The following is a 115343-nucleotide window of genomic DNA, read 5'->3' on the forward strand; positions in this document are numbered from 1 at the left end:
GAGCTCGTGAACTCGTCTCGATCTGTGCTCTCTGCCGCCGTCCTCGTCGTACTCACCCTGTCCGCTTGCGGCTCGGACGCTGCCTCGACCTCCGATACCGAGCCACCAAATGCCGCCACCTCCGCTGCAGCAGGCATCCAGCTTGTCCAACCCGACGATGCAGCCGCGACGATCGCCACCCCGCCCGACGATCTGGTGATCCTTGACGTACGAACGCCCGCAGAGTTCGCCGAAGGCCACATCGAAGGCGCGGTGATGATCGACTTCTATCGCGACGACTTCGCCTCCGAACTCGCGAAGCTCGATCCCAACGTGCCTTACGTGCTGTATTGCCGCTCAGGCAATCGGAGCGGCCAGACCGGAGCGCTCATGACTGCACTCGGCTTCAGCGCCGTCGATGACGTCGACGGCGGGATCATTGCCTGGCAGGACGCCGGGTTGCCGCTGGTCACCGAGTGACGACGGTCGCGTGACGCTCAGCTCGACGTCGACGCCATCGCTTCCTGCCAAGCCCCGTATCCACCGATGATGTCGGACACATCAGAGAAGCCCGCTTGGCGCAGCACGCTCGCTGCCACCGACGAGCGGTATCCACCGGCGCAATAGACCACGGTTGGAGCTGCTGGGTCGAGTTCGCTGATCCGCGCTGGAAGCTGACCGACAGGAACGGTTGCGGCCCCTTCGATCGTGCCATGTTCGAGCTCGCCCGGGTTGCGAATGTCGACGAGCTGCAGCCCTTCGATGCCATCGCGCTGTTCACTGAACTGGACCGCAGTCAGCCGCGAGGCCCGCTCGACCCGATCGGGATGTGCCGCCATGACAGCGAGCGGGTGTTCGAGGAAGCCGACGACGCGGTCGAAACCGATACGGCCGAGACGATTCTTGGCTTCGGTTTCGAATCCATCACCGACGACCAACAGGATGTCGACGTCGCTCGGGATGACCGAGCCGGCAAACTCGGCGTAGCGGCCGTTGAGCCCGACGTTGATCGAATCGGCGAGATGCCCATGGGCAAACTCGTCGGGATCACGCCCGTCGATGACCATTGCTCCGCCCTCGACCAGCCGGTCGAAGCCATCGAGATCAACCGCCTCCGGCGATGCATGCTCGTCAAGCAGTCCCCGGTCTTGCCGATTCAGCACGGCGTCGTAGATGAAGTAGCTCGGCGCTGGGGGCTGGCCCTCAGTCACCAGATCAAAGAAGGCTTGCTTGTCGTCAGCGAGCAGCGCGTAGTTCGTGGTGCGCTGCACACCGATCGTCGACCACGTGTCGGTCGACAGGTTCTTACCGCAGGCGCTCCCTGCGCCGTGCGCGGGATACACCTTGGTTGCGTCGGGCAACCTGAGCAGCTTGTCGTGCAGGCTGTCGTACAACTGTGCGGCGAGCTCTTCGCGGGTGAATCCAATCGAGGACAGCAGATCGGGTCGGCCGACGTCACCAATAAACAGCGTGTCGCCGGTCAGCACACCGTAGGGCTCGGCATCGTCGGCGTGCTCCCACACCACGATGCTGACCGACTCGGGCGTGTGCCCGGGCGTGTGCCGGATCTCGAGAACGATCTCTCCGAGTTCGATGCGTTCGCCGTCGGCGAGTTTCCGCGACGAGAATTCAGTCTCCGCAACCGAGGAAAACGCGATCTCCGCGCCGGTGGCTGCGGCAAGCTCGAGGTGGCCCGACAAGAAGTCGGCGTGAAAGTGCGTCTCGATGATCAATTCGATCGTGAGACCGGCCTCAGCTGCGTCGCGGACGTATTCGTCGGTGTCTCGACGCGGGTCGACCACCACTGCTCGACCTGACGATTCGTCACCAATCAGATACGACGCCTGCGAGAGGCAATCGAGGTAATACTGCGTGAACTTCATCGTTGTGCTCCTTCAGAGAACTCAAGTATGCCACCCGTGAGATTGACGACGTCAACGAACCCAGCGCCAGCGAGAAAATGGGCCGCTTGCGCACTCCGACCGCCACTCCGGCACAGGACAACCGTGCGCTGAGTCGGATCGAGTTCAGCCAGCCGGTCGGCGAGTTGGTCGAGTGGGATGTTGCTTGCCGTCGGCATGCTGCCATCCACCACTTCGGTGGGCTGACGGACATCGATGAACTGCGTGTCTGGATCCACTACCGACGCGTAGTCGTTGATTGGATGGTTCCGATACGAGGACATCATGATGTTGCCTGCATGTCTGTGAGCACGCCCTCGATGTCACACCCGGCACCACGGTTGTAGGGCAGTCGCCCAAGCGCATTGCCCATCGCGCAGGTGTTGGACACTGCCGAGAACGTCAACCCCGCCGCCACGGCTCCAGCGAGCCACTTCGCTCGCGGTACGGCGACCGACAGCAACATCCCGACGAGTGAGAGCGACCCGGCAGCCAAGCGGACCTGACGATCCAATGCCCAGGTCTTCGACGACCCACGAACGACGTCGTTTCCGCTCGCCGTCCAACTGTCGAGACCACCGTCGAGCAGATGCAGTTGTTGTTTGCCGGCATTGCTGAGCGTGGTGTGCGCCTGGTCGGCTCGAGCGCCAGACTTGCACACGAGCACGACCGGGTGGTCCACATCGGCGAGGTCACTGGCGTGTTCCGCGAGCGTGTCGAGGGGAACGTTGTAGGACCCACCAATGTGGACACTGGCGAACTCAGCGCCGCTTCTGACGTCGAGAATTCTGAGGCCCGGGTCGTCGGCAAGCAGTTGGCGAAGCGTCGCTGCGTCGATTACGTCGGTGCCGAGTGCGCCTGTTGGACGGTGAAGGGTGCTGGTCATGTGAGTCTCCTGGTTGGAATCTTCGATTGATATGGCTTGCGGGATGAGGCCGGCGTCAGACGCCGAGGACGGTGGAAGCAGCGGTGTAGATCCCGACTACCCCAAGCATCAGAGCGAAGCTTCGGGTCAGGCGATCAGCATCGACGTCGGCAGTCACTCGGGCGCCGACGACGACACCGATCGTGACGGTGACAAGGAATGGCAGGACGACTGCCCAGTCAAAGCCGAGGTCGCCACTGCGCATGGCGAGTGCCATTGCGGCGTTGATGACGATGACGACCAGTGATGTACCGATCGCTTCCTTCGCTGGGAAGCCGAGCAACAGGGTGAGCGCTGGGACGACGGCAAATCCGCCCCCGACGCCGAACAGACCGGTGAGCAACCCGACGGCGGTTGCAGCGACAGCGAGCTTCGACAGCGCTGCTATCGAGAGGTGCTGGCGGGTTCGTTTTGCTATCGGTCGGGCCGCAACGAGGGTGGCGCCTCCGACCTCAGCGTCGGGGACCGGCTCAATCTCCACCGACTTGGCAGACTTCGCACCGACACTCCGATACATCCGTACAGCAACAAACAGGATCAGCACCGCGAACGCACCGAGCAGCACCCGCTCGTCGATTTGTCGGTTGATGAGCGTTCCGACTCGGGATCCAAAGATGCCGGCAAGGCCGAACGCAATGCCTGCGCCAAGCCGGACATTGCCGTTGCGGAAGTGGCCGACCACTCCGAACGCTGAGGCAATGCCGACCACGAGGAGCGAGGCAGTGGTTGCGTCCTGGGCCTGCATTCCAGCGACGAACACGAGGATTGGAACCGCGAGGGTCGACCCCCCGCCACCGAGGGCGCCGAGTGAGCCCCCGACGAGCAGTCCAAGCACGATGGCGATGATTTCACCGCTCATGCTGCAGCCTCATTGATGTGTGGTTCGTCTCATGTACAGACAACCGTACAATATGTACGGACATATTGCAACCTCAGTGAACTGGGCAGACGCAAACCTTCTCGGAAAAGTCCACGCAGATCGTCGGCCAACCGGGCCAGGAGATGAGTAGAGTCTGTTTGTCCGTATCTTTCCAGCGCCATGCGCTGGGCGACGAAAGGAACCCGTGGCGCTCGATCGCTCCAATCCTCTGCCCCTGTGGGCGCAGCTCGAATCCGACCTCAAGCAGCGGCTCGACGCCGGCGAATTCGACGAGCGATTTCCCACCGACCACGAACTGGTCCAGCAGTACGGCGTCAGCCGACACACGGTCCGCGAGGCAATCGGACACCTCAACCGTTCGGGCATCTTGCGCCGCGAACGTGGCCGCGGCACCGTCGTCAACCGCACCGAGTTCGAGCAACCCCTCGGCGCGTTGTACAGCCTCTTCGGTTCCGTCGAATCCTCAGGAGCAGTCCAACGCAGCCAGGTGCTGGAGCTCCGCGAGGACATCAACCCCACCATTGCCACACAACTCGAGCTGGCACCCGACGCTCCCCTGCTCTATCTCGAACGCCTCCGATGCGCCGACGACCAACCGCTCGCAATCGACCGGGCATGGCTCCCGATGGAAGTCGCAAGGCCGCTGTTGACCAGCGACTTCGAGCGGACAGCGCTGTACGACGAGTTGGAACAGCGCTGCGGGGTCCGCCCCAACGCAGGATGGGAACGCATCGCGCCGCTCCTCCCCACGCCAGAGGAACGAACGTTGCTCGACATGCGACGCGGCGAGGCAGCATTCTTTCTCGAACGACTCAGCGTCGCCGATGGTCGCCCAATCGAATGGCGCACGACCACGATCCGCGGCGATCGGTACCGATTCGTCTCCAAGTTCGAGCAAGGCGTCGCGCCCGCGATGGTCGCTTCTGCAAACCCCGCGACGCACAACGCGTAAGGCAGATGCGCCGCTCGGGCGCACCGACCTCACGCGTTCACACGTTGCGATATCCAGTGGTGTTCGGAGCGTCGACTGTCAGCCGACGGCGAGAAGATCGACGACGAAGACCAGGGTCTCGCCGCCTGCGATGACACCACCAGCGCCAGCATTGCCATAACCCATATGCGGCGGAATGGTGAGACGGCGACGGCCACCGACCTTCATCCCCTGCACGCCTTCGTCCCAGCCTTGAATGACCTGGCTCTGGCCGAGGCCAAAGCGGAATGGCTCCATGCGGTTCCACGACGCGTCGAACTCGGCACCGGTCGACCATGACACGCCGACGTAGTGCACGGTGACGCCCTGGCCGGCGGCAGCTTCGTCGCCGTCGCCCACGGTGATGTCGTCGATGACGAGCTCTGCGGGCGGATCTTCGGCGGGGATGGTGATCTCAGGCTTCTGCATGGCAGTCCAGGCTAGTGGCCGGTCGCTGTGTCGACCCAAGACCGAATGGTGGTGCAGATTCATGTACACGCACCGGCATTCATCGGCCCGGACTGGCACAATGGAGCCATGCCCGGCGCCTTTCTGCACCCATTCGCCAAGCCCAGCCGTGAGCGATTCCCGTCGATCACACACGGCAAGGGATCACTTGTCTGGGATCACACCGGCCACGAGATGATCGACGCGATGGCCAGCCTCTGGTACTGCCAGATCGGTCACGGACGCGGTGATATGGCTGACGCAATCGCTGGTCAGATTCGTCAAATCGAGGCCTACTCATGCTTCGACCCCTTCACCAACGGCCCCGCCGACCAACTGGCCGAGAAAATCGCCAGTCTGACCCCGATGCCCGACGCTCGAGTCTTCTTCACCAACTCCGGTTCAGAGGCAATCGATTCGGCGATGAAGTTGGCCCGGCTGACCCAAGTCCTCGACGGCCAGCCCGAACGCCGCTTGATCATCTCTCGCGTCCGTGGCTACCACGGCACCAACTACGGCGGAACCAGCGCGCAGGGTCTCCCACTCAACAAGGAGGGCTACGGGACGCTGCTCGATGACGTGGTGCAGGTACCGGCCGACGACATCGAGGCACTGTCGATGCTGATGGCGGAAAACTCGAACCGCGTCGCGGCCGTCCTCACCGAACCTGTCCAGGGCGCGGCTGGCGTCTACCCGCCCAACGAGGGCTACCTCGACGAAGCCCGCCGACTCTGCGACCAGCATGGCGCACTGTTGATCTTCGACGAGGTGATCACCGGATTTGGCCGTCTTGGCACATGGTTCGCAGCAGATCACTTCGATGTCGTGCCAGACCTCACCGCATTCGCCAAGGGGGTCACCTCGGGCTATCTGCCACTCGGTGGCGTCATCGTTGGACCGCGAGTCAGCGAAGCACTCGAATCAGATCGCGACTTCATCCTGCGCCACGGCTACACCTACTCCGGCCACCCCACGGCCTGCGCGGCCGGGCTGAAGAACATCGAAATCCTCGAGAAGAACAACCTGCTGAAGGCCGCCAGCGGGATGGGCTACCGGCTCGAGCGCGGACTCCGAGCTATTGCCGACGACGGCGGCGTCGATCACGTCCGCGGCGTGGGGGCCGTGTTCGCAGTGGGTCTGCGCGACGACCAGAACGCCGTGCAGTTGCGCGATGCCATGATCCAAGCCGGGGTGATTACCCGGGCGATCGGCACCGACACCATCACCTACTGTCCGCCATTCGTCACGACCGACGAACAGATCGACACCATCGTCGACGTGCTGGCCGAGGCGGTCGGCTGACCCATCCCCGCTCGGCGCACGACAAGCTGCGCCCGGCCCAGATCGGCCAATCAGGCGTTGCGGAGGAGGTCGATCAAGCTGCTGGTGTCCCAGCGGTCGCCGCCGCGTGCAACGACCTGCTTGTACATCTGATCAACGACGGCGGTCACCGGCAAGCGGGCGCCGTTGCGCTCGGCCTCTTCGAGGCAGATGCCGAGGTCCTTACGCATCCACTCGACTGCGAATCCGAAGTCGAACTCGCCATCGGCCATCGTGCCCGCGCGGTTGTCCATTTGCCAGCTCTGTGCGGCCCCCTTGCCGATGACACCAACGACCTCAGCGATGTCCAGGCCGGCGCGTTCCGCGAAGTTCAACCCTTCGGCGAGGCCCTGCACCAGTCCGGCGATACAGATCTGGTTGACCATCTTCGTGAGTTGGCCAGACCCCGACGGCCCGAGGAGCGCACACTGCTTGGCGAACGCACCGATCACCGGGATCACTCGTTCGTACACCTCGACGTCGTCGCAGCCGCACATCACGGTGAGCTGTCCGTTCTCTGCGCCGGCCTGTCCACCGGAGACAGGCGCATCGACAAACCCGATCCCTTGCTCTTCGCACGCCGCAGACAATTCACGGGCGAGGCTTGCTGAGGCCGTGGTGTGATCGACGAGGATCGATCCGGGCGCCATCGACGACAGCACACCCGTCTCGCCGAACACGACCTCACGCACGTCGTCGTCGTTGCCGACACACATCATCACGATGTCGACACTTTCGGCAGCCTCGGCCGGCGTCGGTGCAGCCTGACCACCGTTCAGCGCGACCCACGCCAACGCTTTTGCTGCCGTGCGGTTGAAGACGACGAGGTCGTGACCGGACCGCTTCAGGTGGCGCGCCATCGGAGCGCCCATGACGCCTGTACCGAGAAAGGCGATCTTCTTTCGGTCGTCTACGGGGTTCTGGCCTGAGGCTGGTGCGGTGTCGTCGCTCATGATCCCTGAGTCTTTCAGGTCACAACCGCACGTACGTCACTACCACCGCGGACCATCGTTGAAGCGCTCCCGAGAGGCAGCTGTTCGGACAAGCCGGGCGCTGACACCTCACAGTGTCCGGCGTGAATCGCAGTGAAGCGAGGCGGGGCGCATTCGCCCCGCGCCATCACTTCTTTTTCTTCTTCGGTGTCTCTTCTTCGCCGTCTTTGAGCACGCCCTTGGCCAGTGCCTCGTCAAGGTAGATCTCTGCATCCTCGGCCGAAACCTTGAGAGCGGGTGAAATCTCGGACACGAGGTTGACGCGAGCCCGTTCGTACATCGTGCGTTCGGCGGCGGACAGCGAGGCGTCACGGTTGCGAGCAGCAAGGTTTCGAACGACTTCGGCCACCTGATACACGTCGCCGCTCTTCAGCTTTTCCTGGTGGTTCTTGAAGCGTCGGCTCCAGTTGCTTGGTACGCGCGGGTCAGGCTTCGCGAGCACGGACACGAGGTCCTCAAGTTCGTCAGCCGACACGGGTGGCCGAACCCCGACCTCGTCAGTCTTGTCGACAGGCACACGCAAAGTCATCTCGTTGATGACCGTGGTGAGGATCAGGTAGTCCTGCTTCTCACCGAAGAACTCCATCTTCTTGGTCCCCTCGACTTTGCACGCACCGTGCTGGGGATAGATGACGACTTCGCCCTTCTTGTATTTCACGCAGAACCTCTTTGGGGGTCGATGAGTGGCAACACGGCGAATCCGGTCCCCACAGCGAAAGACAAGGATAACGGCAGCAGACCCCGTTCCGAACTCCGGCCTGATGCTCGACTCTGTTGAACACACGTCGGAGGGTCTTCGCGCACGATTTGGCGCCCCCGGCAGGACTCGAACCTGCGACCGACGGGGTAGAAACCCGCTGCTCTCATCCACTGAGCTACGGAGGCGTAGCAAGGACAATCGTATCCGCACGGCGCTGATGCGCTTCGTTCCGTCAGAGACGGAAACCAACACCTCAGACGTTGGCCGACATCTGGAATCCTGTGCCACCCGGAGTCGAGCCATTACCGCCACGGCCTGCAGTGCCCGCGACAAACTCGGCGGCGTCGAAAACCTGATTCGCAGCACTGTCGTCGAACCATCCATACGACGAGCCCCCGGAGGCGCCGGCACCAGCGGTGGCGTTCACATCGTTGGCGGGTACGCCGCCGGCACTACCACTCCGACCATTCCCGTCGGCACCGCCGAGGCCTGGAGCGCCACCGACGCCGCCATCGGCACCGTTGCCACCGCTTCCACCCCGCACTGTGGTGGCCGAGACCTCGACGATCACGACCCGAGTGGTCAGCATCCCCAACGAGGGGCCGCCCGCGCCGCCACCACCCTGGCCACCGGTTCCGCCGCCACCACCACCGCCGCCGCCACCGCCGTTACCGCCGTCGGCCAGCAGTCCGCTGGCGCCTTCGGCGCCGCTGCCGCCGACCCCTCCAGCCTGAGCGAGGTTCGCGAGTGCACCTGAGCCGCCATTGCCGCCGCGCCCGCCGGCGACCAGCGACTCAATGACGACCAAACGTTCAACGCCCACTGTCCACAGTCCAATCGATCCACCACCACCGCCACCGGGCGCGGCTCCCTCGGTTGCAGTACCTCCGGCACCGCCGCCTCCGCCGCCACCACCGCTGACAAGAAGCGGTCCGTTTCCACCACCACCGCCCGATCCACCTGCGCCCGGCGATCCGACTTCACCACTAGCGCCCTCGCGACCAATCGGCATCGTCGCGTCCTCATCGGCCTGGGCCAAGCCCACACCGCCGTTCCCACCGGGGCCCCCATTGCCCCCTGCGCCGCCACGCCCAGCTTGACCATCCGGCGAGCCACCTGCCCCGCCCGCACCGCCGCCCGGGGCACTGGAACCGCCACCGGTGTTACCGCCGTCGCCACCGCGCCCCCCAGCGGTGGCGCCTGAACCGCCGCCAGAGCCGGCATCACGGCCACTCGCGTTCCCGCCAGCCGACGCAGTGTCTGCCAGGGCCTCAACGGCCACGCCATCGCCGCCGCCGCCGCCGCGTGCGGCATTGACGGTTGATCGTTCGATCCGCACCTCGGTCGCCCCACTGACAAAGATGCCCGAGCTCATTCCGCCTGAGCTGCCATCCACGCCAATGCCACCGTCGCCACCGACGATCCGGCTGTCGAGCACGCTGATCGTGCCCGCATCTTGCACCAGCACGCCTGCTGAGTTGCTGCCCGCCGCAGCGTTGCCAGCGGTGACCTCGATCGCAGACAACCAGCGCTCGGATGATCCTGCCAGACGAATGGCGATCGCTGCTCCGTTGATGACGACACGCTGATTGACGTTGCGCATCCAATTCTCATCGAACCCGCCGTACATGCTCATCCCGTCGCTTAACTCGAGGGAGGCCGCCGTGGTGTCATACGTCCCCACGCTCCGCACGTAGACGTCTCGTCCAGGGGCCGACTCGACGGCCGCGGCCAAGCTCCGCACGGGTGCATCAATCGACCCAGCAGCACTGTCATCGCCACGTTCGCCGTCGACGAACACCGCTTGATCTGCGTCTTCCAACACCCGGACGATGACATCGTCTGTTGCGACTCCATCGGTGCCGGCAACCTCGAGCGTGAACGCAAGCGTTGAAACGTCCAGCGGCGCAGTCACGACCGCTTCGATGCCGAGCAAACTGCCAACACCGGTCGTCACATCCGGGCCGGCTGTTTGCGTCCAGCGAACGGCGTCATCCGGCGTGCCCTCGGCGAGATTCTCGGCGGTCAACACGAACTCGGCCGCCCGATCGACAAGCAGATCTTCTCCCGCCTCCGCGTTCGCCGGCAGTAGCAGTGTGGTCGACGGCGTCGTCGTTGTGGACGCAACCGTGGTCGTCGTGGCTTGCGTCGTGGTGGTCGCTGGTTCGCTGGTCGGCACCGATGTCGGGAGCACCGTTGACGGTGCCGCGGCGTCACCACCACCCTGTGAAGCGACGAACGCGATCATCCCGGCGATCAGCACGAGTACTGCGGCAACACTCAACGCGATCAAGACATTGCGCTGACGCTCCTCGTGTGGACTGAGCGGCGGCCGACCAGCGGGGCCGTTGGCGGCCGCTGGCCATCCTGCATTCCAGTCGTTCGTCATCGTCGTCAGCCTTCCGGGACCCCTGACGGTAGCCACGGAACGCTGTCAACGGGTGGCACCAAGGCAGAGCCGGCACGCGCCATCAGATGAGGTGCTGTCGAAGAAACCCCAGCGCAGTGATGACGGAGAACTGCCGCATCAACTCGCGTAGACCCGGCATGTTGGCCTGCCGGACCTCCTCGAAGCCAGGCCCGACCATCCCGACGAAAAGTGTTCCGACCGGTTGTCCGTCCTGCTCAGCGGGACCAGCCACGCCGGTCAACGACAGCCCGATATCGGCACCCAATCGGTCGCGCACACCCACTGCCATCTGCCGTGCGGCAATTTCGCTGACCACTGGCCCCTCGCCCACACCAAGCAGGGTCTGCTTGACCTCGGTGGCGTAGCTGATGACTCCACCTCTGAACACATCGCTCGAACCCGGAATGTCAGTGAGTCGACCACCAACGAGGCCGCCGGTGACCGATTCGGCGACTGCAAGGGTCAGACCGCGCTGGCGACACAGGTCGAGCACGACCGACTCCATCGTGTCATCGTCCGTCCCGAAGATCAGGTCGTCGATCTCGTGGCGAACCACCGCCTCCCACTGGTCGAGTTGCGCACTGCAACCGTCACGCGTTGCGTCCTTCGCGGTGAGACGAACCTTGAGGCCATTCCAACCACTGGCGAGAAATGCCAACGTGGGAGTGTCCGGCGTTTCGAGCTGCTCGATCACGTGCTCAAGCTTCTCGTTGAGACCGCTCTCGCTCTCACCCCAGGTGCGTAGCACTCGCGACGCAATGACCGCTGTCTCGCCGCTGCGCTCGAGCAGGTCAGGAATGATCGCCCGTTCGAGCATGTCGCGCATCTCATGCGGCACGCCAGGAACCGCATAGACCACTTTGTCGACACCGTCGACGGTGACGGGGCAAATCAGCCCCGGAGCAGTGCCTCGGGTCTGGGAGATGATTGCCGCCCCGACCGGCACTTCGGCCTGGCGTCGGTTGTTCTCCGCCATCGTCCGGCCACGCGACTCGAACATTTGCCGAATCGTGTCGACGAGCATCGCGTCTTCGACCAGTTCGACACCCATCACGTTCGCGATGGCATGACGCGTCAGGTCGTCGTGCGTCGGTCCCAGTCCCCCACACATGATGACTGCATCAGCGTCGACGAGCATGCGACTGAGCTGCGCCTCGATGCGCCCGACGTTGTCGCCGACCTTGACCTGCACGAGTGAGTCGATGCCACTGGCAGCGAGTTCGCCACCGATCCACGCTGAGTTCGAATCGATGATCTGCCCGAGCAGGAGTTCGGTACCGACGGCGAGGACATCACAGCGCATCGACGCAGTGTGTCAGGAGTGACGAACCGGGCCCGACCCCATTGGCAACTCGTCTCAGGTACTGACCGGTGTTGCTGACGACGCGTTCTGTGGGTTGCGCGCGTAGTGGAGATACTGCGCACCACTGATCAGGGCCAGCACGACCGCCGCCCAGAGCAGGCCCTTCCAGAGCCAGGTGGCATCCAACGCCGTCCACGGCAGCAGAGCAAACCCGACGGCGAGCTGCTGGGCGAGCGTCTTGTACTTCGCCAGCTGGGACGCCGGGACGCTGATGCCCTTGCCGCTCACCACGACGCGATAGACGCTGATGATCAGTTCGCGGGCCGCAATGATGATGACCGGCACCACCCAGAACACACCGGTACTGACCAGGGTGAACATCGCGCCGAGTACGAGCACCTTGTCGGCGAGCGGGTCAAGAAATGCTCCGGCAGCGGTCGGGCCCCGGCGGCGAGCGACATACCCGTCGATGCCATCGCTGACGCACAGCACAAACCAAAAACCAAACGCGATCCAAGCCCCGCCTGGCTGATCGGGGATGATCCAGAACATCACCGGCGAGAGCAAGAGCCGTGCGGTCGTGATCGCATTGGCCCAACTGGCGATCGACAACCCTTCGCTCGGCACCGCCGCGGTGGTATTCATCAGCGCTCGCCGGCCTCGGCCTCGTCCTCATCGAGCGACGCAACGTCGACACCGGCGGCCACGAGATCGGGCCCCAGCGCGTCAACGATCTCGACGTCGACGAACTCTCCCACCGGGACATTCTGCCCGACGTGCACGATGCCATCAATCTCGGGCGCCTCGCGATGGCTCCGGCCGACACCCGAACTGTCGACGAGCACGTTCATCGTTGAGCCGATCAGGTCATCTCGACGGGCCGCGGTGATGTCGTCCTGGAGCGCCCGAAGCTCGCCAAGCCGCTCGTGCATCAGACCATCGGGGACAACACCTTCGCCCTGGGCGACCAGGTCAGCGGCATAGGTACCGGCTTCATTGCTGTAAGAGAAAAAGCCACACCAGTCAAGCTGTGCCTCTTCGACGAACCGCAGCAACTGGTCATGATCGTCTTCTGTCTCGCTCGGGTACCCGACAATGAAGTTGCTGCGGAACGCTGCGTCAGGCTCGCGTTCGCGGATGTCGGCGATGCGGTCGAGGAATCGCTGACCATCACCCCAACGACGCATCTTGCGCAACAACGGCTTGCTGACGTGCTGCAGTGACAGGTCGAAGTACGGGACCCCTGTCTGACAGATCGAGTCGATCAAGCCGTCGGTGAGATCACTCGGGTACAAGTAGAGCAGCCGGACTCGGTCGACTTCGGCGGCCACGGCATCGATCAACGGAACGATCGAGCCAGCACCCATCTCATCGGGACGGTCCTTGCCGTACGACGCAAGGTCTTGGGCCACCAACACAATTTCGCGCGCCTGCAACTGCTCGACCTCGGTGAGAATCGCAGAGACATCACGGCTGCGCTGCGGACCTCGGAAACTCGGAATCGCACAGAACCCACACGAGCGATCGCAGCCTTCAGCAATCTTGATGTAAGCCCACGGGACAGCAGACTTCGGTCGCGGCAGATTGAGCAGATCGAACGACGGCAGCGGCGCTTCCGACACGGGAATCAGCTTGCGCGAACCAGCACCTCGGCTCGGCACTTCTCGGCCATCTCGTTCAGCGATCTTGATGTTGAATGCCTGCCCGAACCCGGCGACCTGATCGACCTCTGGCAATTCGGCGGCGAGTTCGTCACCGTAGCGTTCGGCCATACAGCCGGTGACCACTAGCTTGGACCCGTCGAGGCGCTGCTCATCAAGCGCAAGGATCGTGTCGATTGATTCTCGACGCGCTTCGTCGATAAATGCGCACGTGTTGACGACGACAAGATCAGCCGCTCCAGCATCATCGGTCGGCTCCATACCGTCTGCGAGCAGCGCTCCGACGAGCTTGTCGGAATCGACATCGTTCTTTGGGCAGCCCAAGGTCTCGACATAAAACCGCTGCACCATTCCGGCGACGCTATCTGCCCAGGTGCCCGCTCGCGGAGTGGGACGCGCCGTAGAGAGCCCGCCGTCTCATCGAGGCCCTCGAGCAGATCGTCGACTACTGATGTGCAAGTCGTAGGCCCAACCGCGGCCAGTGGAATGACGCCAGCTTGCCGGTTCCTGACAACGTGACAAACGCTGTGGTCATATCGTCGCCGCCGAAGCAGATGTTGGTCGTGAACATGTCGCCGGTGGCGTGGTGCTCGGTGTGTTCACCATCGGGGGAGATTGCGGTGATCCCACCGTTCAGCAGCGTGGCGACGCACACCCAGCCGTCGTGGTCGACGGCGAGCGAATCGAGGAGTTGATGTCCTGGGAGTCCGTGCAGGACCGAGGGACGCCCACCTGGGACAAGGCGCCCCGGCTCCTCGAGCTGTCGTTCGAACACACGGCCCGTATGGGTCTCGGCCCAGTAGAGCGTGGTCCCCTCCGGCGACAGGCCGATGCCGTTCGGACCATCGACCGGGAAGATCGCTTCGGTGATCTCGGACCCGTCGCATGCTGCGTGGTAGATCGCCGTGAGGTCCGCCGTCCGGGCGCCATGGTCGCGGATGCCGTGGTCGGTGAACCAAAATCCACCGTGGCCGTCCATCACGAGGTCGTTCGGGGCCCGGAGCGGCCGGCCCTGGCACTCGGTGTACAGATCGGTGACGGACCCGTCGTGCAGGTCAACGCGTTGGATCTTGCCACCAAGGTGCCGGCTCGGGTCGAATCGTCCGGGCTGTGAGCGTCCGTTGCGTTCGATCGGCGTAAATGATCCGCCGTTGTTGCAGAGATAGATCGCGCCGTCAGGTCCAATGGCTGCGCCGTTCGGGCCACCAGGCGTGTCGGCCACGCGCTCCTTGGTGCCGTCCGGTCGGACCCGGGTCAGGCATTCGGAGAACATCTCGACCACGATCACCGAGCCGTCCGGCATCGCAATCGGGCCCTCTGGAAAGCGCAAACCGTCGGTGATCTCGGTGAGTTCTGGCTGCAGGTCGATATGTGCCATGCCCCAAGCCAATCACACCGGCGCCCGCAGACGCGCACCCGTCAGAGTTGGCCGTTTTGCTGCAGCAGTTCAAACTCTTCGACGGTCATCAAGACCGAGCGAGCCTTCGAGCCTTCGCTCGGACCGACAACACCACGTGTTTCGAGCAGGTCCATGATGCGACCTGCCCGAGCGAAACCGACCTTGAGCTTGCGTTGCAGCATTGACGTGGAACCCAGTTGGCTGCGCACGATGAGCTCCATTGCTTGGCGCATCATCACGGTGTCTTCGTCCTCTTCGCCTGCGGAGAATGCGTTGGCGTCGGAGGTGAGATCCATCGTTCCCGTCGACATCGGAGCGGCCCCGGGCGCTCCGAGCGCCGGCGGTACCAGGGCGGGCTGATCAATGCCTGCGAAACCGTTGGCGTCGGCGGTCGGTGCGTCGTCGCCGTCTTCGACTGCTGTGGAATGAATTGGCTCCGGCGCCTGAGCACGCCAGTGGGCCACGACCTTGCGGACCTCTTCTTCGGTGATGAACGCACCCTGGATGCGGTTGGCAACTGAGGAGTTACCCGGCAGGAGCAACATGTCGCCCTTGCCGACGAGCTTGTCGGCGCCGGGCTGGTCAAGAATGACTCGTGAATCGGTGAGCGACGACACGGCGAAGGCCATCCGGGCAGGGATGTTGGCTTTGATGACACCCGTGATGACGTTGACCGACGGGCGCTGGGTGGCGACGATGAGGTGGATGCCGACCGCGCGTGCCTTCTGAGCGATGCGGGTGATCGACTCTTCGACATCGCGCGCGGCGACCATCATCAGATCGTTGAGTTCGTCGACCACGATGACGATGTACGGCATGTACTCATAGACCGCAGGGCTGTCAGGGTCCCAGCCGATGGGCTGCTCGATCTCGCCCTTCTTGAACGACTTGTTGTAGCCGCCGATGTCGCGGTATCCGACCTCAGAGAGCACGTCGTAGCGGCGTTCCATCTCCTTGACGGCCCAGCCGAGCGCGTTGGCCGCCTTCTTCGGATTGGTGACCGGCTGCGTCAATAGGTGCGGGAGACGCTGGTACTGCCCCATCTCGACCTGCTTCGGGTCGATCAGGATCAGGCGCACGTCGTCGGGTGTCGTGCGCATCAGCAACGATGTGATGATGCAGTTGATGCCGGAAGACTTTCCGGCTCCGGTGGCGCCCGCGATGAGCATGTGGGGCGTGGCAGCGAGATCCAGGAACACCGCCTTGCCCGCAATGTCCTTGCCGATCGCCACGTCGAGAATGTTGTTCGATGTCAACGCCTCGGGCGACACCATGAGATCGCCGAGCGCAACGAGCTGACGTTGGTGATTCGGAACCTCGACACCGATGGCCGAGCGGCCCGGGATCGGGGCGAGGATGCGCACATCGGTCGCCGCCATCGCGTACGCGATGTCCTTCTGCAGGTTGGTGACCTTGGCGACTTTGACCCCGGGTCCAAGTTCGAGTTCGTATCGCGTGACGGTGGGGCCGACGGTCATACCGATCAGCTCGGTGTCGACGTTGTGCGATGCCAGCGATTCCTGCAGCGTCTCGCCGCGTTTCTCGATGGCCTTCAGGTCCATCTTCTGCTCGCCAGCCATATCGAGGAACGACGTCGGCGGAAGCACCCAGTCGCCGACGTGCGTGCCATCGGGTGAGACGTCGCCAGCCTTGGAACCGGTGCTCGCTTTTGGTTTCGCAGCCCGCTTCCGTTTCGGTTTCGCGGGAGCGTCTTCGACCCACTCATCTCCGTCGTCTTCGAAGTCGTACACCTCAGCGCCCGTGCTCAACGTCATCGCTTCGCCAGCGACCCCCGAACCAGGTATCTCCCCAGAAGTTCCATGCCCGGACGAGTCGTAACCGCGGAGTTCACCACTTTCGTCGCGGTCGCTGCTCAGCGTGGAGATGTTGCTGAGACCCGACCGCGCAGCGCGTCCCACAGGTCGCAGCACCGTCGACAGGAATCCGCCGGTAGATGTCGCCATCGTGCGCAGCGACGTCTGAGTGACAATGAGCGCTCCGCCAATCAGCAGCGCAACGAAGATGACAACAGCACCGGGCGCAGCCAGCGCGGCGCTCAGTGGCTCGGCCGCCAACGCACCGAGCCAACCACCTGCAGTTTCGAGTTCGTCGACGTCGGCAGAGATCTTGTCCGGCCCGCGCACAATATGCAGCAGACCGAGCAACGAAATACCGACCAGTGTCCATCCGAGCACCAGCCGGAACGGGCTGTACGAGCGACCTCTTTTGACGAAGGCGATTCCAGTGGCGATCAGCACGAGCGGCACGGCAAGACGCCCGAGACCCGCAAACCAACCAATGACCGTTTCGATGCCGCGGCCGAGCGGGCCGGCGAGATCGACATAGACGGCGAGCGCGGTGAGCACCCCGGCGCCGATCAATCCGAGGCCAAGGAACTCGTGCTCACGACCATCGACAGCGCCACGCAGTTCGGCAGCGGCGCGATCGCTGCGCGTCAACTCCGGCGGGGTCTGGTCGCGGACTGATCCGGTCTGCTGACGTCCGCCGGTCGACATCACCTCGGTGGGATCAGCGTTCTGCGATCCCTTCGAACCGGCCGACCGCGTGGTCTTGGCTGATCGAGACGAGGCGTTGACGCTCGTTGAACGCTTACCAGGCGCCTTCTTGGCGGACTTCTTCTTGGACGGACCCCAGGTGGACATGACAGAGACCACCGTACCAACCCGGTGTCATGGCGGTCAGCGACCCCGCGAAGAACGTCCGTTCGCTCTCGACCTGCGTGATTGCGCAGTCACAGCGGACGCACCTCGATCACCGCTCCGGATGGAGCCACAACGATATCGAGCACCCCACCCTGAGCCGACCGGGCAGATATCACGTAGCGGACGAATCCACCGGGCCCGCCCTCGATACTGAGGGCATCGATTGATGCCGTCGGAAGGTCGGCAGCGACGCCCGCGAGAATTGTCTCGTCATCGAAGTCAAGCGAAGCAGCAGTGAACGTTTGGCCGACGGCCCCTTCGATTGTCGGTCCCGGCGGCTGCAACTCGCCTGCGAGGAAGACGTAGGGCACAGCTGCAGTTCCGTCGTCGACGGCGACGAAGACGTTGGTGAGCTGGGGTGTTGCGGTGATCTCGAAGTACTCCTGGGTTCCGTCGAGCTCTGCTTCGATGGCAGCCACAGCCGCCCGAATCTCGAACCCAAAGGGTGACCCATTCGGTGCTGCGTCAGAATCCGCACTGCCGCTGCAGCCCAGGAGTGCAAACAGCACAGCGATGGCGCCAAGGCGTCGGGGGAACGAACCGAAGGTCATCACGCTGCGTTTATGCGCTGAGGATCGGGCCGAAGTCGAAGCCCTTCATCACCGCTCCGAGGTCGCCGGTCGGGAGCGATCCACCCGGCGACACCTTGTCGACCAGACCGGGGATCATGCTGGCCAAGCCGTTCTTGGCCTCGTCACGGGTCAAGCCTGCCGCGTCCGCTATCCGGTCGACTTCGAACGCGCCGAGCGCTTGCTCGACATCGTCGGGTGAAAGCGGCTCGTTGTCGCCGGTTCCAACCCAACTGTTGGCCTGGCCACCCAAGCCGGCGCTCGTGAACTTGCCGAGCAATCCGCCAAGGCTGCCAATGGCCCCGCCTTTGCGCATCATCGGTAGGAGTGCGTCCATCAGTGGATCGCCAGACTTGGGCGCCTTGGGTCCAGTGAGTCCGCCGAGCACGTCCATGAGTCCCATCGCCGCGCAGGTTAGGCGCCGGTTGGCCGAAACCGTCAGGCTTCCATGACGACGGGGACGATCATGGGCTTGCGCTTGGTGCGCTCGCTCACGAACTTGCCCGCAGCGCGGCGCACTTCGCGCTCGAGTTGCTCGACGTCGCGAACCCCTTCGCTCAGTGCCAGTTCGACCTTTGCAGCAACGGTGTCGCAGGCTTCGTCGAGCAGATCTTCGGCTTCAGGCGCATAGACCCAGCCACGGGTGATGATTTCGGGACCGACCAACACCTTGCCGGTCTGAACGTCGACCGTGACGACCACGACGACCACTCCCTCTTCGGCCAACTTCTGACGGTCGCGTAAGACACCCTGTCCGACGTCGCCGACGATGCCGTCGACGTACAAGTAGCCCGCAGGCACTCGGCCGACCGGCGCGAGGCCTCCGTCGGTCAACTCAATCACGTCGCCGTCTTCGCATTGGATGATCCGGTTGGCGGGCACGCCCATCAGTTCACCGAGCTTGGCATTGGCGACCATGTGGCGGTACTCGCCATGAATCGGTACGAACCATTCGGGGTTGACGATCGAGAGGTATGTCTTGATGTCGTCGGCCTTTGCATGCCCGGTGGCGTGGACATCCATGATCCCGGAGTGAACAACCTGGGCGCCGAGGCGGAGCAACCCGTCGATCACCTTGTTGACGCTGCCTTCGTTGCCGGGAATGGCATGACTCGACAGCACCACGGTGTCATGTTCGTTGAGCTTGAGCCAACGGTTTTCGCCGCGGGCCATCAGGCCGAGAGCTGACATTGGCTCACCCTGGGATCCGGTGGAGATGATGCAGATGTCGCCGGGATCGTGCTGGTTGATCTCTTCGATGTCGATCAGCGACGATTCGGGGATCTTGAACACGCCGAGGTCGAGGCCGAGGCGGATGTTCTTCTTCATGCTCAACCCGAGCGTGGCGACCTTGCGGCCCTCGCCGACTGCAGCGTCGGCGATCTGCTGGATGCGATGGATGTGGCTCGCGAAGCTCGCGGTGATGATTCGTCGGCCGCGTTGCTGGGCGAACAGCGAGCGGAGCACACCGCCGACGTTGGTTTCACTCGAGGCGTAACCCGGCTCCTCGGCGTTTGTCGAGTCGCTCATCAGCAGGCGGATGCCTTCGGTTTTCGCGAGTTGGCCGATGCGGGCCAGGTCGGCGCGCCGCGAGTCGACTGGCGTCAGATCGATCTTGAAGTCGCCCGAGTGGAGCACCACGCCCTGCGCAGTGTGCACGGCGATCGCGTGTGCGTGGGGAACGGAGTGCGTGACGGGAATGAACTCGACAAGGAGGGAGCCGACGTCGATCTGTTCGCCGTCCTGCACGGGCCGCATGTCGATCTTGGGCATCAGCCCCGCTTCTTCGATGCGGTTCCGGGCGAGACCGAGCGCGAGGGCCGAGCCGTAGACCGGGAGCGGGTTGTCCCGAAGATGACCGATGCCGTCGCCGTCGCGCATCAGGTACTGGATGGCACCGATGTGATCTTCGTGACCGTGGGTCAGGACGAGCGCCTCGATACGAGCCGCGTTCTCGCGCAGGTACGAGAAGTCGGGCAGGATCAGGTCGACGCCGTGGTGGATTGCGTCGGGGAACATCAGCCCGCAGTCGATCAACATGATCGTCCGGTCGGGGTCGTCGGCGGCGCCCTGCTCGATCGCCATGCAGTTCCGGCCGATCTCACCGAGCCCCCCGAGGAAGACGACGCGTACGGGAACGGTCGGGTCGAGCGGAGCGGTGTACATCTGGGTCATGTCAAGTCGATTCAGTTGCGATCGGTTGGGCAGTTCAGTGTGACGCAGCGCGAGCTGCGACGAGATGCGCGTAGACGGTACGGGCTGAGTCTTCTGTGCCGTCGGGTTCGGGACCCATGGGGAGTCTGCAGGCGCCGACCGCGTGGCCGAGCGTGCGCATCATCGACTTGGTCTGCACGGGATTCGGGGCATCGTCGTTGCCTTCGAACTCATAGCTCTCGATGAGCAGACGATTGAGGCGTTGGGCCTCGCCGATGTCGTTGCGATTCCACGCGTTGAACATTGCGAGATGCTCGGGCGCCGCCCAGTGGGTGCACACGCCAATCGCCCCGACAGCACCGACCGCCAACAGCGGAAGGTTCATCGGCGAGTCGCCCGAGTAGACCTCGAAGTCGTTCGGGCTCGCAGCGATGACCTTGGCGGTCTCGCTCGGGTCGCCGGCGGCGTCCTTGAGCGCGACGATGTTGGTGACGTCATTGGCAAGGCGGATCAGCGTCGAAGTCGACATCTTGCGACCGGTGCGCTTCGGGATGTCGTAGAGAACGACCGGGAGGTCTGTACTCGATGCGATCGCCCGAAAGTGCACTTCGATGCCGGTCTGGGACGGGCGGCTGTAATACGGGCTGACGCCGAGGACTCCGGCAATGCCCAGCTTGCTCGCCTCAGCCGTGAGACCGATGTCTTGGCGTGTGTTCGAACCTGTCGTGCCGGCAATGACCGGAACGGTGACAGCGGCAGCAATCGCTTCGAAGAGCGTCAGTTTCTCGTCGATCGACAATGTCGCCGACTCACCTGTCGTGCCAGCAACAACCAGCGACTCGTTCCCTTCGGCGACGAGCCATTTCGCCAAGGCGACGGCCGCGTCGATGTCAAGTTCGCCTACCTCGTCAAAGGGCGTCACCATCGCGACCGACACACGTCCGAAGCGCGGCATCAGTGCGTTCCTCTGATTGCGGGCCTGGGCGTTTCCGTGCTCATCACGCCACAGAACCTATTGCATCGAACCGGAGATGACGCGTCCGTGTTTGACTAAAACGATCCCTCTGCCGATCGATCGATGCCCTGAGTGAGGATGAGGTCTTCGTGGAGCTCCATCCAGGCATCGTGATAGCTCCCGCACATCACCCCGGTGAACATGTTGGTCTCGCCCGCGTGCAGGCGTGCCAGGCTCTGCGCGAGACGCGGTGCGTACGGCTCGAGCCGCTCAAGCACGGCACCCAGCGCGGCGACCACCGGCTGAGCCGCTGCGTCGAGGGCGCCAAGACGGTCGATCACGTCGGCGTCGTACGCCGCATCGCTGTGGTCGTTGACATCACCGTCGCGGAGCTGCCAATCACCGCACAATTCCTTGAAGGAGCTGTTGATTGCCAAAAAGGTCTCATAGGACGGCGCCAGGACAGCGGGGTCGACGCCAGCGAGGTCGGCGGCGAGCAGGCCCGGGTAGGCCGCTCGACCATCGGGCGTGAGCTGCCACAGACCGCGGGCCTCACGGAATTGGGCCTGCTCGGCTTCGAGCATGGTCGCCAGGTTCGCCTCGACATCGCCCACTTGTAGGGCAGTCATCTCAACCAGCGTGTCAACAGTGGCGAAACCCTTGATCCGAAGAGCGTGAAACGTCCGGAATGCGGGTGTTGAGCTGTGCGCCATAACGGCGAGACTAGTGAACCGCGTCGCTCCCGGATCGTACGGAACGATCGACACGGCCAGCTCCTTGGCCAGCTCCTCGGGCAGCGTCTCGGGCAGCCCCTGCGGAGCGTTGGAAGCGCCACCACACATACCACGCTGTCCCGAGGATGATCGGCATCACGTAGGTGATGAATCGGTAGACGAGAACACCGGCGAGCGCCACTTCGGTGTCGACACCGGCCGCGACGAGCGCACCGGTCACTCCGGCTTCGATCACACCGACGCCACCGGGGGTCGGGGCGAGCGAGCCGAGGATGTGGGCGACAAAGTACACACGGGCATATTCCGATAGCTCGAGTTCGTCGCCGACACCCAGCCCGCGCAATGCCACCCACAAGATGACTGCGCCGGTCCCCTGCGCCACCAGCGTGCGCAGCAGCAAGCCGGCTGGGCGACGCGCAACCAACCGCAACCCGTCGCGAATCTCGTCAACGATCCGCACAGCGAGATCCCGGTCAGACGCTGCAGGGTCGACATCGCCGAGCACCGTCGGCCAGCGCGCCACGACCCACTCGCTGCGAGCGGTGATGAAACGGTGGGCCCGCTCGGACCGCAGCATCAGCAGCCAGAACAACGCTGCCCCACCGAGCACGGCGGCGCAGACTGCGACAATTACCACGTCCGCGAGGTCAGCGTCGCGGCCCGCCATGTCAACAACAGTCGCGACCAGTGGATATCCCCAGCTCACGAAGGCCGTTGCAACGCCCGAGGCGACCAGCATCACAATGAATCGCGTCCCGGTGACCCACCGCTCACGGGCGAGTTGCCAGCGAAGCACGGTGGCGATCGGGCCACCGGCCGGAATGCCCTTGCTTGCCGCGGCGCCAACGTCGCTGATCATCTCAGATCGCGTCAACGTCAGCTCGGGCAGCAGCGAGCGGATCACTTCCGCACGCGACACTCGATCGAGCACTCCGAGCAACGCCAAGACGACCACGGTCGCTGCGGACAGCTTCCCGATCTCCCCGATCGCACCAACAATCGTTTGCCGCTGAAGAATGACGGCGGCGACCAGGACCAGCGCAACGAGCAGCACCGCACCCTGCCTGACCCGTGGCTCGTCGATCAGTCGCCGCATTCGGCCGAAGGTAGAAGCCCGGAGGCATGGGCGCTCAACGCTGCGCTGATTGTTCTCAGGACCGCAACAGTGACGGCCCGAACGCTCAGCTCAGGCGGCTGACGCCATCGGCGATGGCTGCCTTTGCAACAGCTGCGGCCACCGCCATCGAGACCGAGCGGTCGAACACCGACGGCATGATGTTGTCCTCGGTGAGTTCGTCGTCGGAAACGGAGTCGGCAATCGCCTTCGCTGCGGCGAGCTTCATGTTCTCGGTGATGTCGGTCGCCTGCGCGTCGAGCGCACCTCGGAAGATTCCGGGGAAGGCGAGCACGTTGTTGATCTGGTTCGGATAGTCGCTTCGACCGGTTCCCATGACGCGGACGAGATCGCCAACCAGCTCGGGGCGAATCTCCGGGTCCGGGTTGGCCATCGCAAAGACGATCGGATCGACGTTCATGTTGCCGATGTCGTCGACGGTCAACACGTCAGGGGCGCTGACGCCGATGAACAAATCAGCGCCGTGCATCACGTCGGACAGTTCGCCTTGCTTGCCATCCGGATTCGTGTTCTCGGCAAACCACTGCTTCCAGCTGTTCAGTCCGTCGCGCCCGTCGTAGACCGCACCCTTGCTGTCCACGCCGACGATCTTGGTGGCGCCCGCTCCGAGCAAGATCTTGCCAATCGCAACGCCGGCGGCACCGACTCCTGAGATGACAATCGAGAGGTCGGCCATGTTCTTGCCAGTGATTCGCAACGCGTTTTCGACGGCGGCGAGCGTGACAACCGCCGTGCCATGCTGGTCGTCGTGGAAGACCGGAATGTCGAGGGCTTCCTTCAGCGCCTCTTCGACCTGGAAGGCGCCCGGGGCCGCGATGTCTTCGAGGTTGACCCCGCCGAAGGTCGGGGCGAGACGGATGACGGTTTCGATGATCTCCTCTGGCGATGACACGTCGAGGCAGATCGGGAACGCATCGACTCCGCCAAACTCCTTGAAGAGCAGCGCCTTTCCTTCCATCACCGGCATCGCACCCTTCGGGCCGATGTCGCCAAGACCGAGCACGGCGGTGCCATCGGAGACAATGGCAACCGTGTTCTTGCGGATCGTGTACTCATCAGCCAGGCGTTCGTCGGCAGCGATGGCTTTGCACACTCGGGCCACGCCGGGGGTGTACGCCATCGACAAATCGTCCTGATCGCCGACCGGGAGCAGCGAAAGCACCTCGATCTTGCCGCCTTCGTGCATCCGGAATGTCCGGTCGTGCCATTCCTCCAACGTGACGCCGTCGGTCGCAACAACCGCCTCGACAATGTCCTGCTGGTGCTCGACGCTCCTGCAGTTGACAACGATGTCGCGCTCGAGTTCCTTGCCCTTGGCGACAAATCCTTCGATCGCGAAGATGTTGCCGCCGGCCTCACCAATGGCGGAGCACAAACGGCCGAGGACACCCGGCACGTTGTCGAGGGTGACGTCGAGAGTGATCGAGTACTGCGTTGCGGTAGGCGTCGACATAGGGCGCAGAATCTACCCCGTGTCCGCCTGACACCCTGCGCCGCGGACGTCCCGATCGCGAACAGACAACCCGAGCTCTGATGCCTCGGATAGCGTTGCCTCCCGCGTGAACAACCTCTGAAGGAGAACCAAGAATGCGACCCAACATTAAGAAGATCGTCCCCGTCCTCGCCGTCGGCGCACTCGTGCTCGCTGCATGCGGGAGCGATGACGATTCCAGCGACAGCGAGGCAGCGGGAAGCGACTGCTCAGCGACCATCGAAGACGGTGTGCTCACCGTGGCCACCGGCAACCCGGCCTTCTTCCCGTGGGTCATCGAAGACACGCCCGAATCTGGCGACGGTTTCGAGTCAGCTGTTGCGTTCGCCGTGGCTGCCGAGATGGGCTACGCGGCTGACGCCGTCAAGTGGGTCCGCACCGACTTCGACGCCGCCATTCAGCCTGGTGCGAAGGACTTCGACGTCAACCTTCAGCAGTTCTCGATTACCCCTGAGCGAGCCGAGACGATCGACTTCTCGCTCCCCTACTTCACCAGCAATCAGGCGATCGTCGCCCTTGTCGGCTCCGCCGCTGAAGGCGCTGCGACCATTGCTGACCTCAAGGACGTGAAGTTCGGCGCACAGGCCGGAACCACCAGCCTCGAGTTCATCACGTCGGTCATCCAGCCGACCCAGGAACCCTTCGTGTACGACGACAACGTCGGTGCCAAGGCTGCGCTCGAAGCAAATCAGATCGATGCCGCAGTATTCGACCTCCCGACCGCACTCTTCGTGTCGGCCGTCGAGATCGAAGGCAGTGCAGTGATCGGTCAGTTCCCGACCGAGTCGGGCGACAACACCGACCAGTTCGGCATGGTCCTCGAGAAGGACAGTGCACTGACCGGCTGCGTCGACGATGCCATTCAGACCATCACCGACAACGGCACCCTCGCCGCCATCCAGACACAGTGGCTCGCCGACAACACCGGCGCCCCGATCATCTCTGAATGAACCCTGAGTTACGCCGGGGTCTGACCCCGGCGTAACTTGTGTTCGACATGGATCAGCGGACTCGCCGTCAGGCGTATGAACAACGTCAGCGCAAGCGTTCGCTGATCATTGCTTTCCTCAGCACGTCGGTCGTGATCGGCGCAATCGTCGTACTCATCCCGCTGCTCCCACGTTGGGATCGCGTCCGAAAGTCATTCTTCGACGGCGAGATCTTTGCCGACTCATTTCCGCGGCTGCTCCGTGCCTTCTGGCTCGACGTGCAGATCTTTGCCTGGTCGGTGCCGTTGATCTTCGCGCTGTCGCTGGCGATCGCGGTGTCACGCAACACTCGATCACCTGCGCTTTTCCCGCTGCGTGCCGCCGCGGTGATCTACACCGACGTCTTTCGCGGCGTGCCGGTGATTCTGACGATCTTCCTCATCGGCTTCGGCGTCCCCGGCCTCTTCGATTCGCGAGCGTGGAGTAACCCGCTGATCTGGGGTACCGCCGCCCTCGTTCTGTCCTACTCGGCCTATGTCTCTGAAGAGATCCGGGCCGGCCTCGAGGGCGTACACGAAAGCCAGCGCGCCGCCGCCCGCTCGCTCGGCATGAGCACCAGTCAGACAATGTCCACCGTCGTGCTCCCGCAGGCACTACGGCGGATCGTTCCGCCGATGATGAACAGTCTCGTATCGCTCCAGAAGGACGTCGCCCTCGTGAGCCTGATCGGGCCCATCGAGATCCTCCGCCAGGCCGGTCTCGACAAGTCCAAATTCGCCAACTTCACCCCCTACGTCGCTGCGGCCGTGATCTTCCTCGCGGTCACGATTCCCTGCACCCGGATCGCCGACTACCTCCTCAACCGCGAGCGCCGTCGAACCGGCGCGACTGCAGTGTCATGACCTCCAGCATCTCCAGCATCTCCAGCACGCCAAAGCTGTCGTTGCGCAACGTACGCAAGTCCTTCGGCACCAACACGGTGCTGGACGGGATCGATCTCGACGTCGCAGAGGGCGAAGTCATCACTCTGATCGGCGCCTCGGGGTCTGGCAAGTCAACGCTGTTGCGGTGCGCGAACCTGCTCGAGCCACTCGACGACGGTGAGATCTTCTTCGATGGCGTCGACATCGCTGAGCCTGGCCTCGACCCCGACCCGATACGCCGGCGCATCGGCATGGTCTTCCAGAGCTTCAATCTCTTCCCGCACATGAGCGTGACCAAGAACGTGGCGATCGGTCCGCGCAAAGTGCTCGGCACCGACAAGGCCACGGCAACGACTGCCGCTGTCGAGATGCTCACGCGGCTCGGTCTGGCCGACCGAGCCGACGCCTACCCCGATCAGCTGTCAGGTGGCCAGCAGCAACGAGTGGCGATTGCCCGGTCGCTTGCGATGAACCCCGAGGTCATGCTGCTCGACGAGATCACATCGGCGCTCGACCCCGAGTTGGTCGGCGAGGTACTCGACGTCGTCCGCGGCTTGAAGGCCGACGGCATGACGATGCTGTTTGCGACACACGAAATGGCCTTCTGCCGTGAGATCAGCGACCGCGTGTGCTTCCTCCACCAGGGCCGCATCCTCGAACATGGTCCACCCGAACAGATTTTCGGCAACCCGCAAGAGACGCGCACGCGTGAGTTCCTGCAACGCGTCACCGACGCCGGCCGGTTCTGACCTCCACGACCAACGATGTCGGAGCGTTTACTGGTCAGCCATGAACGCGCCGCCGAACTCATCGCGCAGGGTCTTCTTGCTGAACTTGCCGACGCTCGTCTTCGGCACCTCGTCGATCCACTGCACGCCCTTGGGAAGCTGCCACTTCGCCACTTTGTCGGCAAGGTGTTCGATCACTTCTTGCTCGGTGAGTGTGTCATCGGAACGGACCACGCACGCCAGGGCCGCCTCGCCCCACTTGGGATGCACAATGCCAACCACCGCAGCTTCGGCCACCTTGGGATGCGACATGATCTCATTCTCGAGTTCGACCGAGGAGATCCACTCGCCGCCTGACTTGATGAGGTCCTTGGTGCGATCGACCAACCGAATCCGGCCGCGGGCATCGACCGTGGCGACGTCGCCAGTCTTCAGCCAACCATCGTCGGTGAAGCTCTCTCTCGAGCGCGGGTCGTCGTAATAGTCCGAGGCAATCCAGTTACCTCGGCATTGCAGTTCTCCGCTCGCTTCGCCGTCCCAAGAAACCGGGTTGGTGGAACCGGGCTCGACGACGCGGGCCTCCACTCCGAACGAAATGCGCCCAACCTGGGTGCGTAGATCGGCTTGCTCGTCGATGGAAAGTTCCTGCTGATCGACATCGAGCTGACAGACCGACGCGATCGGGCTGGTCTCCGTCATCCCCCACGCCTGAAGAATCGGCAGACCGGTCTGCTCCCGGTAGGCCTCGGACAGCGAGCGCGGCACTGCGGAACCGCCGCAGGGAATCGACCGCAACGACGAAGTGTCACGGCCCTTCAACTCAGGCAACACCGCCATCCAGATCGTTGGCACACCGGCGGCAACCGTCACGTTCTCGTCGACGATCAAATTGGCCAGCGCCGGGCCTGACAAGTCGGCACCGGGCATCACCAGCGTCGCTCCGGTCGCAACAGCGGCGTGTGCCAGCCCCCATGCGTTGGCGTGGAACATCGGCACGACGGGCAAGACCACGTCGGCTTCGCGGACACCGAGGCTGTCGACCATCATCGCCCCAGCTGTGTGCATGAACGTTGACCGATGGGTGTAAACGACGCCCTTCGGGTTGCCGGTCGTACCTGAGGTGTAACACATGCTTGCAGCACGACGTTCGTCAGTGATCTCGGGGAAGTCAATCGGTTGCTCCGCTGCGATGAGCTCTTCGTAGTCGAGCAGGGTGTGTCCGCCGAGGTCGTCGGGAATGTCCCCCTTGCCGTCGTCCATCAACACGAGATGCTTGAGGTTGGTGAACGTGTGGAGCAGCGGGGCGAGCAACGCGAGGATCGAACGATCAACGAAGATCACCTCGTCATCGGCGTGGTTCACGATGTAGGTCAATTGCTCAGGGAACAGTCGAATGTTCAACGTGTGCAGCACCCGGCCGGTACACGGAGCAGCAAAATACAGCTCGAGGTGACGCGCCGTGTTCCAGGCAAACGTGGCGACACGCCCGTCAGCAGAGACCCCGAGGGTGTCGAGCACCCCGGCCAGCTGGCGCGTCCGCCGAGCAAAATCGGCGTACGTCGTGCGCTCGAGGCCACCGGCAGCAGCGGTGATGATCTCCTTGTGCCCGTGGTATCGCTCGGCTCGATCGAAGAGATGGTTGATCGTCAACGGAACATCTTGCATCAGCCCTTGCATCCCGTCGAATGTAACCGTTCACCCTGGCCGCTCTCGCAACCCGAAGCGTCGGCGCTACGGTTCTGCGCCGTGAGCGATGCGGTGGCCGTTGAACCCGAACCTGCACCACACGTCCGCCCCAACTGGGCGCCGCTCACGCTCGCCGCCTTCGTGGCCCTGGTCATTTGTTCCAACATCGCCAGCGCTGTGTGGGCTCGGTGGGTCAACACCAATCCCGAAGGTTTGCTCCTTCTGTCGTCACGGAACCGATATCTCGCGCTGACTCTTGCCGCCGGCGTCTCGCTTCCGTTCTATGTCGCCATCGGATTTCTTCGCATCGGTTCCGCTTTTATCGTGTGCCACCTCGTCGGCCGCGCCTATCGCGACGACGTTGCCGGGTGGTTCACCAAGTACCTGGGTATGACCAAGGAATCGATCTTTGCGTTCGAACGAGGTTTCGACAAGGCCGAGTGGGCATTGATCCCGTTCTTCGCCGGGTCAAACATCGTTGCGGCGTTGAGCGGAGTGCGTCAGACGCCGCCGGTCAAGTTGGTCACGTTGTTGGCCATCGGCATTGCCGGTCGGCTGGCGTTGATGTGGTGGCTGGCACGGACCTTCGAGGACCAACTCGTCGACTTCCTCGGCTTCCTGCAGCGTTACCAATGGTGGGCAGTCGGCATCTCAGTCGGGCTGGTCCTTCTCGTCAACGGCCGCAACCTCCGCCGCTAACCGATCTGACGGTCCCGCCTCCGCACAAAATTGGCTCATGCTTGCAGTGCCACATAGGCATGTTCAGCACTGATCTGGTACACAGTTGGCCATGTCTCAAGTCACTCTCGGCGGCAACCCCGTCAACACATCCGGCGATCTCCCCGCAGTGGGGACTTCAGCACCGTCCTTCGACCTCGCAGGCGTGGACCTCGGCAACATTTCGAGCGCCGACCTCGTCGGTCAGAACGTTGTTCTCAACATCTTCCCCAGCGTCGACACACCCACGTGCGCCACGAGCGTTCGAACATTCAATGAACGCGCCGCTGGTCTCGACAACACCGTCGTCCTTTGCGTGTCCGCCGACCTGCCCTTCGCCCAGGGCCGCTTCTGCGGCGCCGAAGGCATCGCGAACGTGAAGACCGCGTCGACCTTCAAGTCGAGCTTCGGCGACGATTACGGCGTCAACCTCGTCGACGGCAAGCTCGCTGGCGTGCTCGCCCGCGCCGTGGTCGTCGTCGGCCCAGACGGCAACGTCAAGTACACCGAGCTTGTCGGCGAGATCGCCCAAGAACCGAACTACGACGCGGCGCTCGGCGCGCTCTGATCAGCACATCCTGATCAGCACATCCTGATCAATCTGGCGAAGGCATGTGGATCTTGCGCACTCTGTGCGTAGCGACCACATGCCTTCGTCGCGCTCGGCGTTAGTCGAGGTACGAGTCGAGACTCAGGACAAGACCGGGTCGCGCGTGGATCTGCTTGCAGGCGAGCACGACGCCGGGCATGAAGCTTGAACGGTCGTAGCTGTCTTGGCGGATCGTCAACGTCTGGCCCTCGGCGCCCAGGATGACTTCCTGATGCGCCACCATCCCCTCCATCCGCACCGAGTGAGCCCGGATGTTGCGTGGCCCCGCTCCCCCACGGGCCCCGGGGTAGATCTCGATCTCCGTCGGATCGTCCACGAAGTCCGTGTCGCGCGCCGCAGCCATCCGCTCGATCGTTTTCACTGCTGTGCCAGACGGTGCGTCGATCTTTCGCATGTGGTGCAGTTCGATCACTTCTGCAGTGTCGAACCAGGGCGCGGCCATCTCGGCGAAACGCATCATCAGCACCGCAGAGATCGCGAAGTTCGGCGCGATCAGGCAATTCGGCCCATCAGCAACTCCGAAGGTCGTTTCGAACAACGCCACGTCGTCATCGGTGAATCCGGTCGTCCCCACAACGGCATGGATGCCGTGCGCGCCAAGCCAGGGCAGCGTCGTCCGTGCCGACTCTGCGACGGTGAAGTCGACGACCACGTCGCACTCGGCATCGGCAAAGGCCTGCAGCTGGTCTGCGACGACCACGTCGTTTATCTCCTCACCGGCTCCGTGGCGGTCGACCGCGGCCACCAACGTGAGGTCGGCATCGGCCGTCACCGCAGCACACACCGCCCGCCCCATCTGACCAACCGCTCCATTGACACCAACACGCATCCCCCCATCATCGCAGACCTCTCGAAAAATGATGGATCAACGTCGCCCGGCGCACATTCCTCGGCATTTTTCGGCTTCGGGCTCGGTCTCTGGCTGTGACTGGGCGTCAGGTGGGGGCATGGTGTCCGAAAACGGCGAAGGACGCCGCGGCGCTGGGCCACGGCGTCCTTCAGATGTTCAGCGTCGTGCTGAGTGATCAGCGATGACGACGACGTGCGCCGCCACCACCACCGCCACGACGGTTGCCGCCGTCGCGCTCGGCCGGGCGTTCGCCCTTCGGACCGAGGTCACCAAGCTCACCAGCGAGCTCAGCATCGAAGCTGTCTTCGAAGCTGACCTCGACAATGTCGCTCGCGGTGTCAGCGGTGTCAGCTGCCGGAGCGCTGTCACGGCCACCATCGCGTGAGCCACGGTCGCTGCGCTCGCGACGCGGCGGACGATCGTCGCGGTCACGGCCACCGCCGCCACCGCCGCCACCGCCCGAGCCGCTCGTGGCGCCCTCGGGGATCTCGAGCTCTTCGGAGAGCATCAGGCTGACCTTGCCCTTGTCGTCGATCTCTTCGACCTTGACCTTGACGACCTGGCCGAGTTCGAGCACGTCGTCGACCGAGTTGATGCGCTTGCCGCCACCCATCTTCGAGATGTGCAGCAGGCCGTCACGACCCGGGAGGATGTTGACGAATGCACCGAACTTGGTGATGTTGACGACGCGTCCGTCGTACTCCTTGTCGAGTTCAGCCTTCGGCGGATCGACGATGTTGAGGATTGCCGTCTTGGCTTCCTCCATCCGCCATGCCTCGACCGCACCGATGGTGACGATGCCGCGGGCACCATCGTCGTCGACGCCGATGTCGGCTCCGGTTTCCTGCTGGATCGTGTTGATGACCTTGCCCTTCGGGCCGATGACTTCGCCGACCTTGTCGAGCGGGATGTAGATCGTGCTGATCTTCGGTGCCGTCTCGGCAATCTCGTCACGGGTCGCCGGGAGGCACTCGTTCATCACTTCGAGGATCTCGAGGCGAGCAACGCGAGCCTGCGCCAGTGCTGCGGACAGCACGTCGGCGGGGATGCCGTCGATCTTCGTGTCGAGCTGCAGGGCCGTGATGGCGTCTTCGGTACCAGCGACCTTGAAGTCCATGTCGCCCATGGCGTCTTCAGCACCGAGGATGTCGGTGAGCGTGACGTACTTGCCGTCCTCGTAGATGAGGCCCATGGCGATTCCGGAGACGTGGCTCCGGACCGGCACGCCGGCGTCCATCAGCGAGAGGCTGGAGGCGCACACCGAACCCATCGAGGTCGAGCCATTGGAGGCCATGACTTCAGAGACGAGGCGCAGCGTGTACGCGAAGTCTTCCTGGTTCGGGATGGTCGGCAGGACGGCGCGAGCAGCGAGGGCTCCGTGGCCGATTTCGCGACGCTTCGGCGAACCGACACGGCCGGTCTCACCATTGGCCCATGGCGGCATGTTGTAGTGGTGCAGGTAACGCTTCGTGTCGTTCGGCGACAGCGAGTCGATCATCTGGTTCATCCGCGGCATCGCCATCGTGAGAACGTTCATGACCTGGGTCTCGCCACGCTGGAACAGGCCGGAGCCATGTGCGCTTGCGAGCACGCCGACTTCGGCGCTGACCTCGCGGAGGTCAGCCGGGCCACGACCGTCGATGCGAACACCTTCGTCGAGCACGCGGCGGCGCACCATCTTCTTCATCAGGGAGCGAACGGCTTCCTTGACCATCTTGGCCTGGCCGGGGAATTCCCCGTCATCACCACAGAGCTGTGCGACACAGTCAGCAGCGACGGCGTCAACAGCGGCGTTGCGCTCGCCCTTGCCGGCGATCTTGACGGCCGGGGCCATGCCCTCGGCACCGATCTTTTCGACCGCGTCGAAGATCTCGGGGGTGTAATCGAGGACCGGGGTCCACGACATCGGCTCGATCGGGCCGTGTGTCGCGATGACCGAGGCGACGAGCTGACGCTGGAGTGCGATCGACTCCTTGATCCACACCTTGCAGGCCTGGAGGGCGTCGCCGAGCACTTCTTCGGTGACCTTCTTGGCACCGTCGTCGTAGTAGTAGAACGCGTTCTCGGATCCACCGGCTTCAACCATCATCACGGCGACGTCGCCGTCTTCCAGCTCGCGGCCGGCGATGACGATCTCGAAGGTGCCGTTCTCGGACTCTTCGTAGGTCGGATGCGGGATCCACTCGCCTTCCTGGCTGTAGGCCATGCGGACGGTGCCGAGCGGGCCGTCGAACGGGATGCCGGAGATCATCAGGGCAGCGGAAGCGGCATTGATCGACAGCACGTCGTGCGGGTTTTCCTGGTCGGCGCCGATGACGGTCGTGACGACCTGCGTCTCGTGGCGGAACCCGTCGGGGAACGACGGGCGCAGCGGCCGGTCGGTGAGCCGGCAGGTGAGGATGGCGTCCTCGGTCGGGCGTCCTTCACGGCGGAAGAACGAGCCGGGGATCTTGCCGGCGGCGTAGGCGCGCTCTTCGACATCGACGGTCAACGGGAAGAAGTCCATGCCTTCGCGCACGTTCTTCGCGGCGTTGGCCGTGGTCAGAACTTGTGTTGCACCGATCGATGCCACAACGGCACCCATCGAGTTGGGGGCAAACCTGCCCGTTTCCAAGGTGAGTGTCTTGTCGGTTCCGGAAATCGGACCGGACACGGTAATTGCTTCAGCCACAAGGGCTCCTTTCGATCACGCGACACCCTGCCGCGTGGCTTCTGATCGGAGGAGGAACCGGTTCCCAGGTCTGACCCGAGATCGACGGTTTGAAATCAAAGACTCCACACGACACCTCGGAGTCATCGACCGGCAACAAGCGCCAGAACTCCGTCGACCGGACGATCCGGTCAAGCACAGTGTACCCAATGTCGAGAGTTTCAAACGGATACCGAGAAAACGCAAAACGGCCGCCCACCGAAGCGGGCAGCCGTTTCAACGCAGAATTGGGACCGACTACCTTCTCAAGCCGAGGTCGGCGACGATCTTGCGGTAGCGCTCGACGTCGATGCCCTTGACGTAGTCCAGCATGCGACGACGCTTGCCGACGATCATGAGCAGACCACGACGGCTGTGGTGATCCTTCTTGTGCATCTTCAGGTGCTCAGTGAGGTGGGTGATGCGCTCGGTCATGAGCGCGATCTGCACCTCGGGCGACCCGGTGTCGGAGTCGTGAATCTTGTTCTTGCCAATGGTCTCAGCCTTGTTGGGCATGGAGATCTGCCTTCCGTGTTCGTTGGAGGTCGCAACCGTCCCGGGGATCGGGACACCTGCATCGCGCCCACGCCGGAGCCTGAACGGACCACGCAATACTACGGCGGTCGATCCGTCCTGCAACCCAGGCGGCCTGGATCAACTCCAACGATGAGGTAGCGATAGGCAGTTACCGGAGTAACTGGCTGGCGTGGGCAGTGTCGAGGTCGAGCTGTTCTTTGAGTGCTTCGATGCCATCGAACTTGCGCTCACTGCGCAAGAAGTGGGTGAACTTGACTCGCGCCTGCTCGCCGTACAGGTCGTCCTCAAAGTCGAGCAGATGGGCCTCGAGGAGTGAGCTGTCGGCGTGCTCGTAGAACGTCGGGCGGCGCCCCAAGTTGATCGCGCACGGATACGATTCGCCGGACGGGCGCTCATACCAGCCGGCATACACGCCGTCGGCCGGAAGCGAGATCGTGTTCGGTACTTCGACGTTGGCCGTCGGAAAGCCGAGCAATCGGCCACGCTGATCTCCAGTGACGACCGAGCCGCGTGCTTCGAAGACATGGCCGAGCATCTCGTTGGCCCGTGTCACATCGCCGCCAGCGAGCGCACGGCGAATGGCGGTGCTACTCACCGGTTCGCCCACTCCGTCGACTCGCGGGAGCAGTTCGAGCGGCTCCACGTCGAAGTCTTTTTCAGCACCGAGCTTTCGCAGCAAGTCGACATTGCCATCGCGATGACGGCCGAAGTGGAAGTCTTCGCCCACAACGATGAGTTGGGTGTCGAGGCACCGTACGAAAACTCGGTCGACGAATGACTCAGGGCTTTCGGCGGCCTGTTCGTCGTTGAACGGCACGACAATGACGGCGTCGACACCAGTCGCTTCCAACAGCTCCATCTTTTGATCGGGCGCGGTGAGTAGGAGCGGCGCTGACTCAGGTCGTACGACAGACGCGGGGTGACGGTCGAACGTGACGACCGCCGATCGAGCGCCGAGCTCCGCCGCTTGCTGGCGAACGTGCGAGATGACGGCCTGGTGGCCGAGATGTACCCCGTCGTAGGCGCCGATCGTGATGACCGTGCGTTCGCCGGGGAACGCAGGCAACGACTGGTCGGTGATGATCTGCACGGTGCAGACGCTACCTGTGGCAACCCACGCGGAGCCATTCGAGGACAGGGGAAGACCGCGTTGGATCAGTTCTGTGGCACAACGACAGCTGGCTTCGCTTCGCCACCGAAGGCCTCGTACACCGCCACCAACAACCCGTCCGGGTCGAACAGCGCCCACGGGCCATCTCCCTCGAATGCTGGAAGCACGCGGCCATTGGCCACCAGATCAGCAAGGTCGCGGGTGATGTCGATGCGATCGAGTGTCCGCACTGCCTCCTCGACAGGGAGCAGCTCACAGTGATCGGGTGCCTGCGCCTCGCCGATCGTGAAGCGCCCCACGGCCGTGCGCCGAAGGTTTCGCAGGTGGGCTCCGCCGCCGAGCAGCGTTCCCAGATCGGCAGCAAGTGTCCGAATGTAGGTTCCCGATGAACACTCCACCGCTGCCAGGAACACGTGTGGCTCGTCGGTGGGCATCAGTTGGAACGAGTAGATGGTGACCGGCCGCGGCGGACGATCAACCTCGATGCCCTCACGTGCGAGTTCATGGAGGCGCTTGCCGTCGATTTTGATTGCGGACACCATCGGCGGAATCTGCTCGATGGCCCCCACGAAGTGCTCAGCCACGATCAGCTGCGCATCTTCCAACGTCACGCCAGTCATGTCGTGGGTCGCGGTGATCTCACCGTCGGCATCAAGCGTGTTCGTCTCGGTTCCCAGCACGATTTCACCGAGATACGCCTTCTTCGTCTTCTCGACAAAGCGCAACAGTTTGGTTGCCTTGCCGACAGCAACGACGAGCACACCGGTGGCACTCGGGTCGAGTGTGCCGCCATGGCCAACCTGGCGTTCGTTGAAACGTCGGCGGAGCATCCCGACGACGTCGTGACTCGTGACCCCGGTCGGTTTGTCAACCACGGCAATCCCGTGAGTGGTCGCTGGCTTCTTGCGTGCCATGTTGAAGTACCCGGTGGCGTCAGTCGGTGGCTTCGGGTGATCGGTAGCTGTCGCGCTCGCGATCAGCCCTGAGAATGGTGTCGATACGTTCCGCAGAGCGAATCACGATGTCGGGCTGAAAGCTGAGAATCGGGGTCTTCTTCGCTTTGATCTGGCGGGCGATTGATGCCTGCAGTCGGACTCGATGTTCGTCGAGAGCGATCACGATCTCGTCATCTCCATCTTCGCCGGTCAACGAGTCGAAGAAGACAATGGCGCGATTGAGTTCCGGATCGACGTCGATCGAGGTGATGGTCACGAAGGCAAGTCGTTCGTCATCGAGACGGACGAGGTCTTCGGCGATGATCTCGCGCAGCGTCTCGCCCACGCGTGCACTGCGCGGATACTTCGGACCGCCGCTGTTGCGGCCACGTCGTTGTGCCATGTCGTTCCTTCAATCTCTGGAGTTACTTTGGGGTCCGGACCGGACGTAACTGATCAGGTGTAGTCGGGGGCTGCTCGGTTTGAGCGCTTCAGTTCGGCGACGCCGGACGTCGCCAGTTTCTCGATGGCGTCCCACAGTTCGGATGCTTCGTCGCCCTTCGGTGCCTTCGAGATGACCGGACCGAAGAAACTGCCTTCGCGATCAGAACCCGGTCGGAACGTGAGGATTGGGGTCCCGACGTCATTTCCCGCGCGGCTTAAGGCCAACTCGGTTTCGGCACGCAAGTAAGCATCGTGGCTGTCGTCGTCAGCGTCACTCAGATATGCCGCTGAGAAGCCAGCCTCGTCGAGCACTGCTTCGAGAAAGGCCTCGTTGTCGGCCCGGGCTTCGTCACGACGGTTGTTCACATGCAGCGCCTCGCCGAGCGCCGTGTACCAGGCACCGACCGCCTCGCCGTCTTCCTGCAGCCGGATTGCGTTCGCGATGCGGAGGCCTTTGTGGCCGAGATAGTGACCCGCCCGATACTGCGGCGTGTACCAGTCAGCCTTGAGGTCCTCGTTGAGGATCCACAACGAGATGAATCGCCAGTCCACCTCGTACGAGCGTTGTTGTTGCACATCCACCACCCAACGGGAGGTGATCCAGGCCCATGGTCAAACGGGATCCCAGAAAAAGTCGAGATCCGGCTGCTTTGTCGCGTCGGGATGAGCCATGCAACGAACCTATCGAGGAAGTGGAAAACCGAGCTGTCTCCGAACTGAGAAAACTCAGCCCGGCGATCGCTTGCTCACGGCTTGAGCCGTCAGCTCCTCGGAATCTCTTGGTCTTCGAAGGTCTCGATGATGTCGCCCGGCTTCAAGTCCTGGAAGTCGTCGAGCCCGATACCGCACTCGAATCCGTCGCGGACTTCGCGGACATCGTCCTTGAAGCGACGCAGGGTGGCAATGGCACCCTTCCAGATGATCGTGCCGTTGCGGAGGAAACGAACCTTCGACCCGCGGGTGATGACGCCGGACTGCACCATGCAACCAGCGATGGCACCCTGCTTGGGAACCCGGAAGATCTCGCGGACTTCGGCTTCGCCGGTGACCACTTCTTCGAACTCGGGATCAAGCATGCCGATCATCGCCTGCTCGATATCTTCGAGCAGCTTGTAGATGATCTCGTACGTGCGGATCTCGACTTCTTCCTGCTCGGCCAGCTTGCGGGCCTTGCCGTCCGGACGGACGTTGAAGCCGAGGATCGTCGAGTTGGTCGTGTTGGCCAATGAGATGTCGTTCTCGGTGATGCCGCCAACAGCTCGGTGTACGAACTGCAGGTCGACTTCCTCACGCTCGAGGCGACGCATCGCCTCAGTGACCGCTTCGAGCGATCCCTGCACGTCGGCCTTCAGGATGATGTTGAGCGATGCCTTCTCGCCCGACTGAATCTGAGCAAACAGGTCCTCGAGCTTCGTGCCGGTCTTGACCCGGCTGTCTTCCCGCAAATGGCGGGCCTTGAGACGAATGGCGCGAGCCTCGCCCACGGCCTGGGCGACCTTCGGGTTGGGTGCCGAACGGAACTCTTCGCCGGCTTCAGGGACGTCGGACAGACCGAGCACCTGGACAGGCGTGGACGGACCAGCGGTCTTGACCTGCTCGCCCTTGTCATTGATCATTGCTCGGACCTTGCCCCAAGCACCGCCGGCCACAATTGGGTCGCCGACCTTGAGGGTGCCCTTGTCGATGAGGATCGTGGCGACTGGGCCACGGCCCTTATCAAGCTGCGCTTCGATGACGATGCCCTTGGCCCGACCATTCGGGTTGGCCTGCAAGTCTTCGAGTTCGGCAACGACTTGAAGCTGCTCGATCATCTCGTCGACGCCAATGCCCTTGAGTGCCGACATCTCGACGACGATCGTGTCACCGCCCCACGACTCGGGAACGAGTTCGTACTCGGCGAGCTGAGTCAGCACGCGTTGTGGGTCAGCGTTGTCCTTGTCGATCTTGTTGACTGCCACCACGATCGGCACGTCGGCCGCCCGCGCGTGGTTGATCGCCTCGATCGTCTGCGGCATCAAGCCGTCGTCGGCCGCGACCATCAGCACCACGATGTCGGTCGCATCGGCACCTCGGGCACGCATCTGCGTGAACGCAGCGTGGCCTGGGGTGTCGAGGAACGTGACTGAACCGTTCTCATTGGTGACGGTGTAGGCACCGATGTGCTGGGTGATGCCACCGGCTTCACCGTCGACAACGTTGGCACCACGAATGTGGTCGAGCAGGGTGGTTTTACCGTGGTCGACGTGACCCATGACGGTGATGACCGGCGGGCGAGGCTCGAGGTCCTCTTCATCGTCGGAGTCGTCGAACAACTTCTGCAGCTCGACTTCTTCCTGCTGGCCAGGTTCGACAAGCAGAATCTCGGCGCCGACTTCGAGTGCGAAGAGCTCCATCTGCTCGTCCGCAAGCGTCATCGTCGCCGTGACCATCTCACCGTTGTTCAGCAAGAAACGCAGGACGTCAGCGGAGGTGCGGTTCAGCTTGGGACCGAACTCCTGCGCCGAGACGCCGCGCTCGATGACAATTTCGCCCTCGGGAACGGGGACGTCAGACGACGTGTATCCCATGTCCTGCGGCTGCAGGTCGTCCTGGTCGCGACGACGGCGACGACGGCCGGTACGACGCGGAGGCCTGCGCTGACCGCTGGGCCGGTTGCCCGGACCACGACCAGGACCGCCACCGGGACCACCGGGGCCGCCACCGGGACGAGCGGCACCAGGGGCGCCACCGGGACGCGGCGTGTAGCCACCTGGGCGACCGCCGGGACGAGTATTTGAACCAGGCTGCGGACGCGCAGACCCTGGCGGCGGAGGAATGACCTTGCCGCTGGGCGACAACGGACGGCCGGGCGGGGGCGGAACAGCCTTACCGCTTGGGGAGACAGGCCGAACCGGAGCGGTCGGCGCTCCAGCGGCGGCAGCTTCGGGTGCGACCGATCCGGGGGCGGGCTCGGGCGGACGGCCGTCCGCGTCGGGGCGTGCACTCGAGATCACGCGTGCGGCTGGTTCGGCGGCAACAGGAGCCGAACGTGGTTCAGGCTCCGGCGCAGGCGGCGCCGGAGCAGCAGCCGGAGCCGCAGCGACTGTCGGCGACTCGCCGACGGGAAGCAGACCTTCCGCAGCTGCAACGACAGCGTCGGCAGCGCTCATCGGCTTCGGCGCAACCGGCTTCGCCACAGGAGGTGCCGCGACAGGAGGCGCCGGGGCGACGGGCTTCGGCACAGGAGGTGCCGGAGGAGCTGTCGGCGCAGGCTCAGGAGCTACTGCGACCGGTTCGGCCGATGGTGCTGGCGTCGGCTCCGGGGTGGGCTCGGCAGCAACGACGGGGACCTCAGGATCGGCCGGCGCTTCGACAGCCGCTGGAGCGTCGGTCTCGGCAGGCTGGTCGGGAGTGGCGTCCTCGTCGGACGTCGCCTCGGAAGACTCGTCCTCGGCAGGCTTCGGCTTGGCCGGTGCCTTCTTCGCCGCAGCCTTCTTCTTGGCCGGTGCCTTCTTCGCCGCGGTCTTCTTGACCGCTTTGGGCTCTTCGGGCTGTTCGTCGCGCGTCAACCCGTCGCGCTGAGCGCGTCGGGTCACCATGTCGGAGTATGCCTCAGCGAGTGAGGACGAAGGCCCCTTCGCGGCAACACCGAGTACGCCACAGAGGTCAAGGACCTCCTGGTTTGTCATCCCGAGCTCTTTAGCAAGCTCGTGGATTCTGATCTTCTTTGCTGCCACGCTTCGATTCAACCTTTCCCAGTCGGGATTCCCTCGCCGATGTGCCAATCAATGCACATCGCACCGGCGTCACAAGTGGCCGGTGTGTCTTCTGATGTTCGTAATGTCGTCAGCACCGATGTCGGTGCGCCATGCCCGAGCGAATGCTCGCTTGGTAATTGCGGTCTCGAGACACTCCCCCGCAACCTGACGTTCTGTTGTCTTGTCTGCGCAGATCCACGCACCTCGTCCGCGGCTGGGGCCATCGACCTCAATGTCACCTGCGGCGTTCGTAATCCGCACGAGAGCGGACTGCGGGCGCTGCGTGCGACAGCCGATGCAGCTGCGAACAGGTTCGTGGTGCTCAGTCGTTTGCCTCACTGCTCGTCTCGGTGTCGGCTGCCTCGTCGGCCTCCGCTTCCTCGGTGACTGCTGCTTCGGTGACTGCTGCAGGTACTTCGACGGCTGCGTCATCTGCGGACGCCGCGTCAGCAACGTCGTCATCAGACGTATCATCAGAGCCACCCGCCGGCGAGAAACCGGCGCCTTCGGCGGCATCGATCGAACGGAACCACAACTCGGCCTTGGTCTGGTCGTAGTAGCGCGAGCCGGGCACGTGATACAGATCCGAGTCCTCGTTGGCCTTGATTTCGAAGCCGGGCGGCACTTGATCAGGATCGGACATCGGCTGCACCGAACCGGCCCACGGACCAGCCACGAGCTCTTCGGTGACCTCAGGAACCTCAGCTTCGGCTTGTGCCGCTTTGGCTTCTGCCTCTGCCGCTTGCTTGTTCCACTCGGATTCTGAGATGACGCTGCCATCGGCTGCGTGCCACTCGTTCTCACCGGACTCCGGGTTCGGGCGCCATTCACCCACGGCGTACTCGACGTCGGAATCACGCCCATGGCTGGCCGGGATGCCCTCAGCGAGCTGTGTCTCGGAACGGATGTCGACGCGCACCCCGGTGAGGCGGGCAGACAGTCGAGCGTTCTGACCTTCGCGGCCGATGGCCAGGCTGAGCTGGTGATCGGGAACGATGACGTCAGCGGCAGTGCCGTCGTCGGAGATATTGACCTGGGTGACCTTGGCTGGCGACAGTGCCTTCGCAACAAAGTCGGCGAGGTCCTCGCTGAACGGGACGATATCGATCTTCTCGCCGCGCATCTCGTTGACGACCATCCGGACGCGGCCGCCACGGGCACCCACGCACGCGCCGACCGGATCGACGTTGTGGTCGTTCGACCAGACGGCGATCTTGGTGCGGTGGCCGGGTTCACGGGCGCAGGCCTTGATCTCGACGATGCCCTCGGCGATCTCGGGCACTTCGAGTTCGAACAAACGCTTGATGAGACCCGGGTGCGTTCGAGACACAACGATTTGCGGGCCCTTCGGCGTCCGGCGGACTTCGACGATGTACGCCTTCTGACGGTCACCTTGCGCTGGACGCTCGAACGGAACCTGCTCGGCCTGTGGGAGGAGCGCCTCGGCACGACCCAGGTCGAGCAGCGTGTACCGCGCGTCGGTGCGCTGAATGATGCCGGTGACGATGTCGCCCTCGCGGTTCGCGTACTCCTCGAACTTGCGGTCGGACTCGACTTCGCGGATGCGCTGGCTCATCACCTGACGGAAGGTCATGGCCGCAATGCGACCCATCTCTTCTTTGCGCGGCGTGTCGTCTCGCTCGTTGACCCAGTTGCCGTCTTCGTCAACGTCATAGGCGATGAAGGAGAACTCCATCGTCTCGGGGTTGACCTCGACGACCACTTCGTCGGCGGCATCGTCGCGACGCTTGTACGCCGACGCGAGCGCGTCGACCAGCACGTGCAGCAATGCTTCTTCGGAGAGGCCCTTTTCTTGGGCCAACATTCCGATGGCTTCACTCATGTCCATGTTGGTCATGACGACTGCTTCTCCTTGTTCGATTGTGGGAGGTGTGATTCTGGCGGGGTCGAGTCGGCCTTGTTCGAACTCGCCTGCTTCGATGCCGCAGGCTGCTTCGCATTGGGACTCTTCGACTGCTGCGACTTCTTGGCCGCACTCTTCTTCGGTGCGTTGGGCTTGGGAGCCGGACCCCACTCGAAGACGGTGCGCGCTTTGTCGACACCATCGAGATCGAAGGTGGTCTCGGTGCCATCATCGAGCAACAGCGTCGCGCTGGTATCGGTGGCCGATATGAGCTGCCCGTCGACGCGCCGCGGATCGGCGTTGGGATCGCGGAAGCGCACGGTGATGTCTTTGCCAACCTCACGCTGAAAGTGAGCTGGTGTGCGGAGTTGACGTTCGAGTCCGGGGCTGGTGATTTCGAGCGTGAACCTGGTGCTGATCGGATCCTCGTGATCGATCTCGCGTGAGATCAGGCGAGTGGCGAGCGACAGATTGTCAAGCGTGATGCCACCGTCGGAGCCAGCGTAGGTATCAAGCGTGACGCGGACAGTGACGCCGCGCCGTTCGATGTCGTAGACATCAAGATCGAGGTCAGAGGCGATGGGCTCGACAATCTCTCGCACTCGTGCGAGTTCACTGCTCTCGGTCATATCGATCTGCCTCCTCTCCGCTTCGATCTTCTGCTTTGGTCTGCCGCGTTCTGTGTCCGTTCAAGAAACAAGGCGTGAGGCTAAGCCCCACGCCTTGGTCACGAACCAAATTGCGAACCTCGATCGTAGCAGGGTCTGCACAGTTTCGTGAGAGGGCTCGACGTGCGGTCGCGTCGCAGCCGCTGCCGCCGTGGAGACTGGCCAATTCCGACTGCAACACCAACTCGACGCCGTACGACGTGAACCGGGTCGGCCGGTCACAAGCCGGTAGCTTCATCCCGTGCATCGGATGTCGAACTTGTTCCTACGAACCCTGCGTGACGACCCGTCGGACGCCGAGGTTCCAAGCCACCGCCTCCTTGTCCGCGCGGGCTACATCAGGCGATCTGCTCCGGGTGGATTCAGCTGGCTGCCTCTCGGATACGAAGTGTTCCGCAACGTCGAGCGCATCGTGCGCGAGGAGATGAACGCCGCGGGCTTTCAAGAAGTCCACTTTCCGGCCTTGCTGCCCATCGAGCCGTACCAGGCGACGAATCGCTACGAGGAGTACGGCCCGAACCTGTTCCGACTCCAGGACCGACACGGTGCGGATTTTCTCTTGGCTCCCACACACGAGGAGATGTTCACCCTCACCGTCAAGGACCTCTACAGCTCGTATCGAGATCTCCCGCTGGTGATCTATCAGATCCAGACCAAGTTCCGCGACGAGGTGCGTCCGCGCGCCGGCCTGCTGCGCACCCGAGAGTTCTCGATGAAGGACTCGTACAGCTTCGATCTCAACGATGCAGGCTTGCAGGCGTCGTACGACGCACACCGTGCGGCCTATATCAAATTGTTCGAACGGCTCGAGCTGCCGTACGTCATCGTTTCGGCACTGTCCGGCGCGATGGGCGGCTCAGCGTCGGAAGAATTCCTCGCTCCACTCCCGGTCGGCGAGGACACCTTTATTCGTTGCACATCGTGCGATTTCGCCGCCAACGTCGAGGCCGTCCACACGCCTGTCCCGGAGGCCCGGGCGCTCGACGGCCTGCCCGTAGCCGCCGTGCACGACACTCCGAAGACGCCCACCATTGCCACCCTCGTCGACTATGTGAACGGCGATTCGGCGTTGCGTCATCCTGACCGCGACTGGACTGCCGCCGACACATTGAAGAATGTCGTCGTCAATATCAAGCACCCCGATGGCACGGTTGAACCCCTTGCGGTCGGCATTGAGGGGCACCGCGAGGTCGACATGAAACGCCTCGGAGCGCAAGTCGAGCCGGCAGAGGTCGAGCCGTTCAGCGAGGATGACTTCAAGAAGTACCCGTCGCTGAAGAAGGGCTACATCGGCCCCGGCGTCCTCGGGGCCAACAACGAGTCGGGCATTCGATATCTCCTCGATCCGCGCATCGTCGATGGGACCCAGTGGATCACTGGCGCCGATCAGTACAACCAGCATGTTCTGCACTTGACCGCCGGTCGCGACTTCGTGGGTGACGGAACAATCGAGGCTGCCGAAGTGCTCGATGGCGACACCTGCCCGTCGTGCGGGTCAGACGTGGAAATCGCGCGGGGCATCGAAATCGCGCACATCTTCCAACTCGGTACCAAATATGCCGAGGCCCTCGAACTCACCGTCCGCGACGAGAACGACCAGCCTGTCACCCCCACCATGGGGAGCTACGGCGTCGGCGTCTCGCGCTGTCTCGCAGCGATCGCCGAGGCCACCCTCGACGACAGCGGGCTCTGCTGGCCACGCGAGATCGCCCCAGCCGATGTGCACGTCATCATTGCGGGCAAAGACGGCAGCCCTCAGGTCCCAGCTGCCGAGGAACTCACCACGTCACTCGAAGCAGCAGGCCTGCGCGTGCTGCTCGACGATCGCAGCAAAGCGTCGCTCGGCGTGAAGTTCAAGGACGCTGAACTGATCGGCGTCCCGACGATCGTGGTCGTCGGTCGCGGCATTGCCGACGAAGAGAACCCGACCATCGAGGTCAAGGACCGCAAGTCCGGCGAGCGCGAAGACATCGCCCTCGGCTCGATTGTCGAGCACCTCGTCGCCCTCTGCCGCTGAGACGACTTGGTGCCTGGCACCAAGTCGTCGTTAGGCGTGGCGCAGGAGGCCTTGGTCGATGACAATGCGTTCTTCGCCGCCTGCCGCAGGCGTCGCGCTCGTGGTGAACAGGGATTCTCCATCGCCGATCGACCACGTCCGGATCGTCAGTGAGTCTCCAGGAATGACGGGAGAGGCAAAGCGCCCCTCGATGTGGCGGAAGTTCGCCGGGTCGCTTCCGCAGACCGCGTGCAGCAGTGCCCGACCAGTAAACCCATAGGAGCAGAGCCCATGGAGGATCGGCGTGTCAAAGCCGCCCATTGCGGCGAAGGCCGGATCGGTGTGCAGCGGGTTCCGGTCGCCGGACAGCCGGTAGACGAACGCTTGGTCGCGGTCGGTCACGTAGGTGACCTCATGGTCCGCCGACCGCTCCGGTGGCACGTTCTTCGGCCCAGACGGCCCGCGGTCGCCACCCCAGCCACCCTCTCCGCGCATGAACGACGACCCGGTATTCGTGTAGAGCGGCTCGCCGTCCATCAGTGCTCTGGTCTCAGACACCACGACCGCCGCCTTGCCCTTGTCGTACATGCCAGTGATCTCACTCGTCAGCGTCACGGTCCCGGCGACAGGAATCGGGCGGTGCAGGGTGACCGACTGCTGCCCGTGAACGAGTAGCGCTGGATTGAACGTACCGATTGACCCCATCGCCGAGCCGCGTCCCCACCCGACGACGACGGGAAAGGTCGGAAACACCAGTTGTGGGATCTCGTTGCTGTTCTCGGTGGTAAACGCGAGTTCCTCGTGGCCCGCACCGATGCCGACCGCGTAGAGCAGCGCATCCTTCGACGTCCAACTCACTTCGACCGGCTCACTTTTTGAGCCAACTGCATCAGGATTCAACGGCATGGTGGTGCTCCTTCATCTGGATCGGGTGTCACTCAGTTGCTTCGGGGTCGGGACCAGGCGTCACTGGCGAGTCAGTGCTCGACGGGTTTGCCATTCATGCCAGTGCGGCCACGGGCATCAGCGAGCAAGGACTGGACGATCTCGCCAAGTGCCTCTGGATCGTCGACCGGAGCCGTGCTCGGACCGCGTACCCAACCTTCGGCGACCGCGAGAAACTCGCCGGACGCCTCGAACACTCGACCGGTGACGCCAGCGGCTTCGTCGGAAACGAGCCACGTGACGATCGGTGCAATCCACTTCGGCGACCGTGCCTCGGCCTCATCCGGCGTCTCCGGGGCTGGGCCGAGATCTTCGGTCATCCGCGTCAGCGCGACGGGCGCCACCGCGTTGACCGTGACGCCATAGCGAGCGAGTTCCATGGCCGTGATCTGTGTGAACGAGGCGATACCAGCCTTTGCCGCGCCGTAGTTCGACTGGCCGACATTGCCGTAGATGCCCGACACCGAAGTGGTGTTGATGATGCGACCGGCCACCTCGTCGCCTGCCTTCGACCGTTCGCGCCAGTACGCAGCTGCGTGACGAGCGGGAGCAAAGGTTCCCTTGAGGTGCACGTTGATGACGGCGTCCCACTCATCCTCGGTCATGTTGGCAAGCATGCGGTCGCGCAGAATCCCGGCGTTGTTGACCACTGCGTCGAGACCTCCAAAGGTCTCGATTGCGGTCTCAACCATCCGCTGTGCACCGTCCCAGTCGGCGACGTTGTCGGCATTGACGACCGCCTCGCCACCGCCGGCCACGATCTCGTCGACGACTTGCTGGGCAGGAGAAACATCGTCGCCGGTCCCGTCCCGTGCGCCACCCAGGTCGTTGACGACAACCTTCGCACCGTGCCGCGCAAGGCTCAGCGCATGCTCTCGCCCAATACCCCGGCCTGCACCGGTGACGATTGCGATCTTGCCTTCACAGAGTCGTGCCATTCCCCCAACGTACGAACATGAACGCGAGCGGCCCGAACCGGACTGTCTCTTTCCCGGTCAGCGACGGTTCAGAGCGTGGCGCCGGGCCGTTTGAGAAAGTCTCGGTGCCAGCGGCTGGGCGTCAGCACGACCGCCCGCGGTTCATCTTCGAACATCCACCGTGCGAAGTTGCGTTGGCCCCAGGCCCCACTCGCTGCAACCACTCGGATTGCTCCGCGGGCGCCCCATGGCTTCGCCAGCACCTTGCCGAGGGCGAGTGACATCTTGTGGTCGGCGCGTAGATGGTGCTGAACTTCGCGTTCGTAGATGCCCGCGGCTACCTCTGGCTGCATCGCACCCCCTGCGATGATCGCCTCGGCCGCCAGTCGACCGGTGAGCAGCGCCTGTCCGATGCCTTCGCCGGTCATCACATCGGTCGCCATGGCAGCGTCTCCGGTGAGAATGACGCGACCGCAAGCGAGCACCGCCTCATCGATCCGCGCAGGAATCGGCCACGCCGTGTGCCGGTCCTCCAGCTCGAAGCCGACACCGAGCGCCTCGACCACGTGGGGCCGCTTGAGTAGATCGAGCCACAGTGCCTTCATGTCCTTGGTTTTGCGAACGCCGTCGCGCAGCACTCCGAAACCGATGTTCACCCGGCCGTTCGGAAGGGGAAACGACCACGCATAGCCGGGCAACAGATCTTCCTCGAACCAGACGTGCAGCTGAGTCGACGCTGTCCCGGTCACGCCGCTGGCGTACTGCCGAAATCCATGCCACTCGCCCAGATATCCGGATTCGTTCAGCCCAAGCGACTTGCGAACTGGACTCCACATTCCATCGGCGGCGATGACGTACCGGGCTCGGATGCTCAGGCCATCGGCGGCGACAACCACATGGTCGTCGTGCTGTTCGATCGATCTGAAGGCGACGCCATCGCGCACCTCAACACCCGCATTGCGGGCAAGCTCAACGAGCGCGTTGTCCAGCTGTCGCCGCGGCGCCACCGCGGCGTATCGCCCGGGACCAGTGAGGGGGACCTCGACCGAGCGGCCAGACGGGGACCGCAACGATGCGCCTGCGACGTCGAACCAGTCGACGACAGAAGCGGGATCGAAGTCGAGATGTTCGAGTTCGCGCAACGCCAGTGTGGTCAGACCATCACCGCAGCACTTGTCTCGCGGGAACGTCGCCCGATCGATCAACACGACCGACCGACCCGACCGAGCGAGCTCGATAGCGGCAGCCGAACCCGCGGGCCCACCACCGACGATCAGGACATCTGTCGCAAGATTCGCGGTGTCGGCCGTGCTGGTCACAGCGGGCAGGATACGAGCGGTCGAGCGAGTCGTGCGTGACCGTGCATCGCCAGCAACGCACTCTTCCACCTCGACAGCCACTCGCCCGGCCGCCGCGGACGACACACCGACTCAGGTCCCCGGCGAGTCATCGGTGCCGCCGGGTGGCGGTGCCCACACGTCGACACCTCCCACAGTCACTTCGATGCCGTCAGTGTCGATGTCGCCGGGCTCATCCGGACTTTCTGCCACTTCGACGATGTCCGCGTCGAGGGGTGGCCCCTCGTAGATCTCCTGGACAGCGAACATTGCACCGGCCATCGCCGCTCCTGCGATGCCACCCTTGCGGCGCCCTGCTTCGATCGCTGACAGCTTCAACGTTGCGGCGCGCTCCGCTCGCTCGGCACGTTCTTCGCGTTCAAACGCGACCGCATCGAAATGATCATCGACGGACACCACACCATCCATGTTGCTCTCCGTCATGTGTTCAACGTAGCCGCGGAGAAAGCCGACGGGCAGGCGACCGAACTGACGCCTCGGTGCCGGGTAGTTTGCTCTTCGAATGAGCGACTCCGAAATGGCGGACCAATTGAGTTCGGGACCTCCCGCCGCCGAACAGACGAACCCGACCGGCGCCAACGGTATGCCGATGAACGATCTGGCCACGGCTGAGACGTTCGAGAAGATCTTCTTCGAACTGCGCAAGGTGATCGTCGGCCAATCGCGACTCCTCGAGCGACTCCTCGTCGGCGTCCTGTGCCGCGGCCACTGTCTCCTGGAATCAGTTCCAGGTCTGGCGAAGACGTTGGCCGCAGAAACGTTGGCCAACGTCGTCGGCGGATCGTTCGCCCGCATCCAGTTCACCCCCGATCTCCTGCCGTCCGACATTGTCGGCACACGGATCTACCGAGCAGGTTCGGAGACCTTCGACGTCGAGCTCGGCCCGGTCTTCGTCAACTTCTTGCTGACTGACGAGATCAACCGAGCACCAGCCAAGGTCCAATCAGCGTTGCTCGAGGTGATGGCCGAACAGCAGGTCACCATTGGCGGCATCACGCACCCGGTCGAGCCACCGTTCTTCGTCGTCGCCACGCAGAACCCAATCGAGTCCGAGGGCGTGTACCAACTCCCCGACGCGCAGCGCGATCGCTTCATGATGAAGATCGTCCTTGACCACCCGACCGCTGACGAAGAGATGACCATCCTCGACCGAATGGCCGTTGCTTCAGCCGCTCCGAGACCCAACCAGGTCATTACCCTCCACGAACTCATCGCGTTGCAGGCACGCGCCGACGAAGTGTTCGTCGATCGGTCCGTGATGCAGTACGCCGTCGATGTCGTGCAGTGCACTCGATACCCGGACCGCTACAACCTCGCCGACCTTGGATCAGTGATCGGTCTCGGCGCAAGCCCACGCGCCTCGCTCAATCTCGTCAAAGGTGCTCGGGCGATGGCGATGCTTCGTGGACGCACCTACGCCACACCCCAAGACGTCTTTGACTTGGCACCGGAGATCCTCCGCCACCGCTTACTCCTGACCTACGACGCACTTGCTCGCGACATCACCCCCGATCACATCATCCAGCGCATTCTCGCCACGGTGCCGGCCAACTGGGTCTCGCCCAAGCCGAACGACGTCTTCGGCCGGAGCTGACGTTGGCTGATCGTCCCGTCGACCGCCACGACTCGCCCGCGCGGCCGACGCATTGGGCGCAAGGGCCGCCGACCGACACGGTCACCGAGCTCCTCCGTACGCTTGAGCTCACGATCAGCCGCCGACTCGACGGCGTGCTGCACGGCAACTATCAAGGACTCACCCCGGGTCACGGATCCGAACCCGGAGAGTCACGTCCCTACGCTCCAGGAGATGACGTCCGCCGGATCGACTGGAACGTCACGGCGCGAACGCAAGAGACCTACATCCGCGAGCAAATCGCTGACCACGACCTCACGGCGTGGCTCGTCGTCGACGCGTCCGCAACGATGCAGTTCGGCACCGTCACCAACACCAAGGCCCAGACCGCGTTGGCAGCGACCGCAGCCGTGGGATTTCTCACTGCCCGGAATCAGAACCGAGTCGGCGCGGTGATGGTGGCGGGCCCAGACATCCACGTGGTTCCGCCCCGTTCCGGCAAGAACCAGATCCGCGCCATCCTCTCGACGCTCGCCGCGCCCCCGGTTTCTGACGGCCACGGAAAGGCCGACCTGGCGGGTGCGCTTGACCGCGTCGGGGCGCTGGCGAAACGCCAAGGGTTTGTCGCAGTCATCTCCGACTTCGCCGGATCAGATTGGACAAAAGCGCTCGGCCGATTGAGTCTGCGTCACGATCTGCTCGTGATCACGGTCCATGACCCGCGTGAATACGACGTCCCACCCATCGGTCTGGTCCAGATGACCGACCCGGCGTCGGGGCGCACTCGCGAAGTACGAGTGACGGAGTCGGTACAGCGCAAGTTCATCACCATTGCCGCCGAACAACGAACCACACGCCTCGATGAATTGGGTCGGACCGGTGCGGACACAATCGAGCTGACCACTGACGGAGACTGGCTCGGCAGCGTCGTCGCTCACGTTCAACGTCGTCGCACCCAGGCAGTCCGCGGCGGAGTGCTCACGCGATGAGTCGTGACTTTCTCGAACCTGGCCGACTGTGGCTGCTGCTCATTGTCGCCGCGCTGGCGGTCCTCTACGTGGTGGTGCTGCGCTGGCGCAGCACGGCTTCCATCCGCTTTACGCAAATGGATCTCCTCGACGAGATCGCGCCCGAGCGCCCGAACTGGCGACGCCATCTCGTCGCTGTGCTCCAGCTCGTCGGGCTGGCAGCAGCGGTCATCGCCATCGCCCGCCCCGTCGATCGCGCCACCGAGCGAACCAAGAGCGAAGGAAGAATTCTTGTCGCCTTCGACGTGTCGCTCTCCATGGAGGCCGACGACGTCGATCCGAGTCGCTTCGAGTCCGCACGGGTTGCCGCAAGAGAGTTCATCGACGAGGTGGACAACAATGTCGAGGTCGGCCTGATCTCATTCTCAGGCGTCGTCGATGTGGCCGTCGATCCCACGCTCGATCGCTCGGCACTTGACCGCGGCCTCGACCGCCTGGAACTCGATGAGTCAACGGCAATTGGAGACGCGCTGTCGGTATCGACTCGCCTCCTGGTCAACGCCACCGACGACGCCTCTGGCGATGAAGCTGCTGATCAGGACGACGACGTCGCTCCCGGTGTCATCGTGTTGCTCAGCGACGGCGAAACCACGGTCGGGCGCCTCACTTCCGAGGGAGCACAGGAGGCAGCGGACGCAGGAGTGCCCGTGTTCACCATCGCGTTCGGAACCGATGCAGGTGTCATCACTGACCCAGTCAGCGGCGACCGAGTTCCGGTGCCTGTCCGTCCCGCCGACCTCGAACTGGTGGCAGAGACCACGGGTGGCGCAGCGTTCGTGGCAGAAACCGGCGGTGAACTCGCCGCGGTGTACGACCAGATCCAGATGTCGCTCGGCGACACGCTGGGCGAAGAGATCGAGATCGTGAAGGAACTCACCTGGCGCTGGGCGCTGGGCGCGTTTCTCGTGCTTGCGCTCGCCTGGGCACTCAGCCTCTGGTGGCTACGCGGAATGGTCTGACTCGCACCCCACCGGGGACGTTCACATCACCTTGCCGTAGTCGACCGTGAGCCACTGTTCCGGGCGGAGTCGGACGACGACTGACTCCGCATTCGGCGGATTTTTCCCTGCGTACCAGGCACCCATTTCCGGTCCGAGATAGTGGATCGCCAGTTCGGCGACATCGAGATCTTCGTGGTTCACGGTGACCGGCCCTTCGACCATCACGTACTGGTAGGGCAGCGACTCCTGCTGAGCGGTGAGCGTCGCCCTCCCGCGCTTGCGGAGCAGGTCCGCTTTCAGCGATGTCCCATTCATCGAGAGGATCACGTCGCCATCTCGGTACAGGTACCAGATCGGCAGCGCGAGTGGGCCTTTGCCCTCGCGGGCAATCGACAACACCCCCACGTGTGTGTCAGCGAGGAATGCCTCGCGTTCCTCAACGGTCATGTCGGTGTCGGCCATGTATCGCTCCGCGTCGTCGTGATGATGTTGTTGCGCCGGTCAGTCGAGCAGTTCTTTGAGCTGCTCGATCGTGGCCGTGGCGTCGGCCCCGACCGGGTTCACCGACAGATGAGTCACGCCAGCTTCCTTGTACGCAGCGATGCGTTCTTTCACGTAACTGGCAGGGCCGACGAGGTTGGTGTTGGCGAGCATCTCGGCGGGCACCAACGATGCTGCCTTGTCCTTCTCACCGGACAGGTAGTTGTCCTGAATGCCGATCGCTTCGTCCACATAGCCGTACTTCTGCATGATCGTGTTGTAGAAGTTCTTGTCGCGTGCGCCCATGCCGCCGACGTAGAGCGCCACGCTCGGGCGCGCCATGTCGAGAACGGCGTTGGCCTTGTCTCCGACGAGGTCCTCACCGATTGCCACCATGCCACCAGCGGAGATCTGGACCGGACCCAGCGACGGGTCACGCTTGGCGGTTCCCTTCTTCAGCTCCTCGCCCCAGACGTTATGGAACTTCTCGGGGTCGAAGAAGATCGGCAGCCACCCGTCGGCGTGCTCGGCGGTGGCCGTGACCGACAGGCCCATCAGGCTGGCCCAGAAGATCGGGACATGCTCGCGCACGGGATGGTTGATGAGCTTGAGCGGCTTGCCGAGGCCCGTGCCTTGACCGGCGGGCAGCGGCACCTGCACCGTCGGTCCGTCGTAGACGACCTTCTCACGCTTGGTGACCATCCGGCACACGTTGATGTAGTCGCGGATGCGCGGCATTGGCTTTTCGTACGGAACGCCGTGGAAGCCCTCGACCACCTGCGGGCCCGAGGCACCGAGGCCGAGCACGAACCGACCGCTCGACACGAAGTCAAGTCCCGCAGCCGTCTGGCCCATGCACGTCGCCGTTCGCGAGTAGACGTTGAGAATGCCGGCACCGATTTCGATCGTGTCGGTCTTGGCTGCCAGATAACCCATCTGCGAGACCGAGTCGAAGCTGTACGCCTCAGGCACCCACACGATGTCGAGGCCGGCCTTCTCGAGTTCCTGAACCTTGGCGACGTCGGCGTGGAAGTCACCCGAGTAGCTGATCTGCATGGAGAGCTTCATGGCGTCCGACGATAGGTGAACAGCCGCGCACCCGAACAATCAGCGCGTCACAAATGGGGTCAACCCCTTTTCGTGGCGTTCTCAGCCGTTGAGGTTGCCGCTCCGAAAGCCTTCGAGGTCGAGCGTGACGTAGCGATAACCGGCAGCTTGGACGGCTGCGATCACCTCATTCCGACGAGCAACCACGCCGGCGAGGTCATCGAGTTCGACTTCGATCCGTGCCGTGTCGTCGTAGTGGCGCACTCGCACCTGTGCGAACCCAAGCCGGTGCAGCGCCGCTTCGGCTCGGTCGACACCGCTCAGAATGCCCACGGACACCTCGGTGCCGTACGGGATGCGCGATGCGAGGCACGCGGCTGCCGGCTTGTCCCAGGTCCGTAGACCGAAGTGCTGCGATGCGGCTCGAACGTCCGCTTTGGTGAAGCCCGCGTCGACGAGCGGAAACTGGGCACCGGCCTGTTCTGCTGCCTGTTGGCCAGGGCGGTGATCACCCAGATCGTCGACATTCACACCCAGCACGACCGTGGCCTCGGCGATGTTGGCGATCGGCGTCACGACATCCATCAACTCGGCCTTGCAGTGGAAGCACCGGTCGGTGTCGTTGAGCCGGTATGCGGCGCGTTCCATCTCGTGGGTGACGACCGGCGTCCAACGCAGACCCCACTCTTCAGCAAGAAGTCGGCAGTCTTCGGCTTCATCGCCAGCAAGCGACGGCGACACGGCGGTGACGCAGTGCGTACCCTTCGTGCCGAGTGCACGCTGGGCAGCTGCTGCGAGAAACGCCGAGTCGGCTCCCCCGCTGAATGCCACGACGACGCTGCCGAGCTCACTCAACCGTGCGTCGAGCACAGCGATCTTGCTCGCGAGCTCTGGGTGCACCCCCACGAATTCCTCGAGCACCTCGGTCACGCCAGCAGTATGCCCCGTCACCTGTCCAACAACCCGGTTCGATGGGAGGCGAGCGCCCGAGTTCAGCCTTTGGCCTCGGCTTCAGCTTTGAGCTCGTTGTTGACCCTCTTGGCTGCACGGGCGCGGATCGTGGGATCGAGCTCCACCTTCCGAATACGAATGTTGTGCGGCGTCACTTCGACGCACTCGTCAACGCTGATGAATTCGAGGGCACCTTCGAGCGAGAGCAGTTTCGGCGGGGTGACCTTGACGGTTTCGTCGGAGGACGATGCCCGAACGTTGGTCTGCTTCTTCTCACGGCAGATGTTGACGTCCATGTCACCGGCGCGGGAGTTCTCTCCGATGATCATGCCCTCGTACACATCGTCGCCGGCCTTGACCATCATGGCCGAGCGGTCCTGAAGGTTGATCATGGCGTAGTTGGTCACGGGGCCCATACGGTCACTGACGAGCACACCCTGAGCACGGGCGCGAATCTCGCCGGCCCATTCCTCGTAGCCCTCGAAGATGTGGCTGATGATGCCAGTACCTCGGGTCTCGGTCATGAACTGGGTACGGAAGCCAATGAGGCCACGGGCCGGCACGAGGTAGTCGAGGCGAACCCAACCAGAGCCGCCCATGTTCTGCATCCGACCCTTGCGGGTGGCAAGCAGCTGTGTGACCGCACCGAGGTACTCGTCGGGGACATCGATGGTGACACGCTCAACAGGCTCGTGCACCTTGCCGTCGATCTCTTTGGTCAGCACGATCGGCTTGCCGACAGTCAGCTCGAAGCCTTCGCGACGCATCTGCTCGACGAGGATCGCCAACTGCAGTTCACCACGAGCTTGGACTTCCCAAGCGTCGGGACGCTCGGTCGGCAGCACCCGGATCGACACGTTGCCGATGAGTTCCTGGTCGAGGCGAGCCTTGACCAGGCGGGCGGTGAGCTTCTTGCCTTCGCGGCCTGCGAGCGGCGAGGTGTTGATGCCGATGGTCATCGACAGCGCAGGCTCATCGACGGTGATGAGCGGGAGCGCAACTGGGTGCTCGAGGTCGGCCAGCGTCTCACCGATGAAGATGTCCTCGATGCCGGCGATCGCGGCAAGGTCGCCCTGGCGAGCGGAATTGACAGGAACGCGTTCGAGGTGTTCGGTGAGGAAGAGCTCGGCGATCTTGGCGCGACCGATCGTGCCGTCGACCTTGCACCAGGCAACTGACTGGCCTTTCTTGATCTCGCCTTCCATGATGCGCAGCAGCGCAAGGCGACCGAGGTACGGCGAGGAGTCAAGGTTGGTGACCCACGCCTGCAGCGGTGCGCCCTCGGTATAGGTCGGCGCCGGGATGCTCTCGAGGAGGACGTTGACGAACGGCGTCAGATCCTTGCCGGTGATCTCGCCCTTGACGATCGCGTGTGCTTCGTCGAGGTCGAGCGTCGCCCAGCCGTCGCGGCCCGAGCAGTAGACGATGGGGAACTCGACCTGGTCTTCGCGGGCATCGAGATCGAAGAAGAGTTCGTAGACCTCGTCGACGACCTCGGCGGTGCGGGCGTCGGGGCGATCGATCTTGTTGATCGCCAGGATGACCGGCAGGTCGCGAGCGAGTGCCTTGCGGAGGACGAAGCGAGTCTGCGGCAGCGGGCCCTCAGCCGAGTCGACGAGCAGCACGATGCCGTCGACCATTGTCAGGGCACGCTCGACTTCGCCACCGAAGTCGGCGTGGCCCGGGGTGTCGACGATGTTGAGGGTGATCTTCTCGCCGCTGGCCTTGTCGTCCCACACGAGTGAGGTGTTCTTGGCGAGGATCGTGATGCCCTTCTCTTTTTCGAGGTCGCCGGAGTCCATGACCCGCTCGACGACTTCTTCATGTGCGCCGAAGGCACCGGACTGCTGCAGCATGGCGTCGACAAGGGTGGTCTTGCCGTGGTCGACGTGCGCGACGATCGCGAGGTTTCTGATGTCGGTACGCGACGAGACGGCGCCCGAATCTGTGAGGGGGGTTTCGGTGGAAGACACGGCTGACCACGCTATCGACGTTTCACAACCGAACGATCGATGCGCCCGTGGTCACATGCGACCCTGAGACGTTTCTTGCTGTCCGCAAGGTTGGCGCCCACGACCCAGGCTCCGAGTTCAACCCCGAGCGGGGACATCCCTCAGGCTCATGCGACCGGCACATACGATGACGCTATGACAGACCGGCTCGAGAACATCGATGCCACTGCAGCGTCTCCAGCGCCGGGCACCGACGGGGCGATCTCTACGCCGCTTCCCCCGAAATCGCTTGAGAACGGACCCGACCTCAAACGTCAGCGGATCCTCGCGGTCAACGGTGCGATCGCGCTTCTTGCCGCCGTCGTGCTGGCCCTGCTCTGGGTCTCAGCGCTGAGCAGCCGTGACACCGCAACGACGGAACGCGACGCCGCTCAGGCCGCTGCGACCGAAGAAGCCGAGCGCACGGCTGATGCGCTGGACTCGCTCGCAGCGACCGAAGTCAACCTCGAAACCGCCCTTGCGGACAACGAACAACTCACCGCAGAGTTGGCTGCCGCCGAGGCGGACGCCGCCGAAGCAACCGCAGCGACAGCTCGAGCGGACGAGGCCAAAGCGACGCTTGCCGTCGTGCGAGTTGAAAACGAAACGTTGGCGGCCGAGATCACGACACTTGAGACATCGCTGTCTGCCTCGCAAGGGGCCACACCAGCCGTGGTTTTCGACATCAGCACCGCACCGAATCTGGCGCGCTACATCGGCGAACAGCTCTCGTCATCATCCCGGCCCACCGTGTTGGGCGATGGCCAGACCACGTGTCTCGGCACAGCCGTGGTGAACGACATCGGCCTCGCAACACTTGGTTCGGGCCTTGCGTCCGGGGCATCGACGAGCGAGAGCACCGCAGTGGTCGAAGCGATTGAACGAGCCGCTGTCAGTTGCAGCATCGATCCCAGCGCGATCTTCTGATCGCAGGGCCGAACCCAATCAGCGAACGTCGCAGCCGAGCCGGAACGACTGGACAGCGCGAGCGAAGATGTTCGATTCGACGTCCGGCTCGGTGACCGCGGTCAAGTTCGTCACCCGCGCGCTGAGTTGACCGAACACCGCTGCCAACGTCGCACGGGCAACGTGTGTGCCGATGCAGAGGTGCGTGCCGAAACCGAACGCAACGTGATTATTCGGACTCCGTTCGATGTCGAAACTGAACGCATCGTCGAACACGTCCTCGTCCCGATTCGCTGACGGGTACAACAGCACCAGTCGATCGCCGCGCTCGATCGACTGGCCACCGACCACGGCGTCTTCGCCGGCTCGTCGGAACATGTTGTTGAGCGGCGTCACCCACCGCAGCACTTCCTCGACCCCGCCGGCAACCAACGAGCTATCCGCTCCCATTGCATCCCATTGGTCGGGGTGATCGACAAACACCCGGAGGCCATGGCTGATCGCAGTCCGTGTGGTCTCCGCTCCACCGGAGATGAAGAGGCCGACCTCGTGCACGATCGCCTCAGGCGACAGCGGCTCTCCATCGATCGTCGAGTGCACCCACGTCGAGATCAGGTCGTCAGCGGGGTTCGCATACCGGTCCATCGCGACCCTCTGCAGCTCGTCGACGAACTCCATGTTCGCCGCAAAGAACTCGCGGAAGATCTTGCCGTCGCGTTCCCGCATGTCGGTTCGCATCAACCGTTCCGACCAGGACTTCACTTCGGGCCAGAGATCTTCGGAGAAGCCAAGGAGGCGAGCTGTGAGTCGCGCCGGCAATTGTCCGGATAACGCATCGACGACTTCCATCTCGTCGCCTGCGGCGAGCGCGGTATCGATCAGCCCGCGCGTGAGCTCGTCGATCTCGGCGACGCGGTCGTCGACAGACTTCTTCGTGAAGCTGGGCTGCACCAGCATTCGCTGCTGCCGGTGACGCGGGTCGTCCTGGGCGATCATGTTGATCTCGCTCGGTGACCACAGCGCCCGGTATCCCTGACCAGAGAGGAACACTGTCGACCGGCGTTCGACGTCGAGGAGATCCGCGTGTCGCGTCACGCCCCACAGTCCATTGCGGTCGTCGCGGTACACCGGCTCGTTCGTACGCATCCACGCCCAGGCATCGTGTGGGTCGCTGCTGTAGAAGTCGGGGTCGAGCAGGTCGTAGACCCGCCGGCCGGTTGCGGTTTCCACGGTGGCCATCTCAGGAACCTGTGTAGTGAGGCGCACGCTTCTCGACAAACGCAGCCACCGCTTCAGCATGGTCGTTCGTGTGGAAGCAGGTCATCTCCAATGCCGTCGACACGTCGAAGCTCGTGAGCAACGCCTGTTTGATCTGTTGGTTGACGCTGATCTTCGTTCCTTGCACAGCAAGCGGGGGTTGCGCTGCCAAGTCGTCAGCCCACCGTCGGGCGCTCGTCGCAACATCAGCACGGTCGCACACCTCGGCAGCGATCCCGAGGCGGAGGGCTTCATCGGCCCCCAGCGGGAGCCCGAGCATCAGATGGCGCTTCGCTGCAAGCGGGCCGACGAGCAGCGGCCAGATTGCCGCCCCACCATCGCCTGCGACCAGTCCGACCTTCACGTGCGGATCGATCAGCGCTGCGGTATCGGCCATGACGATCACATCGCACATCAGTGCGATGGATGCACCCAGTCCGACCGCTGGGCCGTTCAGCGCACAAATGACCGGTGGCTCGATATCGAGCTGATCCCAGATGATCTGCTTGCCTTCACGCCGCAGCCGATTGAGGCGATCGGGTGAACTGAGCTGTGGAAACCATGACATGTCACCCCCAGCCGAGAACGCCGGGCCGTGGCCTGTGAGCACGATGGCGCGCGCACCTGCGATGAGCTCGTCTTCACCGACGGCCAGGTAGCGGAACAGCTCTGCCAGCTCCCGGTGCAGCAGTTCGTCAACCGCGTTCATCGCCGAGTTCGGATGGTCGATCGTGACGAGCACGACGTGTCCGTCGCGTTCGACGGTGATCGTTTCGAGGTCGACTCCCATGCCAGCGAACGTACCGTTGGGCACCCGGACCACCCGCACCGGAGCGTGCAGTCCCCACCTGCCCCCACCTGTCTCCCACCTGTCTCCGTCAGAATTCTTACTTCGCTCGTTCACCATCGAGGCATGAATCAACAACGAGCTGTCGGATGGCTCCATCGACGGGCCGGTCTCGGCCTCCATCCCGACGACCTCGCCGCGGCCGTCGCCCGCGGCGCCGCGGCGGAACTCGCTGCGATCTCGGCTCCTCCCACCGAGCTCGCAGACCCGTGGGCCGGCTTGGAACTCGACCCGCAGGACGGTGGGCGTGCCGAAGCGGTACTCGCTTGGATCGGCGCGCTCCACGGATCGACACAGCCATTCCAAGATCGCCGCACACTGCTACTCCACGGCTGGCTGGTGAGCGCAATCGACAAAGTCACGATCCCGGAGCTGATGGTCGAGCAGATCCGGTTGTTCATGAACCACGGCGGCGACTCATTTCCCGACTTGCTCCGCAGCATCACGACCAACCCGGCGATGCTCGTCTACCTCGACGGCCGCACATCCACCGCCGAGGCTCCGAATGAGAACTACGGGCGTGAACTCCTCGAACTGTTCGCACTCGGCGTGGGGCACTACAACGAGGACGACGTGCAATCCGCTGCACGAGCGCTGACCGGCTGGATTGTGCGCCGCGAAGACAATCTTGCCCAGTTCGTTCTACGACGCCACGACGCCACACCGCAGACCCTGCTCGGTGTCGCCGGCGTCGACGATGTCGACTCGGTCATCGGCGCGGTCGTCGACCATGAGCGCCACGCAACGTTCGTTGCGACTCGGATCATGCGCGAGTACCTCGGAGAGCTGACCGGTTCGGCCGCATCCGACGTCATCGAGGCCCTCCGTTCGGCGTACCTCGATGGCGACCAACGACTGGACCCGGTGATCGTGCGAGCGCTCGAACTCGGTCTCGAAGACCTCGGCGGGCCGCACGAAATGGGCTCAATGGTGTTGGCTCCGATTCCTTGGTTGATGATCTGCGCGCGGGCGACGGGTGTCGGTCTGCGCGCTCTTCAGCGCGGCAGCAGCGGGGCATTCCGCGACATGGGCCAGGTTCCGCTGCTGCCTCCTGGCGTTGCGGGGTGGCCCGCGGGCATCGAGTGGCTCACATCGAGCGCCGTCGTCGCTCGGACTCGACTCGCCGCGACGATCGCCGAAACGACCGATCAGAGCGAACCCCTTGCCATCGCCATGAGTGACGAGGACTTCGACCTCGCTGCACAGCACCTCGGTCTCGGCGACTCGTTCACCACATCGACGATGTCGGCCATCCGATCGACAACCGACCCAGCGGCGCGACTCGCCATCGCGCTCGTCAGCCCGGAGAACTTGCTCGCATGATCACCATTTCCCGACGCCGATTCCTTGCCCTCACCGGTGGCGTCCTCGCGACCGGATGCACCGCTGCTCGCGAGGCCGACATCGTCGTTCCCTCCCCGACCACCGCCGGCACATCGCCAACGACGACATCGACCGTGCCAGGAGTCGTCACCTCCGTGTCGTCGACCGAGCCAGCCCCGTTCGGCAACAACGTGCTGGTGCTCGTCGAACTGCGGGGCGGCAACGACGCGGTCAACACACTGCCCCCACTGACCGGCGCCTACCGTGACCTCCGCCCGACCATCGCTCTGCCCGAAACCGACCTGGTGATGAGCGAGCACTTCGGCCCGCACGGTCTTCATCCGTCGCTGGCCCCGCTGCTCGATCTCGCCGATGCCGGTCGGCTGGCCACGCTTGCGGGGATCGGCTTCGAGGACCCGGACCGCTCTCACTTCGTGTCGCTCGACCGATGGGCCCGAGCCGATCGGATGGACGACGGACTCGGCTGGCTCGGTCGATGGATCGACACGCTGCCAGACGAACTCCCCTCCCTCGGAGCGACCGCGCTCGGCGGCAGCGGCGACGTCTTGCTCGGAGCGAAGGCGCCGGGCACGGTGATCGATGGCGTCGATGCCTTCGCCTTCCCGACGCTGCTCAGCAACGGGTCGATGAGGGCGCTGGGTGACAGTCCCGCTGACAGCTCGCACGGTTCCAACGACCCGATGCTTGCGGCGGCGCGACGGGCGTTCGTCGACTCCGTCGGAGCGACCGAGGAGTTCGATGCCATCGCCGACGCGGTTCGGTCCCGCGTCCCCGAACGCGAGCCAGGCGATCTGGGTCCAGCCCTGGGAGCGTTCACCACCGGTCTGGCCGTGGCGGCCGAGATGATTCTCGGCGACATTGGGACTCGTGTCGTCTCGATCTCGGTGAACGGATTCGACACGCACAGCGATCAGCTGGCCCAACATGCAGATCTCCTCAGTGACCTTGCGCAGGGGTTAACGCAGTTCTGGGCGACACTCGACGAGGTCGGAGCCGCCGACTGCGTGCTGGTCGCGACCACCAGCGAATTCGGTCGACGCGTCGCCGAGAACGCGAGCAACGGTTGCGACCATGGTGCGGCCGGCGTGTCATTCGTGATGGGCAACTCGATTGTGCCCGGCCTCTCCGGTGCCCTCGATACCGCCGACCTCCTCGATGGCGACCTCCGCCCACAAATCGATCCACGAGTACTGATGACCGCCTGCCTCGACTGGCTTGGCGCCGATGTGGAGCAGATCATCGGCCAACGACACGACGATGTGCCGATCATCGCGTGATGCGTGAAACCAGTTCGGACGGCCAGACCCCAGCGCCGAGCCAGCCATCCGAGCGAAGCGAGTTCGGACGGCAGCCCGAAGACGTCTGACCAGCAACGCAGCTGCCGGAACCGACGAAGTCGGCATCCCTGCGCAGCAGGGACAGTCAGAACATGGAGATGTCGGTGTCCTGACCGAGCAACAGCTGCCCGATTTTCTCGTTCAGCTTCGGCGCGGTCTGAATGTGTTGGGTCACCACGTGGGCATCGCGCAGACAACGCCCGAGCACGCTCGTGTCGTACACGGCGGTACCACCGGCCAGCGTGAACGCCGCATCGGCGACCGTTGCACCGACTGTGGCTGCGTGCGTCGCCGCAAGCCGGATCGAGGTCCGCTGTTCGATCGTCACTGCCGCACCCTCAGCGATCGTTGCCCACGCACCGTCCAGTTCGTCGAGCAGGAAGGCCCTGGCCGAGCGCAGCTTGGCCTCGGCACGGGCCAGCTCGATCTGAGTGAACGAGTTCTGCGCCAGCGTACGCGACGAGTACTGCGGCCTCTTTCCCTGGGCAAGGTCGTTCAGCTCATCAAGTGCGTGTCGACCCACTCCGAGTCCAACGGCGCTGACCCCGGCTGCAAGCAATGTGAAGTTCGGGAAACGAGACAGCGGTGTGTCGACGACTGGAGGAGTGACGCCAGGTTGCATCGTGTAACTCGCCGGAGCGAACGCGTCGCTCACGGAATAGTCGAGCGACCCTGACCCACGCATGCCACCGGTGTGCCAGGTGTCGTGGAAGTCGACGTCATCTTGCGGGAACCAGCACAGCCGGAACGTACCGTCGTCGCAACGCGCTCCTCCCAACACCCATTGGCAGTGCTGCGTCCCGCTTCCCCACGCCCACTGACCGGTCACGGCGAAGCCAGTGACACCGTTTCGCTCGATTGCTGCACCGACGCCATTCGGAGCGAACACGCCGCCGGTGACGATCTGCGGGTCGCCGTAGATCGTCTGGGCAGTCTCCGCCGGCAGGAACGCAGCCATCGAAGACGTCGTCGATGCAATCATCGAACACCACCCCGCAGCTCCATCACCGATCGCCACGGCCTCGATTGCCTCGATCAACGTCACCGGGTCGGTCTCGGCACCTCCGTACGCGGCCGGCGTGCACATGCTCATCAGCCCGGCGTCGGTCAGGGCGCCAACAACTGGAACGGCAAGCCGGCGCTCCTGCTCAGCGGCCGCTGCCTGCTCCTCGATCAATGGGCGAAGTTCGTGTGCTCGCTCGACGAGGGTGGCCATGACTGAACTGTACGCAAAACACCCTGGCGCGTCTGATCCTGAACGCGACGTCGCTCCGAGTCAGGGGCGGACGTCGCGAGGATGGCCTCCAGCAGTTCCATCTTTTCCGGCACACCGCCTTCAAACGACGTAACGTCGACACAAGGAGGTTCGATCATGAAGTTCGGATTCGTGGTGCCATGGGGCGACGCAACCGACGTCGGAGATCTCGCGGCCGCGGCCGAGGAGGCCGGTTGGGATGGCCTCTTTGTCTGGGAGCCGGTCTGGGGCGTCGACGCCTGGGTCTCGCTCGGACTGGCCGCGGTTCGCACTTCCAAGATCCGACTGGGCACCATGCTCACGCCGCCATCTCGCCGACGTCCCTGGGAGCTGGCCAGCCAAGTCGCCACCGTCGATCGAGTGTCGGCCGGACGCGTGACGTTGTCAGTCGGGCTCGGCGCGACAAACTCGGGCTTCGAGACCTTCGGTGAAGAATGCGACCGGAAGGTCCGCGCCGAGTTGATGGACGAGTGTCTCGACATCATGTGCGGCCTGTGGGCGGGCCAACCATTCGAATACAGCGGCACGCACTACACCGTCCAGTCCACAGAGTTCCCGACTCTCGGCAACACCGTGCAGCAACCCAGGGTGCCGATCTGGTGTGTCGGCGCACTCGGCCGCAACAAGTCGATGCGTCGGGCACTTCGCTGGGACGGCATCATTCCGCAGGTCATGGATCCCGACGCCGAGGGTGGAGTCCGCCAGCCGCACCTCGACGAGGTGGCCGCGCTTCGAGCTGAGATCGCCGAGCACCCAGACACCTCTGACAGCTTCGACATCGTGGTGGAAGGCCAGTGGACCGACCACTCCCCGAGCGCCTACCGGGATGCCGGTGCCACCTGGTGGATCGAGTCGATGTGGGGCGCGATGTCTGAACACTCGCCGGTGGCTGCCGCCTACGACCGTCTGATGCAGGGACCCCCGTCATAGGTGGTTACCGTCGCTCGACGTGAGCGAACCCATAGACGCGACCGCACCCGACAGCGCGAGAGGCTGGAACTTCGCCGACCTCTGGGAGGTCATTGCCGGTCAACTCGGCGACGCACTCGCCCAACAGCAGAGCGATCGACAGATTTCATGGGCGGAAATGAACCGCCGCGCCAACGGCGTCGCCCAGGCGCTGCTCGACACTCCCAACGTCGCCGAGCAGGACAAGATCGCGCAGTACCTCTACAACTGTCCGGAGTACCTGGAGTCGACGTTCGCTGCGTTCAAGGCCGGCTTCGCCACAGTCAACACCAACTACCGATATGCAGCGGACGAACTCGTCTACCTCTGGGACAACGGAGACGTCACTGCGGTCGTGTTCCACGGCGCCTTCGTCGACCAGATCGAGGCGATTCGCCACCGAGTACCTCGAATCTCCACCTGGCTGTGGGTTGACGACGCCTCCGGGCACTGCCCTGAGTGGGCAACGCCGTACGAGACTGCGGCAGCATCGGGTACTGAGGTCAACGTCGCCGGGCCGTGGGGCCGTTCGGGCGACCACCTCATGCTCTTGTACACCGGCGGGACCACGGGGATGCCAAAGGGCGTGATGTGGCGCCAGGACGACCTCTTCGGTGTACTGGATGCCAACAACCGCAAGCGCATGCCGCCGGAACAGGACCTCAATGCCATCGAGGAGCGGGTGAGTCGGCCAGGCCCTCGCAATATGCCGGGAGCGCCGCTCATGCACGGCACCGGGCTCTTCAACGCGATCAGCAATCTGATGGTCGGCGGCAGCATCACGACGATGACCGGCCGCCACTTCGACCCTGCTGAGTTCCTCGACACCGTGCAGCAATACGGCGTCAACTCGACGTCAATCGTCGGCGATGCCTTCGCGAAACCGATCCTGCGCGCACTTGACGCCGAACCCGACCGATGGGACATCTCGTCGCTCAGAGTCATCGTGTCGTCCGGCGTGATGTGGTCCAAGGAAAGCAAGGACGGTCTGCTCCGCCACAACGACCGGCTGATCATGGTCGATGCGCTGGGCTCGAGCGAGGCGATCGGCATGGCGACGAACACGACCACCTCCGAATCGGGCGGGAAGACGGCGAAGTTTGAACTCGGTCCAAACACGCGCGTGATCACCGACGAGGGAACGGACGTCGTGCCCGGCTCCGGCGAACTTGGCCGCGTCGCGCAGCGCGGGCGCACGCCGGTCGGCTACTACAAGGACGATGCCAAATCGGCGCAGACCTTCGTGACGATCGATGGCGACCGATACTCGATTCCAGGCGACTATGCGACCGTTGAAGCCGACGGCACCGTCACGTTGCTCGGCCGCGGCAGTCAATGCATCAACACCGGCGGCGAGAAGGTGTACCCCGAAGAAGTCGAGGAGTGCTTGAAGCTGCACCCGTCAGTGGCCGACGCAGCCGTGGTTGGGCTTCCCGACGACAAGTGGGGCGAGGCAATCAACGCCCTCGTCGAGCCGCACGCTCACGCAACGATTGATGCAACTGAACTCCGCAACCATGTCAAGGCCCATCTCGCCGCCTATAAGGCACCAAAAGCGGTCTTCACGATCGACTCAGTCAGCCGCGCAGCCAACGGCAAACTCGACTACAAGGACCTCAAGCGCATCGCCACCGATCGCGCAGCTGAGCAGACACCATGACGCAGGCGGCCGGTCGCGCATAGCCTCACCGAATGGATCGAGTGACGGCGTCCAACTTCACGTGGACCGACTACGCAGGTGTGCTGTTTGACCTCGACGGAGTGATCACGCCGACCGCTGAGATTCATGAGCACGCATGGGGCGAACTCTTCGCCGCCTACGACTTCACGCAGGCCGACTACCTGCACCACGTTGACGGCAAGCCCCGCTATGACGGAGTCCGTGACTTCCTCGCGTCACGTGGCGTCACTCTTGCCGAAGGCACAGCCGACGATGCGCCCGGCGACGACAGTGTCTGCGCGATGGGCAACAGGAAAAACGAACTGTTCAACGTGATCCTCGAGCGCGACGGCATCGCCGCTTACCCCGGCTCTCAGGCCACGCTCGACCTGCTCGCCGAAGCGGACGTTCCGAGTGCCATTGTGTCGTCATCGAAGAACGCCGTGCCCGTGCTCGCTGCCGCTGGCCTGAGTGACCGATTCGATGTGGTTGTCGATGGCATCGTCGCTGCCGCCGAGGGTCTGGCTGGCAAGCCGGCGCCTGACGGATATCGGCTGGGTGCCGAACGCCTTGGCGTTCAACCGGCACGCACTGTCGTGATCGAAGACGCCACGTCGGGAGTCGCTGCCGGAAAGGCAGGCCACTTCGCGGTAGTCATCGGTGTCGATCGCGGTGCAGGAGTCGACGCGCTCCTCAACAGCGGCGCGACGTTCGTCGTCGACGACCTCGACGAACTCCTTCCCCCCGCCGATCACGATGCCGCCGTAAGTCATGGAGCCGCACGATGAAGCACCGTCCTACGCCAACCGGGCTCCCCCAGCATCGCTTCCCCGTCGATCGGTGGCGGCTTGTCGAGACCGAATACGACGACAACGACCTCGGGGTCACCGAGTCATTGTTCGCACTCGGCAACGGCTACCTCGGGATGCGCGCCAACCCCGAAGAAGGTCGCAACGCGCACAGCCACGGCACGTTCCTCAACGGATTCCACGAAACCTGGGAGATCAAACACGCCGAGGAGGCCTACGGGTTTGCCACGACAGGCCAAACCATCGTCAACGTCCCCGACGGCAAGTTGATGAAGCTGTACGTCGATGACGAGCCGCTGCTACTCGGGACCGCAGATCTCACGGAGTACGAGCGGTCGATCGACTTTCGCGCGGGCGTCTTGCGACGCGATCTGCTGTGGCGTACGCCGTCCGGCAATCGGGTGAAGGTGTCGTCGACTCGCCTCGTCAGCCTCGTCCATCGCCATCTCGCAATGATGACGATCGAAATCACGCCACTCGACGCGCCCGCCCCCATCGTCGTATCGTCGCAGCTCCTCAATCGCCAGGATGGTGAGGACGAATACCACGTTCGCTCCGCAGCACTGGGTGAGGGCAAGGATCCTCGCAAGGCGAGCAAGTTCACCGAGCGTGTGCTCGAGCCGCGGCTGCAGCAACGCGAAGAGGGCAGCGTCGTGCTCGGCTACCGCTGCCGCAACAGTGGCATGACCCTGGCATGCGGCTATTGGAACCACGTAGACGCGGCGTGCGAAACGCGGATCGAAACGACACTCGAGGACGACATCGCGAAATCGGTGATCACTGCGCATCCTGATGCAGGAGAAACGGTGACGATCACCAAGTTCGTCTCGTACCACACCTCTCGCGGGGTCCCACCAGAGGAACTCGCCGATCGGTGTGCGCGCACATTGCGCCGAGCCGCCGACGAGGGCGGCGCGCGTCTCGTCGCCGAACAAGGCCAGTGGCTCGGTGACTATTGGGCAGCGTCCGACATCGAGTTGCGGGGTAACGACGGCGATCAGCAGGCACTCCGCTGGAACCTCTTCCAGCTCGCCCAGGCATCGGCGCGCACACACGAACAGGGAATCGCCGCGAAGGCCGTCACTGCGGGAGGCTATGACGGCCATTACTTCTGGGATACCGAGGTGTACGTCGCCCCGTTCCTTGCGTACAACAATCCCGAGGCTGCGCGCAAGGTGATGCGTTTCCGTTGGAAGATGCTCGATGCTGCCCGCCAACGCGCTTCGATGCTCAGCGAACGCGGCGCCCTGTACCCCTGGCGGACGATCAACGGTGAAGAAGCGTCGGCCTACTATGCAGCCGGCACGGCGCAGTATCACATCAACGCCGCCGTCGTCTTCGCGCTCCGCCGGTACCTCGACGCGACCGGCGACGTCGAGTTCCTCGCGCACGAGGGAGCCGAGATGTTGATCGAGACCGCGCGACTCTGGGCCGACCTCGGCTTCTACGCGACCAACGGCTCAGACAGCTTCCACATTCACCGCGTGACCGGGCCCGACGAGTACACGACAGTCGTCAACGACAACACGTACACGAACGTGATGGCGCGTTTCAACCTGCGCTACGCCGCCCGAACTGTGCGATTCCTTGCCGAGTGGAACCCCGAACAATTCGCGCATGTCCAACGCTCGACGGGGCTCGACATCGGTGAGCTCGACGAGTGGGACGCTGCGGCCGACGCGATGTACATCCCATTCGACAATGACCTCGAGATCCACCCTCAGGACTCTGAGTTCCTCGACCTCGAACCGTGGGATTGGGACGGAGTCGCCGCCGACAAGTACCCGCTGTTACTCAACTACCACCCGCTGGTGATCTACCGGCATCAAGTCTTGAAGCAGGCCGACGTCGTGCTGGCGATGTTCCTCCGTGGCGAACACTTCTCCGAAGAACAGAAGCGACGCAACTTCGACTACTACGACCCAATCACCACCGGCGACTCCTCATTGTCAGCATGCGTGCAGTCGATTGTCGCCGCCGGCGTCGGGTACGAAGATCTCGCTGTCGACTACTTCCGCCAGGCCCTCTATCTCGATCTGTGCGATCTGCACGGAAACACCTCTGACGGTGTCCACATCGCCTCTGCAGGCGGAGTGTGGGCAGGAATTGTGTACGGCTTCGCCGGAATGGTCGAACGCGGCGACCGTATGGAGTTCGCGCCGCGGCTGCCCGCCGTCTGGGATTCGGTGACGTTCCATCTGACTCGGCACGGATCGCGCGTCCGCGTCGAGCTCGATCACGACGGGTGCACGCTGACGTTGGCTGACGGCCTTGGGGTGCCAGTCGGAATCGAAGACCGGATTCATGTCGTCACTGCCGACGAACCGCTGCGCATTGAACGCTGAGCTGCTCGCGCCGGCTCAGTTCAGTTGGTCCCCGACCTCGTACGAGCGCTGGGTGAACCCTTCACGCAATTCAAAACCGACCGCAGTGAGGAACATCTCGTAGCGATCACCTGACGCCGCGTCGGAGATCTCACAGCGCAGACGATCGTCGACCAGCACGGTGCTCTCGTCAGGGCAATCGACATCGGAGGGGTCGATGACCACGCCAATGTTTTCGCCCAGCACTCCAGCCGCCTCGGTTTCGACGACGGACATCTCATTTGCAACGATGACGTTCGAGGCCGCGACAAAGATCGAGTCGTCAGGGTCGACAACCCCCTCAAACGTGACCGTCTCGCCAGCTTCCGTCATTGCGGTGCACGAAAAGGGCGTTCCGACCTCACGATCGGCGGGGGCAGCGCAGTCGGCGTCGACGAAGACCAAACCGACCTGCTCGCCAAGTGCGCCCTCAATCAGCACCTCTCCAGCCCGCTCAGGAGTCGTGCCCGTCGAGAAGGAGCAGCTTGCCAGGACAGCAGTGAGTCCGGTGATCAGAGCGAGGTTCTGTGACTTCATGGCCATCATTCGACCACATCTCCATCACCTGCCGTCACGCCGCTGGTTATTGACACGCCGATTCGGGTGTCAGGTCCGGTGAATTTCGGTGCCTCGATACCCGCCGGTAACATCAGCGCCCATGACAGATCTTGGTTTCGACGGCAAAGTAGCGATCATCACCGGAGCCGGAGGCGGTCTCGGCAAACAGCACGCGCTGATGATGGCGGCGCGCGGCGCACTCATCGTGGTCAACGACCTCGGCGGCTCGGTCGACGGGTCGGGCAGCGACAAGGGTGCCGCACAGCTCGTCGTCGACGAAATCACCGCAGCGGGCGGCGACGCCGTCGCAAACACCGACTCGGTTGCCACGCCAGAGGGCGGCGAGAGCATCGTCAAGACTGCCGTCGACGCGTACGGCAAGGTCGACATTGTCATCAACAACGCCGGCATCTTGCGCGACAAGTCGTTCCACAACATGGGACCGGACCTCGTCGACCCCGTCCTCGACGTGCACCTGCGCGGTGCGTTCAACGTCACCGGCCCCGCTTGGAAGCTGATGCGCGAGCAGGGCTACGGCCGCATCGTGTCCACCTCGTCGGCCGCCGGCATCTTCGGCAACTTCGGGCAGGCCAACTACGGCGCTGCCAAGATGGGCCTCGTCGGCTTCACCAACGTGCTCGCCGTCGAGGGCGCCAAGTACAACGTCAAGGCCAACGCCATTGCACCGCTCGCCTTCACTCGCATGACCGAAGACCTGCTCGGTCCGCTCGGCGAGAAGCTGCAGCCGGAATTGGTCTCGCCACTCGTCACCTACCTGAGCCACGAGTCGTGTGATTCCACCGGACGCGTGTACTCCGTCGGTGGCGGGCGTGTCGCTGAAGTGTTCATTGCCGAGTGCCAGGGGTACACGAGCAACGAGCTCACACCCGAGAGCCTGCGCGACAACTGGGACACCGTGACGGATCAGACCGGCTACGAAGTCCCCGCCGCCATTGCCGAGGAGACCGCGATGTTCCTCAAGGCCCTCAAGGACTGACATGCTGGTGACGTGAGCGATTCTGACTTCGACGACCAACCATCTCGCGGTGGCCGCAACGGGCCCGGACTGTTTCTCGTCCTCACCATCGTCGTTGCCATCATTACTGCGGTGTTCGTCGCACAGAACCGCGACCAGATCGAGATCAAGTTCCTCTTCTTCGATTTCTCGAGCCGCATCTGGACCGCCATCGCCATCGCCATCGGGCTGGGCATCCTGCTCGACCGGTTGGTCCTCGGCTGGTGGCGCCGCGCCCGCAAGCGCAAGAACGACGAGTAGCGACTGAGCAGACCCGGCCCATTGCGCCGCCGTGTCGCCGGGAAACGGACAGGATTAGCGAAGGAGGGGCTCATCCAGCGATGATGTCGCCGTGCGGGTCGAATCCTCTGATGGTGTCAACGTTGCAATCCACGACTTCGGAGGCAGTGGTCCCAGGCTGCTGTTCAGCCATGCGACCGGATTCCACGCTCACTGCTACCAACCCATCGCAACGCGGCTGAGCAACGAGTTCACCTCGTTCGGACTCGACCATCGAGGGCACGGCGAGACGCCGCGCCCAACCGACTGGCAGGTCGACTGGGATTGTTACGGCGACGACGCCACCGTCGCTGCCGAGGCGCTTGCCCCGGAAGGTGGCCTGGTGGCCTTCGGTCACTCGATGGGTGGTGCCAGCCTCGTGATGGCGGCACTTCGCAATCCGGAGTTGTTCGACGTGATCGTGGCCTTCGAGCCGATCATCTTTCCGCAGATGATGGGGCGCCCCGGCGACGACCCATCGCCAATGGTCACTGCCGCACGGAACCGGCGCGACACATTCGACTCGTTCGAGGCCGCAATCGACAACTACGCCTCGAAACCTCCCATGCAGTTCTTCGACCCGGAGATCCTGCGCGCCTACGTCGAGTACGGATTCGAGCCGACGGACTCAAGCGTCACGCTGCGCTGCGCACCGGAACACGAAGCCCGCACCTTCGAGATGGGCGCGACGCATGACCTTTTCGAGCGGCTTCCCGAGATCGAGACCCGCATCGTCGTGGTCTCCGGCAAGGTCGAAACCGAACGCAGCCCGGCGGGCATCGCTCAACGCGTCGCCGATCGGCTGCCCAACGGCTCGTACATCGAGCTCCCGGCCGGCAATCACCTCAGCCCGTTCATCGATCCGGGCGAAACAGCCCAGCTGATCCGCGACGCCGTCTGACGTTGCACTGTTCGCGCCGAGCTCGGGGAATTCTGACCAGCAATCCACGGCAATCCGTCCCGAGATCGCTGGCGCCCCGACTCTGTGAGCGCTCATCGGTATGGTTGCCAACATGACCGAGATTGCCGCTGACGCCGACCCACCGGCCTACACCGTGCCGATGTCGCTGTCGCCATCACGCGTCGGTTCGTTCACGTCATGTCCGATGCAGTTCCGTTTCTCGTCCATTCAGAAGCTGCCCGAACCGCCCGGTATTGCCACCACCAAAGGCACCATCGTGCACCGCGCGCTCGAACTGCTCTTCGTTCGCCCGACGACCGACCGCACCCCAGCGTCGCTTGCCATTGACCTTGCCACAGCGCTGGACGAGTACTCGACGCACCCCGATTACGTCGGCCTCCGCCTCGATGCTGCGGCCGCAGCCTCGTTCCGCTCCGAGTGCGAGACCCTGATCGAAAAGTACTTTGCGATGGAAGACCCGACCACGGTTCGCGAGATCGGACTTGAGCTCTGGATGACCGCCGATGTCGGCAGCCTGCAGTTGCGCGGCATCATCGACCGGCTCGAACTCGACGAGCATGGCGGCTTGGTGGTCACCGACTACAAGACCGGACGCGCTCCGTCTGGCCGGTTCGAGCAAAAGAGCCTGGCTGGCGTCCATTTCTATGCATTCCTCTGCGAGCAGGTTTTCGGTGTCATCCCGTCGAAGATTCGACTGATGTACCTCAAGTCGGGCGAGACAATCGAGACGGTTCCCTCCCCGCAGTCGGTCAAGTTCATCACTACTCGAACGAAGGCCGTCTGGTCAGCAGTTGAGCGAGCGTGCACCACAGGCGATTTCCGACCCAATCAGAGCAACCTCTGCAATTGGTGCTCCTTTCAGCAGTGGTGCCCAGCGTTCGGCGGCAACCCTGACCTGGCCGAAGTCGAGGCGCGGGCCGCTTACGACGCACTCCTCGCACCGCAACCGGTCAGCGTGACTTCGCCATGACCGACCCTCTCTCACCGATCAGCGACGACCTGGAGGTTCCCGGCCAAGGCGCCTTCGGTCCCGCCGTCGATGCCTTCGATCGCCGAATCGACGAGCTCCTCGAGCATCTCCGTGGCAATCCCGTCGCCGACAAGCTGTTCACCACCGCGAGCCATGTCGGCGAATTCAGCATGATCTGGCATGCCATCAGTCTGGGCCGGGGTCTCGCCAAGGGTCGGCGTGACCAGGTGCTCCTCCTCGCGATCTTGATCGGCGCAGAGAGTCTCATTGTCAACCAAGGCGTCAAGCGACTGTTCAAGCGCACACGGCCGACCGCCGACGGCGAAGACGGCCTCAAGGTACGTCGGCCAATGACGTCGTCGTTCCCCAGCGGCCACTCCAGTGCCGCCGCCTTTGCCGCCACGATGCTCACCGCGTGGGACGGCAAACGGCTCGGCAGCGTCTGGTACACCGTTGCCAGCATCGTCGGCGTCAGCCGCGCCTACGTCCGCATCCACCATGGCTCCGACGTGGTCGGTGGGTTCGTCGTTGGCACACTGCTCGGCGTCGCTGGGCGTCGAATCGCCCGGCAGCTGCTTCCCGCCTGACCCGCCACGCCGCCGGCGATCCTGCTCCGCCGTCGCCGTCGGCCCTCTACCCTGGTCGCTGATGAGCGACATCGTCTACGACTCCAAGATGAGCGACGCAGAGGGTCTGATGTGGCGCCTCGAGAAGGACCCGCAACTCTCTTCGACGTTCGGCACGGTCACGCTGCTCGACCGGGCACCGGACTTTGCACTGTTGACCGCCCGCCTGCTGCGCGCCACGTTGGCGATGCCCCGACTGCGACAACGGGTCCAGACCGCCCCGGGCAATATCGGCGCTCCGACCTGGGTCAACGACTCGGACTTCGACATCAACATGCACGTCCGGCGTATTGCACTCCCCAAGCCGGGCACCGAGCGACAGCTGTTCGACCTCGCCAGCCTCATTTGCGCCGACCCGTTCGATCGTTCTCGACCGCTCTGGCAGTTCACCGTCATCGAGGGCCTCAAGGGCAACCGGGCCGCCATCGTGCAGAAGCTCCACCACACGATCGCCGACGGCGAGAGCGGCGTGCAACTGTCGCTCGAGTACCTCGACTTCGAGCGCGACGCCGTGCAACCGATCACTCCCAATCCGGATGAGATCGATAGCGCACGCGAAGACCTTCGAGATGCCGACACACGGGCCGCCGACGCGGTGCGCGACGTGCTCGCCAGCGGTCTGCGGTTCCCGCTCGAAGTCGCGAAGCAGGTCAAGGAACTCCTTGCTGATCCGGGACAACTTCCTGATGCAAGCAACGCTGCGGCCGACACCTTTCGCGGGATCGTCTCGCAACTCAGCGATACCGAGGCCGCGCATTCGCCACTCTGGACCGATCGGTCCGCCCGACGCCGAATCGAACGCGCCACGGCACCGTTCGACGACACAAAGGCAGCCGCCACGGCCCTCGGCGGCACGCTCAATACCGCGTTCATGACCATTGCAACCGAGGCAGCCAGCCGGTACCACGTAGCACTCGATGCGCCGGTCGATTTCCTTCGGTCCTCGATGGCGATCAGTACTCGCACCGAAGAGTCGGGTGCCAACGCATTCTCACTGGTCCGGCTGCTCGTCCCGACCGGCGAAATGCCGATCGAGGAACGGTTCCACGCCATCCAGGACGCCACAGCACACGCGATGGAGGACAGCTCGAACACCTCCCTGGACGCACTCGCCGCACTGGCATCAGCGATGCCGACCTCGCTCATCACTCGGCTGGCGCGGCAACAGTCCCAGACCGTTGACTTCGCCACCTCAAACGTGCGCGGCGCGCCTGTTCCGTTGTACGTCGCCGGCGCACGACTGTTACACAACATCCCGATCGGCCCGCTCAGCGGCGTTGCGTTCAACCTCACGCTGCTCAGCTACGACGGACACCTCGACATGGGCCTGAACACCGACGCGGCGGCAGTGACCGAACCTGAACTCTTGCGAGCGTGCCTGACCGACTCGATTGCGGCCTTCACCGCCCTCGGCGGCTGAACCGGCGAGGTGGACCCCTTTCGGGTCAGACCGCTTCGGTGGTGATCGGTTCGATGGTCTCGATCACCGGCATGACGGCGGCTTCGGCCTCGGTGGTGAGGAGGCTCCGTACGTCAAGCAAGAGATCGGCGACTTCGCCGGTCGACACGAGTTCACGCGACATCATCTTGGCGAGTGCGCCGTCGATGACTCCGAGTGCTTCGTTGATCACTGCTTCGTTGGCGTTGCGCTGATCAGTCATTAACCAACACGGTACCCGCCGATCAGTGCGGGTGCGTGCACCACCTCTGAGTTCAGAAAGCTGTCACACGATCGTCTCGAATCCGCGATGGTCCGCGATGATCCGCGATGATCCGCGATGATCCGCGGGCGACGGTGACACACACCTCAAGACAGGGCCGTCAGCGGTCATCCGCCTACGATGCATTGCCATGGAACTGCAGGGGAAGAACGTTGTCGTCACCGGTGCGGGACGAGGTATCGGCGAAGCACTCGCCCGCGAGTTCCACGCACGTGGAGCCAATGTCGTGTTGGCCGATCTCCGAGGTGCTCGCGACGTCGCTGCCACTCTTGATGGTGCCGTGGGCCTCGACGCAGACGTCAGCACCGAGGCTGGCAACAGAGCGCTCGTCGAGCAGTCGATTGTGGAACTCGGGCAGATCGACCTGTTCTTCGCCAACGCTGGGGTGGGCACGGGAGCAGGGGTCGTCGAAACACCAGAAGACGATTGGGAACTGGCGATGAATGTGAACGTCCACGCCCACCGCTGGGCAGCCAAGTACCTCCTTCCCGACTGGCTCGAACGCGGCGACGGGTATTTCTGCTCCACCGCGTCGGCGGCGGGACTGCTCGCCCAGATCGGCTCGGGGCCGTACACCGTCACGAAGCGGGCCGCCGTTGCGTTTGCCGAATACATGGCCATCACGTATGGCGACCGCGGTGTCAAGGTCACCTGCCTCTGCCCACAGGGAGTCAACACCGCCATGTTGCATGCGGGCGATGATGCGCTGCCTGGCGGCAACGTGGTGAAGGCGGCGGGCGACGTCCTTGAGCCTGCCGACGTCGCTGTCGAGGTGGCCGACACCATCGAGCGCGAAGGGTTCTTCGTTCTTCCGCACCCCGAGGTTGCCGGCTACATGCAGTTGAAAGCTGAGAATCCCGAGCGTTGGCTGGGCGGTATGCGCAAGTTGCAGCGTTCGGTCATGGGCGGCTGACGCACACCCATCTCAACTATGCAACGCTCACCTGCCGCCCTCGCCCGCCTCGGGTTGCGTCACGACGAGCCGATCCGCTTCCGACGCAACAACACGGGCCGGTGGGTGGTCGGCAAAGTCGTTGGCATCGAACCAGACGGCAGCATCTTGCTCCGTGACCCAGACGGCTCCGCTCGGTCGCTGCGCGCCGAAGTTGTCGAGATCCGACGCCCAGGGTCGCAAGGCCGCTTGCGGTGGCGGGTCGTCAGCGATGTCGCCGTCACGTGGGAACAACTCGAAATGTTCGGCACCGACCCCGTGGCTCCGACGCTGTTCGACGAGTAGGACGATCCAGCTGAGCAGGGAATTTCTCCCGGTGACCAGCTGGGCTTCAGCGACCGCCGCTGACGTTCAGTGTCGTTGCCGTGATGTAAGAACTCGCATCGGATGCAAGCCACAGGATGGCATCGGCAACTTCTTCAGCCTGTCCACCCCGTTGCATCGGGACTCCACCCGCCACCCGATCGACCCGACCGGGCTCACCGCCGCTTGCGTGAATGTCGGTGTAGATCACACCGGGACGCACCGCGTTGACACGGATTCCTTCGGTCGCGACTTCCTTGCCGAGGCCGAGGGTCATCGTGTCAATCGCTGCCTTCGTCGCGGCGTAGTCGATGTACTCGCCAGGGCTGCCGAGGTAGGACGCCGCCGACGACACGTTGACGATCGCTCCGCCGGCTCCGCCATGACGGGTGGACATTCGCCGCACCGCCTCGCGGGCGCAGATAAACGAACCGACCACGTTCACGTCGAAGACTTCACGCCATCGGTCAACGCTCATCTCGTCGAACCGCACTTGCTCGTGCAGAATGCCGGCATTATTGACCAAGACCGTGGCGGGTCCGAACGCTTCCTCAGCCGCATCGAAGAGGTTCGCCGCATCGGCTTCGTGGCGCACGTCGGCCTGCACTGCGATCGCAGCGCCATCACAGTCGGCAACAACCGCCGCGGCGGCGTCAGCATTCGAGTTGTAACTGAAGACGACCTGATAGCCGGCCGCATGAGCCAGCCGGCACGTTGCCGCACCGATGCCGCGACTTCCACCGGTGACGACGATCACGCCAGGCGACTTCAGATCAGTCACCGCGTTCAAACCTCGTTGATCCACTGTTCGATGATCCGACCGGCGATCGACATTGTCGGTGGAATCATCGGCAGGTCATCCTTGCGGTACCAATTGGCGTCCATGATCTCGGACTCCTCACACACAATGTCGCCGCCGGTGTAGTTGACGCGGAAGCCGACCATCAGGCTGTGCGGAAAGGGCCACGGCTGGCTGCCGACGTATCGAACATCGTCGACGTCCACCCCGACTTCTTCTTTGACCTCACGGATGACGGCCCCTTCGAGGTCTTCGCCGGGCTCGACGAAACCGGCAAGGCATGAATACATCGGTACCGGAAAGCGCACGCCACGAGCCAGCAAGGCCTCTTGATCGGGGCCCGGTTCACCCCGGGTGATCAAGGTGATCATCGCTGGCGCGACGCGCGGATAGACAACGAGTTCGCACGCCGGGCAGATGAGCCCACGCTCGCCGGCAGAAGGTCCCGTCGGCGTCGCGCACCGGCCACAGAACCGATGGGTGCGGACCCATTCGGCCACCTGTACCGCTCGTCCCGCTGCAAGCCACTCCGCTTCCGAAGCTGCACCGAAGTATCGGTAGAGATCCATTGCCGCTCCATACGACGGATCGCCCGCAGCATCGGGGACATCGATCGCCCACCAGCCGATGCCATCGACGATGCCGATGAAGTGCTGTGGCCAGGCCTCATCCTCAGCTCGGTCATCAACGAAGACAGTGGTGCCGATGACATGCACGAACCGCCGTTCGCCGACGAAACCACCGGGCACGTCGTTGAGCGGCTGGTACAGCGCTGCGGTGTTCATCGACACGAGATTCAGTTCCATGCGCGAGCTCATCGTCGGCATTCGTACCACGAACACGCAGCGCGGCGTAGCGTCGCAACCATGACTGCCGCATCGGGACCAGTTCTCCACACCGATCTCGCCGACGTGTCAATGCTCCTCGGAACCTGGGAAGGAGCCGGCCGTGGCGAGTATCCGACCATCGAGGCGTTCGAGTACACGGAGTCCATCACCTTCGATCATGTGGGCAAGCCATTCCTCGCCTACCAACAGCGCACGCGTGCGACCGATGACGGTCGGCCGCTCCATGCCGAATCCGGCTACTGGCGGTTTCCCGAGCGAGGCCTCGCTGAGCTCGTGCTCGCCCATCCCACCGGAGTCACAGAGATACTCGAAGGCTTTGCGGCCCCCAACATGCCCGGGAGCGACACGTTCATGATCGACCTTCGCTCGACCACGGTCACCGGCTCGTCGTCCGCCAAGGAGGTCACCCAGACTGAGCGCACCTTCGAGGTCACCGGCGACACGATGCGGTACACGATGCGGATGGCCGCAGTCGGACTGCCGATTCAGCATCACCTGTCGGCAGTTCTGCGCCGCGTCGGCTGACGTCGGTCACACTCGACTCTCGAACTGCAGCCCGGAGCAGACGATTTCCTACCATCGGGCCATGACCAATGTCGTGATCGTCGATGCCGTCCGTACTCCCATCGGGAAGCGCAATGGTGGCCTGTCAACTCTGCATCCGGGCGAGACGCTCGGTCTCGTTCAGAAGGCACTGATCGAGCGCACAGGCATTGACCCAGCCGAAGTCGAGCAGGTCGTTGGCGGCGTGGTCAGCCAGGCAGGCGAGCAGGCATTCAACCTCACCCGCACGGCCTGGCTTGGCGCTGGCCTCCCGCTGACCACCGCGGCGACCACCGTTGACACCCAGTGCGGTTCGAGCCAACAGGCCACAGGTCTCGCGGCATCGCTCGTCGGTTCCGGAGTTGTCGATGTCGCGATGGCCTGTGGTGTCGAGGCCATGAGTCGCGTGCCGATCGGCGCAAGCGGCTCGAAGAAGCTCGGCCTCGGCGTCCCGATCCCGCCGCCGTACTTCGATCAGTACGAGATGACCTCACAGTTCGAAGGTGCCGAACGCATCGCGGACAAGTGGGAGATCACCCGCCAAGACACCGATGCGTTCGGCCTTGCATCTCAACAGCGGGCCATTCAGGCGTGGGAAGAAGATCGCTTCGCCGGGCAGTACATCGAAGTCGTTGCCCCCGATGTCGATGAAGAGGGCAACCCGACTGGCGACACCCACACCGTTGGCCGCGACGAAGGGCTCCGCGAGACCTCGATCGAGAAGCTCGCAACGCTCAAACCGGTCGGTCGACCTGATGGCGTGCACACGGCAGGAAATGCGTCCCAGATCTCCGACGGCGCCGCGGCCATCTTGATGATGACCGAAGAGAAGGCCGCCGCGCTCGGACTCACGCCGAAGGCCCGCATCGTCGACACCTGTCTCGTCGGTACCGACCCTGAGTTGATGCTCACCGGCCCGATCGACGCGACGCAACGTCTCCTCGAGCGCACCGGACTCTCGATCGACGACATCGATGTGTTCGAGATCAACGAAGCATTCGCGTCCGTCGTTCTCGCCTGGGCGAAAGAGACTGGCGCTGATTTGGCCAAGACAAATCCGAACGGTGGAGCCATCGCGCTGGGCCATCCGCTCGGTGGGACCGGGGCGTTCTTGCTGACCAAGGCGATCTACGAGCTGGAACGGACAGGCGGGAGGTACGGCCTCATCTCCATGTGCTGCGGTGGCGGCCTCGGCACCGGCACCATCATCGAACGAGTCTGATCGTCAACCGTCGTTTGCGTCGGGATTTCTGCGACCCGGTTCGCAAAAATCCCGACGCAAACGGATGGGCGAGCGGTTCGGGGTAGACAATGCCGGGTGAAGGTGTGGGTCGTCGTCGTTGCACTCAGTGCATTGGCCGCGTGTGACGGCCTCGACGCGACCGGGACCACGACGACCGCGCCAGCCCCCGGAGAACTCGAGGCGAACGCCGTCATCGACGATGTCATCGATGGCGACACCGTCGACGTCATTATCACCGGCCGCGAAGAGCGGGTTCGGCTGATCGGCATCGACACGCCAGAAACCAAGAAGCCCAACAGCCCAATCGAGTGCTTCGGGCCCGAGGCCACGGCCTTCACCCAAGAACTTCTCCCGATTGGCACACCGGTCTACATCGAACGAGACGTCGTGAACCGGGACGACTTCGGGCGTCTCCTCGGTTACGTCTACCGAGCCGATGACGGCATTTTCGTCAACTACGAGATCATGCGCCAAGGCTTCGCCCAGCCGCTCTCGATCCCGCCCAACGACACCTTCGCCGAACTCTTCGCCGACGCAGCCCGCGCTGCGGAAGCTGACGACGCCGGTCTCTGGGCCGCCTGCAGCGGTTAACGTCCACTCCGTGACCACTCTCGCCGAACGGCTCGGACACGCCCCCGACGTGAAGCTCGTCATCCTCTCCTGCGACGACCTCGGCGCAAGCCACGCGTCGAATGTCGGTGTGTTCCAGGCAATGCGGGAAGGCGCGGCCACCTGCGCCTCGATCATGGTGCCCGCACCGTGGGCCTGCCACGCAGCGAACAACGTCGCACCGGGCGATGACATCGGCGTGCACCTCACCCTCAATGCCGAACACAGCTGCTATCGCTGGGGACCGATCACAAGCTCCCCCTCGCTGCTCTCCGGCGAAGGTGGATTCCCGCGTTCGCTCGAAGATCTCTGGGAACATGCTGACCACACCGAGGTGCTCCGCGAACTCCGAGCGCAGATCGAACGTGCTCTCGCCTGGGGCATCGACGTCACGCACCTCGCGCCGCATTTGTCGGCTATCACTCTGCGCCCCGAGTTCTTCGACGTCTACCTTGAGTTGGCCTTCGAATACCGGTTGCCAATCCGCCTCCCCTCCACCGTCACCGCCGAACACGCGGGATTCCCATTCCGCCAACTCGCTGCCGATGAAGGTGTGGTGTTTCCCGACCACTTCGACCACGACTGGCGCGCCGGCAGCTCAGATCGAGTCTTCGATGCCATCGCTGCGCTGCAGCCAGGAGTCACCGAGATCCACATCCAACCGGCCATCGACACGCCCGAAGTTCGAGCGTTCGCCGGGGATGCAGCCGATGGCTGGGTCGCCGACCTCAAGCTCGCCACCAGTGATGCATTACGCGCGGCCCTCGACGCGTCCGGCGCCGTGACGATCGGTTTCAAAGAACTCCGCGCTGCCCAGCGGGCGTAACTTCCCCGAGGGATCCGAGTCGGCCGAGGTGCCGACGCTACGCGGTAGCGACGAGTGTGGCGAGAGCCGTGGCTGCGTCGCCCGACTTCAGCAGATCAAGGATCTGGCCGGTGTGGCCCACTGCCTTCAGCTTGCCCCGCATGAACGCGACCGTGGGGTCGAAATCGTCAGCGGCTGCGTCGACGAGCGACACGGTGATGACAATCTCGGCGTCATCCGGTCCGTCGACGCGCTCGTCCTTCTTGGCAACCACAACGATGTACCGCACGCTCATGAAGTCACACTCTCGCGCACTCCGGCGAACAGGTCGCGCTCGCTGTCGTCAGCCGGGATGGGGCCGACCACCGAACGAGCCAGGATCCAGTCTTCCCAGGGGTAGGCAATCGACAACTGCTCGTCGGTGAGTCCGAACCACCAACCGGCATTCGGGTCGACCTGCGTCGCATGCGCCCGTAAAGCACCCGTGCGGGCCCACTGGAAATCGGTGCAATCGATTTTGCTGGTCACCCGATGATCCTGACCGTCGCGAGCGAGCCATTCTTCAGAGAACGGGGATGCACCCGTGTGCTCGATCATGGCTTCATGCACTGCAACGATGCGCGCTTTGGTCCACACCGAGTAGTAGAGCTTCGAAGGCTGGAAGGGCTCACCAAGCTCGGGATACCAGTCCGGATCGCCGGCACGATCGAACGCCAACACCGAAATGTCGTGCACGCGCAGATGGTCGGGATGCGGGTAACCGGCCTGGTCATCGCCATAGGTGATAATGACTTGCGACTTCGTCCGGCGGACGATGGCAACCAGACGACCAACTGCTTCGTCAAGGTCAGCCTGGTGGAAGCAGCCAGGATGCTCATTCGGCGGTGTCTCGGCCATGCCCGAGTCGCGATAGCCAAGCATCTCGACCTCGTCGAAGCCGATGACGGCTGCTGCGGCAGCCAGCTCCGGCGCCCGCATCGAGGCCACAAGCGCGCGCTCCTCATCGGGCTCAAGACCGTGGAACGGTTGCCCTTCCTCGCGCAAGGAGGGGTTCTGGAGATCGCCCTCTTCGCCACCGGTACAACAGACGAGAACCGTGTGGACACCGTCGGCGCCGTACTTGGCGAGCGTCGGCGCGCCTTTTGACGCCTCGTCGTCCGGATGTGCATGGACGGTCAACAGCGTCAGACGATCAGCCACAAGCGGAGGATACCGGCGCTGCCGCAGGCGAGGGCTGGTGGCCTACGATGCAGCGTTGGTGAGCAGGCAAGAAAAGATCAGGCACCAGGCGCTGCCGGCGGCAAGGCGAGAGACACGGCCCAGGAGCCGGGCACTCGCGTACGCGGCCGGATTGGGCGTGATGCTCAGCGTGTTGGGGGCATGCGACACCGGTGACGGCAAGACCCTGCCGGAACCGACCGGCACCATTGCCCCGGCGACCGTGCCACCAGTGACGGAGTTGCCGCTCGACGGAGTCGGCACGCTCGCATCGCTTCCTCTCGAGTCACCGATTCTCGACAGCAGCAGGCCGCTCCCCACGCCGTCAGGACCGTTCAGCATCGTTGCCCCCTGGACCGACGGCAGCCCCATCGATTCGATCAACACTTGCGACGGCGCCAACGCGTCACCGGCGGTCAGTTGGACCGCCGTCCCTGAGGGCACCGTCGAGCTCGCCATCGCCTTCGTGGACGAATCGATCGATGACGGACCCCCGTTCATCCACTGGGTGCTCGCCGGACTCAGCCCAACCGACATCTCCCTCTCCGAGGGATCGACGCCACTCGGTGCCATCGAAGGGCTCAATTTCTTCGGCAATGTCGGCTACGACGGACCCTGCCCACCGCCTGGCGACCCCGCACATACATATCGCCTCACGATCTTTGCGCTCAACCAGCAGACCGAACTTGCCGATGGCACTCCAGCAGCCGATCTTCTGGATTTTGTTCAGATCGTTGCGATCGCGTCGACTGACGTGACCGGAACATTCGAACAATGACTACGGTCGATACAACGTGATCAGCAAGTGACAGGGGCACTCTGTGCCGGACGACAACGACAACCGAACCGCTGAATCGTCAGGATTCGAACCGGCGCGTCGTGTCCCGCCTCTCACGTCAGTCGAGTCCCCCGGCACCGCTGCCCGAGACGACGATCTGCACATCGATTTCGGTGAGTTGGGCGATGTACTGCCAAGCGCAATCGACCAATTGCTCGATGCCGACGGATCGGTCGTCATTGTGCTTGATCGCGACGGCACCGTTCGGACCGTGAATCCTGTTGCACTGCGGGTGCTCGGGGCCACGTCGTCAGATCAAATGACCGAAGGCTCGCCAGCACACGCGATGCTGCAGTCGTTGCTCGACCATGTCCCACAACACCTGCTCACATCGACCGAGTACGGCACCTGGCAGGGCGACTTCGACCACACCGACGAGGTGGGCCGCGCTTTGGTCTTCCGCGCAACGGTTGCGGTGCGACCGGGCAGCGTCGACAGCGGCGACGATGGCTACATCGCGGTGATCGCGCACGAGGTGACCGCAGCCCGCCACGAGACCGAGCAGCTCCGCCACCGCGCAAGTCACGATCCCCTGACCGGTTTATCAAATCGCCGGCAAGTGCTGTCGGTTCTCGAAAACGCCGTCGCTCGACAACGCGGCGACCACGGTCATGTGGCTGCGCTCTTCATCGATCTCGATCGTCTGAAATATGTCAACGACGCGCTCGGCCACGCCGTGGGCGATCGACTCCTCGTCTCAACCGCAGCTCGACTCGCTGAGGCGGTTCGGCCGAGCGACCACGTTGCCCGGATCGGTGGCGATGAGTTCCTCGTCGTCTGCAGCGACATGCCCGACACTGTCACGGCTCTTGAACTGTCTGATCGGATCCGGCAGGCGCTCAGCGGCCGACTGCGAGTCCGCGAGCTCGACCTCGAATTCTCCGTCAGTGTCGGCATCGCGCTGTCCGACTCCGACACGCTCAGCTTGGCTGACCAATCGGCGGCCTCGACGCTGATCAGTAATGCCGACACGGCAATGTACGAAGCGAAGCGAACGGGACGAGGACGCTCCGTGCTGTTCACATCGCAGATGCGTTCCGCGGCGCGTGAACGCACCGAACTGGCAGCGGCACTCGCACAGGCCGTTGCTCGCAACGAACTCACCATCGAATACCAGCCGGTTTTCTCTGCTGTGACGCGCCGCGCCTCGGCCACTGAGGCGCTGGTGCGTTGGACGCACCCCACACGCGGCCGAATCGACCCGACCACGTTTGTTTCCGTCGCTGAAGAGTCAGGATCAATTGGCCGGCTGGGTGAGTTCGTGCTGCGAACGAGCCTCACGGACCTGCGGCACTGGATCGACCAGGGTCTCGTCGGCGACGACTTCACCGTGCACGCGAATGTGTCGCAGGTGCAGCTGTCGAGTTCTTCTTTCGTCCATCAGGTGCAGACCATCCTGCGCGATCGCGGTGTCGCCGCGTCGCGTCTGGTCCTTGAGGCGCGCGAAAGTGCGTTGGTCAGCAGCAACGTCGACGTACAGCGGACAGTTCGGGCACTACGACGCATCGGTGTTCGCATCGCTGTCGACAACTTCGGGACGGGCGCGAGCGCGCTGTCGGTGTTGACCGACGTTGGCGCCGACTATCTCAAGCTCGACGGTTCGCTCGCGCTGCCATCCGGTTCGTCCGACGCCGACATTCGACTGGTGCGGGCACTTGTCCTGCTTGCCCATGCGCTCGACATGCAGGTCGTCGCCGAGCGAGTGAGCGGCGCAGAACAGTTGAAACATCTCCGTGCTGCCGGCTGCGACTTCGTGCAAGGCCACCTTCTCGGCATCCCGCGCCCCAACGAGGGACAGCACCCGGCGCCACGTTGGCCCGAAGATTCTCAGAGTTGATCGTTCGTTTCTCAGCCGCTGCCCAACCGCCAACAGCGGCTCGGTAGCCTGGAAGCGTGCCGCTCCCACCTCCCCCACCCGGCTCCGGATTCTCCGGCACGCCGCAACCCGGAGGTTCACCGGCCTCGACGCCGACGGGAGCGCCCGCGACGTCGACAACGTGCTATCGGCACCCCAACACCGCAACCGGTCGGCGCTGCACTCGGTGCGGCAAGCCGGCGTGCAACCGGTGCCTCACCACCGCCGCGGTTGGCAGCCACTGCCCTGACTGCGCCAAGGCCGCGCAGCCCGACTTGAAATCGCGTGCAAAGTTCTGGTCAGCCGGCCAACCCAACCTCATCACGATGGTGCTCATCGGGATGAACGTCGCTGTGTTCGTCGGCGTACTGCTCTGGACGCGCGACAGCGGAGCACTCACAGGGTCGATTACCGAAGCCCACGTCAACCTCGGCCTCAGCAAGGACGTTCTGGCTCAACCGCTCGTGTGGGACCCTGGGAGCGGCGACCCAATCGTGACCGAGCCAGGAGGCTGGTATCGCCTCGTCACATCAGGCTTCATGCACTTCGGGGTCATTCACATCGCCTTGAATATGTATTTCCTGTATGTGCTGGGCCCGTTGCTGGAGCCATCGCTCGGACGCGCCCGCTTCCTGCTGCTCTACACGGCATCACTCCTCGGCGGTTCCCTTGGCGTGCTGGTGCTCGATCAAGGGGCGCTGACGGCTGGCGCATCGGGGGCCGTCTTCGGCCTCATGTCTGCTGCGGCGGTGGGGCTCTGGCGACGCGGGATCAACCCGTTCTCCACAAGCATCGGGACCACCTTGATCCTCAACTTGTTCCTCACCTTCTTCGTCGGCGGCATCTCGATCGGCGGCCACGTCGGTGGTGCCATCGCCGGTGCGGTATGCGCGACCGTCATGCTGGCACCAGGCCACAAGCCAATGAAGGCCTGGGCCACCTATGCAGCACCAGCGGCGGTCGGGATCATCAGCATCGTGCTGTCCGTCATTATCGTCAATGCGGTCTGATCCCCGCATCGCCCACGGTGGCAGCCGAACGTTTGCGAACACGCGACGACGGCCGCCCGATCCGGTCGTACGATGATGAGATGTCACTGCGCTCGACTCACATCGACCGGATGCGAAACGGCAGCTTCGACACCCTGATCATCGGTGGCGGCATCAACGGTGCGGTCACTGCCGCGTCGCTCGCCGGTCGCGGGGCGAACGTTGCCCTCGTCGATCGCGGCGACTTCGCCAGCTTCACCAGCCAGGCTTCGTCCAACCTCGTCTGGGGTGGGTTCAAATACTTGGAGAACTACGAGCTGTGGCTCGTGTTCAAGCTGTGCCGCTCACGCAACCGGCTGATGAAGGCGTACCGCGACAACATCAAACAGATCGGGTTCTACGCAGCACTCGACGAAAAGGGTCCGTACAAGCCCTGGTTTGCGGCGTTCGGAGCACTCGGCTACTGGATCATTGGACTGTTCGGCACCAGTCGCCCACGTTTGCTGAGCCGAGACGACATCGAAACCGAAGAACCGGCGATCAACACCGAACATGTTGCCGGCGGCATCGATTACCACGACGGAATCCTGGTCGACAACGACGCTCGGTTCGTCTTCAACTTCGTCCGCTCTGCGATCGAGGCGGGCGCAACGGCGGCCAACTACGTCGAGATGGTGTCAGCCACCCGATCAGACGACAAGTGGACGGCAACACTGCGGTGCGTCGACACGGGCGAAGAGTTCACGACGACGACAAGCACGATCGTGAACGCTGCCGGGCCGTTTGTCGACGAAACAAATCAGCAGTGGGGGCTCACGACCGAGCACCGCATCGTCTACTCGAAGGGCATCCATCTCGTGGTTCCCCGGCTGACGACGAACAACCACCACAAGGTGCTGGCGTTCTACGACGACACCGAGCGACTCTTCTATGTGATTCCGATGGGTCGCCGGTCGGTGATCGGCACGACCGACACACGCGTCGACACGCCATACACCGCAGTTGACGATGCCGACATCGATTTCCTGCTCGACCAGATCAATGCCCGCATGGATCTCCCTGCACCGCTCACCCGGCAGGACATCATCGCCGAGCGCTCTGGCGTACGACCACTTGTCGTCAATGCCGGCAAAGGCGACCAGAAGGACGTCGACTGGACCAAGCTCAGTCGCAAACATGCCGTCGAGGTGGACCGCACCGAGCGAGTTGTCACGATTTTCGGCGGCAAGCTCACCGACTGCCTCAACGTGGGTGAAGAAGTCGCCGCCGAGATCGAGTCGCTCGGTGTCCCGCTCGAACGCGACCTCCACAACTGGTACGGCGAGCCTGCCAAGGCAACCCGCAAGGAATTCTTCCGCCAGGCCCGGCTGATGCGTCTCGACGACCTGCGCGAGAAGCCCGATACCGAACCGCTGAGCGAACGGCTGTGGCGCCGATACGGCCGCCGGGCATTTGCCATGCTCGAAGAGATCCGTCAAGACCCGCGCATGGCCGAGGACATCATGGGTTCGGCTGACTATCTGCGGGCCGAGCTGTACTCTGCCGCCGAGTCCGAGATGATTACCCGCCTCGAAGACTTCATGCGTCGCCGCTCCAAGATCGAGCTGGTGGTCCATGACGACGACATCAATACCTCTGCGGGCCTCCGCGAAGTCGCCGAAATTCTGTTTGGCGACGACGCCGATCATCGCTTGGCCGAGTACTTCGGCGGAGCTGACAAGGTGCCGACTGCTGTCCGCAACGGCCCGACCCCTGCCGACGTCCTTGCCTGAGATCGCACGATGCTGAGGTGGCTGCGGCAGCTGTTCAACACGTCACCTCTCGAGTTTGATGAATCGTGGCGTCCTGAACTCGTCTCGGGTTTTCAACACTGGTCACTTCTGAGCCAGGCCGAACTCGATCGCATGGAGATGCTCGTCACGCGCTTCATGGCCACGATCGACTGGGAGGCGGCCAACGGATTCGAGCTGACCGAACAGATCAAGGTCCTGATTGCCGCCCAGGCTTCGATGCTGTTGCTCGGCCTCGACCTCGACGGCTACGACGATGTCACCTCGGTCATCGTCCATCCGGCAAACGTGAGGCTGCGTGGCAATCGGCCGAGCGGGGGCGGCACGTTCTCATCGGCGCCGATCGTCATCTCTGGCCAAGCTCACTACCAAGGCCCGGTGCTGCTGTCATGGGCCGCTGCTCGGCGCGGTGCACGGTTCCCAGAGCACGGCCACAACGTCGTTTATCACGAGTTCGCACATCGTCTCGACATGCTGGACGGCGTCACCGACGGCACCCCGCCGCTCGAGGATGCGGCCGCCATGGCTCGCTGGACCGCAGTATGCACGGCGGCGTACGACGAAGTCCGGGCCCAGGGCTCACCCGTATTGCGGCCATACGCGGGAACCAACCCCGCAGAATTCTTTGCGGTCGCGACTGAGGTGTTCTTCAACCAACCGCACGAACTGTGCGAGCACGAACCTGCCTTGTACGGCGAGTTGCGATCGTTCTACGGGCAGGACCCCGCAGCCCGTATCTCTCGGCCGCGCCGCCATCACCAGCACGGTTGAGCCACGCGCTCGACCCACCGGCCACCTGTTCCGCTTTTGACCGAGGATGAGCGGGACAGGTGTAGCGTCCGGCGGCGATGAACGAGTACGCCAATGCCTCCACCACGCTCCCGACGCAGCAGCTGTACATCGGCGGCAGGTACGTAGACGCGACGTCAGGTGAGACCTTTGAGACGATCAACCCCGCCACGAACCAGGTGATCTGCGAGGTGCAGCAGGCAAGCCAAGGTGACGTCGACGACGCCGTGGCTGCCGCGCAGGCAGGTTTCGCTGTCTGGTCGGCGATGCCGGCAATGGAGCGCACGCGCATCATGCTCAAGGCGGTGGAGATCCTCCGAGAACGCAACGACGAGATCGCACATCTCGAAACACTCGATTCGGGCAAGCCGTTGTCGGAGACGACCACGGTCGACATCGTCAGCGGCGCCGACCAGATCGAGTACTACGCCGGCCTCATCTCGATGCTGCACGGCCAACACTTCGACTTCCCTCCCAACGGCTTCGCATCGGTCAAGCGCGAACCGCTCGGCGTCTGTGCAGGGATCGGCGCATGGAACTACCCCGTACAGATTGCGATGTGGAAGTCGGCGCCCGCTCTTGCATGCGGTAACTCCTTCATCTTCAAGCCGGCCGAGCTGACGCCGTTGACGGCGCTCAAGCTCGCCGAGGTCTACACCGCGGCCGGGCTGCCCGACGGCGTGTTCAACGTGGTGCAAGGCGATTACCGCGTCGGTCAGATGCTGTCGCGCCATGAGTCCATCGCGAAAATTTCGCTGACCGGTGAGGTCGGCACCGGCAAGAAAGTGATGGCAGATGCCGCCACCACGCTGAAGGGCGTCACGCTCGAACTCGGCGGCAAGAGCCCGATCATCGTGTTCGACGACGCTGACCTTGACAACGCGGTCAACGCAACGCTTGTGGCCAACTTCTACTCGGCCGGCGAGGTCTGCTCAAACGGCACGCGGGTGTTCGTGCAGCGGGGCCTCTACGAAGCCTTCGTGGCCAAGCTCGGCCCTCGTACCGAAGCGTTGAAGATCGGCGACCCGTTCGATCCCGACGTGATGGTGGGCCCACTGATCAGCCGCGAGCACCACAGCAAGGTGATGGGCTACATGGACGCCGCACTGGCGAGCACAGCGCGCCACGTCTGTGGCGGTTCGGTGCCCGACGATGTCGCACTTGCTCACGGCAACTATGTGACACCGGCGATCTTTGCTGACTGCGACGACGAGATGTCGTTCGTCAGGGAAGAGGTCTTCGGGCCGCTGATGTCGGTGCTCCCATTCGACGACGAGGACGAAGTACTCCACCGCGCAAACGACACCAACTACGGCCTCTCAGGTGCGGTGTTCACGCGTGACTTCGCTCGGGCTCACCGCGTCGCCAACGCCATCGAGGCAGGCAACGTCTGGATCAACAGCTATAACGATCTGCCGCCGTCGATTCCCTTCGGTGGCTACAAGCAGTCTGGCTACGGCCGCGAGAACGGGCTGGTGACGTTGGACCACTTCACCCAGTGGAAGACGATCTACGCCAACCTCGGCGATTTCGAGGCGTACTACTGAAGCCCGCGGCACAACACCATGGCTGAGCTGGCGTTTTGTGCGTTCAGTAACTCTGTGACAGTGCTCGTGCAGAGTGGGAACCATGAAGAACGCCCGCACGAACACCAGCACCGCACACCAACTCACCCTGCTGCCCGATCTCGCTCCTGCCCCGAACGTCAGTGCCCGCTTCCTCTTGAGCCACGACACCCGTGAGCTTGGCATGCGTCAGGTCGCCGAGATTCGCCACATGCTGGCCGAGCGCAAGGCTGCTCGCGAGTCCGCCAACGTCCTCACGCTGCCCGCCCGCACAGACCGCGCTGCCTAAGCCGGTTGACATGGCGACCGAGCGCTGACGAACTGCAAGCATGCCGAGTATCTTGATTCGAGATTTGGCAACCGGAGCCCATGCTGTGCTGAGTCACCGGGGTGCATCAGCCAGCGTTGGGTGCCAGGTCTCTCACCGCTTGCCAGTGATCGAGATCCGGGTCAAGGGGCAGAATAGAGAGCGAGCTTGTGGTCACGCCGTTGTCGAAGTACGACTGGATCTGAGCCCGACACGCCTCAGGCGAACCGTGCACGATCAGCTCATCCACCACTGAGTCAGGAATCTCGGCCAGGGCAGCTTTGCGGTCTCCCGCCTTCCATGCGTCCCACATACCCTGCAACTCTTCGCCGCGGCCGAGCCAATCGTGGAACGCTGCATAGACCGGCACGTTCAAGTACGCAGCAATTGCGAACTTCGCCGCGGCGCGCACCACCTCGGTGTTCTCGCTCGGGCAGCAGAAGATGCGGGCCACAATCTCGCGATCATCGCCGCCCGCGGCATCGGTAACGATCGGTACGACCTTGGCGACATCGTCGGCAGACAGCCAGTTGATGATCGCCCCATCGCCCTCGCGACCGGCAAGCCGCAACATGCCTTCGCGCAGCGCGGCGACGAGCACGGGCGGCTTGTGCTCGGGTTGGATGGCCAGCCGGAATCCGTTGATCTCGAACGTGTCGTAGCTCTTCTTGATCTTCTCGCCCTCGAGAGCGTCTTTGATGAAGCGGACAACGTCGCGGACTTTCTTGTACGGCTCCTCGAAGGGCACACCGTTCCAGCGCTCGACGATCACATTGCTCGACGAACCGATCCCGATCGCAAATCGCCCCGGCGCGGCATCGGCCAGCGAAGCAACGCTCTGCACGAAACAAGCAGGTGAGCGGGTGTAGGCCGGAACGATTGCCGTACCGAGCCGCAACCGGGGCTCCCACGCTGCGGCGAGTGCCAGAGGCGTGAACGCATCAGCCCCGTCTGCCTCAGCAGACCAAATGTCGGTATAGCCCATGTCGGCGAGCTCACTGAGCTTCTCGGCGTGCGAGTGCAGTGGGCCGGGAAGCGGAACGGACATGCCTGGTCGTTGTGGAAGCGCCATCGGGCGACCTTACGCAGCGCGCCACGCTCAGAGCGAAGGCTCAACCATCATCGCCTCGACGACCTCAGGCCTTCGAGAGGCGAACAATCACACTCTGACTGGCCGTGGCGAGCAACGTGCCGTCCTCGGCGAACATGTGCACCAACCCGTGGCCAAAGCCGCGTTCCACTGCATGGACGCGAATATCCATCAGCACCCACTCCGTCGGCACCATCCGACAGACTCGCAGTGTGTTGTCCAGGCTGTTGCCACCGCCGCGAACACCCAGCGCCTGGCCGACGCCGCTCGGAACGAAGTCGCCGAGCACAGCGAGTGTCGTGGCATCCATCCCGGTGATGACGTCAGGGATCCGCGCCCACAACAGATACTGCCCGTCGCTCGGCTCGCCGAGTTCCTGCAAAGCGAGGTCGTCGTACGCCCGACCCTTCACCATGCGCTGATCGAGTCGCTCGTTGATCGTGCCCGACCAGTCAGAGTGATGGGTGCGCTGCGGGTAGCTCAGCGGGTCGCCAACGCCTTCTGGCATCTGTTCCCACTGCCCGGCATGCTCCATTGGACGATCACCGAGCGCAGCATTGACGGTCAAGATCTCACGATCGGCAACGTGACAGACCGCTCGAGCCTGGGTGATCTGATGACCTTCGACCGCAATGGTCACGTCGACATCAACGACCTCTCCCGGCTTGGCGTATGACAGGTACTGGGCTGTTGCCCAGACGCACTCGCGGCCCGACGTCCCTTCGAGCGCCGAGATCGCCGCACCCAGACCAGACCCGCCGAACATGAAACCTCCGGTCGTCGAAATCCCTGACGTGACCGGCAGCTTCCATCGAAATCGATTGTGCGTCGCTTCGAGCCCGATGAAGTTGCGTGAGTCCATGCGGTGGCCAGCGTAGATGCTCGAATCTGCGCGGAATTCCTGGCCCAGGCAAGCGCCTGATGCCTGCGTCATCCGCAGGGTGGCGAGGCGGAGCGAACAATGAGCAAGGCACACGTGAATTGCGAGTTCATCGGCGGGTCGCCAACGACATACAGTCAGCCCATGAAGGTTGCACTGACGGTCAATGATTTCTTAAGTCGCGCCGAGCGGGTCTACCCCGATCGCATTGCGGTGGTCGATGAACCCGATCAACCCGCCGAGTCATGGGGCGCGATCAGCTATCGCGAGATGGCCGAGCGCGCCCGTGCGATGGCTGCAGGTTTGGATGCCCTCGGCATTCAGCAGGGCGAACGCATTGCGATGGTCAGCCACAACTCGGCGCGCCTGTTAACCGCGCTGTTCGGCGTGTCCGGTTCGGGCCGTGTGCTCGTTCCTGTCAACTTCCGCCTCGTCGCGGCAGAGATCAGTTACATCGTTGAGCACTCCGGCGCACGCGTTCTTCTCATCGACCCCGAGCTCGAAGAGGCCCTCGCTGACGTTGAGTGCGAGCACAAGATGATCATTGGCGCCGAGAGCGACGCCATCCTGATGAAGTTCGGCGTTGAGCCCGAGCCGTGGGAACCCGACGAGGGCGCCACTGCGACCATCAACTACACCTCAGGTACCACCGCTCGCCCGAAGGGCGTGCAGCTCACCCATCGCAACGTGTGGATCAACGCATCAACGTTTGGCTGGCACATGCAGGTCTCGGACCGTGACGTGTATCTCCACACGCTCCCCCAATTCCACTGCAACGGTTGGGGCATGCTCTACGCCGTCAGCGGGATGGGAGGCAAGCACGTCATCATCCGCAAGATCGACGGCCACGAGATCCTGCGCCGCGTCGAAGAACATGGCGTCACGTTGATCTGCTGTGCACCGGCCGTCCTCAGCGCAATCATCGACGCAGCTGCCGAACTCGCAGCCGAGGGCAAGCCGATTCCCGGTCGAGACCAGGTCCGTATCGTCGTTGCCGGCGCTCCCCCGCCGACGACCACAATCGAGCGGACCGAGACGGACCTCGGCTGGGAGTTTGTTCAGATCTACGGCCTCACCGAGACCGCACCGTTGATCACGATCAACCGCAACCGCGCGGAGTTTGACAACCTGTCGCCAACCGAACGCGCCGTCAAGCTCAGCCGGGCTGGTGCGCCGTCGATCGGCACGACGATGGACGTCGACGAGCACGGTGAAATCATGGCGCGCAGCAACACGATTATGGAGGGGTATTGGCAGCAGCCGGATCAAACCGCGATGGCAATCCGCGATGGCTTCTTCCACACCGGTGACGGCGGCATCGTCGATGACGACAACTACATCGTCATCTCCGACCGCAAGAAGGACGTCATCATTTCGGGCGGCGAAAACGTTTCGTCGATTGAGGTCGAGGACGCGCTGTTCCAGCATCCCGAGATCACCGAGGTTGCTGTCATCGGCATCCCGGATGAGAAGTGGGGCGAGCTCGTCACGGCTCTGGTTGTGACGACCCCGGAGAGCAACGTGACTGAAGCCGAGGTCATCGCGTTCTGCAAGGAGCGACTCGCCGGCTACAAGTGTCCGAAGAAGATCGAGTTCCGCGATGAACTGGCCCGCACGGCCACCGGCAAGCTCCAAAAGTTCAAGCTGCGCGAACCCTTCTGGGAAGGCACCACGAGACAGATCAACTGACGCGGACGACTTGGTGCCTGGCACCAAGTCGTCTCACTCGAGGGTGGCGTAGGTGGTGCTGCGGTCGTCGGTCGTGCCGGCGGTGGCGACACACTCAGATAGATCGACCAGGTACTGATCGATCACTCCGGTGTTGGTGTTACTCACGGTTGAGTGAAGGTTGTCGGGCGGGGTCTGACGGTCGTGGTACCAACCACGCTCGAGTAGCGCATCGCCGAGTGCGAACATGTCGATGCCGCTGTCGGGTTCAGCAGCCATTGCAACGAGGTGGAACTGCCCTTCGCCGAGCACTCGCACTCCGTCGACCGCCATGATCCCGGCCCGCATCAAGTCCGCGTTGACCAACGTCTGTTGCGTGAGGTCGATGTAGCCGTCGACGCCGAGGTGCTGCATGACAGCCCACGCACACGCCATCGGCAGACCCGAACGGGTGCCCTGCATGTTCGGCGACGCATAGAATCCACCCAGCCAGTCGTCGAACACGAACGTCTGGTACTTGCGGGACTCCTTCGTGTTGTGGAGGATGACCGACACACCCTTCGGCGCGTAGCCCAGCTTGTGAATGTCCGCAGAAATCGTGGTCACCCCGTCAACCCGAAAGTCCCACGGCAGAACGTCGCGCCCGATTCGCTCGGCGAACGGCAGCACGAAGCCGCCCATGCAGGCGTCGACATGGCAGTTTGCACCAACTGATTTCGCCAGGGCTGCAATCGATGGAATGTCATCCTGCACGCCTTGTGGGTACTGAGGCGCTGACCCGACGACGAGCACCGTGTTGTCGTTGACCATCGACGCCATCGCTTCGACGTTCGCCGTGTAGTCCTCACGCACGGGCGCTTTGTGCACCGTGAGGCCGAAGTTGTCAGCCGCCTTGTGAAATGCAGCATGCGCACTCTCCGAAAGCACCATCTCCGGTTCGGTGATGTTGCGCTCGGCGAGCCCGCGCTTGCGGGCAGCGAGCACACCGCAAAGGATCGACTCAGTGCCACCGCTCGTCAGGAACCCTGCTGTGTTTTCGTCGCCATTGAGAAGGTCGGCCGTCCAGCCGACCACGTCGGACTGGATCTGTCGCAACGATGGAAATGCTTGCGTGTTCAACGCGTTCTCGTGGAGATACAGCCGTGCGGCCTGCTCGGCGACTTCGTGTACCGATGGACCGCCGTCATAGACCATGCCGAAGGTCTTGCCGTCGGACCACTTCACGTCGCCCGATCGCTTGTCGGTGAGCTCGGCGATCACTTCGTCGACCGGTCGTCCTTGCTGTCCCAGCGCTGCCATGCCATCAGTGTCGCGCACTCATCAGAGCGCACCGTTGACGAGCGACTCAGTGACGGCGGGGTCGGGACCAGGTGTCACTCGACTTGAAATGAGTGATTCAGGTGACGGTGACTGTGGGTCGTTCAGCGACGCGCTGCTCGAGGCGGCGGTCGGTGTCAACAGCAACACGATGCATGACGCGCCGATACGTCGGGTAGTCAGCGACCGCGTAGTGCTGCGAACCCCGGTTGTCCCAGATTGCAATCGTGTCCGGCCTCCACCGCAGCCTGACCTGATGGTCGGGCCGGTTGATCGCATCGAGCAGATAGTTGACGATGCGTTGGGATTCACCAGCGCCCGTCCCCATGATCCATCGCGAGTTCGACTCGCTGACGTTGATGTAGGGCCGCCCGGTGACCGGGTGATGCGAGACGATCGGCCACACTGCCGAGCCTGCCGACACCATCATGTCGGTGATCCCTTGGTTGCCAGCGGACTCATACGCCCCGTTTCGAAACTGCCCAGGGTCGTGGCAGATCTGCATGCCTTCGAGATCACTTCGAAAGCCCGGATCGAGTGAGTCGTAGACCGAGTACATGCTTGCCCAGAGCGTGTCGCCGCCGACTGGCGGAACGATCACTGCCTTGAGAATCGAGGCGAACGGCGGCTTCTCTCGAAAGGTCATGTCGCTGTGCCACTCCGAGGCGTCAGGCCGATCGCCTGGCTGCCAGTCGAGCACTGCCACATCGCCATGTTCGGGCAGTGTGTTGTAGCTGTGGTGCCGGGGAGCCAAATCACCGAGCAGTTGCCCGAGCCGCACATGCATCTCTGGCGTCAGTGGCTGGTTGCGAAAGAAGAGCACCTGGTGATCGATCAAGGCGTCGTAGATCGACTCGACGGTGGCCGCGGCCAACTCCTCATCACCGCCAAGCTCCAACCCCAGATCGAGGTCACGCACTTCGGCGCCCAGCGCTGGCGACCAACGTTCCACGCTCAGTTTCCTCATTTGTTGACCGTACCTCTGGCGCTGACGCGAGGGTGACGCGATCACCCTCGCGCTTTGTTAGGCGACCTTGACACTTTCGGACAAGGGCTGTCTACACTCCAGGCGATGAGAACTCGTGGCGCCCTCGCCCTGCGTGCCATTGCGATCGTTGCGGCCTGCGCAGTGAGCGCTTCAGCCTGCGGCGGCGACGACGCCGATGTCACCATCTATTCAGGTCGCACCGACCGGTTGATTCAGCCGATTCTGGACGATTTCGAAGAGGCCAGTGGCCTCAGCGTCGAGGTGAAGTACGGCAACTCGGCCGACCTTGCCCTGCTGATTGAAGAGGAAGCAGCGTCGGGTGGATCGAAGGCCGACGTCTTCCTGTCCCAAAGCCCTGGCTCGATCGGGTTCCTCGAGCAGAACGATCGACTCGCCGAACTCCCCGCTGCAACATTGGCACTGGTCCCGCCGTCGGTCAGCGACGATGGCGGCAAGTGGGTCGGATTCTCAGGCCGACAACGCGTCCTGGTCTACAACACCGACCAGGTCGACCCTGCCGACCTACCGGACAGCGTCTTTGCACTGACCGACCCGGAGTGGTCGGGGCGTGTCGGCGTCGCCCCGAGCAACGGGTCGTTCCAAGATTTCGTCACCGCGATGCGCGTGACCGAAGGTGACGACGTCACCGCTGAATGGCTTGCCGACCTCAAGACCAACGACCCGAAGATCTACGCGAACAACAACGCCATTGTTCAGGCCGTTGGCCGCGGCGAGGTCGAGGTCGGCCTGGTCAATCACTATTACAACTACCGCGCCGTGGCTGAAGACCCGAATCAACCATCAGCCAACCACAACTTCGCCCCCGATGACCCCGGTTCGCTCCTCATCGTCACGGGCGCCGCGATCCTTGCTACCGACGACGCCGAAGAGTTCGCTGCGGGCACGCAACTGATCGATTTCCTGTTGAGTAGTGCTGGTCAGCAGTACTTCGCCACGGAGACATTCGAGTACCCACTCGCCGCTGGCGAAGAACCGGCGGGGGGCGTGCCACCGATCGACTTCGCTGACGTGGGCGGCATTGCTTACGAATTGCTCGGCGGCGGCCTCGGACAAACTCGAGTGCTCATCACCGACGCCGGCTTCGACGGCTGACCACTCCGCTGCCCTGATGACCGACGCTGCCCTGGCACCGTCCCGGCCTCGACCGGGCGCCAGACAGCGCACGACAACGGGCTGGGTCACTCCGAGTCGGTTGATCGGCCTCGCAATCGGCGCACTCTTTGCTGGTCCGGCGGCCTTCGTCGTTTGGCGCACGATTCGGCTCGGCGGTGACCTCGGTGACGTCCTGTCCGAGGTGCCCGCACCGCTGTGGCGCACGATCCAACTGTCGGTTCTCGTGTCCACATCGACCGCCGTCCTCGGCACGGGACTCGCCTGGCTGACCACGCGCACCGACCTTCCCGGTCGCCGACTCTGGCGCATCGCTCTTGTCCTGCCGCTCGTGCTGCCGTCGTTCGTCGGCGCAGCGGCTTTCATTGCCGGGCTAGCTCCGGGCGGGGTGCTCTACGATGCGCTGACCGCCGTCGGCATCACTCCCCCCAGCAGATTTCGCGGCCTCGGAGCATCGTGGCTCGTTCTCACCGCCTTCACCTATCCCTATGTGTACCTGCCCGTTGCGGCACGACTGCTCAGGCTGCGTTCGAGTCTCGAAGAGAGCGGCCGCATGCTTGGCCTGTCGTCGACCGCCACGTTCTTCAAGGTCACGCTGCCACAGCTCCGCACCGCGGTCTTCGGCGGGGCACTGCTCGTCTTTCTGTACACCCTCAGCGAATTCGGCGCCGTCCAGCTTCTTGGCTACGACACCCTGACGCGCGTCATCTTCGCCAGCCGCCAGACCAACCGGGCATTGTCGTTCGCCGCCGCTTCCGTCGTGCTCGTGCTCGCACTTGGCGTCGTTGCACTCGAACGATCCCAGCGTGGGGTTTCACGGCCCGACGACCGAGCGTCGATGCTGACTCGCCACCCGACCCACCTGCGGTGGGGCACCGTCCCTGCGCTGGCGGCGTGCACGCTGGTTCTCTCGGTCGGGCTCCTCGTGCCAGTCGCCAGCCTGGCCACGTGGGCACAACGCGGCCTCGCCGACGGCCGCGTCGGATTCGGCGAGTTGGTACAGCCTGCAATGAGCACCGCCATTGTGGCCATCGCTGCCGCGATCGCGGCAACGGTCATCGTCCTCCCGATCGCGTTGGCCACCACTCGTCGTCCTCACCGATCGTCGGATATCGCCGCGGTCTCGGTCGTTGTTGGCTTCGCCATCCCCGGCCTCGTGCTCGCCCTCGCCCTCGCCGTCCTCACCCTCAACACGCCGGCCCTTGACCGGCTGTACCAGACCACAGCCCTGCTGATCCTTGCGTACGTGATTCACTTCGGAAGCCAAGCCCTCGCCAGTTCGGAATCCGCCGCGCGCTCCGTTCCGAACTCGTTGCGCGAATCCAGTCGGCTCCTCGAGCCCAATCCCGTGCGCCGCTTCTTGACTGTCGACTTTCCACTGATGCGGCCGGGCCTCGTCGCTGGCGCCGGACTGGTCCTGCTGTCGACCGTCAAAGAGTTGCCAGCCACGCTGTTGTTGTCGCCCCCGGACTTCTCAACGCTGTCGACCGAAATCTGGTCGGCGTACGAAGAAGGCTTCTACGCAGCGGCCGGTCTGGCCTCGTTGGTGTTGATCGGGGTGTCGGCGGTGTTGACCTGGGTACTCGTACTACGAGGGAGTGACGTTGTCAGAAAGTGAAGCCCCTGCCGCGCCCGACACGGCAGCGACACCATCTGCCGCCCAGTTAGCCTCAACACGAATGACGAGCGGATTCGACGCCTTCACTGGCGCAGCGGTCACGATGCGCGAGGTCTCGGTGACCTACAGGGCCGGCGGTGGCGACAACGTCGTCGCGGTCGAACGAGCAGATCTCAATGTGGAGCCGGGCTCAATCGTTGCGCTCCTTGGACCATCCGGTTGCGGCAAGACGTCCCTCCTCCGCGCGATCGCCGGCCTCGAAGAGCCATCGTCCGGCGAGGTTGTCATTGGCGGGCGCACCGCCAGCGCCTGTCCAGATCCTGCGTCGTCGACCAAGCGCACGTGGGTCCAACCCGAACAGCGCGATGTCGGCATGGTTTTCCAGGACGGAGCGCTCTTCCCGCACCTCAGTGTCCGCCAGAACATCGTGTTCGGACTCCGAGCAACTCGCAAGAAGTTCAGCAAACCGGAGATCGCTGCTCGCGTTGCCGAGTTGCTCGAACTCGTCGATCTCGCCGACTACGGCAACCGGATGCCCGGCACATTGTCCGGCGGCCAGCAGCAGCGCGTGGCGCTCGCTCGCTCGCTCGCACCGCAGCCAAAGGTCCTGCTCCTCGACGAACCGTTCTCCGCGCTCGACACCGCCCTGCGCGTTCAGGTGCGTGCCGAGGTCGCCCGTATCCTCCGCGACATTGGTGTCACCACCATTTTTGTCACTCACGACCAGGACGAAGCCTTCGTACTTGGCGACAAGGTCGCGGTCATGCAGAACGGACGCATCGAGCAGTTCGGCACGCCTGATGAGCTGTACCGGTCGCCGCGCACACCGTGGGTCGCCGGGTTCGTCGGCGAGGCCAACTTCGTCGTCGGAACCGTGACCGATGAAGCGGCCGCGGAGGTCGCCGCCACGCCCATCGGCGTGATCTCGATCGATGATCACCGCACTGACCCGACCGAGAGCCAGGTGCAGGTCCTCGTCCGTCCGGAACAGATTGCCCTTGCTGCATGGAGCGACGCCGACGACCGCCCGGTCGGCGAGGCAGCGACGGTCGCCGCCGTCGAGTACTACGGCCACGATGTCCGGTACGAACTCGAACTTGATGACGGCACCACGTTGGCAGCACGCACGCACTCGACGGAGCTGTTCGCCCGCGGCGACCGAGTCGTCGCCACGTTCCAACGTCGGCAGCGCAACTCACAATCTGCGGCATTCTCGATTGGACGCCCGCGTCCCGCCGACGACCGTTGACCAACGGCTCTGAGCCTGGGGGTCAGCCACCCGCATAAACTCCGACTGTGACCGCCGCACTGCAGCTCGCCGACCTCCGCATCTTCACCGAACCGCAGCAGGGAGCGTCCTATGACGACCTGCTCGCCGTCGCCCTGCGCGCCGAAGAACTCGGCTTCGGCGCATTCTTCCGGAGCGATCACTACCTCACCATGGGCGTGGGTGATGGCCTCCCGGGACCGACCGATGCCTGGGTGGCGCTCGCTGGTCTCGCCCGAGACACCTCAACGATACGACTCGGCACGCTCGTCTCATCTGCCACGTTTCGCCTCCCAGGACCACTCGCCGTCAGCGTCGCCCAGGTCGATCAGATGTCGGGCGGACGGGTCGATTTTGGACTCGGCGCCGGGTGGTTCGCTGCCGAGCACGAAGCGTATGGCATCCCCTTTCCCAAGCTTGGCGAACGGTTCGATCGCCTCGAAGAACAGCTCGACATCATCACGGGAATGTGGGCCACGCCTGTTGGTGAGACCTACGACAATCCCGGTGGGCACTACCCCGTCGTCAATTCGCCTGCGTTGCCGAAGCCGCATGCCGGGCCGCCCCCGATCATCATCGGCGGCGGCGGTCCGAAGCGCACGCCCGCACTCGCGGCCAAGTTCGCAGCAGAGTTCAACACGCCGTTCGTCAGCCGCGAGTTCTTCACTCAGCAGCGCGGACGGGTCCGCGCTGCCTGCGAGACAATCGATCGCGACCCCAACGATCTCGTGTACTCCGCCGCCCTCATCGTGTGCTGCGGTGCCAACGAGGCCGAAGTTGCTCGACGAGCAGCCAGTATCGGACGAGAGCCGAGCGAGCTGCGCGAAAATGGGCTCGCCGGCACGCCGGGCGAGGTAGCTGAACGCATCCGTTCGTGGCGCGATGCCGGCGCTGAGCGGATCTACCTGCAGATGATGGACCTTGACGACCTCGACCATCTCAACCTGATCGCCCACGATGTCGCCACCCAGCTGAACTGAACCGGACCGAGTCGAGAACACCATGAACGAAACCACCATTTTCCCCGCCCGCACCATCGTGACGATGGACCCAAGCCAGCCCACTGTCGAGGCAGTTGCCGTACGCGACGGCAAGGTCCTCGCTGCCGGCTCGCTCGACGAGTGCGCCAGCTGGGGTCCACACACTGTCGATGACCGTTTCGCGGATCACGTCCTGACTCCCGGAATGATCGAGGCTCACGCGCACACCTTTGAAGGGGCGTTCGGCTTGCTGCCCTACGCCGGATGGTTCCCCCGACACCGTCCGGACGGCAGCACCGCTCCCGGCGTGAAGACCTATGACGACCTGCTCAATCTGCTTCGACGACTCGATCAGGAAACCCAAGGGTCGCAGGAACCCATCGTGGTCTGGGGTTTCGATCCGATCTACTTCGTCGACGAGGAACGCTTGACTCGCGACCATCTGGACCGAGCGTCGACGGAGCGGCCCATCTTCGTCTTCCACGCCAGTGCGCATCTCGCCACGGTCAACTCCGCGATGCTCACTCGTCACGAGGTCACTCGCGAGACCCAGACGGTGGGGGTCGCTCGCGATGGGAACGGTGAGCCCAACGGTGAACTGCAGGAAATGCCCGCCATCGCTCTTGCCACATCAGCGATCCACATGATCATGCGGATGATGGGCGATCCGGAGGCCATCCGCACGCTGGGCCAGATGTGCGCGAACACCGGTATCACCTCACTCGTCGACCTCGGCGCCAGTGGCGTCACGCGCCCCGAGGGCCAGGACGTTTGGCACCAAGTCGTCACCGACGAGTTTCCTGCCCGCATCCACCAACGACACCTCATCGGCATGATGCCAGGGTTGAACGACTGGGGAGCGGCTGCGGATCAAGTCAAGGCCTTCGAGCTTGACGACACCGCTCGACTCCGGACCGCCGGATTGAAGATCGTGCTCGATGGATCGATCCAGGGCTTTACCGCCAAGATGAAGTGGCCGGGCTACTACTCCCCCGACGGGATTTCACCGACCGACCACGGTGTCTGGATGGTGCCGCCGGAGCAACTGCTGGAGATGGTCCGCCCCTTCCACGAACGCCGTATCAACACCCACGTGCACTGCAACGGAGACCTCACGATCGATCTCTGGATCGACGTTGTTGAGCAGTTGCTCCTCGAATCGGCCTGGCTCGATCACCGCTACACCGTGCAACACAGCCAGCTCACGAGTGCTGCTCAGTACCGCCGGATGGCGAAGCTGGGCATGTGCGCCAACATTTTCTCCAATCACATCTGGTACTGGGGTGATCAGCACCACGACATCACGGTTGGTCCGGAACGGGCGCGGCGAATGGAAGCATGCCGAACGGCCGAAGAAGCCGGCGTGTCGTTCTCGCTCCACACCGACGCAAGCGTCACGCCGCTTGGCCATCTCCACACGATGTGGTGTGCCGTCAACCGCGTCACCCCGTCCGGTCGGGTGCTCAGCGAGCATGAGCGCATCTCAGCGCAGTCCGCACTCCACGCCGTCACCACGGGTGCTGCATACCAGCTCCACGCCGACGACGAGTTCGGCAGCATCGAGTGCGGCAAGGCCGCCGACTTCACGGTGCTCGAAGACAACCCACTCACCGTCGACCCGATGAGCATCAAGGACATCGGAGTCTGGGGCACCATCGTCGGCGGCACTGCCAACGAAGCCGCCCACCCCGGCGCCTAATCACCACCACCCGCGTTCAGCCGACAGCGGCGTCGAATCGTGCGGTGAGCGCATGGGGGTCGAACTCGCCGCTGACGGCAATTGCCTCGAGCCGGCTCCCCTCGACACCGCTGGCGCTCGGAGCGGCCGACGTGGTGGGACCCACCACCTGTACGAGCAGCTGCTGCTCGCCGGTATCGATCCACCCCTTGAGCCGCAGGAGTCCAAGCGGCAGGTCAGCCAGCAAGCTGTCGACGCTCGCTGCGGGGATCACGCCGCCGATCCACGACCATCGGACATATCGATCGTCGTGTTCAGCAGACGCCATGTCGAGTCGCTCCGATGGTCGCAGGCCGAGCACGACATCAACCGGCAGATCGCTGCCATCAACTGGCGCTGACTGGGCAATCGACTCGATGACGGTGCACGCTGCCCGGCGCTCCGAACCAGAGCACAGATCCGCCTTCGTCAGCACGATCAGATCCGCTCCGGCGAGCTGACGCTCAACCTCCCCGCCGACGTACTTGTCGACGAGCTGGCGACGAATCGAGTCCGCAGCTGCGAGCACGATCACACCGCCCGAATCGAAGCCCGCCGACGTCCCCCACGCCGCAGCCACGGCCGGATCAGCCACCCCACTCGCCTCGATCACGATGTGGTCCGGCGGTTCGTCCGCGTCGCGCAACGAGATGAGCGTCTCAAACAGATCACCGCCGAGTGTGCAACAGACGCATCCGTTTGGAAGGTTGATGACCCCGGTGTCGCTGGCCGCCGCAAGAAGTTCCGCGTCGATGCCGATGGCACCGAAGTCGTTGACGATCACGCCGAGTCGGCGCCCGTCCGGATTCTGCAGCAGCCGATTGAGGAGCGTCGTCTTTCCCGCACCGAGGTACCCGCCGATGACCGTGATCGGAATCGCAGGTCGATGCTGAAAATGAGCCGCCGATGCCACGACACCATGTTGGCACCCACCGACATGAAACGATCACCTGATGGGGAACGACCACGTCAACACTGGACCACTGGCTGGCATCAAGGTGGTCGACATGTCCGTCATGATCGCCGGCCCGTTGGCAGCCATGATGCTCGCTGACCAGGGTGCTGACGTTGTCAAGGTTGAGTCCCCCGGCATGGGCGACATGATGCGTCACCTCGGCTCGTCGAAGAACGGAATGACGGGCATCTACGTCAACAACAACCGCGGGAAGCGGTCACTTGTCATCGACGTGAAACAGGAGGCCGGCCTTGACGCCATGCGTCGACTGATCGCTGACGCCGACATCTTGATCCAGAACTTCCGACCCGGTGCGATGGACCGCATGGGTCTGGGTTGGGAGGCGATGCACGAACTCAACCCTCAGCTGATCTACACCTCAATCTCGGGATATGGGTCAGACGGCCCGAGCAGTGGCCGTCGCGCCTACGACAACGTGATCCAGGCGGCGTCTGGCCTGGCGAGCGTGCAGGCCCATCCGGCAACGGGTACGCCAGAATTGTTCCGCACGTTGGTCTGCGACAAGGCCACTGCGTACACCGCAACGCAGGCCATCACTGCAGCGTTGTTCGCCCGTGCAACCGGCACCGCCATCGGCCAGCACATCGAACTCGCCATGCTCGACACCGCCATCGCATTCATGTGGCCCGACTCGGCCATGGATGCTGTGCTCCTCGACGACGACGCAACGCGGGCACCGACGATTGCGTCGGTCTACAACACGGTGGCATTGGCCGACGGGTACGCCGCAACCAGCGTCGTGACCGAGTCCGAGTTCCGCGGCCAGTGCAACACATTTGGACTCCCGGATCTCGCTGATGATCCTCGGTTCGCCGACGCGAATCTGCGAAGGACGAACCGCCGGGAATTGAACGCCGAACTCAAGGAAGCCGCGGCGGGCACCACGGTTGCACAGTTCGCCGAGCGATCGGCTCAATTCGACCTGCCGGGCGCAACGGTGAGCACCCTCGACGAGTTGCCGACCGATCCACAGGTCACCCACAACGGCATCTTCATCGAGCGTGAACATCCCGTTGCTGGCCAGGTCCGTGAGCCGCGCGCTGCTGCGCGATTCTCCGAGACTCCTCAGCGGGTGAGCGATCATGCGCCCACATTCGGTCAGCACTCTGACGAAATCGCCTCAGAGTTGGGCCTCGACGCTGCGGAACTCCGCGCCGCCGGGGTCATCTTCTGATTGCGAACCGCCTGCTTTCCTGAGCGTGGCGCCGTCAACCTGAAATGAAGCCCGCGGCCTCGAACGCTCGGTTGATGATCGACTCCAAGCGCGGCGTGTCATCCGGGTACGGCCCGGCGACAGTGATGGCCCAGGTGACTCCGTCGCCACGATCGAGGACCATCGCGTGGGTGTTCTCGATCGTGCCCGTGTGGCCGTAGCGGCCATCACCATAGGAAATGACGCCAAGGCCATATCCCCGTTGCCCATACTGGGCTCCGGTCGGTGTCTCCATCAACAGCACCATCTCTGGTTCGAGCGGCTTGAAGCCGGGCGTCGAGTGGTCGAGCGAGTCGAGGATGGTCACGAGGTCAGACGGCGTTGCGATCCAACTCCCCGCAGCTCCCAAAGTCTCCATGTAGTTCCGGCCTTCGGTGGTGGCGTGGAGTACCTCCTGCGGGCCAGGGTCGAACGTGTTCGCCAAGCGCAAACCCGACAGTCCGAGCGGCGTCAGCACCTGTTCGTACGCGGCGCTCACATAACTGCCGCCAGTGAGCGCTTCGATGAGGACCCCTGCGACGCAGTAGTTCATGTTGCTGTAGTTGTACCCACCACCGCCTGCGCCTCGCTGCACACCGGTGCGCGCCGCATCATCGCAACTGTCCGCCCCGGTGCGAAAGAACTGGTTGTCGTACTTCGAGAAGCCCGACGTGTGGCTCAGGAGCTGTCTGACCGTGAGTCCACGGACACCGTTCGACGGCGTGACACCAAGGTGGTCGGCGATCCGCTGACCGACCTCCTCGTCAAGCCCGACGACACCTTCTTCAACCAACTGCAACAGGGTGATCGCTGTAATCGTCTTCGAGATACTGGCGATCCGAAAGCGATCCTGGGTGTCGGTGATATCAGTGTTGAACTGGGGTGATCGTTGGCCGAGACCCCGAGCATGTACCACATCACCTCCGATCAGCACAGCGACAGATGCAGCCGAATTCCCATTTCGAAGGAGCGCCGCGTCAAGGTTCGCATCAAAAGCGGCCCAGCCCGTGGGCTGCCCACTGCCGGCATCATCGAGACCGGGCCCTGACGGCGGAGCATCCTCGGCGACCCGCACCTCAAAGGGTCGCAGTGGCTCCACTTCAAACGTCGGATCATCCGTTGCAAACCCTTCGAGCAACGTTGCATCAACCACTGACGTCACTGACGTCGCTCGCGTCTCAGGATCGTCAGTGGTGACGACCGGTGCTGCGAGTGCACCGTCAGTGGTCGGCGCAGCGTCGCTGTCAACAACCACGGTCGTCTCGCTCGCCCGATCGGTCGGCGGCACTGACACCACGATGGCGTTCGCGTCAGATTCTCCAGCGGACGGCGGCGTCCGGCTCGTCGGGTCGGTGTCGGCGCACGCTGCGACCGTCAATGCAGCAGCACCCAGTGCCGCAACACATCGCCTCGATCCGGTCCACCGCACCCGCCCATGATGACCGCCCGGCGCGCCGGAGTGGTGGCAACACCCCAGGTGTGCTCAGGCGTCGTCGAGTGGCGGCGGCGGCGTTCTGTACGTGCCGTCGGCGAATCCGCCGAGGAGCAACGCGTTGTCCATGATCGTGGCAATTTCTGGGGTCGACGCCGGGTATTCGCCGCTGATGGTGACAGCCCAGGTGATGCCGGCGGGGCGGCGTACGAACATGGCGTGCGTGCTCTCCAAGGTTCCGGTGTGACCGAACGTCGCATCCGCAGTGCCTCCGGTCGGTGGTGCGTCAAAGATCCGTAGACCCATGCCGTAGCCCTGCGTTGGCGGCGCCGGCTCGCTCGTGGTGGTCGGCGCCGGCTGACCGGCAGCCTCGTCGTCGTCAGATGGTGGTGTGACCGTGATCGTTGCCATCATCTCGAGCGTGGCGGGCTCGAGCACCTTGGTCCCCGGCGTCGACGCGTCCAGCGAGTTGAGGATCGTGACGAGGTCGGTCGGGGCGGCGAGCCAAGCACCGGCACCGGCGAGCACTTCCATGTAGTTCCGACCCTCAGCCGATTCGTGTTCGACATCACCGGGCTCGAGGTCGAACGTGCCAGCAGTGCGCATCGACGTGATCGCCAACGGAGTCAGGACCTCTTCTTGCACGACCTGCGCATACGGTGCGCCGGTCACCTGTTCGATCAGGATGCCGAGCACACAAAAGTTCATGTTGCTGTACTGAAACGACGTGCCGGCAACCGACTGGAGCGAACGCGTGAAGCCGGCTCGCGCTGCGTCCGGACACGATGCGACCTCGTTCCGGAAGAAGAGATTCTCGTACTGCGGGAAGCCTGAGCGATGCGTCAACAGGTGACGAAGAGTGATTGCCTCGATGCCACGGGTCGGATTCGACACGTCGAGCCGCGTTGCGAGTAACGACCCAATCGGCGCGTCGAGTTCAAGCACTCCGTCCTCGACAAGTTCGAGGGCCGTGACAGCGAGGATGGTCTTGCTGATACTTGCAACGCGGAATTGGTCAGAAGGTTCCGCCGCCTCGCCAGCGATGCGACGGCCGTACGCCGCCTGGTGCTGGAGTTCGCCGTTGCGGAGCACAGCGACGGACGCTGCCGCCGAGCCTCCACGAATGAGCGTGACCTCGAGGTACTGGTCGACTGCTGCCCAGCCGCTCAGCGGCACAACGCTGCCCACCGGCGTTGGCACCTCGGTCGCTGCCGCAGCGTTCGGGACCGACGTTGTGGACGTGGTCGCCGGCGCGCTCGATGTCGGAGCCTTGGTCGTGCTGGGCGCCGAAGTCGGACTCGACGTCACCTCGACGAAAGCTGGACCGGCACCCGACTGGACTTCCGCGGTTGTACATGCGGACGCAGCGACCGCAAGGCCGACCACCACGGCGCCAGCGAGCTTCATGGGTCGTCGACTCCGCCACTGCTGCACCTTCCAATGATGGCCGACATCACGGCGCACCAGGCGGCAACGCCGTACATCCCCGTCAGCGCTCCATGACGCAGCGCTCAGCGCGCTGGCTGGGGCAGTTCTTGTTCGAGCGTGAGCACCGGCGCAAAGAGATCGCCGCCGTCGCCAACTCGGCGCAGGACATCGCCCGCTTCGAAGCGCAACTCGACGTCGCCGTCTGCGCCATTGCTCACCTCATCCCACGTCAGCGGCGTCGACACGGTCGGTGCCGGTCGCGCTCTCAGCGAGTACGGCGCAATGGTGGTCTTGTGGTGAGCGTTCTGGCTCCAGTCGACGAAGACCTTGCCCGGCCGAGCGTCTTTGGCCATCACGGTGGTGACGCCGAGCGGCGTTGACGTGTCGTGAGCGAACTGCCGTTCCATGACCTGCCCAACGGCCAGTGCGAAGTTTGCCGCGCCTTCGTGGGTGGCGCCTGGAGTGTTCAGCGGCACATACATTTGCATCCCCTTCGAGCCAGATGTCTTGCACCAGGCCCGCAGGCCCACGCTGTCGAGGACCGCAGCGACGCCAAGCGCCACCTGGCAGCACTCGCTGACTCCGGTGTCAGGTCCCGGATCGAAGTCGAAGACCAGCGCGCGCGGCGTGTCGAGATCATTGGCCAACGCCATCGGTGCGTGCAATTCGATTGCCGCAAGGTTCGCCGCCCACACCATCGCAGCGGTCTCCTCGATACGGCAATAGTGGATGCCCCCGCGACGATCTCCTGGCCCCAAGGCCGTCTGCATCCAATCGGGGCGGTGCTGTGCACATTGCTTCTCGAAGAAGCCGTCCGCATCCGTTCCATCTGGGAACCGACGGAACGTGATGCATCGACCGGCCACATGAGGCACCGCGATCGGTGCGATCCGGGCGTAGTAGTCGACGACCTCGGCCTTGGTAAATCCTGACGGGTACAGCACCTTGTCGAGATTGGTCAACCGCACCCTGCGGCCCTCGATGTCGACCTCGATCGGCGCCGTCATCGGTCAGGCTGATTTCTTCGCCCCGGCCTTGGCCCTACTCTTCTTGGCGACCTGCTTGACGGTGGTCTTCTGCGCAACCTGTTTGGCCGCCTGCTTCTTCGCACCCGCACGCTTGGGCGCCGACTTCTTGGCGGCTGGCTGCTTCGCGCGCGGCTTGACGACACGCTTCTTCGCAGCGGATTTCTTGGCGGCGGCGGCGATGTCTGCCTTCGTTGAAACGCTCATCGGCAGGTCTCCGGTGGGATGCCGAGCCCGGGATTCCTTCGCAGCGGCGACGCTTGCCTCCAGGGCAGCCATGATGTCGACGACGTTGGGTTTCTCAGCAGCTGTCTCGGGCACCTCCCACTCCTCGCCATCGGCCTTCATTTGGATGAGGGCCATCACCTGCTCGCGATATTCATCGTGATACTTGTGCGGTTCGAAGTCGGAGCTGAGTGACGCGACCAGCGATTCAGCCATCATCACTTCGCGGCCGTTCACTTCGACGTCATCCAGGCCCTGGAGCTCTTCGATGTCGGCCGGGTCAACCACTTCGTCTGCGTATGCGAGCGACGACATCACGAGGCGGCCCTCCTCGGCGCGAATCGCGGCGGTGTACTGCTTGTTGCGCATGACGAAGCGCCCAATGGCGACCTTGCCACTCTGCTCCATTGCGCGGGCAAGCAAGACGTAGGGCTTCGGCACCCCGTCTGGCGCCAGGTGATAGGCGGTGTCGAAGTACACGGGGTCGATCTCTGCAAGGTCGACGAACTCTTCGAGGTCGATCGACTTGGTCGCCACCGGCATGAAGGGTTCGAGCTCATCCGGGTCGACCACCACGTAGCGGCCCTTGGCCACTTCGTACCCTTTGACGATGTGTTCCTCAGTGACTTCGTCGCCGGTTTCCGCGTTGACCTTGCGATAGCGAATCCGGGCCATGTTGCGTTCGTCGAGCTGATTGAACGAGACATTCTGTTTGCGCACTGCGTGGAAGAGTTTGACGGGGATCGCGATCAATCCGAACGAAATCGTTCCGCTCCACACCGGCCTGGCCATGGCGCCAGTGTTGCACAGCAGTGGCCCACCTCGTCGTGAACAGGAACCGAGCGTCAGGTTTGGTCGAGCACAGCGCGGGCCACGATGTCTGTGCCGAATGCCGTCAAAATCGCGAGGTACAACAAGCCGGTGGCAGCCATCACCGCGGAGTAGTACCGCTCCTTCAACGCTGCCTTGGTCACCATCACCAGAATGATCGTGGTGAGCGCGCACATCGCCCACATCCACCCCAGTAGGCCACCCCAGCCATCGTCGACGGCGCCGGTCCACACGCTGACCATCCCGGTCGGCAGCAAGAGAGCGGCAACTTCGAGTGGCCACAACCAGGCCAACGCAGTGACCATCTCGTTGAGCAACCGACGGGGCAAGCCGGGCTGCGTGAGATACCAGTGACCGAGCAGCATCCCGTCGCTGATCGCACCGATGAAGGCCGCACCGATCAACGTACGCAGCAATGCGACGATCAGGGTCCACGTCGACGAGTCCGCTGCGGCGTCGATCGATGCTGCGATGAGACCAACACAGCCGATGACGGCCGGTACGAGGTCAAGGATCGGGTTGAACTCGGGACCCGTGCGTGATGCTGCTTTGTCGGCCGTTCGTTCGATGCCTGTCATCTCGGCAACTCGCTCGGACCGGCGGTCGAATTCGGCGTCATGACCACTGACGCCTGCGTCCTTCCGAATGATGGAGACGATCAGGGCAAACAAGCATGCCGCAGCGACCAGCGCCGACGACACTTCACGAATCGGGTTGCTGCCGAACGCCAACCCCGCAGCGAGCGCCCCCAGTGCAAAGCAGAGGTAGACGGTCCGCAACAACCAGCCGTACCCGACGGAAATGATGCGTCGGCGGGTGGTGAACCAGCAGAACAGCATGCCGCCCGAAGCCCACTGCAGCAGCACGGTTGCAGCGTCGAGACGGATCACGATTCGGGAGGGTAACGGCGTACGCTGACCGCGCCATGGCCACTCCCCAACCCACGGGCACACGTCACGTTCGTCACCACGTTCGTCACCTCGTTCGTCACCTCGTTCGCTCCACGCTCGTGGTCCTGGCGCTCGCGGCAACAGCCACCGGCTGCTTCACCGGCGAGCGGCCCACCTTCGGCTGTGCCCCCGGCGAATCGACGGGTCGAACCGAGATCGATGAGGTGCTGAACCGCTTCGAGTGTGTCGCAACTTCGACGTTCACCGCGGATTACGCCGTTCTGACCCGACTGGGAGACATCGACTCCGCTGCCAAGGTCGTCCAGGCATCATCGGGCCGACGGTCGATCACGATTAACGATGTCCGCTATGTCTACGACAACGGCCGAACGCTCACGTGCGACCTCGTCAGCGACACGTGTGAAGCGATCATCAACGAGGCGCGTACAAGCGACGTCCTGCTGACCAGCGAGTTTTATGCGCAGTCCATGGCCAGCCGCCTGCGGGTCGACGCTGAGCGGCGCATCGGTGACCCGGTTGCATCCGAGGTCGAATTGGGTGGCCAGCCGGCTCTGTGCGTCGCCGTGCCGGTCACGGGAGGCACCAAGACCTACTGCGCACTCGAGTCAGGGGCGCTCGCGCTTTTCGATGGGAGCGACCTGTTGATCGAGCTCACCGCATACTCATCTACTCCCAACGAAGCCGCCTTCGACACCTGACCAGCCCGTCTGGTCGCATCGCCGCCCGCATGACGGCGATCAGGTGGACTCAGGCGTCGACGGAGATGAGGTGGTGGTCAGAGTTGTTGAAGCGCTCGGGGCCGTCGTCGGTCGCGGCAGCAATGTCTTCGAGCCGCATGCCCCACTTGCCTGGGATGTAGATGCCCGGCTCGACGCTGAACGCGTGTCCAGCTTCAAGGGGACGCTTGTTGCCTTCAACGATGTAGGGGTCTTCGTGCGCCTCAAGGCCGATGCCGTGACCGGTGCGGTGGATGAAGTAGTCGCCGTAGCCGGCATCGTCGATCACCTTGCGGCACGCTCGGTCGACGTCTTCGCATGCCGTCCCGACAGTGGCCGCGGTGACGCCCGCTGCCTGCGCTTCGAACAGCACGTCGTACGCCTCCGCGACGTCGGCGGGAATGTCACCGGTGAAAACGCACCGGGTTGTGTCCGAGCAGTAACCGTTCATCGTGCCGCCGAAGTCGGTGAGCACAATCTCGCCTGGCTGGATGACGCGATCGCCCGGATGATGGTGCGGGCTCGACGCATTCTCGCCAGCGGCAACGATGGCAAAATTGACGACCTGGTGACCTTCTTCGATGATGCGCCGGCCGAGATGTGCCGACACCTCGGCTTCGGTACGGCCAACCAGCGGAATCTCGCCGCGCTGGAGTTCGCCGGCGATCTTGTCGACGGCGGCGCCGGCGGCGGCCAGCGCGTCGAGTTCTGCCCGGTCCTTGCTCATCCTCAGAGGACCGACCACATCGACAGCGCGCGTGAACTGAGCATTCGGCAGGTGTGGCAACAGTTCGACAAGGAACCTCGACCACATCTGATCGCCGACCGCAATGCGCTTGGCGCCCGATGCCAGGCGGCCGACGATGGCCGTCGGATCTTCGGTCTCGGACCACGGCAGCAGGTCGAACACGCCGGGTTGCGGTTCCACACGGGCAGCCTCAAGGCCAGGAATCAGCAACGTGGGGTCACCCTCACGCTGCACGACGAGCATCGTCAATCGTTCGAGCGGCATTGCGGTGTACCCCGTCATGTACGGCAGGTCATGACCAACCGAGAGCATGACCGCATCGACCTGCTGGTCAGCCATCGCCGTCCGTACCCGGGCAAGTCGATCGAGGTAGACGGATGTATCAAGTGCTGTGCTGCTCACCCGCACAGTCTGCCAGCCGTCCGGTGCAGCTGAACAGCCGGGAAACTCATGATGACACCTGACCGACGCGACGGGTCCGTCGTTAGCTTGGTGGCATGAACGCGGCGAACGACACCACTGCGGCACCCTCTTCGGGAGCTCAGCACATCGACCTGTATTGGCGTCCCGGCTGCGGATTCTGCTCGAGCCTGCGCCGTGGCCTGGACAAACTCGGCATCGAACGAGTCGAGCACAACATCTGGGACAACCCAAACGATGCTGCGACGGTTCGCCAGCATGCAAACGGAAACGAAACCGTCCCGACGGTCGTCGTCGGCAGTCAGAGCCTGGTCAATCCGTCCGCAAAACAGCTGCTGGCGTTTCTCTCGTCGCAAGCCCCGCATCTCCTCCCCGCTGGTCAGGACGAAATTGAAGAATCCGGCGGCAAGGTCGGTCGTTTCGTCGATCGCGTGCTCGGCAACTGACCGACTCTCGGCACAGCACATCCCGTGCAGCGACAACTAACCTGACACGATGACCACTCCCGATTCTGCCTGGGACCCCGGCGACATGGACATTGCGCCATCGATTCTCGACCTGATCGGCAAGACGCCGATGGTCCGCATGAAGCGGGTGAGCGAAGAGCACGACATCAAGTGCACCCTCGCGATGAAGCACGAAGTGACCAATCCCGGCGGCTCCTCGAAGGACCGTCCGGCGCTCGAGATGATCCTGGCGGCTGAAGCAAGCGGTGAACTCCTGCCCGGGGGCACCATCGTCGAACCGACATCCGGAAACACCGGTGTCGGCCTGGCCATCGTCGCAGCCCAGCGGGGCTACAAGTGCGTGTTCGTCATGACCAACAAGGCGGGCAAGGAAAAGGTCGACCTGCTCCGGGCGTATGGCGCCGAAGTTGTGGTGTGCGACGTCGCTGTTGCCCCCGAGGACCCCGACAGCTACTACTCGGTGGCCGAGCGGCTCACCCAGGAGCGCGGCGCCTACCGACCCAACCAGTACGCGAACCCGAACAACGCGATCGCCCATACCAAGACCACGGGACCCGAGATCTGGGAGCAGACCGCCGGCCGCATCACGCACTTCGTTGCAGGAGCGGGCACCTGCGGTTCCATCACCGGCACTGGTCGATTTCTCAAGAAGATGAACCCAGACATCAAGCTGATCGTCGCTGACCCGGACACCTCAGTGTTCTCCGGTGGATCGGGCCGGCCGTATCTCGTCGAAGGTGTTGGCGAAGACTTCTATCCAGCCGCCTACGACGGCGACCTCTGGGACGAGGTCATTCCGATCAGCGACGAAGAGAGCTTCCTCACCGCTCGCTACGTCAGCGAAACTGAGGGCATCCTGATCGGGGGTTCCGGCGGGACGGCGGTCGCTGCTGCGCTCAAGGTCGCCAAAGAAGCCGACGACGACGCTGTGGTCGTCGTGTTCAACCCTGATTCCGGGCGCGGCTACCTCTCAACGGTCTTCAACGAGAGCTGGATGATGAACTTCGGGTTCATCAAAGAGTGCGATCAGTGTGTCGGAGCCGTGCTCGATACGCGCAACGCCTCGATCGAGAACCTCCTGTACGTCAACCCGACGGCACCGGTCAGCGAGGCGATCGAGATCATGCGCGCCAACGGCGTCAGCCAGCTCCCCGTGTGCAAGAACACGCCACCGTTCGCAAACGCCGAGGTGTCGGGCTCGGTCGATGAACTCGAATTGATGGATGTCATCCACCGCGACCCTGGAGCGATGACCGTCGAGGTCGAAAAGATCATGGGCGCCAAGCTCCCAACGATCGGTGTCGGCCAAAAGGTCGAACTCGCTGTGGAAATGCTCGAAACTGCACCAGCCCTGCTGGTGCTCTCAGGCGGTCGGCCGCTGAGTGTGCTCACCCGCACCGACCTGCTTTCCTATTTCACCGCCATTGCAGAGGACGCCGCCGGACGTGACTGATCAAACCCCCAACGACACCGAGAAGCTGACCGACATGTCGACGGGCTTCTCGACCCGAGCGATCCACGCCGGCCAGGAGCCGGACCCGACCACGGGCGCCGTCGTCGTCCCGATCTCGCTGTCGACCACCTTTGCCCAGGACGGCGTCGGCAACCACAAGGGCTACGAGTACTCGCGGTCGGGCAACCCGACACGGACCGCCGTCGAAACACAGATTGCGTCGCTCGAGCAGGCCCGCCACGGCCTCTCGTTCGCCAGCGGTCTCGCTGCCGAGGACAACATCTTGCGT

At 63.7% G+C, this 115343-nt stretch carries 110 protein-coding genes and 1 tRNA gene (1 of these 111 running past the window's edge); 50 read left to right on the plus strand and 61 right to left on the minus strand.

All coding sequences use genetic code 11. The features are described 5' to 3' along the window. Window positions 1-459: rhodanese-like domain-containing protein (locus tag ACH2DW_RS01495; protein ID WP_394927938.1), on the plus strand; the 459-nt coding region annotated here is incomplete at its 5' end. A 17-nt stretch (window positions 460-476) separates the two neighbouring features. Here ACH2DW_RS01495 and ACH2DW_RS01500 read toward each other — a convergent pair. The 4 genes from ACH2DW_RS01500 to ACH2DW_RS01515 are packed head-to-tail and all read right to left on the minus strand — an operon-like array spanning window position 477 to window position 3664. After that, the gene (locus ACH2DW_RS01500; protein ID WP_394927939.1) at window positions 477-1862 is read right to left on the minus strand and encodes a rhodanese-like domain-containing protein; all 1386 of its coding nucleotides are present in this window, start codon (window positions 1860-1862) and stop codon (window positions 477-479) included. After that, the gene (locus tag ACH2DW_RS01505) at window positions 1859-2119 is read right to left on the minus strand and encodes a rhodanese-like domain-containing protein (protein ID WP_394927940.1); all 261 of its coding nucleotides are present in this window, start codon (window positions 2117-2119) and stop codon (window positions 1859-1861) included. Before ACH2DW_RS01505 ends, ACH2DW_RS01500 begins: the two co-directional genes overlap by 4 nt. A gap of 44 nt (window positions 2120-2163) precedes the next feature. Beyond that, window positions 2164-2766, minus strand: a complete 603-nt coding sequence (locus ACH2DW_RS01510; protein WP_394927941.1) for a rhodanese-like domain-containing protein — start codon at window positions 2764-2766, stop codon at window positions 2164-2166. A gap of 55 nt (window positions 2767-2821) precedes the next feature. After that, a complete protein-coding gene (locus tag ACH2DW_RS01515) occupies window positions 2822-3664 on the minus strand; it encodes a sulfite exporter TauE/SafE family protein (RefSeq protein ID WP_394927942.1) in 843 nt (280 codons plus the stop codon). A 205-nt stretch (window positions 3665-3869) separates the two neighbouring features. Between ACH2DW_RS01515 and ACH2DW_RS01520 the strand changes: the two genes are divergently transcribed. Next, a complete protein-coding gene (locus ACH2DW_RS01520; protein ID WP_394927943.1) occupies window positions 3870-4637 on the plus strand; it encodes a GntR family transcriptional regulator in 768 nt (255 codons plus the stop codon). Window positions 4638-4715: 78 nt separating this feature from the next. On the opposite strand, the gene ACH2DW_RS01525 is transcribed toward ACH2DW_RS01520, so the two are convergent. Continuing rightward, entirely contained in the window at window positions 4716-5084 is a 369-nt protein-coding gene (locus ACH2DW_RS01525; RefSeq protein ID WP_394927944.1) for an FKBP-type peptidyl-prolyl cis-trans isomerase, read from the minus strand. Window positions 5085-5192: 108 nt separating this feature from the next. On the opposite strand from ACH2DW_RS01525, the gene ACH2DW_RS01530 reads away from it, so the two are divergent. Then, on the plus strand, window positions 5193-6404 hold the full coding sequence (locus ACH2DW_RS01530) for an aspartate aminotransferase family protein (RefSeq protein ID WP_394927945.1): 1212 nt from the start codon (window positions 5193-5195) through the stop codon (window positions 6402-6404). A 50-nt stretch (window positions 6405-6454) separates the two neighbouring features. Here ACH2DW_RS01530 and ACH2DW_RS01535 read toward each other — a convergent pair whose 3' ends face one another. The 16 genes from ACH2DW_RS01535 to ACH2DW_RS01610 all read right to left on the minus strand — a co-directional run bounded on the left by ACH2DW_RS01535 (window position 6455) and on the right by ACH2DW_RS01610 (window position 24610). After that, complete coding sequence (locus ACH2DW_RS01535; RefSeq protein ID WP_394927946.1) at window positions 6455-7375, minus strand: NAD(P)-dependent oxidoreductase; 921 nt, start codon at window positions 7373-7375, stop codon at window positions 6455-6457. A gap of 166 nt (window positions 7376-7541) precedes the next feature. Next, window positions 7542-8072, minus strand: coding sequence for a CarD family transcriptional regulator (locus tag ACH2DW_RS01540; RefSeq protein WP_394927947.1), 531 nt, complete (start codon window positions 8070-8072; stop codon window positions 7542-7544). A 150-nt stretch (window positions 8073-8222) separates the two neighbouring features. Then, a tRNA-Arg gene (locus ACH2DW_RS01545) sits at window positions 8223-8299 on the minus strand. Between the two features lie 68 nt (window positions 8300-8367). Continuing rightward, entirely contained in the window at window positions 8368-10503 is a 2136-nt protein-coding gene (locus ACH2DW_RS01550; RefSeq protein WP_394927948.1) for a hypothetical protein, read from the minus strand. 82 nt (window positions 10504-10585) lie between these two features. Further along, window positions 10586-11827 (minus strand): competence/damage-inducible protein A, encoded by a 1242-nt coding sequence (locus tag ACH2DW_RS01555; protein WP_394927949.1) that lies wholly within the window; start codon window positions 11825-11827, stop codon window positions 10586-10588. A gap of 54 nt (window positions 11828-11881) precedes the next feature. Next, window positions 11882-12472 carry a CDP-diacylglycerol--glycerol-3-phosphate 3-phosphatidyltransferase gene (gene pgsA, locus ACH2DW_RS01560; RefSeq protein WP_394927950.1) on the minus strand — a complete coding sequence of 197 codons (591 nt, stop codon included), beginning with the start codon at window positions 12470-12472 and terminating at the stop codon, window positions 11882-11884. Next, complete coding sequence (rimO, locus tag ACH2DW_RS01565) at window positions 12472-13839, minus strand: 30S ribosomal protein S12 methylthiotransferase RimO (RefSeq protein ID WP_394927951.1); 1368 nt, start codon at window positions 13837-13839, stop codon at window positions 12472-12474. The genes pgsA and rimO overlap by 1 nt, the downstream gene beginning before the upstream one ends. A 94-nt stretch (window positions 13840-13933) precedes the next feature. Continuing rightward, the gene (locus tag ACH2DW_RS01570; RefSeq protein WP_394927952.1) at window positions 13934-14866 is read right to left on the minus strand and encodes an SMP-30/gluconolactonase/LRE family protein; all 933 of its coding nucleotides are present in this window, start codon (window positions 14864-14866) and stop codon (window positions 13934-13936) included. A 41-nt stretch (window positions 14867-14907) separates the two neighbouring features. Further along, the gene (locus ACH2DW_RS01575; RefSeq protein WP_394927953.1) at window positions 14908-17550 is read right to left on the minus strand and encodes a DNA translocase FtsK; all 2643 of its coding nucleotides are present in this window, start codon (window positions 17548-17550) and stop codon (window positions 14908-14910) included. 89 nt (window positions 17551-17639) lie between these two features. Then, window positions 17640-18161, minus strand: a complete 522-nt coding sequence (locus ACH2DW_RS01580) for a hypothetical protein (RefSeq protein ID WP_394927954.1) — start codon at window positions 18159-18161, stop codon at window positions 17640-17642. A gap of 10 nt (window positions 18162-18171) precedes the next feature. After that, window positions 18172-18582, minus strand: coding sequence for a YidB family protein (locus tag ACH2DW_RS01585; RefSeq protein ID WP_394927955.1), 411 nt, complete (start codon window positions 18580-18582; stop codon window positions 18172-18174). Between the two features lie 35 nt (window positions 18583-18617). After that, a complete protein-coding gene (locus ACH2DW_RS01590; RefSeq protein WP_394927956.1) occupies window positions 18618-20354 on the minus strand; it encodes a ribonuclease J in 1737 nt (578 codons plus the stop codon). Between the two features lie 34 nt (window positions 20355-20388). Beyond that, complete coding sequence (gene dapA, locus ACH2DW_RS01595; RefSeq protein WP_394927957.1) at window positions 20389-21288, minus strand: 4-hydroxy-tetrahydrodipicolinate synthase; 900 nt, start codon at window positions 21286-21288, stop codon at window positions 20389-20391. Between the two features lie 95 nt (window positions 21289-21383). Next, window positions 21384-21917: a MarR family transcriptional regulator gene (locus tag ACH2DW_RS01600; RefSeq protein WP_394927958.1), complete on the minus strand. Its 534-nt coding sequence runs from the start codon at window positions 21915-21917 to the stop codon at window positions 21384-21386. Between the two features lie 94 nt (window positions 21918-22011). After that, window positions 22012-23118, minus strand: a complete 1107-nt coding sequence (locus ACH2DW_RS01605) for a YbhN family protein (protein ID WP_394927959.1) — start codon at window positions 23116-23118, stop codon at window positions 22012-22014. 85 nt (window positions 23119-23203) lie between these two features. After that, complete coding sequence (locus ACH2DW_RS01610) at window positions 23204-24610, minus strand: NAD-dependent malic enzyme (RefSeq protein ID WP_394927960.1); 1407 nt, start codon at window positions 24608-24610, stop codon at window positions 23204-23206. A 134-nt stretch (window positions 24611-24744) separates the two neighbouring features. Here ACH2DW_RS01610 and ACH2DW_RS01615 point away from each other — a divergent pair, with 134 nt between their 5' ends. Genes ACH2DW_RS01615 through ACH2DW_RS01625 form a run of 3 tightly spaced genes read left to right on the plus strand, consistent with a single transcriptional unit; the run spans window position 24745 to window position 27250 of the window. After that, window positions 24745-25599 carry an ABC transporter substrate-binding protein gene (locus ACH2DW_RS01615; protein ID WP_394927961.1) on the plus strand — a complete coding sequence of 285 codons (855 nt, stop codon included), beginning with the start codon at window positions 24745-24747 and terminating at the stop codon, window positions 25597-25599. Window positions 25600-25646: 47 nt separating this feature from the next. Further along, complete coding sequence (locus tag ACH2DW_RS01620; protein ID WP_394927962.1) at window positions 25647-26480, plus strand: amino acid ABC transporter permease; 834 nt, start codon at window positions 25647-25649, stop codon at window positions 26478-26480. Further along, complete coding sequence (locus ACH2DW_RS01625; RefSeq protein WP_394927963.1) at window positions 26477-27250, plus strand: amino acid ABC transporter ATP-binding protein; 774 nt, start codon at window positions 26477-26479, stop codon at window positions 27248-27250. Before ACH2DW_RS01620 ends, ACH2DW_RS01625 begins: the two co-directional genes overlap by 4 nt. A gap of 27 nt (window positions 27251-27277) precedes the next feature. On the opposite strand, the gene ACH2DW_RS01630 is transcribed toward ACH2DW_RS01625, so the two are convergent. Next, window positions 27278-28906 carry a long-chain fatty acid--CoA ligase gene (locus ACH2DW_RS01630; RefSeq protein WP_394927964.1) on the minus strand — a complete coding sequence of 543 codons (1629 nt, stop codon included), beginning with the start codon at window positions 28904-28906 and terminating at the stop codon, window positions 27278-27280. Between the two features lie 69 nt (window positions 28907-28975). Between ACH2DW_RS01630 and ACH2DW_RS01635 the strand changes: the two genes are divergently transcribed. Next, window positions 28976-29614: a hypothetical protein gene (locus ACH2DW_RS01635; protein ID WP_394927965.1), complete on the plus strand. Its 639-nt coding sequence runs from the start codon at window positions 28976-28978 to the stop codon at window positions 29612-29614. A gap of 91 nt (window positions 29615-29705) precedes the next feature. Then, window positions 29706-30200, plus strand: a complete 495-nt coding sequence (gene tpx / locus ACH2DW_RS01640) for a thiol peroxidase (RefSeq protein WP_394927966.1) — start codon at window positions 29706-29708, stop codon at window positions 30198-30200. Between the two features lie 100 nt (window positions 30201-30300). Here the strand turns inward: tpx and dapB are convergent, their stop codons facing one another. From dapB to ACH2DW_RS01695, 11 genes are all read right to left on the minus strand, one after another. Beyond that, a complete protein-coding gene (gene dapB / locus ACH2DW_RS01645) occupies window positions 30301-31071 on the minus strand; it encodes a 4-hydroxy-tetrahydrodipicolinate reductase (protein ID WP_394927967.1) in 771 nt (256 codons plus the stop codon). Between the two features lie 196 nt (window positions 31072-31267). Further along, window positions 31268-33763: a polyribonucleotide nucleotidyltransferase gene (locus ACH2DW_RS01650; protein WP_394927968.1), complete on the minus strand. Its 2496-nt coding sequence runs from the start codon at window positions 33761-33763 to the stop codon at window positions 31268-31270. Between the two features lie 276 nt (window positions 33764-34039). Next, on the minus strand, window positions 34040-34297 hold the full coding sequence (gene rpsO / locus ACH2DW_RS01655) for a 30S ribosomal protein S15 (RefSeq protein ID WP_394927969.1): 258 nt from the start codon (window positions 34295-34297) through the stop codon (window positions 34040-34042). A 169-nt stretch (window positions 34298-34466) separates the two neighbouring features. Continuing rightward, window positions 34467-35408 (minus strand): bifunctional riboflavin kinase/FAD synthetase, encoded by a 942-nt coding sequence (locus ACH2DW_RS01660; protein WP_394927970.1) that lies wholly within the window; start codon window positions 35406-35408, stop codon window positions 34467-34469. A 65-nt stretch (window positions 35409-35473) separates the two neighbouring features. Then, window positions 35474-36343, minus strand: a complete 870-nt coding sequence (gene truB, locus ACH2DW_RS01665; RefSeq protein ID WP_394927971.1) for a tRNA pseudouridine(55) synthase TruB — start codon at window positions 36341-36343, stop codon at window positions 35474-35476. Between the two features lie 19 nt (window positions 36344-36362). Next, window positions 36363-36767: a ribosome-binding factor A gene (locus tag ACH2DW_RS01670; RefSeq protein ID WP_394927972.1), complete on the minus strand. Its 405-nt coding sequence runs from the start codon at window positions 36765-36767 to the stop codon at window positions 36363-36365. A gap of 53 nt (window positions 36768-36820) precedes the next feature. Beyond that, complete coding sequence (locus ACH2DW_RS01675) at window positions 36821-37408, minus strand: hypothetical protein (protein WP_394928053.1); 588 nt, start codon at window positions 37406-37408, stop codon at window positions 36821-36823. Between the two features lie 161 nt (window positions 37409-37569). After that, window positions 37570-40524, minus strand: coding sequence for a translation initiation factor IF-2 (gene infB / locus ACH2DW_RS01680; protein ID WP_394927973.1), 2955 nt, complete (start codon window positions 40522-40524; stop codon window positions 37570-37572). Between the two features lie 69 nt (window positions 40525-40593). Then, a complete protein-coding gene (locus ACH2DW_RS01685; protein ID WP_394927974.1) occupies window positions 40594-40977 on the minus strand; it encodes a YlxR family protein in 384 nt (127 codons plus the stop codon). Then, window positions 40868-42403, minus strand: a complete 1536-nt coding sequence (gene nusA / locus ACH2DW_RS01690; RefSeq protein ID WP_394927975.1) for a transcription termination factor NusA — start codon at window positions 42401-42403, stop codon at window positions 40868-40870. Before nusA ends, ACH2DW_RS01685 begins: the two co-directional genes overlap by 110 nt. After that, window positions 42400-43038 carry a hypothetical protein gene (locus ACH2DW_RS01695; protein ID WP_394927976.1) on the minus strand — a complete coding sequence of 213 codons (639 nt, stop codon included), beginning with the start codon at window positions 43036-43038 and terminating at the stop codon, window positions 42400-42402. The genes nusA and ACH2DW_RS01695 overlap by 4 nt, the downstream gene beginning before the upstream one ends. Window positions 43039-43327: 289 nt before the next feature. Between ACH2DW_RS01695 and ACH2DW_RS01700 the strand changes: the two genes are divergently transcribed. Next, on the plus strand, window positions 43328-45094 hold the full coding sequence (locus ACH2DW_RS01700; RefSeq protein WP_394927977.1) for a proline--tRNA ligase: 1767 nt from the start codon (window positions 43328-43330) through the stop codon (window positions 45092-45094). A 30-nt stretch (window positions 45095-45124) separates the two neighbouring features. Here the strand turns inward: ACH2DW_RS01700 and ACH2DW_RS01705 are convergent, their stop codons facing one another. The 4 genes from ACH2DW_RS01705 to ACH2DW_RS01720 all read right to left on the minus strand — a co-directional run bounded on the left by ACH2DW_RS01705 (window position 45125) and on the right by ACH2DW_RS01720 (window position 48716). Continuing rightward, window positions 45125-45979: a MaoC/PaaZ C-terminal domain-containing protein gene (locus tag ACH2DW_RS01705; RefSeq protein WP_394927978.1), complete on the minus strand. Its 855-nt coding sequence runs from the start codon at window positions 45977-45979 to the stop codon at window positions 45125-45127. Window positions 45980-46050: 71 nt separating this feature from the next. Further along, window positions 46051-46956: an SDR family oxidoreductase gene (locus ACH2DW_RS01710; protein WP_394927979.1), complete on the minus strand. Its 906-nt coding sequence runs from the start codon at window positions 46954-46956 to the stop codon at window positions 46051-46053. Between the two features lie 68 nt (window positions 46957-47024). After that, window positions 47025-48254: an NAD(P)/FAD-dependent oxidoreductase gene (locus ACH2DW_RS01715; protein WP_394927980.1), complete on the minus strand. Its 1230-nt coding sequence runs from the start codon at window positions 48252-48254 to the stop codon at window positions 47025-47027. 111 nt (window positions 48255-48365) lie between these two features. Continuing rightward, a complete protein-coding gene (locus ACH2DW_RS01720; RefSeq protein WP_394927981.1) occupies window positions 48366-48716 on the minus strand; it encodes a hypothetical protein in 351 nt (116 codons plus the stop codon). A gap of 79 nt (window positions 48717-48795) precedes the next feature. On the opposite strand from ACH2DW_RS01720, the gene ACH2DW_RS01725 reads away from it, so the two are divergent. Genes ACH2DW_RS01725 through ACH2DW_RS01735 form a run of 3 tightly spaced genes read left to right on the plus strand, consistent with a single transcriptional unit; the run spans window position 48796 to window position 51853 of the window. After that, the gene (locus ACH2DW_RS01725) at window positions 48796-49887 is read left to right on the plus strand and encodes an AAA family ATPase (protein ID WP_394927982.1); all 1092 of its coding nucleotides are present in this window, start codon (window positions 48796-48798) and stop codon (window positions 49885-49887) included. 2 nt (window positions 49888-49889) lie between these two features. Beyond that, window positions 49890-50855, plus strand: coding sequence for a DUF58 domain-containing protein (locus ACH2DW_RS01730; protein WP_394927983.1), 966 nt, complete (start codon window positions 49890-49892; stop codon window positions 50853-50855). Continuing rightward, entirely contained in the window at window positions 50852-51853 is a 1002-nt protein-coding gene (locus ACH2DW_RS01735; protein ID WP_394927984.1) for a VWA domain-containing protein, read from the plus strand. Before ACH2DW_RS01730 ends, ACH2DW_RS01735 begins: the two co-directional genes overlap by 4 nt. 21 nt (window positions 51854-51874) lie before the next feature. On the opposite strand, the gene ACH2DW_RS01740 is transcribed toward ACH2DW_RS01735, so the two are convergent. The 4 genes from ACH2DW_RS01740 to typA all read right to left on the minus strand — a co-directional run bounded on the left by ACH2DW_RS01740 (window position 51875) and on the right by typA (window position 56286). Next, window positions 51875-52297, minus strand: coding sequence for a pyridoxamine 5'-phosphate oxidase family protein (locus tag ACH2DW_RS01740; protein WP_394927985.1), 423 nt, complete (start codon window positions 52295-52297; stop codon window positions 51875-51877). A 39-nt stretch (window positions 52298-52336) separates the two neighbouring features. Then, window positions 52337-53383, minus strand: a complete 1047-nt coding sequence (locus ACH2DW_RS01745; protein WP_394927986.1) for an LLM class F420-dependent oxidoreductase — start codon at window positions 53381-53383, stop codon at window positions 52337-52339. A gap of 81 nt (window positions 53384-53464) precedes the next feature. Then, the gene (gene larE / locus ACH2DW_RS01750; protein WP_394927987.1) at window positions 53465-54292 is read right to left on the minus strand and encodes an ATP-dependent sacrificial sulfur transferase LarE; all 828 of its coding nucleotides are present in this window, start codon (window positions 54290-54292) and stop codon (window positions 53465-53467) included. A gap of 62 nt (window positions 54293-54354) precedes the next feature. Further along, entirely contained in the window at window positions 54355-56286 is a 1932-nt protein-coding gene (gene typA, locus ACH2DW_RS01755; protein WP_394927988.1) for a translational GTPase TypA, read from the minus strand. Between the two features lie 174 nt (window positions 56287-56460). Here typA and ACH2DW_RS01760 point away from each other — a divergent pair, with 174 nt between their 5' ends. Further along, window positions 56461-57231 carry a hypothetical protein gene (locus ACH2DW_RS01760; RefSeq protein ID WP_394927989.1) on the plus strand — a complete coding sequence of 257 codons (771 nt, stop codon included), beginning with the start codon at window positions 56461-56463 and terminating at the stop codon, window positions 57229-57231. Between the two features lie 18 nt (window positions 57232-57249). On the opposite strand, the gene ACH2DW_RS01765 is transcribed toward ACH2DW_RS01760, so the two are convergent. Both ACH2DW_RS01765 and ACH2DW_RS01770 read right to left on the minus strand, forming a co-directional pair. Continuing rightward, on the minus strand, window positions 57250-58449 hold the full coding sequence (locus ACH2DW_RS01765) for a cytochrome P450 (RefSeq protein ID WP_394927990.1): 1200 nt from the start codon (window positions 58447-58449) through the stop codon (window positions 57250-57252). A gap of 1 nt (window position 58450) precedes the next feature. After that, complete coding sequence (locus tag ACH2DW_RS01770) at window positions 58451-59257, minus strand: enoyl-CoA hydratase/isomerase family protein (RefSeq protein WP_394927991.1); 807 nt, start codon at window positions 59255-59257, stop codon at window positions 58451-58453. Window positions 59258-59380: 123 nt separating this feature from the next. On the opposite strand from ACH2DW_RS01770, the gene ACH2DW_RS01775 reads away from it, so the two are divergent. Both ACH2DW_RS01775 and ACH2DW_RS01780 read left to right on the plus strand, forming a co-directional pair. Then, entirely contained in the window at window positions 59381-60637 is a 1257-nt protein-coding gene (locus ACH2DW_RS01775; RefSeq protein WP_394927992.1) for a DUF1800 family protein, read from the plus strand. Further along, entirely contained in the window at window positions 60634-61935 is a 1302-nt protein-coding gene (locus tag ACH2DW_RS01780; protein WP_394927993.1) for a DUF1501 domain-containing protein, read from the plus strand. Before ACH2DW_RS01775 ends, ACH2DW_RS01780 begins: the two co-directional genes overlap by 4 nt. A gap of 145 nt (window positions 61936-62080) precedes the next feature. On the opposite strand, the gene ACH2DW_RS01785 is transcribed toward ACH2DW_RS01780, so the two are convergent. After that, a complete protein-coding gene (locus ACH2DW_RS01785) occupies window positions 62081-63211 on the minus strand; it encodes an acyl-CoA dehydrogenase family protein (protein ID WP_394927994.1) in 1131 nt (376 codons plus the stop codon). A gap of 156 nt (window positions 63212-63367) precedes the next feature. Between ACH2DW_RS01785 and ACH2DW_RS01790 the strand changes: the two genes are divergently transcribed. From ACH2DW_RS01790 to ACH2DW_RS01805, 4 genes are read left to right on the plus strand one after another with little or no spacing between them, the layout of a single operon-like run. Continuing rightward, window positions 63368-64180 (plus strand): LLM class flavin-dependent oxidoreductase, encoded by an 813-nt coding sequence (locus ACH2DW_RS01790; protein ID WP_394927995.1) that lies wholly within the window; start codon window positions 63368-63370, stop codon window positions 64178-64180. A 19-nt stretch (window positions 64181-64199) separates the two neighbouring features. Further along, entirely contained in the window at window positions 64200-65858 is a 1659-nt protein-coding gene (locus ACH2DW_RS01795) for an AMP-binding protein (RefSeq protein ID WP_394927996.1), read from the plus strand. A gap of 32 nt (window positions 65859-65890) precedes the next feature. Further along, window positions 65891-66646, plus strand: a complete 756-nt coding sequence (locus ACH2DW_RS01800) for an HAD family hydrolase (RefSeq protein ID WP_394927997.1) — start codon at window positions 65891-65893, stop codon at window positions 66644-66646. Further along, window positions 66643-69012, plus strand: coding sequence for a glycoside hydrolase family 65 protein (locus tag ACH2DW_RS01805; protein ID WP_394927998.1), 2370 nt, complete (start codon window positions 66643-66645; stop codon window positions 69010-69012). Before ACH2DW_RS01800 ends, ACH2DW_RS01805 begins: the two co-directional genes overlap by 4 nt. Before the next feature lie 15 nt (window positions 69013-69027). Here the strand turns inward: ACH2DW_RS01805 and ACH2DW_RS01810 are convergent, their stop codons facing one another. Continuing rightward, the gene (locus ACH2DW_RS01810) at window positions 69028-69567 is read right to left on the minus strand and encodes a hypothetical protein (RefSeq protein WP_394927999.1); all 540 of its coding nucleotides are present in this window, start codon (window positions 69565-69567) and stop codon (window positions 69028-69030) included. A gap of 121 nt (window positions 69568-69688) precedes the next feature. Between ACH2DW_RS01810 and ACH2DW_RS01815 the strand changes: the two genes are divergently transcribed. From ACH2DW_RS01815 to ACH2DW_RS01840, 6 genes are all read left to right on the plus strand, one after another. Further along, entirely contained in the window at window positions 69689-70585 is an 897-nt protein-coding gene (locus ACH2DW_RS01815) for an SDR family oxidoreductase (protein ID WP_394928000.1), read from the plus strand. A 12-nt stretch (window positions 70586-70597) separates the two neighbouring features. Then, the gene (locus ACH2DW_RS01820) at window positions 70598-70864 is read left to right on the plus strand and encodes a hypothetical protein (RefSeq protein WP_394928001.1); all 267 of its coding nucleotides are present in this window, start codon (window positions 70598-70600) and stop codon (window positions 70862-70864) included. Window positions 70865-70955: 91 nt separating this feature from the next. Beyond that, window positions 70956-71783: an alpha/beta fold hydrolase gene (locus tag ACH2DW_RS01825; RefSeq protein WP_394928002.1), complete on the plus strand. Its 828-nt coding sequence runs from the start codon at window positions 70956-70958 to the stop codon at window positions 71781-71783. A gap of 112 nt (window positions 71784-71895) precedes the next feature. Continuing rightward, window positions 71896-72774 (plus strand): RecB family exonuclease, encoded by an 879-nt coding sequence (locus ACH2DW_RS01830; RefSeq protein ID WP_394928003.1) that lies wholly within the window; start codon window positions 71896-71898, stop codon window positions 72772-72774. Continuing rightward, entirely contained in the window at window positions 72771-73361 is a 591-nt protein-coding gene (locus ACH2DW_RS01835; RefSeq protein WP_394928004.1) for a phosphatase PAP2 family protein, read from the plus strand. The genes ACH2DW_RS01830 and ACH2DW_RS01835 overlap by 4 nt, the downstream gene beginning before the upstream one ends. Window positions 73362-73422: 61 nt before the next feature. Beyond that, the gene (locus tag ACH2DW_RS01840) at window positions 73423-74820 is read left to right on the plus strand and encodes a wax ester/triacylglycerol synthase domain-containing protein (RefSeq protein WP_394928005.1); all 1398 of its coding nucleotides are present in this window, start codon (window positions 73423-73425) and stop codon (window positions 74818-74820) included. 25 nt (window positions 74821-74845) lie between these two features. On the opposite strand, the gene ACH2DW_RS01845 is transcribed toward ACH2DW_RS01840, so the two are convergent. Beyond that, window positions 74846-75061 (minus strand): hypothetical protein, encoded by a 216-nt coding sequence (locus tag ACH2DW_RS01845; protein ID WP_394928006.1) that lies wholly within the window; start codon window positions 75059-75061, stop codon window positions 74846-74848. Window positions 75062-75251: 190 nt separating this feature from the next. On the opposite strand from ACH2DW_RS01845, the gene ACH2DW_RS01850 reads away from it, so the two are divergent. Together ACH2DW_RS01850 and ACH2DW_RS01855 are read left to right on the plus strand one after the other, a co-directional pair. Next, window positions 75252-76034 carry an SDR family oxidoreductase gene (locus tag ACH2DW_RS01850; protein WP_394928007.1) on the plus strand — a complete coding sequence of 261 codons (783 nt, stop codon included), beginning with the start codon at window positions 75252-75254 and terminating at the stop codon, window positions 76032-76034. An 18-nt stretch (window positions 76035-76052) separates the two neighbouring features. Then, complete coding sequence (locus tag ACH2DW_RS01855) at window positions 76053-76358, plus strand: hypothetical protein (RefSeq protein ID WP_394928008.1); 306 nt, start codon at window positions 76053-76055, stop codon at window positions 76356-76358. A 46-nt stretch (window positions 76359-76404) separates the two neighbouring features. On the opposite strand, the gene ACH2DW_RS01860 is transcribed toward ACH2DW_RS01855, so the two are convergent. Both ACH2DW_RS01860 and nudC read right to left on the minus strand, forming a co-directional pair. Beyond that, on the minus strand, window positions 76405-77157 hold the full coding sequence (locus tag ACH2DW_RS01860) for an SDR family oxidoreductase (protein WP_394928009.1): 753 nt from the start codon (window positions 77155-77157) through the stop codon (window positions 76405-76407). Between the two features lie 5 nt (window positions 77158-77162). Further along, entirely contained in the window at window positions 77163-77981 is an 819-nt protein-coding gene (gene nudC / locus ACH2DW_RS01865) for an NAD(+) diphosphatase (protein WP_394928010.1), read from the minus strand. Between the two features lie 60 nt (window positions 77982-78041). On the opposite strand from nudC, the gene ACH2DW_RS01870 reads away from it, so the two are divergent. The 4 genes from ACH2DW_RS01870 to ACH2DW_RS01885 all read left to right on the plus strand — a co-directional run bounded on the left by ACH2DW_RS01870 (window position 78042) and on the right by ACH2DW_RS01885 (window position 81244). Continuing rightward, window positions 78042-78548, plus strand: coding sequence for an FABP family protein (locus tag ACH2DW_RS01870; RefSeq protein WP_394928011.1), 507 nt, complete (start codon window positions 78042-78044; stop codon window positions 78546-78548). A gap of 61 nt (window positions 78549-78609) precedes the next feature. Beyond that, window positions 78610-79788, plus strand: a complete 1179-nt coding sequence (locus ACH2DW_RS01875) for a steroid 3-ketoacyl-CoA thiolase (protein WP_394928012.1) — start codon at window positions 78610-78612, stop codon at window positions 79786-79788. Between the two features lie 96 nt (window positions 79789-79884). Further along, window positions 79885-80400: a thermonuclease family protein gene (locus ACH2DW_RS01880; protein WP_394928013.1), complete on the plus strand. Its 516-nt coding sequence runs from the start codon at window positions 79885-79887 to the stop codon at window positions 80398-80400. Window positions 80401-80410: 10 nt separating this feature from the next. Beyond that, window positions 80411-81244 (plus strand): ChbG/HpnK family deacetylase, encoded by an 834-nt coding sequence (locus ACH2DW_RS01885; protein WP_394928014.1) that lies wholly within the window; start codon window positions 80411-80413, stop codon window positions 81242-81244. A gap of 37 nt (window positions 81245-81281) precedes the next feature. On the opposite strand, the gene ACH2DW_RS01890 is transcribed toward ACH2DW_RS01885, so the two are convergent. After that, the gene (locus ACH2DW_RS01890; protein ID WP_394928015.1) at window positions 81282-81518 is read right to left on the minus strand and encodes a hypothetical protein; all 237 of its coding nucleotides are present in this window, start codon (window positions 81516-81518) and stop codon (window positions 81282-81284) included. Then, window positions 81515-82423, minus strand: coding sequence for a PIG-L family deacetylase (locus tag ACH2DW_RS01895; RefSeq protein ID WP_394928016.1), 909 nt, complete (start codon window positions 82421-82423; stop codon window positions 81515-81517). Before ACH2DW_RS01895 ends, ACH2DW_RS01890 begins: the two co-directional genes overlap by 4 nt. Window positions 82424-82481: 58 nt before the next feature. Between ACH2DW_RS01895 and ACH2DW_RS01900 the strand changes: the two genes are divergently transcribed. From ACH2DW_RS01900 to ACH2DW_RS01930, 7 genes are all read left to right on the plus strand, one after another. Then, window positions 82482-83219 carry a YbhB/YbcL family Raf kinase inhibitor-like protein gene (locus tag ACH2DW_RS01900; RefSeq protein ID WP_394928017.1) on the plus strand — a complete coding sequence of 246 codons (738 nt, stop codon included), beginning with the start codon at window positions 82482-82484 and terminating at the stop codon, window positions 83217-83219. 43 nt (window positions 83220-83262) lie between these two features. Then, on the plus strand, window positions 83263-85116 hold the full coding sequence (locus tag ACH2DW_RS01905) for a putative bifunctional diguanylate cyclase/phosphodiesterase (RefSeq protein WP_394928018.1): 1854 nt from the start codon (window positions 83263-83265) through the stop codon (window positions 85114-85116). 56 nt (window positions 85117-85172) lie between these two features. Continuing rightward, complete coding sequence (locus ACH2DW_RS01910) at window positions 85173-86144, plus strand: rhomboid family intramembrane serine protease (protein WP_394928019.1); 972 nt, start codon at window positions 85173-85175, stop codon at window positions 86142-86144. Window positions 86145-86224: 80 nt separating this feature from the next. Further along, entirely contained in the window at window positions 86225-87895 is a 1671-nt protein-coding gene (locus ACH2DW_RS01915) for an FAD-dependent oxidoreductase (protein ID WP_394928020.1), read from the plus strand. Window positions 87896-87904: 9 nt separating this feature from the next. Further along, window positions 87905-88684 (plus strand): zinc-dependent peptidase, encoded by a 780-nt coding sequence (locus ACH2DW_RS01920; protein ID WP_394928021.1) that lies wholly within the window; start codon window positions 87905-87907, stop codon window positions 88682-88684. Between the two features lie 77 nt (window positions 88685-88761). Continuing rightward, window positions 88762-90249: a betaine-aldehyde dehydrogenase gene (betB, locus tag ACH2DW_RS01925; protein ID WP_394928022.1), complete on the plus strand. Its 1488-nt coding sequence runs from the start codon at window positions 88762-88764 to the stop codon at window positions 90247-90249. An 82-nt stretch (window positions 90250-90331) separates the two neighbouring features. Next, window positions 90332-90556, plus strand: coding sequence for a hypothetical protein (locus ACH2DW_RS01930; RefSeq protein ID WP_394928023.1), 225 nt, complete (start codon window positions 90332-90334; stop codon window positions 90554-90556). A gap of 106 nt (window positions 90557-90662) precedes the next feature. Here ACH2DW_RS01930 and ACH2DW_RS01935 read toward each other — a convergent pair whose 3' ends face one another. Both ACH2DW_RS01935 and ACH2DW_RS01940 read right to left on the minus strand, forming a co-directional pair. Then, a complete protein-coding gene (locus ACH2DW_RS01935) occupies window positions 90663-91646 on the minus strand; it encodes an LLM class F420-dependent oxidoreductase (protein WP_394928024.1) in 984 nt (327 codons plus the stop codon). A 64-nt stretch (window positions 91647-91710) separates the two neighbouring features. Then, the gene (locus ACH2DW_RS01940; protein WP_394928025.1) at window positions 91711-92526 is read right to left on the minus strand and encodes an acyl-CoA thioesterase; all 816 of its coding nucleotides are present in this window, start codon (window positions 92524-92526) and stop codon (window positions 91711-91713) included. Between the two features lie 162 nt (window positions 92527-92688). On the opposite strand from ACH2DW_RS01940, the gene ACH2DW_RS01945 reads away from it, so the two are divergent. Beyond that, window positions 92689-94233, plus strand: coding sequence for an AMP-binding protein (locus ACH2DW_RS01945; RefSeq protein ID WP_394928026.1), 1545 nt, complete (start codon window positions 92689-92691; stop codon window positions 94231-94233). Between the two features lie 33 nt (window positions 94234-94266). On the opposite strand, the gene ACH2DW_RS01950 is transcribed toward ACH2DW_RS01945, so the two are convergent. Together ACH2DW_RS01950 and ACH2DW_RS01955 are read right to left on the minus strand one after the other, a co-directional pair. Beyond that, on the minus strand, window positions 94267-95511 hold the full coding sequence (locus ACH2DW_RS01950; RefSeq protein ID WP_394928027.1) for a pyridoxal phosphate-dependent decarboxylase family protein: 1245 nt from the start codon (window positions 95509-95511) through the stop codon (window positions 94267-94269). Between the two features lie 97 nt (window positions 95512-95608). Continuing rightward, window positions 95609-96496 carry a TauD/TfdA dioxygenase family protein gene (locus ACH2DW_RS01955; RefSeq protein WP_394928028.1) on the minus strand — a complete coding sequence of 296 codons (888 nt, stop codon included), beginning with the start codon at window positions 96494-96496 and terminating at the stop codon, window positions 95609-95611. A gap of 105 nt (window positions 96497-96601) precedes the next feature. Here ACH2DW_RS01955 and ACH2DW_RS01960 point away from each other — a divergent pair, with 105 nt between their 5' ends. From ACH2DW_RS01960 to ACH2DW_RS01980, 5 genes are all read left to right on the plus strand, one after another. Next, the gene (locus ACH2DW_RS01960) at window positions 96602-97630 is read left to right on the plus strand and encodes an extracellular solute-binding protein (RefSeq protein WP_394928029.1); all 1029 of its coding nucleotides are present in this window, start codon (window positions 96602-96604) and stop codon (window positions 97628-97630) included. A 16-nt stretch (window positions 97631-97646) separates the two neighbouring features. Continuing rightward, the gene (locus ACH2DW_RS01965; protein WP_394928030.1) at window positions 97647-99266 is read left to right on the plus strand and encodes an ABC transporter permease; all 1620 of its coding nucleotides are present in this window, start codon (window positions 97647-97649) and stop codon (window positions 99264-99266) included. Between the two features lie 61 nt (window positions 99267-99327). Further along, window positions 99328-100515, plus strand: a complete 1188-nt coding sequence (locus tag ACH2DW_RS01970; RefSeq protein WP_394928031.1) for an ABC transporter ATP-binding protein — start codon at window positions 99328-99330, stop codon at window positions 100513-100515. Between the two features lie 47 nt (window positions 100516-100562). Beyond that, on the plus strand, window positions 100563-101513 hold the full coding sequence (locus ACH2DW_RS01975; RefSeq protein WP_394928032.1) for an LLM class F420-dependent oxidoreductase: 951 nt from the start codon (window positions 100563-100565) through the stop codon (window positions 101511-101513). Between the two features lie 22 nt (window positions 101514-101535). Next, on the plus strand, window positions 101536-103212 hold the full coding sequence (locus tag ACH2DW_RS01980) for an amidohydrolase (protein WP_394928033.1): 1677 nt from the start codon (window positions 101536-101538) through the stop codon (window positions 103210-103212). A 16-nt stretch (window positions 103213-103228) separates the two neighbouring features. Here ACH2DW_RS01980 and ACH2DW_RS01985 read toward each other — a convergent pair whose 3' ends face one another. After that, on the minus strand, window positions 103229-104143 hold the full coding sequence (locus tag ACH2DW_RS01985) for a CobW family GTP-binding protein (RefSeq protein ID WP_394928034.1): 915 nt from the start codon (window positions 104141-104143) through the stop codon (window positions 103229-103231). Between the two features lie 40 nt (window positions 104144-104183). Between ACH2DW_RS01985 and ACH2DW_RS01990 the strand changes: the two genes are divergently transcribed. After that, complete coding sequence (locus ACH2DW_RS01990; RefSeq protein ID WP_394928035.1) at window positions 104184-105380, plus strand: CaiB/BaiF CoA transferase family protein; 1197 nt, start codon at window positions 104184-104186, stop codon at window positions 105378-105380. Between the two features lie 34 nt (window positions 105381-105414). Here the strand turns inward: ACH2DW_RS01990 and ACH2DW_RS01995 are convergent, their stop codons facing one another. Both ACH2DW_RS01995 and ACH2DW_RS02000 read right to left on the minus strand, forming a co-directional pair. Further along, window positions 105415-106827 carry a serine hydrolase domain-containing protein gene (locus ACH2DW_RS01995; RefSeq protein WP_394928036.1) on the minus strand — a complete coding sequence of 471 codons (1413 nt, stop codon included), beginning with the start codon at window positions 106825-106827 and terminating at the stop codon, window positions 105415-105417. A gap of 54 nt (window positions 106828-106881) precedes the next feature. Then, window positions 106882-107922 (minus strand): serine hydrolase domain-containing protein, encoded by a 1041-nt coding sequence (locus ACH2DW_RS02000; protein WP_394928037.1) that lies wholly within the window; start codon window positions 107920-107922, stop codon window positions 106882-106884. 31 nt (window positions 107923-107953) lie between these two features. Here ACH2DW_RS02000 and ACH2DW_RS02005 point away from each other — a divergent pair, with 31 nt between their 5' ends. After that, window positions 107954-108274, plus strand: coding sequence for a hypothetical protein (locus tag ACH2DW_RS02005; RefSeq protein ID WP_394928038.1), 321 nt, complete (start codon window positions 107954-107956; stop codon window positions 108272-108274). Between the two features lie 67 nt (window positions 108275-108341). On the opposite strand, the gene ligD is transcribed toward ACH2DW_RS02005, so the two are convergent. Genes ligD through ACH2DW_RS02020 form a run of 3 tightly spaced genes read right to left on the minus strand, consistent with a single transcriptional unit; the run spans window position 108342 to window position 111229 of the window. Continuing rightward, a complete protein-coding gene (gene ligD / locus ACH2DW_RS02010; RefSeq protein WP_394928039.1) occupies window positions 108342-109265 on the minus strand; it encodes a non-homologous end-joining DNA ligase in 924 nt (307 codons plus the stop codon). 3 nt (window positions 109266-109268) lie between these two features. Further along, window positions 109269-110300, minus strand: coding sequence for a Ku protein (locus ACH2DW_RS02015; protein ID WP_394928040.1), 1032 nt, complete (start codon window positions 110298-110300; stop codon window positions 109269-109271). A gap of 53 nt (window positions 110301-110353) precedes the next feature. Then, window positions 110354-111229: a hypothetical protein gene (locus ACH2DW_RS02020; RefSeq protein WP_394928041.1), complete on the minus strand. Its 876-nt coding sequence runs from the start codon at window positions 111227-111229 to the stop codon at window positions 110354-110356. A 35-nt stretch (window positions 111230-111264) separates the two neighbouring features. Here ACH2DW_RS02020 and ACH2DW_RS02025 point away from each other — a divergent pair, with 35 nt between their 5' ends. Continuing rightward, the gene (locus ACH2DW_RS02025; RefSeq protein WP_394928042.1) at window positions 111265-111948 is read left to right on the plus strand and encodes a hypothetical protein; all 684 of its coding nucleotides are present in this window, start codon (window positions 111265-111267) and stop codon (window positions 111946-111948) included. A 49-nt stretch (window positions 111949-111997) separates the two neighbouring features. On the opposite strand, the gene ACH2DW_RS02030 is transcribed toward ACH2DW_RS02025, so the two are convergent. Beyond that, on the minus strand, window positions 111998-113116 hold the full coding sequence (locus ACH2DW_RS02030; protein WP_394928043.1) for a M24 family metallopeptidase: 1119 nt from the start codon (window positions 113114-113116) through the stop codon (window positions 111998-112000). 95 nt (window positions 113117-113211) lie between these two features. Here ACH2DW_RS02030 and ACH2DW_RS02035 point away from each other — a divergent pair, with 95 nt between their 5' ends. The 3 genes in view from ACH2DW_RS02035 to ACH2DW_RS02045 are tightly spaced (at most 49 nt apart) and all read left to right on the plus strand, a layout consistent with a single transcriptional unit that may run on beyond the window. Beyond that, entirely contained in the window at window positions 113212-113580 is a 369-nt protein-coding gene (locus ACH2DW_RS02035) for a glutaredoxin domain-containing protein (RefSeq protein WP_394928044.1), read from the plus strand. Between the two features lie 49 nt (window positions 113581-113629). Further along, window positions 113630-115054 carry a pyridoxal-phosphate dependent enzyme gene (locus tag ACH2DW_RS02040; protein WP_394928045.1) on the plus strand — a complete coding sequence of 475 codons (1425 nt, stop codon included), beginning with the start codon at window positions 113630-113632 and terminating at the stop codon, window positions 115052-115054. A 34-nt stretch (window positions 115055-115088) separates the two neighbouring features. Next, a protein-coding gene (locus ACH2DW_RS02045) for a cystathionine gamma-synthase (protein ID WP_394928054.1) crosses the window boundary here: on the plus strand, window positions 115089-115343 show its start. The gene runs 900 nt beyond the window's last position; the window shows 255 of its 1155 coding nt (coding positions 1-255); its start codon is at window positions 115089-115091; the stop codon falls past the right edge of the window.

This window comes from uncultured Ilumatobacter sp. (assembly GCF_963980585.1).
Classification (GTDB): Bacteria; Actinomycetota; Acidimicrobiia; order Acidimicrobiales; family Ilumatobacteraceae; genus Ilumatobacter_A.

Excerpts from the sequence above, each read along its gene's own strand:
- ACH2DW_RS01955 (WP_394928028.1), bottom strand. The coding sequence starts at position 96,496 with ATGAGGAAACTGAGCGTGGAACGTTGGTCGCCAGCGCTGGGCGCCGAA.
- ACH2DW_RS01950 (WP_394928027.1), bottom strand. The coding sequence starts at position 95,511 with ATGGCAGCGCTGGGACAGCAAGGACGACCGGTCGACGAAGTGATCGCC.
- betB (WP_394928022.1), top strand. The coding sequence starts at position 88,762 with ATGAACGAGTACGCCAATGCCTCCACCACGCTCCCGACGCAGCAGCTG.
- ACH2DW_RS02025 (WP_394928042.1), top strand. The coding sequence starts at position 111,265 with ATGGCCACTCCCCAACCCACGGGCACACGTCACGTTCGTCACCACGTT.
- ACH2DW_RS01830 (WP_394928003.1), top strand. The coding sequence starts at position 71,896 with ATGACCGAGATTGCCGCTGACGCCGACCCACCGGCCTACACCGTGCCG.
- dapB (WP_394927967.1), bottom strand. The coding sequence starts at position 31,071 with ATGCGTGTTGGTGTCAATGGAGCGGTTGGTCAGATGGGGCGGGCGGTG.
- ACH2DW_RS01720 (WP_394927981.1), bottom strand. The coding sequence starts at position 48,716 with ATGACGGAGAGCAACATGGATGGTGTGGTGTCCGTCGATGATCATTTC.
- ACH2DW_RS01745 (WP_394927986.1), bottom strand. The coding sequence starts at position 53,383 with ATGAAGCTCTCCATGCAGATCAGCTACTCGGGTGACTTCCACGCCGAC.
- ACH2DW_RS01570 (WP_394927952.1), bottom strand. The coding sequence starts at position 14,866 with ATGGCACATATCGACCTGCAGCCAGAACTCACCGAGATCACCGACGGT.
- ACH2DW_RS01670 (WP_394927972.1), bottom strand. The coding sequence starts at position 36,767 with ATGGCACAACGACGTGGCCGCAACAGCGGCGGTCCGAAGTATCCGCGC.
- ACH2DW_RS01500 (WP_394927939.1), bottom strand. The coding sequence starts at position 1,862 with ATGAAGTTCACGCAGTATTACCTCGATTGCCTCTCGCAGGCGTCGTAT.
- ACH2DW_RS01945 (WP_394928026.1), top strand. The coding sequence starts at position 92,689 with ATGAAGGTTGCACTGACGGTCAATGATTTCTTAAGTCGCGCCGAGCGG.
- ACH2DW_RS02040 (WP_394928045.1), top strand. The coding sequence starts at position 113,630 with ATGACCACTCCCGATTCTGCCTGGGACCCCGGCGACATGGACATTGCG.
- ACH2DW_RS01550 (WP_394927948.1), bottom strand. The coding sequence starts at position 10,503 with ATGACGAACGACTGGAATGCAGGATGGCCAGCGGCCGCCAACGGCCCC.
- ACH2DW_RS01525 (WP_394927944.1), bottom strand. The coding sequence starts at position 5,084 with ATGCAGAAGCCTGAGATCACCATCCCCGCCGAAGATCCGCCCGCAGAG.
- ACH2DW_RS02015 (WP_394928040.1), bottom strand. The coding sequence starts at position 110,300 with ATGGCCAGGCCGGTGTGGAGCGGAACGATTTCGTTCGGATTGATCGCG.
- ACH2DW_RS01515 (WP_394927942.1), bottom strand. The coding sequence starts at position 3,664 with ATGAGCGGTGAAATCATCGCCATCGTGCTTGGACTGCTCGTCGGGGGC.
- rpsO (WP_394927969.1), bottom strand. The coding sequence starts at position 34,297 with ATGCCCAACAAGGCTGAGACCATTGGCAAGAACAAGATTCACGACTCC.
- ACH2DW_RS01990 (WP_394928035.1), top strand. The coding sequence starts at position 104,184 with ATGGGGAACGACCACGTCAACACTGGACCACTGGCTGGCATCAAGGTG.
- pgsA (WP_394927950.1), bottom strand. The coding sequence starts at position 12,472 with ATGAATACCACCGCGGCGGTGCCGAGCGAAGGGTTGTCGATCGCCAGT.
- ACH2DW_RS01590 (WP_394927956.1), bottom strand. The coding sequence starts at position 20,354 with ATGACCCAGATGTACACCGCTCCGCTCGACCCGACCGTTCCCGTACGC.
- rimO (WP_394927951.1), bottom strand. The coding sequence starts at position 13,839 with ATGGTGCAGCGGTTTTATGTCGAGACCTTGGGCTGCCCAAAGAACGAT.
- ACH2DW_RS01870 (WP_394928011.1), top strand. The coding sequence starts at position 78,042 with ATGACTGCCGCATCGGGACCAGTTCTCCACACCGATCTCGCCGACGTG.
- tpx (WP_394927966.1), top strand. The coding sequence starts at position 29,706 with ATGTCTCAAGTCACTCTCGGCGGCAACCCCGTCAACACATCCGGCGAT.
- ACH2DW_RS01710 (WP_394927979.1), bottom strand. The coding sequence starts at position 46,956 with ATGGCACGACTCTGTGAAGGCAAGATCGCAATCGTCACCGGTGCAGGC.
- ACH2DW_RS01725 (WP_394927982.1), top strand. The coding sequence starts at position 48,796 with ATGAGCGACTCCGAAATGGCGGACCAATTGAGTTCGGGACCTCCCGCC.
- ACH2DW_RS01845 (WP_394928006.1), bottom strand. The coding sequence starts at position 75,061 with ATGACTGATCAGCGCAACGCCAACGAAGCAGTGATCAACGAAGCACTC.
- ACH2DW_RS01705 (WP_394927978.1), bottom strand. The coding sequence starts at position 45,979 with ATGCCGTTGAATCCTGATGCAGTTGGCTCAAAAAGTGAGCCGGTCGAA.
- ACH2DW_RS01610 (WP_394927960.1), bottom strand. The coding sequence starts at position 24,610 with ATGTCGACGCCTACCGCAACGCAGTACTCGATCACTCTCGACGTCACC.
- truB (WP_394927971.1), bottom strand. The coding sequence starts at position 36,343 with ATGGCACGCAAGAAGCCAGCGACCACTCACGGGATTGCCGTGGTTGAC.
- ACH2DW_RS01930 (WP_394928023.1), top strand. The coding sequence starts at position 90,332 with ATGAAGAACGCCCGCACGAACACCAGCACCGCACACCAACTCACCCTG.
- ACH2DW_RS01970 (WP_394928031.1), top strand. The coding sequence starts at position 99,328 with ATGACGAGCGGATTCGACGCCTTCACTGGCGCAGCGGTCACGATGCGC.
- ACH2DW_RS01790 (WP_394927995.1), top strand. The coding sequence starts at position 63,368 with ATGAAGTTCGGATTCGTGGTGCCATGGGGCGACGCAACCGACGTCGGA.
- ACH2DW_RS01810 (WP_394927999.1), bottom strand. The coding sequence starts at position 69,567 with ATGAAGTCACAGAACCTCGCTCTGATCACCGGACTCACTGCTGTCCTG.
- ACH2DW_RS01815 (WP_394928000.1), top strand. The coding sequence starts at position 69,689 with ATGACAGATCTTGGTTTCGACGGCAAAGTAGCGATCATCACCGGAGCC.
- ACH2DW_RS01620 (WP_394927962.1), top strand. The coding sequence starts at position 25,647 with ATGGATCAGCGGACTCGCCGTCAGGCGTATGAACAACGTCAGCGCAAG.
- ACH2DW_RS01960 (WP_394928029.1), top strand. The coding sequence starts at position 96,602 with ATGAGAACTCGTGGCGCCCTCGCCCTGCGTGCCATTGCGATCGTTGCG.
- ACH2DW_RS01625 (WP_394927963.1), top strand. The coding sequence starts at position 26,477 with ATGACCTCCAGCATCTCCAGCATCTCCAGCACGCCAAAGCTGTCGTTG.
- ACH2DW_RS01615 (WP_394927961.1), top strand. The coding sequence starts at position 24,745 with ATGCGACCCAACATTAAGAAGATCGTCCCCGTCCTCGCCGTCGGCGCA.
- ACH2DW_RS01535 (WP_394927946.1), bottom strand. The coding sequence starts at position 7,375 with ATGAGCGACGACACCGCACCAGCCTCAGGCCAGAACCCCGTAGACGAC.
- ACH2DW_RS01890 (WP_394928015.1), bottom strand. The coding sequence starts at position 81,518 with ATGAGCGTGCGGTACATCGTTGTGGTTGCCAAGAAGGACGAGCGCGTC.
- ACH2DW_RS01980 (WP_394928033.1), top strand. The coding sequence starts at position 101,536 with ATGAACGAAACCACCATTTTCCCCGCCCGCACCATCGTGACGATGGAC.
- ACH2DW_RS01555 (WP_394927949.1), bottom strand. The coding sequence starts at position 11,827 with ATGCGCTGTGATGTCCTCGCCGTCGGTACCGAACTCCTGCTCGGGCAG.
- ACH2DW_RS01915 (WP_394928020.1), top strand. The coding sequence starts at position 86,225 with ATGTCACTGCGCTCGACTCACATCGACCGGATGCGAAACGGCAGCTTC.
- ACH2DW_RS01835 (WP_394928004.1), top strand. The coding sequence starts at position 72,771 with ATGACCGACCCTCTCTCACCGATCAGCGACGACCTGGAGGTTCCCGGC.
- ACH2DW_RS02035 (WP_394928044.1), top strand. The coding sequence starts at position 113,212 with ATGAACGCGGCGAACGACACCACTGCGGCACCCTCTTCGGGAGCTCAG.
- ACH2DW_RS01965 (WP_394928030.1), top strand. The coding sequence starts at position 97,647 with ATGACCGACGCTGCCCTGGCACCGTCCCGGCCTCGACCGGGCGCCAGA.
- ACH2DW_RS01530 (WP_394927945.1), top strand. The coding sequence starts at position 5,193 with ATGCCCGGCGCCTTTCTGCACCCATTCGCCAAGCCCAGCCGTGAGCGA.
- ACH2DW_RS01840 (WP_394928005.1), top strand. The coding sequence starts at position 73,423 with ATGAGCGACATCGTCTACGACTCCAAGATGAGCGACGCAGAGGGTCTG.
- ACH2DW_RS01685 (WP_394927974.1), bottom strand. The coding sequence starts at position 40,977 with ATGACGCAGCCGTCGAAGTACCTGCAGCAGTCACCGAAGCAGCAGTCA.
- ACH2DW_RS01780 (WP_394927993.1), top strand. The coding sequence starts at position 60,634 with ATGATCACCATTTCCCGACGCCGATTCCTTGCCCTCACCGGTGGCGTC.
- ACH2DW_RS01580 (WP_394927954.1), bottom strand. The coding sequence starts at position 18,161 with ATGACCTTCGGTTCGTTCCCCCGACGCCTTGGCGCCATCGCTGTGCTG.
- ACH2DW_RS01850 (WP_394928007.1), top strand. The coding sequence starts at position 75,252 with ATGGAACTGCAGGGGAAGAACGTTGTCGTCACCGGTGCGGGACGAGGT.
- ACH2DW_RS01920 (WP_394928021.1), top strand. The coding sequence starts at position 87,905 with ATGCTGAGGTGGCTGCGGCAGCTGTTCAACACGTCACCTCTCGAGTTT.
- ACH2DW_RS01765 (WP_394927990.1), bottom strand. The coding sequence starts at position 58,449 with ATGGCCACCGTGGAAACCGCAACCGGCCGGCGGGTCTACGACCTGCTC.
- ACH2DW_RS01940 (WP_394928025.1), bottom strand. The coding sequence starts at position 92,526 with ATGGACTCACGCAACTTCATCGGGCTCGAAGCGACGCACAATCGATTT.
- ACH2DW_RS02005 (WP_394928038.1), top strand. The coding sequence starts at position 107,954 with ATGAGCGTGACCTCGAGGTACTGGTCGACTGCTGCCCAGCCGCTCAGC.
- ACH2DW_RS01740 (WP_394927985.1), bottom strand. The coding sequence starts at position 52,297 with ATGGCCGACACCGACATGACCGTTGAGGAACGCGAGGCATTCCTCGCT.
- ACH2DW_RS01510 (WP_394927941.1), bottom strand. The coding sequence starts at position 2,766 with ATGACCAGCACCCTTCACCGTCCAACAGGCGCACTCGGCACCGACGTA.
- ACH2DW_RS01775 (WP_394927992.1), top strand. The coding sequence starts at position 59,381 with ATGAATCAACAACGAGCTGTCGGATGGCTCCATCGACGGGCCGGTCTC.
- ACH2DW_RS01785 (WP_394927994.1), bottom strand. The coding sequence starts at position 63,211 with ATGGCCACCCTCGTCGAGCGAGCACACGAACTTCGCCCATTGATCGAG.
- ACH2DW_RS01805 (WP_394927998.1), top strand. The coding sequence starts at position 66,643 with ATGAAGCACCGTCCTACGCCAACCGGGCTCCCCCAGCATCGCTTCCCC.
- ACH2DW_RS01935 (WP_394928024.1), bottom strand. The coding sequence starts at position 91,646 with ATGGCGCTTCCACAACGACCAGGCATGTCCGTTCCGCTTCCCGGCCCA.
- ACH2DW_RS01855 (WP_394928008.1), top strand. The coding sequence starts at position 76,053 with ATGCAACGCTCACCTGCCGCCCTCGCCCGCCTCGGGTTGCGTCACGAC.
- ligD (WP_394928039.1), bottom strand. The coding sequence starts at position 109,265 with ATGACGGCGCCGATCGAGGTCGACATCGAGGGCCGCAGGGTGCGGTTG.
- ACH2DW_RS01875 (WP_394928012.1), top strand. The coding sequence starts at position 78,610 with ATGACCAATGTCGTGATCGTCGATGCCGTCCGTACTCCCATCGGGAAG.
- ACH2DW_RS01735 (WP_394927984.1), top strand. The coding sequence starts at position 50,852 with ATGAGTCGTGACTTTCTCGAACCTGGCCGACTGTGGCTGCTGCTCATT.
- ACH2DW_RS01760 (WP_394927989.1), top strand. The coding sequence starts at position 56,461 with ATGACAGACCGGCTCGAGAACATCGATGCCACTGCAGCGTCTCCAGCG.
- ACH2DW_RS01770 (WP_394927991.1), bottom strand. The coding sequence starts at position 59,257 with ATGGGAGTCGACCTCGAAACGATCACCGTCGAACGCGACGGACACGTC.
- dapA (WP_394927957.1), bottom strand. The coding sequence starts at position 21,288 with ATGCCGCGCTTCGGACGTGTGTCGGTCGCGATGGTGACGCCCTTTGAC.
- ACH2DW_RS01800 (WP_394927997.1), top strand. The coding sequence starts at position 65,891 with ATGGATCGAGTGACGGCGTCCAACTTCACGTGGACCGACTACGCAGGT.
- ACH2DW_RS01605 (WP_394927959.1), bottom strand. The coding sequence starts at position 23,118 with ATGCGGCGACTGATCGACGAGCCACGGGTCAGGCAGGGTGCGGTGCTG.
- ACH2DW_RS01600 (WP_394927958.1), bottom strand. The coding sequence starts at position 21,917 with ATGACTGCCCTACAAGTGGGCGATGTCGAGGCGAACCTGGCGACCATG.
- nudC (WP_394928010.1), bottom strand. The coding sequence starts at position 77,981 with ATGGAACTGAATCTCGTGTCGATGAACACCGCAGCGCTGTACCAGCCG.
- nusA (WP_394927975.1), bottom strand. The coding sequence starts at position 42,403 with ATGACCAACATGGACATGAGTGAAGCCATCGGAATGTTGGCCCAAGAA.
- ACH2DW_RS01585 (WP_394927955.1), bottom strand. The coding sequence starts at position 18,582 with ATGGGACTCATGGACGTGCTCGGCGGACTCACTGGACCCAAGGCGCCC.
- ACH2DW_RS01695 (WP_394927976.1), bottom strand. The coding sequence starts at position 43,038 with ATGACCGAGAGCAGTGAACTCGCACGAGTGCGAGAGATTGTCGAGCCC.
- ACH2DW_RS01575 (WP_394927953.1), bottom strand. The coding sequence starts at position 17,550 with ATGTCCACCTGGGGTCCGTCCAAGAAGAAGTCCGCCAAGAAGGCGCCT.
- ACH2DW_RS01630 (WP_394927964.1), bottom strand. The coding sequence starts at position 28,906 with ATGCAAGGGCTGATGCAAGATGTTCCGTTGACGATCAACCATCTCTTC.
- ACH2DW_RS01700 (WP_394927977.1), top strand. The coding sequence starts at position 43,328 with ATGTCGAACTTGTTCCTACGAACCCTGCGTGACGACCCGTCGGACGCC.